The organism is Brucella haematophila, assembly GCF_005938105.1.
Lineage (GTDB): Bacteria > Pseudomonadota > Alphaproteobacteria > Rhizobiales > Rhizobiaceae > Brucella > Brucella haematophila.
In genome coordinates, this window is sequence record NZ_VCPE01000015.1 from 56897 (window position 1) to 156506 (window position 99610).

Below are 99610 nucleotides of genomic sequence, written 5' to 3' on the forward strand. Positions count from 1 at the left end.
ATGGCATCCGCGCCAGCCGCGACGCAATCGTCATATTGCGAGATTTGCTTGGGAAGCGATGTGTAGCCGCCAGCCTGATAGATCGTCAGATTGACGCCCAGACGCTTGGCTTCCTCTACCATGCCGTAGTTGACCGACACCCAGTAGCCATCCTGAATATGAGGATAGAGAACGCACAGGTTCCAGGGCTTTTCTGCCTTCTCCAGCGGCGTATATTCAATTTCAGAGACCGACTTCAAATCACCGTCCTTTGCGGACTGGATCTTGAAGGGCCACCATTTTCCGGATCCATCTGCAGCAAGTGCGGTTGCCGAAAACGAGACAGCCAGCGCCAGTATGGACGAGCCAATAGCATATTTCAGATTCATATCGAGACGAGCTCCCATTTTGCCCTCTGCGGTTGATTTCGTGAGGCGATTTTGCCTTCTTTTATTCGTTAACGCTTATATAGATTGACCACCCTGTCAATGAGATTGGATACATTATGTTCTATTTTTTCTCATTTAACGTCTTATAATCTACTTATAAGCTTCAAATGTATCCAATCACATTTTAATGCATGACGCCACCGGGCTATTAAAGCCCGGTGCGCTCGTTCGGATTTTTGCCTTTAAGAGCGACCGATTGCGGTCAGTGTTTCATCCAACGACTTCTTCGTTGCCGCGACGACATCATCGACCTGCGCAGGCGTGATGATCATGGGCGGGCAAAACGCAATCGCATCGGCCATGTTGCGCGTAATGACGCCATTGCCGAACATCGCCGCATTGGCGAGACCACCCAGTGTGCCGACTTTCTCGTGCGGCGCCTTGGTTGCCTTGTCACCGACCAGTTCAAGCGCAGCAATGAGACCAACGCCACGCACTTCGCCAACCAGCGGGTGATCGGCCAGTTCACGCAGGCGCTTTTGCATATAGGCACCGGTTTCCCGCGCATTGGTCACCAGATCGCGCTCTTCGATGATCTTGAGGTTTTCGACCGCAACGGCGGCTGCAACCGGATGACCCGAGCCCGTATAGCCATGACCGAATACACCAAGGCGTGCACTTTCATCCGCCACCGGCTGATAGACGCGGTCATTGAACATGAAGGCCGAGATCGGCAGATAGGACGACGAAATCTGCTTCGACAGCGTCATGATATCCGGCTTCATATTGAAGGTCTGCGAGCCGAACATATTGCCGGTACGGCCAAAGCCGCAGATCACTTCGTCGGCGATCAGCAGAATATCGTATTTGTTCAACACGGCCTGGATCTTTTCCCAGTAACCTTCCGGCGGAACGACGACACCGCCTGCCCCCATCACCGGCTCGCCAATGAAGGCTGCTACTGTTTCCGGACCCTCGGCGAGGATCATGTCTTCCAGATCCTTGGCAAGACGCGTGGTGAATTCATCGACTGTCTCGCCCGGCAGTGCATCACGGTAATAATGCGGGCAGGTCGTATGCAGGAAACCCGGCAGCGGCAGATTGAACGAATTGTGATTAACCGGCAGGCCGGTGGCGCTGGCCGACGCAATCGTCACGCCATGATAGCCACGTTTGCGGCCGATGATCTTGGTGCGCTGAGGTTGACCCATGGCATTGGCGCGGAACCACAGCATCTTGATGATGGTGTCATTGGCTTCCGAGCCGGAATTGGTGAAATAGACCTTGCTCATCGGAACCGGCGCGATGCTGATCAGCTTTTCGGCCAATTCGATGACCGGAGGATGCGACCGGTGCGTGAAAGTGTGCGAATAAGGCAGCTTCAACATCTGCTTGTGTGCAGCATCCGCCAGACGCTTTTCGGAAAAGCCGACGCCGACACTCCAAAGGCCCGCCATCGCCTCGATGTAACGCTTGCCGTTATTATCTTCGACGTAGATGCCATCACCCTTTTCGATCACCACCGGACCGATTTCTTCGTGACGGCGCGCATTGGTGTTCGAATGAAAATGATAGGCAATATCGCGAGCTTCAACGGAATTAGGCTGTCTCGTCATGTAATTCCCCTTTCAAAGCCGGTGGACCGGCTATTACGGCCTCTTATTTCCAGATGCAGCCCATGACAGCGAAGCTTATGCTGTAGCCACACGAAACCGTGGAGGCTGATCGTCCTTTAAAAGAAGCTATAGATAACTTCACCTTCGTGCAACATATTTGATGCATCAAACTACAAATATGATAAAAGACCATATTGAATGTCAGTGGAGAGCGCACGCATGCACAAAATTGCTGAATTGCAGACCCTGGTGCACGAGAACCTAGGCGATGTCGTTTATCGCAAACTCTCGGAAGCCTTGATGCGTGGCAAGTTTGCCCCCGGTACGCGGCTTACCATTCGCGAGCTGGCAGCTTCGCTGGGCACATCGGTCACGCCGGTTCGCGATGCACTGCTTCGGCTCATTCAGGACAATGCCCTCATCCAGAAAACTCCGCGCGATGTGCGTGTACCGATCCTGACGCCGGAACGCTATTGCGAAATACGCGATATCAGGGTGCGACTGGAAGGATTGGCGGTCAGCCGCGCCGCCGTTGCCGCGACACCCGAAGACATTGCCCGGCTCTGGTCCATTATCAACGATAATGAGATCGCCATTAAAGAGCAGCGCTGGGAAGATGCTCTGGAGTGCAACCAGATTTTCCACTCGGCTTTTGCAGAAATTGCACGGATGCCATCGCTGATTACAATCCTCGGAACCCTTTGGCTTCAGATGGGTCCATTGATTGCAGGCATATATGAGTATGGTGGCCGTCACATGATTGAAGACCACTATATCGTCGTGAAAGCAATCGAAGCACGAGATGCAGATGCGGCCGAGGCGGCGCTCGCCAAAGATATTCTTGACGCCAGCGAGCTTATTCTCGAAAGAATTGCGGCTCTTTTGCAGGAGTAGTGTTGAACAGCCACACTGATACGATCGGCTTCCGCGCAACTATCAGACCTGCTGATAAAGAACCTGTACTCAGCCGCAATTATGAAAATGCGACAGGAATGCCTGTGGCGCAGGCTGTTGCAGATTATCGATCATATCACACGCCGGTCGCTACTCGACGATAACGCCATCACGCATGAACATGACACGGTCGGCGACATCCCGGACCGCAATGAGAAGCCATGACTTGAGCAATTACAATGCCGCTTTCTTGCTCTGTATGTAGCCCTCGCCCCATTCCTTCATAGCCAATAGCACTGGCGTCAGAGTCTCGCCGAACGGCGTGAGGGTATACTCAACGCGAGGCGGGACTTCCGCGAATACTTCCCTGCTGATCACACCGCTTTCTTCAAGTTCACGAAGCTGCAATGTGAGTGAGCGCTGCGTGATGCCACCGATCAAGCGCCGCAATTCACCAAATCGTTTCGTCCCATCACCAAGATAATGGATGATGATTGGCTTCCATTTCCCGCCCGCCACATGCACTGTCGCCTCTACGGCACATCGATAGGCTCTGTCTGGCATCGCGGATAACTCCATTAGTATACTTTGTTACCTTACATATAAAAAATGTGCCTTCTTGCGCAAGAGCCTGCATGCAGTGATTTTGCATGTATAGCTTCGTCGTCGACGAGCATGTTTGAAATCGCAACAAGAGATATTCCAATGAAAGCTGCTTATTATGATCGCCAGGGCAACGCCCGGGAGGTGCTCGCAATCGGTGAAGTGGAAACCCCGCGTCCCGGCCCAAGCGAGGTTAGTGTTGTAATTCATGTGTCCGGCGTCAATCCAACCGACATTAAGGCCCGTATCGGTTTTTCGGCGACCATGCCCCATCCCAGAATCATCCCACATCAAGATGGCGCGGGCATTATCGATGCTATCGGAGATGGCGTTTCGCCGGATCGGCTTGGGGAACGCGTCTGGGTTTTTGAGGCACAGTCCGGGCGGGCCAGCGGAACTGCCGCAGAATATGTGGTGGTTCCCGCTTCAAATGCCGTTCCACTGCCGGATAATGTTCCGTTTGAAATTGGCGCAAGCCTGGGAATTCCCGCCCTGACGGCGCATCGATGTCTGTTTGCCGATGGAGACATAAAGGGAAAGCGCGTTCTCATTCACGGAGGTGCGGGCGTGGTCGGGATGGCCGCGATTCTGCTTGCAAAATGGGCAGGTGCATGGGTGGCAACCACAGTGCTCTCCGATAGTCATCTTGAGATTGCCAAAGCTGCTGGCGCAGATCTCGTCATCAACCTGATGCGCGAGGATGTTCCTTCCATCATTCAAGCCCACACCGATCATCACGGCGTAGATCGCATTGTTGACGTCAACCTGAAAGCCAATCTGGAAATCGACATGGCGTGTCTCGCACAGGGCGGCGTCATCAGTTCCTACGCCACGGGACAGGCAACGGATGAAATCGAGCTTCCCTTACTCAAAGCGATGGTCGGCGGATGCGTCTTCCGCTTCGTCTACATCTATAATGTCGGCGCCGATGCAAAGCGCATCGCTATAGAAGCAATAAACGCCTGTCTCGCATCCGGGGTATACAACCCCAAAATCGCCATGCAGGTGCCGCTTGAACAAATCGCTGCTGCACATGAAGCATTGGAGGCGGGCACGACCGTCGGCAAAGTTCTGGTCCGGATTTAACCACGCTAACATGGCAGGCATTCTAAGCCTGCCATTCGCCCCTGAAACGCCAAGCTGAATTCGCTAATCCAAGAATGTGCTAATTAGGAAATGAATGCTCTCAATATATGTTCCGTGAGCAAGCGAAGATCGACCCATGATTCTCGCCCCAGTGGAAGTCCACGCGAGTTCCACAAAAAAGCGCTGGACGCCGCCGTGCTTTTTTTCCGCGAGCATGGTTTCCATGACGCCTCGCTTGCGGATATTGGCGCAGCAATGCAACCAGTCAGGAGAAGCTTGAGGCAGCTTTAACTTTCCTTGCTGAAACCACCTACGGCGCAGAAGGAAAAATCGGATGCATGGTGGTTGGCGCTGCCACGGATATTTCCACCTTTGATACGGAGTTATCGGTGCGTGTAACGGCTGCGGCCGACTGGATGGAAGGACTGTTTGTCGAATTGATCAAGGCAGGGCGAGCCGATGGATCAATCTCTGAAACGATAGATACAGCGACTACAGCACGCACTTTTCGGTGTTTGACACAAGGGTTAGGCGTCGTCCGGAAAACTGGGCGCACCTGCTCAGAAATGATGACCACAGTCCAACAAGCTATGAAGCTGGTACCGGCCAACCGGCTTTAAGGCGGCTTTCTATCGTGACTATTTAGGAACAAGCATTCCCTAGTTATTCAATTTGACACACAATGGAAACGCTCAATCCAAGCCACCTGAAGGCAGACACTGTCGAATTCTTGTCGGCCGTCACTCTTTCAACCGACAGGGCCAACGCCGCCAGCAAACGGCATTCACATGCACTATGCGACAACCGGCGAAGGGGTGGTGCTTGAAGGCTGCGGCCACTATCTGCCGGATGAATGTCATGCGGAATACTCCAAAGCCATTTCCAATTTTTGGCGAGACAACCCTGTTAGGTAGTTCGAAAGAAATGCCGTCGCGGCAATAAAGCTTAGCGACGGCGTTTCAGCGTCGATGGCCCTTCAATGAAGGCCGTTTTCATGAAGGTGGTCAGCCCTCCCGCAAGGTTGCTATCTTAGCCGGTTGAGATTGGTTGCACGCAGCAATGCTTCGAGGCGCTTTTCACCCTCTCGCGTTTGCGCACCATCGCGCAGACCGCCGCGGATCAACTGTTCCGCCGCGGGACGGATGAACAAATCTGCCCACGCTTGATTTTCGGTTGCCAGACCAGCCAGCAAATCTGCCGGAGGTAGCACTTTCTTCGCGGCTTCGATAACCCCTTCGGGCAAAGCGGCGATATTCTTTGCGAGCGTTTCCACGAATGTGTCGATCTGGTCGGCAGACAGAGCACGGTTGATCCAACCGTAACGTTCGGCTGTTTCAGCATCGAACAGATCCGCCCCCAGAACTGCTTCAAGCGCACGATTGCGGCCTAACCGATGCCCGAGATACTGCGTCGCCGCGCCTCCGGGGATGATGCCCATCAGCGCCTCGCATTGCGCAAGTCCCGCCCTGCCAATTTCGGCAAAGCACATATCCGCTGCCGCGACAAACTCCGCCCCGCCGCCCCGCGCCAGCCCCTTGAGCTTGACGATTGTTACTTGCGGCTGGTGGCGCAGCATCTCGGAAAAGGCCTGAAAGACATTCAGGCCCTCCGGCACATCTTTCGCAAGTGCATCGAAGGCCTTTGGCTCATCAATCAAAGTCATGTCCACATGGACAATGAAAAAATCGGGATTAGCGCTATCAAATACGATGGCCTTGACAGTGTCCTCGACCCGCATTGCTGTGAGAAAGCGCCGCAGCTCGGTCATAAGCTGCACATTGAGTACATTGACCGGAGGATTATCGAGCGTCACATGCGCGACGCCATCGGCAACAACAATTCGGATCGCAGAAAAATCGCCGTCCATAATGGTTCCTTTCATGGAAATCAGTTGCCGAGAAGGTATCTAATGGATATCTAGTGTCAATTACGCACCAAAAGCATCCCAGATATCCACGAGGATACCGATGACAAATGAGAGCGACCCGATTTACCGCGCCGACTGTCCGAGCCGGGAAATTCTCGACCAGATTGCCGACAAATGGTCGATGCTGGTGTTGCAGGTGCTTAACAACGAACCTCGGCGTTTCAACGCGATCAAGCGACGCCTGGAGGGCATCACTCAGCGGGTCCTGACCCAGACTTTGCGCAAGCTTGAACGCAATGGGATGGTCACGCGGCGGATATTACCCGGTCCACCACTGGGTGTTGAATATGCCCTGACCCCTTTGGGGCGCTCGCTGCAGGCGCCCTTCGCGAGCCTTTATCACTGGACAGTGGAGCACATGGATACAATCCAGCAACGCCAATCCGAGTTCGATAAACGCTCGTGACTTCCTTCGCGGTAGTTGCAGTGTTTTGCGCTAAAAGTGTTGACTGACAAGCGCTGTACCCAATCTCATCAGAAGAACGGCGCTACACGTCTTTGGCACGAGCCAACTCGATCTATCGCCGCTCAACCGACCAAAAGCGAATGAGGCAATGGCGGCTGGCACGACATCACCTCCTGAGAAAATCAGGTTCACCACAACGCCCAGAACAAGGAACTGGAGCCGGAGTGGGATTTCGGCTGTGGGTTTTACAAATTGCGACAGAAGGGTCGCAAAAATAGCGCGTCTGGCCGGGCCACGCTGGACTTATCGTTCAATCAGAACGCACATTCTGATTGCGGCTGCGCTCCTGTGTCAGTTCAGCAGTGGTCTGGCCGAGCCGCTTCGCCAATTCCCGCATGATCGTGACCGCCATTTCCGGGTAATCGCTGAGGATTTTCGTGAAATGCTCCTTGCTGATGCGCAAGGTTTCCAGCGGTGTCACCGCCCTCACCGTGGCGGTGCGTCCCATATCGCACAGAATGCCAATCTCACCGACAATGGAATTGGGCCGCGCTTCGGCAACCTTGATCGGCCCGCTGGGTGAATCGACCAGAATATCCGCGCCGCCCAAAAGGATCACATATGCAGCGTCAGACATGTCGCCCTGATGGAACAGTGTCTCACCGGGCTTGAAGGTCATGCGGTCGGAGGTGAAGGCGAGAAGCTTCAGCTTCGCTGGCTCTATACCGGCAAAGAACGGCATGCGCCGCAGCATTTCAACCTCATCCTTCAACAGCATCGATCTTCCCCTTCATCACGCTTTACGACAGCAATTCCTTGAGCGGTCCATCCTCCTCCATCAGCACCTCATAGGCACCATCCTGAACCACTCGCCCGTGATCAAACACGATAACGCGGTCGAAGTCTCTGGCGAGAGAAAAATTACTCAATGCCCATATTATCGCGGGTTTATGACCCTCTTTATGCAGTGAGTGCATAATATTTCCCGCGATCTGAATCTGGATGCGCTGATCCAGCGACGGCAACGGCCGATTGAACACCACATAATCGGCATGTTTGAGCAAAGCCCGAGCCATATTGATTTTCTGGCGCTGCACACTGGTCAGTCGCTTGCCACCCGAGCCGACATCAAAATCGAGGCCGATAATCAAGATGGTGCGCTGCTGGCCCAGATCCTCAAATAGATCGATGAGGATCGCCCGGATTTTATCCGACGCGTTCATCTGGCCGTAGCTGATCTTGCCGAACAGCAGATTATCGAGAAGCGTGGCATGCTTGATGAAGCGGTCCGGCTCATAGGGCTCGATCACCGCGCGCAGATCCTTCGGCGTATCTCGCAGGAAGCGGGTCCGCGCGTTGACAATCTTGGCCTTCAAAGTGTCGGTCAAAAGGCCGAAACGATGCCGCGGCTCTATATAAGCAAAGCTGAGACGCACAATGTTGACGCGATCATCGTCCGATACCGCATCGACGCTGAGGCCCTTCACCCGCTGCAAAAGCGTCTCGTAATCGGGAATATCTTCCGGCCTCATAAAGGTCAGTTGCTGGAAGAAAGGATGATCCGGCGGCAGATCGCGGAAAAGCTCGATAGCATTCTGCGCGATTTCGAGGCTCATAGCGTAAAGATCCGCAAGCAGGTCGTCCTCGCCGATCACCGCGCGGAAAAAGGGGTGTGCCGCCAGTTGCCGGATGGTCATAGAGGAGCGGTCGAGTACGCCGAACAACAGATTTTCACCCACCGTCGCCTGCGCATTATAGACATCCGGCTCGAAGGGTATGACGAGTTCGGCCATATCGCTGCCGTCAAGCCGCTGGCGCAGCGCCTGCCTGAGTTCCACGACGCGCTCTATGAATTCAGGATGAGCAACCGTATCGACCTTTGACAGAAGCGCTATATCGAAAATGTCATGGGTCACCATCACCGCATCAAGAACAGGGCGCACAATGGCATAAAGCTCGTCGCGCCCCTTAATGCCCATCGCAGCATAATCGACCCAGTCGCTATTGAGATCGAAATCGGGGTTTCGTGCACGGCGCGCCTCTGCGATTTGCCAGCGCCGCTTTACAGCGTCATCGCCCTCATAGGCGACCTTGGTCAGCGGGGCGTGTTTCAGCCCGTAGAGCAGATTGTCGCGTAGGGAACCACTGAAGAAATAACCGTCGCCCGATGCATAGGCGATGCGCCGCCCGGTGACGGATTCAGGTAATTCGAGAAGATCGTGACCGTCGATTGAGACCCGCCCGGCTGAGGGCCAGACGAGCCGACCGAGCAGTTCGGCAAACACATCGCTGCCACTGCCCGCAGGCCCGATCAACGCCACGGTTTCGGTCGGTTTCAACTCAATGCTGACATGTTCCAGAAGCGTTGCGCCGCTGTCATCCGGCACCGTGACATTGGTGACGACCAGCGGCTGGTCGAGCGGGGAAACTGTATCGTACTGGACGGACTGTACCTTCGGATCGATCAGATTATCGACGCTGAACTGCTCAACGACCTGAGCATATTTGACCTGCACATCCTGTCGGTTCTGGTCCCAGTCGATGAGTTCCTTGAGCGGACCAGGCAGGTCCTTGTAGGCGTTGATGACGGCGACGAGCTGGCCAATGTCGAGCCGACCCTGAAGCGCCAACAGGCCGCCGATCATGTAGAACAGAAACGGCGTGACCTGCGCCAGGAAATTATTGATGAACTTGACCAGAAATTTCCACTGGTAGAGATCATAACGGATTGTGAAGATGTGGCCCAGACGGTGGGCAATATCGGCGCGCTCGAAATTCGACGTGTCGTTGCTGTGGATAGCGTTGATGCCTTCGACGATCTCGCCGACGCGGCCCGAAAGCTCGCGCGCTGACAGCTGGCGCTGGCGCCCCAGTTCCAGCAATCGTTTGCGCATCCGGGGAATGATGATGCCCTGCGCGGCAACAATGATCGCGGCGATCATGCCGAGCCAGAAATTCTGCATCAGGATGAAGACCAGCGCCGTTACAGCCTGCCCCCCAAGAAGGGCCGGTTGTACAAAGGCATCACCGGTAAAGCCTCCGAGCGGCTCCACTTCATCCTTGATCATGGTGGCGATTTCTGCAGAACGCACCCGCTTGAAATGGAGGGGCGGAAACCGCAGCACCCGGTCCACCAGATCGAAGCGGATGCGGCGCAGCATCCGCTCCCCGAGCCTGCCCTTATAGGTATTGATGTAGAGCTTGAAGAGCCCGTTGATCACAACCAGCAGCAGGAACACCATGCTGAGGCCGATCAGCATCTGGACACGGGTAAGCTGCAAGCCACCGAAGAAGACCACCTCGCCCACGATCGGGAAATCATAGGTGATGCGCATGAAAGTCTGCGTAGCGCCCGGCTTCTCGAAACCTATGCCCTGAATGGGGCCATTGATGATCTGCTTGGGCAGATCGAATGACAGGAAATAGGGGATCATCGAAACGGCGACGACAAAGAGAATCCAGGCTTGCTGGGCGCGCGTCGTGGACCAGATATAGCGGGCTAGGTTTTTTTCCATGAAGTCCCGTTTTGAAATCGATGGCCCGCCGGGCCGTACTGCTATGGTGCCAACGCCGTCAATCGCTCTATATATACCTATGCATTTTGCGAAGCCTCCTCCGCTCTTGCCAGTATATTTCTAGTGCGTTTGCAGCAAAATGGAAGTATCTCGCGTCACATAAAGGCGGGATAAAAAGATTTCACGCAGCTACACGTTGCAGGCTGCCCGACGCCAGTGACCTTAACGACGGCGATATAGAAAATAGCGCTTTGCCGGGACGCTGTGCGGCACCGGCATTGGTGCCAATTCCGGATGATCAAGCGGCAGCCCGCTGGCCGCAATACCACCTTGTTTCAACAAGTGTACCACGGCATCGGGTAACCATGTCAGCGTCATGGCGTCCAGATCCTCATGGCCAGTGCCGATATCGGCATGCACAAGTGCGGCATCGATGCCGAAATAGTCACGAACCGTGTCCTTGATTTCACCCACCACGAGATTGTCGCTGTCAGGCGTCGAACTTTCGTAGGATTGCATCACGCGATCAAAGGCGATGATGCGGCGATCAAGGAACAACTCCCTGATATGATCATAAGTGCGGCCATTGCCAAGACCAAGTTCCATGATGTTGCCCGGGATCGCGCGCACATCGTCCGCAATGCTGTTCAGGATATCACGCTGGGCACAAAGACGGCGGATGAAACTGTCGAGACGACTCATAATTTATTATTCCTGCATGATAACCGCGACCGCATTCCTCAAAAATGCGGCGCGCTATGCCTTGACAATATTGTCGCCGCTGATGCCACGGCGTCCGAACGCATTTCGGGTGTCGACAATCAAAGGCGCCCAGTTGACCAGCGCCTGATAATCGATCTGATCGTGGTCAGTCGCAATCAGCACAGCGTCGAACTCTCTGACGGCTTCTTCGGTCAGTTCGACCGAGCTACGGCCACGCAGTTCGATATATTCGCGTGTTGACGGAATCGTCGGGACGAACGGATCGTGATAGGCCGTCGACCCTCCGCGAGCCTCAATCAGCTCGATAAGTTTCAGCGACGGGCTTTCACGAATGTCAGGCACATTCTTCTTATAGGCAAGTCCGATGATCAGGACACGCGAGCGGCTGACAGCCTTGCCGTGTCGGCGGTCGAGCGCCTCGGCCAGCCGGTCGACGACATGGCGCGGCATGGCAGAATTAATCTCTCCGGCAAGCTCGATAAAGCGCGTCGGCAGTTCGTATTCGCGCGACTTCCAGGTCAGGTAAAACGGATCGATAGGAATGCAGTGGCCGCCAAGTCCCGGCCCCGGATAGAACGGCATATAGCCGAACGGTTTGGTCTTGGCAGCCTCAATCACTTCCCAAATATCGATGCCCATGGCCTCATAGACGACCTTCAATTCGTTGACGAGAGCGATATTGACCGCTCTGAAAATGTTTTCCGTCAGCTTGACCGCCTCGGCGGTTGCGTTAGACGAGACTGGGACAACAGTTTTGACCGCTGCGCCGTAGAAGGCCGTCATGAGCCGGGATGCCTCCGGGCCATCGCCTGCCACAATCTTCGGAATGCTCGAAGTTTCGAAATCGCGGTTGCCGGGGTCTTCGCGTTCCGGTGAGAAGCCTAGGAAGAAATCCAGGCCCGAACGCAGCCCGGTCTTTTCCAGGATCGGCCGCACCACATCATTCGTGGTGCCGGGATAGGTGGTGGATTCCAGCACGATCAGCTGACCCGACTTCAACGTCCGGGCAATCGCATCGCAGGTCTTGACGACGAAGGACAGGTCTGGATCCCGCTGTTTGGTCAGCGGCGTCGGAACACAGATGATGATAATATCGCAATCGCCAAGGCTCGCGAAATCCGTCGTTGCGCGGAAACGGCCCTCGCCGACATGACGCCCTAGCAGCGCATCGGATACGGATTCTATATAGGATTTGCTATCGTCAATCATGACGATCTTGCCGGGGTCTATATCGAAGCCAATGACACGAAACCCGCTATTGGCAACGGTCATCGCCAGAGGCAGGCCAACATAGCCGAGGCCGATGACGCCCACGCGCGCCGAACGGTTAGCGATAGCCGTAAACAGGTTTCCGTGAAGCGGGGCAGAATCGGTCAAGATCATGGCTCTCCGGCAATTAAAGCGCATCCCGAAAAGTCTGGAACGGTTTTCTGACAAGATGCGCGTTAAAACAAAGCTTTAGAGCGCCTATCTGATTCAATCAGATCAAAACGCGCTCTAATGTTCTTCAGTGGCGGATTTGCAGGCTGCATGTCAAGCGCGCTGCCTGACGGCAACGGCACGTTCAGCGAAAATCCTTCCTATTTTACTTTGGTGAAACTGGCTTTGCGGCTATTACACGCTATATTAGTCGGCGTGATTTGCTGACGACACGCCATGAAACGGTTGATGGCTGGAAAGACTAAAAAGCGATGGATGTCCCCCGGGTTACGGTTTCTGAAACATTGCTCAGTCCAGTTTTATACTGGCTACAACAGTCCGCGCTGAACGGCGCAAGCCTCGAAACTCTGGCCGAAGGATTTTGCGACCAGCTCGCAGCGGCCGGTGTGCCGTTGATGCGCGTTCACTTGAGTTTTTCGATGTTGCACCCGCTCTATGACGCGCTCGGCTTCACTTGGGTCCGTGGCAAGGGCATGGAAATCGAAGGTTTTCGCGCTTCGGCCAGCGAGAAGGATACGGAGCGCTTTCTGAACAGCCCCTATTTCTATCTTCTCAGCAATAACCTCCCGCATCTGCATCGTGAGATCAACCCTTCTATACCATCGGAATTCGCGGTTTTCGATGAATTGAAGGAAATCGGTGCCACCGACTATCTCGCCTTTGTACACTCCTTCGGCGAGGGCGACAGTCAGGGTATGGTTGGTTCCTGGACGACAGATGTGCCGGGCGGCTTCGGTGATGACGTGGTCGAGACACTCCTGAAAATTCAGGACAGCCTTGCTATCGCGGCGAAGATGGCAGTGCTGGGCAAGCTGGCGGACAACGTGGTCACCACTTATCTCGGCAGCAATGCCGGCAAGCGCGTGTTGTCTGGCCAGATACGGCGAGGAGATGGGGAGACCATTCGCGCGGTACTCGTGATGGGCGACATGCGTCAATCGACCAATCTCGCCGACCAGGCTGGCAGGCAGGTTTATATCGATACCCTCAACGAGTTTTTCGACGCAATCGCGGCACCGTTCAACAAGAATGGCGGCGAAATTCTGAGTTTTATCGGAGATGGCTTCCTTGCCGCCTACCCTTGCGGACGTCATCGGGAACCGTCCGAGATTGCAGCCCGCGCGGCGATGGACGCAGTGCGGAAGGCCGCTGCGGCCATGACAGACATGAACAATGAGCGAAAGAGGAACGGCCTCGACGAAATTCGCTACGGGATGGGGCTGCATGTCGGCAACGTCATGTTCGGCAATGTGGGTCTCAAGGACCGGCTGACATTTTCCACCTTTGGCAGCGCGGTCAATGAAGTGGCCCGGCTGCAGGGGCTGACCAGGCTTTACCCCGACCATCCAATCATCGCCAGCGAGGCGTTCACCACCTATTCTGGTGGCAACTGGGTGATGCTTGGCGAGAAGAAACTGCGCGGTGTGCAGGAAAAGGTGACTATACTGGCGCCAGCCGCAGAAGACATGAAGTTGGGTAGCGTGGAGGCAACCGGCAAAAACAAGTCGGATGCAGGTTCGGAGGCCGAGCAGGTGATGCTGCTTTACCGCAATTCCCGCGAACAGAAAAAGCCCCGGAAACTTGAGGGGAACCTCATGCAATGATGAAGACTTGTGCCTTAGCGTTCCTTATATTCACTTCCTTTGTCAGAGTTCCAGCGAGTGCCGATCCATTGAGCCAAACCCTTTTCGACACTTTCGACGGTAACGATTTCTCACCCACAGGCGGCCTTTATTATCGCGACAATCGCGAACAAAAAGCCGGATCAGTCGAGTTCCAGAGCGCGGTCACGCGCACAGGAACCGGCGCGCTGAAACTGAGCGTGCGGTCCGGTTGCGAAGCGACAACAGAAAATTGCAGCGAACGGGCGGAAATCTGGGAAAAAACCGAGCTCCGTGTCCCCTATGACAAAGCGGTCTGGTACGGCTTTGCAGTCAAGTTTGCTGACCCCATACCCCAGGATGATCATCGCTACGTCATCGCCCAATGGAAGCGTGAAATTGGCCCTGAAGCGAAAGGCGACTTCAGCCCGTTTCTGGCGGTTCGGCTCAATAAGGGCAAGCTTTTCATGACGGTGGAAACGAATTATCACGCGCCCGTGTCCGCGGGAACGAAGGGCACAGCCGCAACATGCGAAAATGGCTCGACACCGGTCTGGTTGCGCCCGGAAACCAACCAGATGCGGGCGCTCGTCGCGACCGATAACAACTGGGTTTCCGAAGACGGCAACCTCTTCACGGCGTGCACCGACAAAATCACTGTCACACCGCGCGGCAACAGCCTTCCCTCTCCAACTTCCGGATGGATCGACTTTGCGATCATGACGAAACCCGGACCGGATGGAACCGGCCATATCGAGATTTTCGCCAATGACCTCTGGGTCGCGACAGTCACGGGTTATATCGGCCATAACGACGCTGGACTGGGCAAGAACCAGTATTTCAAATTCGGGCCATATCGTGCGGCCGGAACCGGCGAATGGTCGCTGTTCTATGATGATTTCCGCAGATCGGCCAACTGCAAGGACGTCCTTCGTAACAGCAACGCTTGTAGCCTCGTCAAGTAACCCCTTCCCGGCGGGAAGCATTTCCGGCGTTTATCTTTCCAATGTCGCATCGCGACTACTGGACCAGCGGAATCTAGTCATGGACACATTGGCATTCGTGCGCTAGCGTTCGTGTCGGGGTACCCGCACCGGAAACACGAAAACGTGAAGGCCTGCAAGCATGATCTCTGGTACGGATCTCTTGAGGATTGAAAATCTGAGCATTTCCTTCAGCCTGATGGGTGGGGAAATCATGGCTGTGAAAAAAGCGGATCTCCGTGTCCTGCCAGGCAAAGTCACGGCCCTGGTCGGTGAATCCGGTTCCGGAAAATCTGTTATAAGCCAGTCGGTTATGGGAATTCTGCCGCGTACCGCGTCTGCGAGCGGAAAGATACTTTTCCAAGACCCTGCTATGCCCGGCCAGCCGCCGGTCGACATTCTCAGCCTGCCGGTTGATGGTCCAGAAATACGAGCCTTGCGCGGCAGCCGTATCGGCAAGATTTTCCAGGAGCCGCTGACCTCGCTGTCGCCGCTCCACACGATCGGCAACCAGATTTCCGAAGTGCTGTCGATCCATACGAAAGATACAAAGGCCGAGCGGCGCGAACAGACTGAGCAAATGCTTGGCCTTGTCGGCTTTCAGAACCCGGCTCGTGCCTATGACAAATATCCGTTTGAGCTGTCCGGCGGCATGCGGCAGCGTGCCATGATTGCCATGGCGCTCATTTGCAAGCCATCACTGCTGATCGCCGACGAACCGACCACCGCGCTTGATGTCACCATTCAGGCACAGATTCTTGAATTGCTGGGCGAGTTACGTGCCAAGCTCAATATGGCAATGTTGCTCATCACCCACGATCTGGGCGTCGTTGCCAATGTCGCCGACGAGGTCGTCGTGATCTATCACGGTGAGATCATGGAATCCGGGCCCGTCGAAACGATTTTCCGCAAACCAGCCCACCCCTATCTCAAGGGGCTGATGGCCGCCGTACCGCATTTCGACATGAAGCCGGGCGAAAGACTGAAATCCCTGCGCGACGTGCCTGTTGATGTCACCAAGTTGATGGGGAAGAGCAAGGTCGTCAATGAGGACCGCAGCAATGTGCTGCTCTCCGTGCGCGACGTCTCCAAAACCTTCGCCGCTCGCAAAACCCTCTTTTCAAAAGATGACGGGCCGCCGACACGCGCGGTCAATGATGTCAGTTTCGATGTCTTGCGCGGCGAATGCTTCGGTCTGGTCGGCGAAAGCGGTTGTGGCAAGACCACGCTGAGCAAGATTCTGATGCGCGCCATTACACCAGATTCCGGCTCGGTGACATTCAACGGTAACACAGGCCCGATTGATGTCCTTGACGCCAGCGGCAACGAGCTGCAATCGCTGCGTACCAAGATCCAGATGGTGTTTCAGGATCCGGTATCGTCGCTGTCGCCGCGTATGACGATCCAGAATATTCTCAGCGAACCGCTGGAAATCCACGGACGCGGAAACGCCAAATCCCGGATGGACAAGGTATCCGACCTGATGGACGTCGTCGGCCTCAACCGGCGCTATCTTAAACGCTATCCACATGGTCTCTCCGGCGGCCAACGCCAGCGCGTCGGCATCGCGCGGTCCCTGGCGCTCGGCCCGGAACTCATCCTCTGTGATGAGCCGGTATCGGCGCTTGATGTGTCTGTGCAGGCGCAGATTCTCAACCTTCTCAAGGATTTGCAGAAGGAACTCGGGCTCACTTACATCTTCATTTCGCACAATCTGGCGGTGGTGGATTATATGGCAGACCGGATCGCCGTGATGTGTGCCGGGCGGATCGTTGAAATCGCTCCGCGCAGCACTTTGATGCGGTCACCTGTCCATCCCTATACGAAGTCGTTGCTTGCGGCGGTTCCATTTCCAGATCTCGACCGTCCACTCGATTTCGGCAAGCTGAGGGCCAGCGGCGCGTCCGACAAGCGCAACTGGGGCATCCAGTTCCGCAACGACGGACCGGAAGACATGTTGACACCGACCGATCTGGGCAATGGGCACCTTGTGCTCGCGCGCAGGTCAGCAGATGTGCGGGAGTTGAGACCTTGATCAACCGCCGCACTGCTCTGGGCATGCTTGCATCCTGTGTTCTGCCTGGTGTTTCGCAGGCGAGATCGTTTGACTGGAACTATTCCTTTCCGCAGCCGGGTGCTTTGGATCGGCTCGACACGGCCGACCGCCTGCCCAAAACGCCAAGGGTCATCAACATGGCAGCCCTTGGCCGAAAGCCCGGCGTCAATGGTGGCGTCATCCGGACATTGATCGGCAACCAGAAAGATATCCGGTTGATGACGCTTTACGGTTATTCCCGTCTGGTCGGCTACGATGAAAAGCTCAACATGCATGCGGATATTCTCGAAAGCTTCGAAGTGATCGAGGACAGGGCCTTCACGTTCAAAATCCGCCCCGGGCATCGCTGGTCGGATGGGTCCTATCTGACATCGGAGGATTTCCGCTATTGCTGGGAAGACGTGATGCTCAACACGGAGCTGAAGCGCGGCGGCCCGCCGCGGGTCCTGCTTGTGAATGAAAGGCCACCACGTTTCGAAGTCATCGACGAATTGACTGTCCGATATAGCTGGGATGCGCCCAATCCGGACTTTCTGCCGCAACTGGCTGCGCCACAGGCGCTGATGATCGTCCTGCCGTCAAAGTACATGAAGCAGTTTCACAAGAAGTATCAGGACAATTTTCGACTGTCGGCATTGATGAAGCAATACCGCGTCAAGAAATGGGTTGATCTTCACTTCAATATGGCGCGCAGCTATCGTCCCGAGAACCCGGAGCTGCCGACGCTTGATCCGTGGCGCAACACGACCGCGTCTCCAGCAGAACAGTTCGTTTTCGAGCGTAATCCCTATTTCCATCGTGTCGATGAAAACGGCCTGCAATTGCCCTATGTCGATAAAGTGATTCTGAACATCAGTTCTCCGGCGATCATTGCCGCCAAGACAGGCGCTGGCGAAAGCGACCTGCAGGCGTACGGTCTTGATTTTTCCGACTACGCCTTTTTGAAGGATTCCGAGAAGCGCTTTCCGGTCAAGGTCAATTTATGGAAGCGTACAGAGGGCTCGCGGGTGAGCCTGCTGCCCAACCTCAACTGCGGTGATGCCACCTGGCGGGCGCTGTTCTGGGATGTTCGAGTGCGCCGCGCGCTGTCGCTCGCAATCGACCGGACCGAAATCAACAAGGCAGTGTTCTACGGGCTTGCCGTTGACAGCGCAAACGCCATCCTGCCCGAAAGCCCGCTGTTCAAACCTGGATACAAGACTGCGTGGAGCGGGCACGACCCGGCCCAAGCGAACGCCCTGCTGGACGCCGCAGGCCTGCAAATGCGTGACGAGAACGGGATACGCCTGCTGCCCGACGGGCGCCCAGCAAAAATCGTGGTCGAGACTGCTGGCGAAAGCACGCTGGAGACAGATATCCTTGAGCTGATCACAGATCACTGGCTGGATGTGGGCATCGCGCTGTTCATCCGGACATCTCAGCGTGACGTGTTCCGCAGCCGGGCGATGGGGGGTGAAATCATGATGGCAATGTGGTCTGGGCTCGATAACGGTATCCCGACAGCCGACATGAACCCGGGCGAACTTGCCCCAACCTCGGACGACCAGCTGCAATGGCCGGTCTGGGGCATGTATTACATGTCGAATGGGATGAAGGGCCAGCCTCCGGAAATTCCCGAGGTGAAGCAGCTTATCGCGCTTCTTGCCCAATGGCGGGATACCAGTGACATGACAGAACGCACCGGCATCTGGACGCAGATGCTGGATATCTATTCACAGCAGGTATTTTCTATCGGCATCGTCAACAGCACGCCACAACCGATCTTGCGCGCAGACAGTCTCCGGAATGTGCCTGACGAGGGACTTTACGGCTTCGACCCGACCAGCTTTCTCGGAGTTTTTATGCCGGATGCGTTCTGGTATGGTAAGGATGCCTGACCATGCTGCGATACATCCTTTGGCGCATCGCAGCGATGATCCCCACACTAGTGATCATTTCAGCTCTGGTTTTCACCATCATAGAATTGCCGCCCGGCGACTACTTCGAAAGCTATGTGTCGGAACTTCGCGCCCAGGGTGAAGCCGTCGACATGCAGGAAATCGAGGAACTGCGCGTCCAGTATGGCTTTGATAAGCCGCCCGTGCTGCGCTATTTCCACTGGGTTGCAGGCATGCTGCAAGGCGATTTTGGCTATTCGTTCGAGTACCAGCTTCCCGTAAGCGAGGTGGTCGGCGACAGGCTGTGGCTGACGGTGATGGTGTCGTTCTTCACGATCATCTTCACCTGGCTGATCGCTTTCCCCATCGGCATCTATTCGGCGACGCATCAATATAGCTGGGCGGATTACGGGCTGACACTCATCGGCCTGCTTGGCATTGCGATTCCTAACTTCATGTTCGCGCTGATCTTGATGTATTTCGCCAATATCTGGTTCGGCACCTCCATTGGGCATCTCATGGACCAGAAATATCTGGCCGAACCCATGAGTTGGGCCAAGGCATCCTCAATCCTCTCTCATCTGTGGATTCCGGTATTGATCGTCGGCACTGCTGGCACCGCAGGCATGATCAGGCGTCTGCGCGCCAATCTTCTTGACGAACTGCAGAAGCAATATGTGGTGACGGCGCGCGCCAAGGGTTTGCACCCTTTCCGCGCATTGGTGAAATATCCCCTGCGCATGGCGCTCAACTTTTTCATCTCGGATATCGGCTCGATCCTGCCTGCGATCATTTCCGGCGCAGAAATCACGGCAATTGTTCTTTCGCTGGAGACGACGGGGCCGATGCTCATCAAGGCCTTGCAAAGTCAGGACATGTATCTTGCGGGTTCTTTCCTGATGTTCCTTGCGACATTGACGGTGATTGGCGTGCTGATCTCCGATATCGCGCTCGCCTTTCTCGATCCGCGCATCAGGCTGCAAGGCGGAAGCACAAAATGACATCACCGCTTCCAGAACCCGGCGCGCCGCTGCCTCACTTTGTCTCGACAAAGCCTTTTGATCCGCATTCGGTGGATGTCATGACCGAGGAGCAAAACCGGCTCTATCGGGCATCACAGCTGCAATTGATGTGGTGGAAATTCAAAAAGCACAAACTGGCGCTCGCCTCCGCAATTTTCCTCGGCGCGCTTTATGTGATGATCGCTTTTGTCGAGTTTCTGGCACCTTATAATCTCCATACACGCAACGTCGACTTCATCTATAGCCCCCCGCAGGCCATTCGCCTTTTTCACAACGGTGATTTCATCGGACCTTTCGTCTATGGGCGCAAGATGACGCTCGATATGGACACGCTTCGACGCGTCTACGTGGACCAGAAAGACCAGATCGAGCCGCTGCGGTTTTTCTGCTCGGGTGATCGCTATAAATTCTGGGGCGTGGTCGCAACGGATGTCCACCTTGTCTGCCCCGCGAAAGGTGGGCAGATGTTTCTTCTCGGCACTGACCGGCTCGGGCGCGACGTGCTGTCGCGCATTCTCTACGGCGCTCGCATTTCGCTTACAATCGGCGTGATCGGCATCGTCATCAGCTTTACGCTGGGAATTGTTATCGGCGGCCTTGCCGGTTACCATGGCGGAGTTTTCGACCTCATTGTCCAACGAATCATCGAAGTACTTCAGTCTATTCCCAGCATACCCTTGTGGATGGCCCTCGCCGCCATCATGCCTATTACATGGAGCCCAATGCTGATTTACCTCGGTATCACTGCCATCCTCGGACTGCTTGACTGGACGGGGTTGGCGCGCGCCGTGCGTTCCAAACTGCTTTCACTTCGTGAAGAAGATTATGTGCTCGCAGCCCAGTTGATGGGTGCAAATAGTCGCCGCATCATCGGGCGGCATCTCATTCCCGGCTTCATGTCGCACTTGATTGCGACAGCAACCATGTCTATTCCGGGCATGATCCTCGGTGAAACTGCGCTGAGCTTTCTCGGACTGGGACTGCGGCCACCTATCACAAGCTGGGGCATCCTTCTGACGGAAGCCCGCAGTGTAAGCGTGATCGTCTTTTACCCCTGGCTGCTGTTTCCGATCATTCCGGTTATTCTGGTGGTTCTGGCCTTCAATTTTCTGGGTGACGGTCTCCGTGACGTCGCTGATCCGTATAGTTGAGATGGATGTTCATATGCTGAAAAATTTCCCATATCACGGGTTGGCTCACCTAGTTGCCGCGAGGCTCGCAGCATGACGCGCCGGCTGGAGCATGTCCGCATCCTGATGTATAGCCACGACACGTTTGGGCTCGGCCATTTGCGGCGCTGCCGAACGATCGCCCACTCGTTGGTCGAGGACTATCGCGGTCTCAATATCATGATCATATCCGGCGCCACGATCGCCGGTGCGTTTGATTATCGCGCGCGTGTCGATTTCGTCAAAATTCCAAGCGTGATCAAGCTGCGCAATGGTGAATACGAGTCAATGGAGCGTCACACCGATCTTCATGACACGTTGAAGATGCGCCAGTCGATCATCCGCCACACGGCCGAAACGTTCCAGCCCGACATTTTTATCGTCGACAAAGAACCGATGGGCATGAAGGGCGAAGTCGAGGAAACACTCACCTATCTCAAGACCCGGGGAGCGATGTTAATCCTCGGCCTGCGCGAAGTCATGGACGCGCCGCATCTGCTCGACGCCGAGTGGAAACGCAAGAATGTGATGGACAAGATCGACAAGCTCTACGACGCAGTATGGGTTTATGGGCCGCCGGATTTCTACGATCCGCTGGTTGGTCTCGACGTTCCCAAGAGTGTCCGCGATAAAATGAGTTTCGTCGGCTTCCTGCAGCGCAGCGTCTCTGCCCATGAACTCCCGGACCATCGTCCCAAGGGCGACTACATTCTCGTCACCACGGGCGGAGGTGGTGACGGCGCCGATCTCGTCAACGATGTCATACGGGCCTACCAGCACGATCACACGCTCCAGCACAAGTCACTCGTCGTGCTCGGACCTTACATGCCTGCGAAAAAGCGCCGCAAGATGATAAGCAAGAGCAAGGCGATCCCCCATATTGAGGTCATCGAGTTCGACAACAGGATGGAAGAACTGGTGGCTGGCGCCAAGGCGGTCGTTGCGATGGGTGGCTACAATACCTATTGCGAGATCCTGTCCTTCGACAAGCCAGCGTTGATTGTTCCACGCGTCCTTCCGCGTGAAGAACAGTTGATCCGCGCCCGACGCGCCGCAGAGCTTGGACTGGTCGACATGTTGCTTCCGAGCGAATCCGAAGACCCCATTCGCATGGCCAATGCGCTCAAAGCCCTGCCCAGCAGACCGGCGCCTTCCAAAAGTGCACTCAAGGGTTTCAGGCTCGAAGGCTTGCCGCATATCTCACAAATTGTCGGGGACCTGATGGATCGACGTCAGCCGAACCACCTGTCACTCGTCAAGGGATAATCGCGTGTCATATCGCCGAAAAACAGTCGTGGTGTTAAAGGGATATCCGCGCCTGTCTGAAACATTCATCGCCCAGGAATTGCTTGGGTTGGAACAGTCGGGTTTCGATCTGGTTCTCGTGGCTCTGCGGCGACCAACCGATAAAAAGACCCACCCTGTGCATGACGAAATTCGTGCGCCAGTCCATTATCTGCCTGAATATCTACGCGATGAACCCCGCCGTGTTCTGTCGGCACTGATCGCCTGTATGCCGCGCCCCGGTTTCTGGCGCGGGTTGAAGGCTGTCCTCAAGGATTTTCGGAAGGATCCGACACGCAATCGTATCCGGCGCTTCGGACAAGCCGCCGTTCTTGCGGCGGAGTGGCCCGAAGGAGCGGAATGGATTCACGCACATTTTATCCATACACCCGCATCCGTTGCCGCCTATGCCAGCCAGATTACCGGCATTGGATGGACATGCTCCGCTCATGCCAAGGACATCTGGACTTCGCCGGATTGGGAATTGCAGGGCAAACTTACCAGCACACGCTGGACGGTAACGTGCACGCATTCTGGCTTCAACCATCTGCGCCAGCTTGGAGGCCCCAAGTCCAATGTGCATCTGAGTTACCATGGCCTCGATCTCGCCCGATTCGGACCGTTCGAGGGAAACCGCTCGCTGCGCAACGGCAGTGAAGCGGACGATCCCGTTAGAATCCTGAGCGTCGGTCGCGCCGTCGAGAAAAAGGGCTATGACATTGTGCTGAAAGCACTCAGCCTGCTGCCCGATGATCTCCACTGGCGGTTCGAGCACATCGGTGATGGAGACAAGATCTCCAGCTTGAAAGCACTTGCAGGCGAACTGGGGATCGCTGAAAAAATCCTTTGGAAGGGCGCACTTGACCAGAAGGAAGTCCTTGCTGGCTATCAAGCCGCCGATATCTTCGTACTCGCTTGCCGGGTTACCGCGGATGGCGACAGGGATGGCCTGCCGAACGTGCTGGTGGAAGCATCGAGCCAGGGACTGATCTCGGTCTCCACCAACATTTCCGGTGTACCGGAATTACTGATAGACGGTGAGAACGGCCTGATCGTTGCGCCTGAAGACCCCGAGGCTTTGGCCAAAGCCATGGAAACTGCGATCCGCGATGCGAGTTTCCGCCATCGTCTGGGGCGCGCCGCCGAAAAGCGCGTGCGGACGGAATTCAACTTCCACACCAGCATCCATCAACTGAAGGCCTTGTTTGAAACCGAATGGCAGCCAAGCAAATGAGGCAATCGACGACAGGACCGCGCGTGTTGTTCTATGTCCAGCATCTGCTCGGCATCGGTCATCTTGCGCGCGCCAGTCGCATTGCCCGCGCACTGACGCAAGACGGTTTCGACGTCACCATGGTCACCGGCGGCATGCCTGTTCCGGGATTTCCGGGGCCTGAGGTGAACCATGTGGCACTACCGGCTATAGCTTCGGGTGATGCAGGTTTTTCAGGGCTTGCCGATGCCTTCGGCAATCCGCTGACCGATGAATTCAAGGCTGACCGTCGTGATAAGCTGCTTGCCACATTTCGGGATGTCCAGCCTGAAATCGTTATCATCGAAGCATTTCCTTTTGGACGCCGACAGGTTCGCTTCGAGCTGATCCCGCTGCTTGATGAAATCAACGCTATGACGCCGAGGCCATTGGTGCTGACCTCATTGCGCGATATTCTGCAGGAACGGGCCAAGCCCGGTCGCGACGAGGAAAGCGTGGCTCTGGTGCAGCGCTATTTCGATCATGTGTTCGTTCACGGTGATCCGCAGTTTGCGCGGCTGGAGGATAGTTTTCCGCTGCACGCAGATATTGCCGACAAGGTTATCTATACCGGCCTTGTCGCGGCACCACCGCCCTCACCCCCTACGGAGACTTTTGATATCGTCGTTTCGGCTGGTGGTGGTGCTGTCGGTGCCCTACTGATCCGCGCAGCTCTGGAGGCCGCAAAGCGCCTGTCACCTGACCTTTCCTGGTGCATCGTGACCGGCCCTAATCTGCAGCAATCGGATTTTGACGATATCGCGGCGGAAGCCCCGGACAATGTCCGCATCTTCCGCTTCCGGCAAGACTTTCCAAGCCTTCTGCTCAAGGCTCGCCTGTCAGTCTCTCAGGCCGGGTACAATACAGTGTGCGATATCCTCCGTGCGGGCTGCAGTTCCTTGCTCATCCCGTTCACAGCGGGTGGAGAAACCGAGCAGATGGCACGCGCACGACATTTGGAAAAGCTCGGTCTTGCGTCGGTTCTCACAGAAGATGAGTTATCAGCGGATAGCATGACCGATGCCATAGACAAGACACTTGCCGCACCTCGTTTGCCAGCTCACAATCTTGATCTCGACGGCGCGCATCGCACCGCAGAGATCCTGCATGGTCTTCTCGCCAAGCGCTAGTTACTTGTTTGTACGCATATCTTGTCCGAAAACCGTTTCACACTTTTCGGGATGTGCGTTAGACGGTGCCGATCAGCATGAATCTGGTATATTTCTTCATGGGCAGCGCGCCGGCGAACGCGGTCGTTTCCAGTGACGCCTGGGCAATGAATTCATCCAGCGACGCGACACAGTTCACATGGGTCGGTTCGCTAAAATAATCGTTCGATTGCAGGAGAACGCGAGTTCCCTTTGGCAGCAGCGACAACCACGCAGGCAAGTCAGCAATATGTTCGCAACTGGTGTTGATCACCAGATCGGCACCAAGTTCCATATAGGCAAGATCATACATATCGGCGGTCAATGCCCGAAACCGATCCGCCCATGCGCTGTTCAAGGTTTCAGCGACAGCGCCAACATGGGGATCGATATCAAAACTGTCGATCGCCCCGATCTCGAAGCGCTGATCTTCTAGAAACATCGCGGCCAGAACGCCATACCAGCCGCCAAGTATGGCAATGCGACCGAATTTTCCGCCGACGGTTTCAAACAGCGATTGCCGCGCCCAAATCTTGCAGGCCACTTGCTTATGGTTGAAGGCATTGCCGAGGTCTGCTTCGGGATGGCGGGCAACGACCCGCGACAACCCCTTGATCAGCGGGCTCGACGTATACATGGCAGCACCACGCAAAATGTCGAATGCGCTTTCATGCCAATCAATGGTAGTCGCGTTTGGGTCGAATGTGTCCATCATGGGTAACTTGTAGGCCAGACATTTATTGCTGGTCAATTCCTATGGCCGATTTGCATACAGAAATGCGCTGGTCATCTCGGATGTATCTCGCCGGTGGTCAGATCAATGACAAAGTTTCGTGATGGCAAACCGGAAATGAAGCGGTCGAACATCTGGAAAAGTCTGCCGAAGGCTTCCTGCATCGACCCGGTTGTCATCGCTTTTATGCGGCAGACATAGAGGTCCGACACCCATTTGTAGGCTGCAAGATGTGGCTCAGATATGGCTTCAAGCCCCAGATCACTGCCCATCCTGACACGATACCAGTCACCCAGAAACGTCATTGCGCTTATCCGCGACAGCAAGGCGGGATCAAGTCCGTATTCCACGGCAGAGATAGTTAGCTGGCGCTGGATATCACTATCACCAATTGCCGCTTTGAGATCGGCGGGCGCGCCGGAACTGAGGGGATGCTCGACGAGCGCCAGAGCGGCCAAATCCAGCAGCCCAAGATTTCTCACTGCTTCAGCAAGTTCTTCCGGCCACTCCCGGCGCAAAAAACGCCTGCCGACGAGATGCGCAAGGTGGCTCGACAGGAATTCCCCATGATTGGCAGCGTTAAGCAGTTCGCCAGGATTGATTTTGTTCCTCTTCGCCTCGGCGGCATATTGAGAGAGGATGTCAGTGTCGAGTGCCATGTCATCAATGCTGATCGTCTCGATATCCAGCGAATTGGGCTGGATGCGCAAAATCTTGTAAGCGCCGGGAAAAGCGACCAGCGAGGGCACGGACACATTGAACAGAAAGCCATTGGCATTGCGATGGCGAGCCGTATCGTTGATATGAAGATGACCACTGAAATGCACGCAAATGCCTGCATCAACCAAGGCATCACCAACATCCGGTTTCGGGATACGTCCCAAGAGGCTCGTTTGCCCAAGAACGGCAAGTTCGTCATCGCGCGTGCTGTCCAGCGGATCGAGGGCCGGATAATGAGAAAATGCGACGACCGTCTTTCCGAGTTTTCGCGCCCGTTCAGTGACCGATTTCACCCAATCCAGAATAAAGCGTTTATGGATCAGCATAGCGTTCCAGCCGGCATCGGTGCTGTCGGTGAAAGCCTCCTCCGCATCGCCGGTTTCTCCCGCCACCGGCACGAACACGTTGGCGTCGATCATCAGCATCCATAGATTTTCGACAGGCTCGACGAGATAGGACGCATCCATGAGTGTGCGAACAGTCAGACCGTCAGGCGAGCGAATTTCGAACTCCCTCGCTGATGGATGATCCTCAGTGCCAAACGGGGTTTCCCAATGCAGATATTCTGGCTTTCGGAAAAAGCCGACATCGCCTACGGACTGAAGGCCGAGCGGATAACCTGCGCAATGCAGTTTTTCGCTGATGATCAAGGCATCGTCGTCTGGCGAAGCCTTGCGTGCCGGATTGCTGGTTATCAGATCGTGGCCACCGCGAGCATTCAGAAAACGTTTCGACCGATGGCGCCCGCCAGGGCCAAAAATATCGTGATTGCCCGGCACCGCATAGAACTGCATGCCTTGGCGTCTGGCGTAATCGTCCAGAAGGGTCCGCAAACCTGTCATGGTCGCCGTCTGGCCGTCATCCGAGTAGTCACCCAGAAGGACAATGTGGCGGATTCCCCGCACGGCTGCATCATCCAGCGCGTATCGCAATGCGGCGGCGCTCTCGTTGAACACGCGTGTCGAACGGACGGTGTTGGCAAATGGACGCAATGCCATGGTCCGCTTGTTCACCGTGACCCCGGCAGTGCCGTAGTCGCCGAGAATATCGTGGTAGTGCGCGTCGGCAATCACGGCAATGGGCGGGAACTCTGATGTCATCCCTTAGAGATTTCCTTTACAACTTCTCACGCTTCATACCACCGACAAGAATGCTACATATTTAGTAGCAAGCTAGATTCGGCGCTCGCATAAGCTTCGCCGTCTGGCTAACATGCCATGATTGCGACAAAACCGGAAACGGTCGGACAAACGTTGATTTTCTTGCCGAAGAGCCAGAACTCCTGGGGAGTAGCAGCCTTCGAAATTGCGCGACGGCAGAAAGAGAGAGCGACACAGTGTTTCGGGTGCGTTTTTGGGGAGTGCGGGGCAGTCTGCCGGTCTCAGGACCGGATTTCAGGCAGTATGGCGGCAATACTGTCTGCATCGAGATGCAATGCGGTGAACACAGATTGCTGTTCGATGCCGGATCTGGCCTGCTGCCTGCCGGAAAATCGTTGCTTGCCGAAGGCATTTCCAACTTCAAGCTGTTCTTTTCACACTGTCATTATGATCACATTATCGGCCTGCCTTATTTCGCGCCACTCTTTGATGCCCGTTCGGCGGTGGAACTCTGGTCCGGGCATATGTACGGGAAGATGAGCACGAGCGAGATTGTTGCGGAATTTATACGCCCCCCGTGGTTTCCAATCGAAATAGACGTCTGCCCCGCAAAAATGATTTGTAAGGATTTTAAATCCGGCGACATTCTGAAACCCCATCCCGGTGTTGAGATCAGAACCGGAAGCCTCAATCATCCCGGCGGTGCAATCGGCTATCGCGTGCAATGGGGTGGACGTTCGGTAGCGCTTATCACCGATACCGAGCATGAACCGGGTATCCTCGATCCTGCCGTGTTGAGTCTGATCGAAGGCGTAGACCTTTTCCTCTACGACACCACCTATACCGATGAGGAAATGCCAAAGCATATCGGTTACGGACATTCTTCATGGCAGCACGCTATCCGGCTCGCCAAGGCAGCAGGTGCGAAGAATGTGGCTTTCATCCACCATTCGCCGTTGCGCACAGACGCCGAGATCGAACTGATCGACCGGCAAGCCGCTAGTCAGTTTGCAGGCGCCTTCTCAGCGCGGGAAGGTCAGACCTTCGACGTCTAAGTCTGAGCAAGCATATCCGGCAGCGCTACCCATCGGTTGCCAGGATGAGATGCTGTCTGTTCAAAGAACACGTCGAGAAACTGCCACGCAGACTCGTCGTGTACCAGATGATGAGTCAGAAAGCCCATGCTGCCGCCGCCATCGAACATCACCCGCAATCGACGGACGATGTCATCGATCAAAGCAACGTGGTCACGGGCGCCCCGCGTTCCATGCCAGTCCATCAGATCGACATGAGTGTTGATCATCGGCAATGGACCGAGCTTCTCCGGTCCGAAAACCGACAGAGCACCGAACCCAAGGCCAGCAAGCACACCCACTAACGACGGCGCAATGCGATTCCATGGCGGCACCAGAACGGGTGCAAAACGGCCAGCATGGAGCACCTCAAGACGGTTTAAGCCAGATTTCAGCTCCGCTGCGACAACATCAATCGGCCTGTGCTCGCCAAGCTCCTGCTTCTTCTCGTGCTCACCGGCAAAATTGGTGTGCGACCAGCCGTGGACGACAACCGTAGCCAGCGGCCAATCTGCGAGGTAGTCAGCAAGCAACTCTCCCGTATGCTCGGGGATCACAGCCAGCGCCACAGGAACAGAATGACATGCGCTCAGATCAAGCAGTTGTGTCAGCGCCGGTGTTGGGAAAACGGCATCGTCATCACGTAGCCAGAGGTCCGCAACTTTGCCAGCCTTATGCCATCGATCCAGTTCGCGGTTTAGCGGTTCCCAGATGTCAGTTCCCATTACTTGCTGCCCACATGATATTTGAGAATTTCATCAAGACGTTCAGACGCCACTTCCAATGACCGCTCGTCTCGCACGAACTGTCGAGCCGCAAAGGCCATGTCGTTGCGGGTTTGGCCATTCGCCAGCGCCAAGCGTATCGCTTGAGCATATGCCACAACATCGCCCGGCGGCGTGAGAATACCGGTACGCCCGTTGACCACGACTTCTGGCACACCAGCAATCGCCTGAGCCACAACTGGCAGACCGGCCGCCTGTGCTTCCAGATAAGCCAGCCCGTAAGCCTCGCCGCATCCAGGCCACACATAAAGAGTACTTTGCGCGAATAACCCCGCGATTTCCGATGGTTCCAATTCCCCGTGCCACTGGATTCGTTCCGGCGAAAAACCGGCAAACAATGCTTCCACCTCTGTGCGACAGGCACCATCACCCACGATGGAAAGTGTCCATGGGATATCATTGAGCAGCGCCAGTGATCCCGCCAGCATTCGATAACTGTCCATTTTGTCACCGCTGCGCATCATTGCCACCGCTATCAAGCGATCATGCTGTGGATGGGGCATCACCTCGGCAAACCCGGCACAATCGATGAAAGGCGCCAACATCGCGACCCGAGCTTCGGGCACCACCTCTTCCAATCCCCTCCGGTCACGCTCGGTCAGGCAGATGTTGACGGTGGCCTCTTCCACAGTTTTCAGCAAGCTTTGCTGTATCTCTGTCCAGATGCCCGTGTTGCGTCTCGCGGAATACGATGCTTCGACTGTCACGTAAGGTATGCTGAATGAGGTTGAAAGTACCGGCCCAAGCAAATCGGGAGCCTTGTAATAGGGATGATATGTCAACCACAAATCCGGGACGGTTTTACCCCGCCAAAGCGTCGAAATCTGCGTGACCTCCCGCTCTGCTTGCATCTCCAACGCGGCAAAGGCTTCGACTGATGGCACCTTCAGGAAGCTACGAAATTCCGATACGACTTCCACCGCATGACCCGCACGCCGCAGTGCTGCATTCAACAGCCTCGCCATCAACCGATCTCCAGAAGGAACCGGATGGTGCGGTGATTTCAACGGGGAATAAAAAGCGATCTTCATGGCGTCATCAATTTGGTCGTGGCTGCCATGTCAATCAATGCCCTACATGCTGAAATCGCTTGAAATTGAAGCGCTTTTTCATTTTGCACCGACCAAAGCCGCAAGACAAGCTTTTTACTTGTCATTTGCAATCATTCTCGCTTGAGATTTGATCCCCAATCAATAATAGGGCCTGATCATCCAACGCCGGAGCTAGTCAAGAACTGATGCAAGGCTGCGACAGCTTCGCTCTGTCGGATCTGCGTTCGTGCCACCTCAGACAATCATGCTTTTGCCTCGGTTGCCGCGGCTTCCGCCTGCATCTTGCGCACAATTTCATGGCTGGCAGCAGCCGTCTCGCTGCCGCCTTCGACATGAACTGTGGGATAAGCGATCTTGATACCATTTTCCTCGAAAGCCTTCTTGATCATCATGAAGGCTCGCCGCTTTATGCCGAACTGTGTGCCAGGCTTGGTCATCAGCTTCATCCGCAGCACGATCGAATACTCACCGAAACTATCGATACCCTGCATCTTCAAAGGCTCGATCGTGTCTGCCGCGAATTCCGGATCTACCGCCAGTTCCTGACCGATCTTCTTGACAAGCTTGCGGGCCAGTTCCACGTCCGATTCATGGGTAACCCCGATCGTCATCTTCTCAATCACCCAATCGCGGCTCATGTTCTGGATAGCGCCCAGCTGACCGAACGGGACTGTAAAGACAGGCCCCCGATGGTGCCGCAGTCTTATCGAACGCAGACTGAAGGATTCCACCGTTCCTTTGTATGAACCGCTTTGGATATACTCTCCGACGCGAAACGCATCGTCGAGCATATAGAAAACCCCGCTCAGAATATCTTTGACCAGCGTTTGTGCGCCAAAACCAACGGCAACGCCGAAGATCCCGGCACCCGCGATCAGCGGCAGGATTTGTACGCCCATGCCCGATAGAATTGTCAGCACGGCCACAACGGCAATGAACGCGGCAAGCGCGTTGCGGAATATCGGCAACAGGGTACGCAGCCGACCCGAACGCGCCATCGCCGCGCCGCTGTTATCAGCTGGATCGATAGGCCTCAACTGATAGTCAATCAATGCCTTCGACAACTGCCAGAGCAGATCCGCAACTACAAGAATAATGATGGCGTTGAACGCGCCGTTGACCAGACGCTCGCCGAGCCCATTTCCCGAGAGTGCCGCGGCGCTGAATTTCCAAAGATAGGCCAGCCAGACGACCGCTGCCGCGATGACCAGCGCCCTCGCTCCTCGGGCGACAATGACATCGAATATTACGCCGATAGCGCCAGCCGGTTTGTCATTACCGGCAAGTGCCTGCGCAATCCGACCGGTACCACGCAGGACAGGCGGTAATGCAAGCGCATAGATACCAATCCATAACAGCCCGAGCATTCCGCCAACCCAGACCAGCCAAAGAGCAATCAGGAAGAGGGTCAGCAACATTCCTTTCAAAGCCGATGCGCGGTGATCAGGATGCCGCCAAGCCACCTCAATCGCTGCCGCTAACAGCCCAAGCCCCAACAGATATGATGCTATTTGTGCAACTTCCGGCGAAATGCCAACAGCGCGCATGATGCTGACCATTGCCCAGCCAAACAGGAAAATACCGACCATAACGGTGATACGCTGACGCCAAAAATTTGCCGTTGCGACATTTGCTACGTCCACTTTTGGTCCAAGACCTATCTCGTTCATCGCGTCGTCGGACGGCTGATCTGGCGACGCCGAAAGCGGGATGGTCAACAGGATGGTGGCGGGAGTGCAGATGGCCCGCACCACGCGAAACGCGATAATAGCTATCAGGAGGGTCAATACGATCCTCCGCAACAATGGCGGCCATTCCAACGCAAGAAACGACCCGATACTGGCCAATGCGAAAGTTAGCAAAGCCGCCAGATTGGTCAGGATTGCCTGCGGAACCAAATTTCGCCCACCGGATGGCGCTTCCTTCGGCAGAAACTGCCGAACCAGCCATTCAGCACCGAAACCCACCGCCACCAACACGGCCACAATGAAGATCACAAGCCCCGGCCTGCCATCATTGACGTCGCGGGCGATTACATCGGCGCCATTCGCCAACTCTTGAGAAATGCGCGGCACGGCATCGGCAAGCCCTGCGATACGGTTGCGAACTGCACTTTCCCAACTCGCAAACATGTCGGAAAATGTCGGTGCAGCTGCGGGCGGCGGCGCGGCTTTACTTTCCAGCCAAGCCTTGACGTCCGGCTCATTGAGCACTTCAAGAAGCTGCCTCACTTTCTCAGGCGGCACCTCGGTGGGAGCCTTCTGCGCCCACCCAGTGCTCTGCAGAATGGACAATGCGATCAATGTGATCAACGCCATCGTGCAAGTTCGCAGCGCCACCACAGTGCCCATCGCTAGCGCTCCTGGATCGCAGCATTAACCTCCAGCCGTATGGGCGCTTCATAAACCCTGACGACTGAACAGCGCGAGAAACCACGGTGCCTCAAACCCATCTTCCCCTCCTTGTGTGTTCAAAACCATCCAAAGGTGGGCTTGAACCGTTCATAAGGCGACACTTATGCAAGATTGAAGTAACGGCAAAGAAAGTGCAATAGGGATTTATTCTTGAGGAATGCATCAGCCCGCATTTTTATCATATAGTATTGTATTCTGGAGTTTTTAATAGCTATTATTTTGGATAAACGGCAGTGCTGAATACACTTTCCGTCCCTCTGTTCCGGCTCTCATGCGAGCATCTCTTTCTGACCAACAGCTACTTTTTGGGTAATCGAACTGCGGTCAGCGATAATGGTTATCGCAGAAGCCAGTGTTACTACCACGTCACGTTTGCGCGCGCAGATAACGCGTAAGAATTCTCCATTCTTCACTACGTTCAGCAGGCGCGCAACGCCTCAACAAACTCCCGCTATACGGACCCATAATTTTAGACTATAGTAGTATAACTACTTAATAACCTGGTTACGTTGGCGTTCTCGAGCAGAAGAGTTGGCGGATCACAGCGCTCCTTATTGTCATCATCTTTGATGAAGCGCTTGGCATGTGCCGACAATGGGGAGCTGGATCAGCATGGATCAAGTAGCGGATACCGTGCACAAAGCGGCGGTTGGGCATCTACCTTCTTTTATCACTCCACCCGGACAGAGCGATGTGCTTCTGAACATCGTGATCGTCTTTCTTATTTGTGTCGTGTTCTTGACTGGCGTCCTCTACTTGAGGCTCCACGCGCTGCCGGAACAAATCGCACACAGGACGCATAAAGTTCAAATTCAATTGGTCGCAGTTCTGGGGCTAATCTCACTCTTCACCCATAACCAGCTCTTCTGGATCGCAGCATTATTGATTGCGATGGCAGAGTTGCCGGATTTCCTTTCGCCAATAACATCCATGGCCAGATCTCTGCGGATTATCGTCCGGCATGGGTTTCCCCTTCCGCCAACACCAGTAACTCCGACAGGTACACCCCCCTCGCAGGAGACGGCGCAGGTGATCCCCGCTGCACCTGACGGAACCAATGAGAAAAAGCAGGAGCAAGAATAATGTTGGAATTCTTGCTTTGCTCTCTGGTTACAATATTCCCGGACTATTTGTTCCGCCGATATCGTCAAGGAAAACGGATAGGGAGAGAGATTACAATCTACTCCGTCTGGTTTGAACTCAGATGGGGGATTACTGCCTGCATCATCCTGACTGTCTCTCTGATCACCATGATCTTCTACTTTCACCCATCTACATCCAATGCCACTGCGGCATTTCGGACGGTGACAATCCTCCCCGAAATAAGTGGACGCGTAGATCAGGTTTACGTGACCCGTAATCAAAAGGTGAAAGCTGGAGAGCCATTATTCAAACTGGATAGCAGTCAGCAGAAGGCAGCGCTTGAAACAGCGCAAAAGCGCATTGCCGAAATAGATGCGGAGATGCTCGTTGCCAAAAGCGATCTCGTTGCAGCAGATGCGCGTATCAAGCAGGCCGAGGCCGCCTTCCTGCAAGCGAAGAACGACGTAAACACCCAAGCCGAACTGCAACGTCGCAATGTGGCCGCCCGCAACGAGGTTGAAAGGCTCCAGTCTATTGCTGATGGAAAAGCCAGTGAGCTTGCAGCAGCGGCGGCCACCAAACAAACGCTCGAAACCAAGCTTGCCACATTGCTTCCTGCCCAAAAGGCGAGCGCCGAAGCCTCCGCCGATCAAGCTAAAGTGGAACTCAATAAAACCATCGTCAAAGTAGGTGTTACAGGCACCGTTCAACAGTTTACACTCAGGGTCGGTGAAGTCGTCAACCCGCTACTTCGACCTGCCGGAGTGCTGGTTCCTGAAACGGCGGGCAGGCTCGGACTTGTCGCTGGTTTCGGTCAAATCGAAGCCCAAGTCATGAAGCCCGGTATGATTGCGGAAGCGACGTGCATAGGCAAACCATTCACAATCATTCCGATGGTTGTGACGGAAGTGCAGGATGTGATTGCAGGCGGACAAGTCCGGGCAAGCGACCAGCTTGTTGATGTAAAGCAGCTCTCAACGCCCGGGACAATCACGGTCACACTCGAACCACTTTACGAAGGCCAGCTCGCTGATATTCCACCTGGTAGTAGCTGTATTGCCAATGCTTACACCAGCAATCACGAAGAGCTTCAATCGGGCAAGGCCGGGACGATGAGATCGATCTTCCTACATGCCGTCGACGCGACCGCACTGGTTCATGCCATGATCTTGCGAATTCAAGCGGTCATGTTGCCGGTACGCACACTTGTACTCTCCGGCCATTGACACGGGCTGGTTACGCACAAGACAGCGGGGTACCACTGCAAAAGAGTTGCCCACAATGGTGTTGCCTTACTATGCCGCGGAGTTGATTTGTGAACGAAGGAAATTGCGCGTTTCAAGTTCGCGTGGATTGTCGAATATTTGATCGGGCGCTCCTTGTTCAACCAGCACACCTTTTGAAAGAAAGCAGATACGGGTCGAAACCTCTCGTGCAAATGCCATCTCATGCGTGGCCATCAGAATAGTCATTCCATTCCGGGCCAGTTCACGCACCAAATCCAGGACTTCCCGCACAAGAGCCGGGTCAAGCGCTGATGTAATCTCGTCCATCAGCAATACGGACGGCCGCATAATCATCGCCCTGACAATCGCCACACGTTGTTGTTGCCCACCTGACAACTGGTCAGGACGCGACTTGGCCTTATGATCGAGGCCAACACGTTTCAGCATAGCCATTGCTTCGACAGTCGCTTCGTCACGCGATAGAAACCGCGTCCGAACCGGTGAAAGAATAATGTTCTCAAGTACGGTCAGATGAGGGAAAAGGTTGAAACTCTGAAAGATCATACCGACGCGCCGTCGCAGACGCACAAGATCTACGCCGAGCCCAGTGACAACATCGCCTTGTAGTGCGATTTGCCCAGAGTCAATCGCCTCCAAACCGTTTATGCAACGCAGCAAAGTCGATTTTCCGGAACCAGACGCACCAATCAGACAGACAACCTCATGGGCATTGATGGAGAGATTGATGCCCTTGAGCACCGAAAATGTTCCATAAGATTTCTCGACGTTTGATATCTCGATGAACGCACTCATGAAGAGCCAACCTTTGCGCTCCTGGCGCGTCGTGCGAGAAGGTAATCGACGAAACGCGTCTGCGGAATTGTGATGAGGATAAAGAAGATACAAACCGTCGTGACAGCGGACAGATTGTAGTGGTTGGCTGAATAGATTTTGGCCTGCGCGAACGCATCGATGATCCCAACGATGTTAACCAGCGCCGTGTCCTTTTGTAGCGCTACAAAGCCGCCAAGCAAAGGTGGGACAACCCGCCCGATACCCTGAGGAAGGATCACGTGTAACAACGCGTGCCGCGGCGTCAGCCCCAATGAAAGGGCGGTCGAGTACTGGCTGGGATGAACCGATTCAATACCGGCGCGAAATATTTCGGCGTTGTAGGCCGCATGGGTCATAGCCAGTGCAATGACGGCATAGACAACGGGATTTGCCTCACTGATGACTGGTATTTCCGCGAGCGGCAGGCCAAAGCAAATCAGATAAATGACGACCACCGCAGGAAGTCCGCGAAACAGGTCGATGTAGCCAATGGCCAGCAGTCGAACTGGAGCCATGCCTCTCCCCGGCAATAGTCGGCCGAGGGCAAACAACAGCCCAAAGATCAGCGCCAGAATTTCCGCACCAATTGCCAGCGAAATATTGATCGTAAATGCTTTCGCAGTTTCGACCGTGCTGGTTTTGATGAGTTCACCGCGCAGAAACGTATCGCGAATTGCACCATCGCTGACCGTCAGGAAAAAGCCTGTTGCGACAAGCACGGCCATGAATATGGAAAGGCCAATTGCGATTGAAGCATAATCGCGAGACTTTTGTGCAAGTGCGCGCGCTTCAACCACATTACCTTGCCGCCAGCACTCCGCTGCCCTGCTCGCTTTCATAAAACTGGAAGCCAGAGAAGGAAAGAGGATCAACGCAATGACTGCCGCCACGGCAAGGCCGGATAGCGAGGGCGCGGCACTGCCAAACTGCGGCGCAGCATTCGAAGCAACCAGAGCAGCACTGGCAACAACCACCAGGACCATGCTCAATGCGACGATCTTTATCTGTATCGTCGGTGGTGGCGGCGCCATGTCGCCTTGTTTCAACAGGGTATTTGAAAACGACATTTCTGTCTCAAGCGCAGCCATGGATTACTGCGCTTTCCAAAGCGGCAGGTCATTGGGGTTCCCGCCCATGAATGGCGAGAATTGCTCCTCAACCAAGCTGTCGAGGCGACCTTCAGCACGCAAATCCGCAATAATCGTGTTGACGATTGCCGTATTCGACGACCCCTTCGGGAGGAGTATCGAAGCGTCCCCACCCACCTCATACTGGCCGATGACCTTCAACTTGTTGTTCGTTTGCTTCGCCGCGATCATTGACAGCGTTGTGTCCAGAAGGACCGCATCGATTTGGCGCGCCCTTAAAGCGGTCACCATGTCATTGATGCTTTGGAACTGCGCTACAGTTTCTTTGGGTTTCAGCACGTCCGAAACGAATTTCTCCTGAATCGAACCGATCAGGATACCAATCTTTGCATCCTTGATCGTTTCAGGAGTGATATCGTTCTTCGCGCGCACAAGAACACCTGTATTGACGCGAAGATAAGGGTCGCTGAAATCAGCGACAGCCTCGCGAGCCGGCGTTTTGAAAAGCTGCATGATTGCGACATCGTAATTCTTGGTCCGTCCCGTAATCAAAGCATCAAAGGAGACATTTTTTACGCTGACGCTTGGCAGGCCTCCACGATGGGCAATCTCGGCAGCAAGACAGTAGGAGTAGCCACTTTTGATATCCTGAGCGGTATGTCCGTCGTCGAATGATTTGAGACTATTTGTGTTTTTGAAGATTGGAGTTTCCGGCTCGGTTTGGGGTTTGATTTAAGCGGCTTTGGCCTGGTGGTTCAAGCGGCGTTTTCTGATGGTGTCTCGTTTGATCCTTTCGCGTTCGAGCAGGATGGTCTGTGCGCGTCCGAAGTAGACGTCGGCGGGAGTGAGATTGTCGAGGCTCTCATGGTAACGGCGATGATTGTAATGCTCGACGAAGGCTGCAATCTGGGCTTCGAGGTCCTCCTTGAAGAAGTAGTTTTCAAGCAGGATGCGGTTCTTCAGCGTCTGGTGCCAGCGTTCGATTTTCCCTTGCGTCTGCGGGTGGCCGGGAGCGCCGTGAACCTGGTCGATCTTGTATTTCTCCAGCCATTCGCCGAGATCGGAGGCGACGTAACACGAACCGTTGTCCGACAGCAGACGCGGCCGGTGCTCAACCTTGACCTTGTCACAGCCTGAGGCGGCCAATGCAAGATCGAGTGTATCGGTGACGTCATCCACCTTCATGCTGGTGCACAGCTTCCAGGCGATGATGTAACGGGAATAATCGTCGAGGATGGTCGATAGGTAAAACCATCCCCAGCCGATGACCTTCAGGTAGGTGAAGTCGGTTTGCCACATCTCGTTCGGCCTCGTGGTCTTGTCCTTGAACTCGTCATTGGCCTTGATGACAATATAGGCTGGCGACGTGATCAGGTCGTGAGCCTTGAGTAAGCGATAGACCGAAGCCTCTGATACAAAATAACTTTCCGTATCAGTGAACTTCACCGCCAGTTCACGCGGTGACAGGTCGGCATGATCGAGCGCCAGTGCGATGATGCGATCCCGGATATCGTCAGGGATACGATTCCACACCCGCGAAGCTGCGGACGTCCGCTCTTCCAGTCCTTCGACACCGTGGGCAAGGAACCGACTATACCATCGATAGAAGGTCGGCCTTGGAATGCCCAGCTTGTCGAGAGTTTGCCTGGCTGACAAATGCGACTGCTCCACAAGCCGGATGATCTCAAGCTTTTCGGTGGCGGGATATCTCATTCGTCGTCGCCCCCATCCCCGATCATGCTTTTTTTGAGCAGGCGGTTTTCCAGGGTGACGTCGGCTAATGCCTCCTTCAGGTCACGGCTTTCACGACGCAGCGCTTTTACTTCGTCGCTGGTGGCAGAACGGGCGGTGTCGCCTGCAAGGCGCTTCTTGCCAGCTTCAAGGAATTCCTTCGACCAGCTATAATACAGGCTCTCTGCAATCCCTTCGCGGCGGCAGATCGCAGCAATGCTGTCTTCCCCGCGCAGACCTTCCAGAACAATACGGATTTTATCCTCGGCCGAATAATGTTTACGCGTGGCACGACGGATATCTTTGATCGTCTTCTCCGCAGAAGACGTTTGGGGAACGGGTTTCTGTCTCATCTTTGCGTCCTTTGATAAAGCTATGATGAGCCGAAAACCCTCTCTTCTCAATTAATACAATTTGGTCTCATGGGCGTTGATGTCGGACACGCAAAGGGCGAAAAACTCCGCCGCGCACCGATGAGAAAAACGATAGCTGCGGCAAGAGCGCTACCGATCAGCGCAACGGTGTCGCGGCTAAAACCTGCAAGCGTTGGAAATGCAAGCATGGTGACGACCAGTGCCAGATTGGCCCCCGCCGAAATGCCCAGCGTCGTTGGCGAAGCCAGAGGGTTACGCAGCACCTGCTGCAACAAAGTACCTGCCAGTGCCAGTGCGGCACCACCTGTCAACGCCGTCACCAGACGCGGTAATGTCGAATAGGCAAGCATGATAAATCGCGGATCGTAGTCTGTGCTAGGCACGAACAATCTGTCTATGTCCGGGGCGATGCCATGCCAAGCCAATAATCCGCCCGAAAGCAGAAGGGCAGCAGCAATCAGCGGCGCCAAACCGTTTGATGATGAAGCAAGACGGATCATGCCGTGCGCTCCAGTGCATTGACCAGAAGGTCTGTAAACCGCAACGCCTCCACCACCATGCCGAACATCAGAACCCCGGGCAACACTGTGTAACGGCCAGCTTTCACAAAGGGGAGTGAACTCCACAAGGGGCTTTCTTGCAGCCTTTCCATTATATCTGGAGGGACCAGCGGCTCGAAAGCCACCAGCCGCAAATTCTGGTCCATCAAAGCCAGTTGTTCGAGACCGATCGTTTCAAAACCCCAATAATTTGCGGCACCTGTCCACGCATTCTTAAGACCAATCCGGCTCAAAACGCTTTGATAAAGCCCGCCCCCGCCATAAATACGCGCGTGACGCAAATCCGCGAAATTGACCAGCGCCAGCGGCGGGGCGTTCATTTTGGCAATCCGTGCGGCATAATCATCAAATTGTCGGTCGGCTCGTTCCAGAAAATCGCGAGCCTGTACTTCGCGTCCGAGCGCCACCCCCAGCGCCTCTGTCGCCGCGATGGAACGGGATAAGGCGTCGCCACCCTCAGCATAAATCGTGAGTTCAAGCACAGGCCCGATAGCTTCCAGCTTCGGCTTCAGTGGGGCGAGAAACGGCGTGGTCAGAATGAGTGTCGGTTTGATGCTCGCCAAAACTTCAAAATTGATCGCACTGGTAGCCCCCAGATCAGCGACGCCCGATGGCAGCTCCGGCTCAACCACCCACTTGCTCCAGTCGGCGCGCCCGGCTATCGCAACCGGTGCAACTCCTAATGCCAGTATGGTGGATACCAGCCCATAATCCAGAGATACCACACGCTGCGTCACCGGCTCGACATCCGCCCGGGCAGATGAGCCTTTCGCCAGACACAGACCTGCCGTAGCCTGAAGAAGACTACGGCGCGTCAGGAGGGAAAATGAAGCAAATTCAGACGTCATAGACAACAGTTCTTGGAACAATGGTTTGGTGATACGCGAGGATCAATGCGATGCGTTCAGCGGCTTGACAAAGAAGAGGCATGGATGATCCTCATGCCAAAGAGTGGGAAACGTCTCGGCCCGAATAAATCCGCTTCTGTCATAGAAAGCACGTGTCGCATCATACTGCGGCTCATCCTTGCCACGGGGTGCAAGCGTCTTCACGGTCAGGAGTTGGCAATTGGCTTCTCTCGCCACATGTTCGGCTGCCGCGAGCAACCGTTTTCCTATTCCGGCCCGGTGGTGCGACCGGCGCGAGGCAATGACCAGTATTTCCATCGCAGATGGCGGATGTTGCTTCAGCGCGACAAAGCCCACGATATCATCGCCGTCCTTGCAGCCGAACATCGGCAGTTCTTCCACCGCCTCGGCACATGCTTCGATCACCGCCGGTTCGTTGAACCAATCGGAGAGTTCCGACATGATATCCCGGCAAATCTGGCCCTTGTTTTCGACAATCTCTATTGCATCATGCATGGATAGCTCCCGCCTTTCGCGCATCGTTCTCAGGCATTCGTTCTGCGCCTGACAGGCATCTTCCGCTCGTCATTCGACCCAATAGCAGCCACACAGAGCCGATGTGCGTCCTTCAAAAGTCCGCAGACCAGTGCACAAGAAACTCCAGCCCGCTGGGCGATAACCTTTTGTGGAACTCCATCAAAATAATATTGCTCGTAAAACGCACGCGTGCGCGCCGGCATGATTTCCATGGCATGTCGAAAAGCCTGATATGCCTGACATTCGCGCACGTGCTCCTCCGGACTGCCATATTGCGCCATACAGCCGCTGGTTGGCTCTTCGACGAAGAGAGCTCTTTCGAATTCGCGGCGTCGAACATAATCTGTAGCGAGATTCCTCACCATCCGCGTCACGTAGGAAGCTGGGCGCTCCACCTCTGCCCCCAAAGGCGCGGAGATAAGCTGCAACATTACTTCCTGAACAATATCCTCCGCTACCGTTGCACTGCCTGTGATGCGACGGGCAACTGCCAAAAGCTTTCTACGGATCAGAAGCGCTTCATGAACCTGACCATCCAATGTTGACTGTGAAAGATTGAGTGTCATTTCCGGGCCCTTCGAAATCCAAGTTTGCATTTCCCCGCCGAGTGACCACAGCAGCCTATAAAAGTGGATTGAAATAATCAAGATATATTTGGTTTCTTTTATCTGTTTGTTTTCGCAATATTTATCCGGTTAAGGTGGTAAGTGGCTCAGGTTCCAACGCAATCTGCTTCCATCGATCCCGTTCCTGCAAGCCTGGGCCAACGCCCAAAAATATCGATTGCCATAGACATCAGAAAATTGTCCTCCCTGGATCGTCGTTCGCGCCGCTCCAGTCTGTTTTGTCATATGGCTTTCACACTCATTCAACGGGATGCGCACTTTTGTGGGGTTGACCAGAAACCCTTGCCCCCAACATTTCAGAGCAGCCTCTTTTTGCACCCATGCCCACAGAAGCGCATCGTGCCGCTCCGTCCCATCAAGCTGCGCAATCGCTCTCAGCTCGACATCGGACAGCACCAGCGAAGCTACCGACTCAAGATCGTCTCGACGATCATTTTGAACAGCTTCCAGATCAATACCAATGTCCGCATGTCGGCTCGTTGCAAGCAATAGGCAATTGGCATTGTGAGACAGGCTGAAGCGTATGTCATAGTCGGGCAGATAGGGCTTTCCGGCGGGATTGATCGCAATGTGAATTGACGATGCCGTTTGCCCGGTCATACGTGCAATGACCGAGCGGCAAAGTTGCCGCCCGGCAATAAACAGCTTGCGGCTCTGAGCAGAACGAAAGGCAGCTGCCCGGTCCCTTTCATCCATACTCAAGACATCTGTATTGCAGACAGTGTCATGCCTTAAGTGCAAGCAATGAATAGCGACCTCGCCCGCGCTCATCGGATCGCTTATTCTGCGGCCTGAACAACATCAACATCATGCGATGGAACTTCGTCACCCGTTTCGGCTTGCCATCGCACAATCGCGTCCGGCGGTGTAAGATCGAAATGCGGTCTTCCCAGAATTGAATTGGCGATGACCGCACTGCGCCAGGCCGCGAGGCTAAGTTGCGGCTCTGCAATTCCATGACTATGACGCCCGGCATTCATGACATAAATCCGATTGTCGCTTGGCCCGTCCCAGACAAGGGAGAAATCGCGTTCCAACACTGGATCGCCCAGCGAGTTCATAGCGAGCGGCGCATGCAGAGAATTCAGAAATTCCGGTAGAACAAAGCGATAGCCCGTTGCCAGAACGAGAGCGTCAACGGTCACCCTCTCTGTCGTCTGATCGAAACCGTTGTTCATGGTCAGGTGAATTTCGCTATCTGCATAGTCGGCGGCAACCACATCACGGTGCGGACAAAGCGAGATATCGCCCTCACCGCCAGCCGAATGGTCCAGCTTCCGTTCATAAAGGCGCCGATAGAGCTTTTTGAGCGTCGAAGCCGATATGCCGTCGCTGGCCAACATCTGGCGATGGGTATGTGACAAGCGCAGGGGTTCCGGCAATCCATGGAAGCAATCCATATAGCCCGGTGTGAACAGTTCATTTGTGAACGGTGTGGCATCCAGCGGCTCGAAATTCGGCCTGCGGCTGATCCAATAGATGGAGGCATCTGGATTGGTGTCGAGAAGTGCATCGATAATCTCTGCGCCGCTTTGCCCGCCGCCAATAACGGCTATGCGCTGCGCTTTCACCGAGCCGAGTTTGTCGGCTGCGACGCTGTTATGAAAGAACACGTTCTGGGGAAGGTTCACCACCCAATCGGGCATCGAAGGCTGTTTGCCAACAGCCACAGACAGATTGCGCGTCTTCACCTCTTCACCATTGATCCGGACACGGAAGTGATGATCGTCAAAGCGCACATCCTCGACACGGGTATCGAAACGCAATGACTTCAACCCTGTTGCCACCCATTCAAGATAATTGGCAAATTCCCTGCGGGGTACGGCTTCATATTCAGCATTCAGGAATTGATAGAAGCGCTTGTGCTTGACCAGATAGGAAAGGAAACTCCACGGGCTCGTGGGGTTCGTTCCGGTGACGAGGTCTTTCAAGAACGACGTCTGCATTTCCGCGCCCGGCAACAACATCCCGGGATGCCACGCGAAGGCTGGTCGCTTGTCGAAAAAACGCGCCTTGATGTCGGGTATGGAGTCCAACTGGGCAGCCAGACTGAGATTGAAAGGGCCAATTCCGGCGCCCACAAGATCGAGCACTTCAGAGGACATGATGTATCTCCTGTTAGGCAGTCGAAAGAAACTGGGAGGACAGTTTTCTTCACGGAACTGCAGCACGACAAACGCGCAAGGTTTGACTAAGGCCGGGTGACAAAGCCACTCAGGTTAATTCGCTAGTCCTATGCAATTCTGTTACCAGCGCCTCATCGAGCCTGCGCGCAAAACGCTGGTGGAAAGGCGATTTGCCGATAATCGTCAGATGGTTGGTGCCATTGACGATCTCGGGCGCCGTCGCCTTGGACGAGTATCGGCGCCAATCGATGACGTTGAGAGAGCGGGTCAGAGAATCCTCTGCCGCAAAGGCATGAATGCGAAAATCACTTTGCGAGAGCTTGTAGTTGCGGAATATCATCGCATTGTCGAGGAGCACCCAGAATGTATGTTCTTCAGAACCAATATCTGGCCCGTCTACCGGCAGGACAACATCGTGTTTCACGACATGGCTGAGAAACTGTTCATAGATTTCGCTGTCCATAGCCGCAAACAGTCTCTGCCAATCATCGCGCATCGGTGCCACAGTCAGCCATTCCTGGACACGCCGGTGGGTCTGGTCACGGATACCCTCCTCAAAACGCGGTAAAATTCCAACTGTAAACTCTTCGTCCATATCGCAGACATCAACCATACCGATCATGCGCAGATCGATATCGTTTCCAAGCTGATGCGCTGCCTCATAAGCGAGCAGCCCACCCCACGACCAGCCAAGAAAAGCGCAAGGCCGCCCCTTGGCCAAACGCCGCACTTCCTCGGCATAACGCGCGGTGATATCCTCAACCCGTGTGCTTAGCGTCTTGGTTTCGCTGAGCGAATAACAGATAAACCCTGTCGCTGGCTGATCTGGACCCAGATAATCGACAAGCCGCATATATTCACGCGTACTGACAAGCAGCCCCGGGAAGCAATAGAGCACCGGGCGGTCGCCACTACGGCGCAAATAGATCACGTTGACGCCGGTATCCTCACGCGATCCATCGAGTGCCGCAGCAAGATCGCGCACCGTCGGATGATTGAACATATCCGCAATTGTCAGTGGCCAGTCCGGATGGTGGGTCTTGAGACGAGACACGATACGGACTGCCGCAAGGGATTGCCCCCCGATATCGAAGAAATTCTCGGTAACGCCGATATCCGGAATGTCGAGCACATCGCGCCAGACCGCTAGGATAACCCTCTCTCGATCATTTTCTGGCGCAATGGCCTCGCGTTCCAAAAGCGGCGACGGAAGAGCAGCACGGTCCAACTTGCTGTTGGGGCCCATTGGCAGCTTATCGATCAGCATGATCGTCTGCGGCACCATATAATCCGGTAGTGCAACCATGGCGGCGCGGCGCAGTTCCGTCACAGTGACGGTTTCGCCCTCCCGCGGGACGACATAAGCAACCAGCGACGAACGGGCACCATCGCGGTGCAGCAGAACGACCGTCTCGGCAACGCGTGGATCGGCACTCAACACGGCTTCAATCTCACCTGGCTCAATGCGGTAACCGCGCAGCTTGATTTGATGATCGACCCGACCGGCAAATTCAACAATGCCGTCTTCACGCCATCGTCCGAGATCGCCGGATTTATACATTCGACCAGCGCCTGACGAGAAAGGATCGGGAATGAACCGCTCTTCCGTCAAATCCGGGCGTCCTTGATAACCACGAGCGAGACCACTACCGCCGATGTAAATCTCGCCGACAACGCCAACCGGCACAGGAACCATATCCTCATCGAGAATATAGATTCTCCGATCGCCAACGCCTCTTCCGATAGGCGCCACTGTGCCTTCGAAGCGCGTTCCCAACGGAATTTTCCAGATCATCGGCGTCATGATGGTTTCGGTCGGACCATAACCATTGATGAGGAGTGGGGCCTGAAGATTATCGTTGATCATGTCGAAAACGGCATGCGGCAAAGCCTCGCCGCCAAATGAATACAGCCGCAAAGCCGGAATATCTGGATTCTCGCGGGCATATTCGGCCAGCCCGCGCACATAGCTTGTCGGAAGGCTGGCATTGTTGACCCCGTGCTTGCGCATCAGCGCGAAAGCCTCATCAGGAGTTGCAAGCTTGTCCGATGTCAGAACCACGCTGCCGCCAGCCATCAGCGGCACCATCCAGCGTTCATGCCCACCATCGGACGTGAACGGCAGGACCGGATATTCACACGATACCTCGCTCATTTCATAAATGCGCAAGGTCGCCTTGCAGTGATGCGCCAACGGACCATGCTCAACCGCCACGCCCTTCGGAACACCCGTGGAACCGGATGTATAAATGACATAGGCAAGCTGACCCGGCGCAATGACAGTCACCGGAGGCTCAGCGCTTTCCTGTGACAGATCCAGCCGATCTATATCTAGCCTCGGTGTGACGACATCCTGCGGAAGACTTTCGAGAAAACGTTTACGGGTGATGATCAGTGAAAGGCCTGGCGCAGAAAGAATATGCCGATTGCGGGCTTCGGGGTGATCCGGTTCAACCGGTGTGAAGGCGCCCCCGGCCTTCATGATAGCCAGAATGGCAATTATCGCTTCGATGGATTTATCGAGCGCCACTGCGACGCGTTTTTCGGGCCCGATACCCAGGGCAATCAGGTGATGCGCGAGACGATTGGCCGAGGCTTCCAACTCGCCGTGGGTGATGGAGCGGTCACCTTGTGCAACGGCAAACGCACCGGGACGGCGCAACGCCTGCGCCGCGATCACTTCATGCACTGGCACACCATCATCCGGCTGCGGCTGATCTGGATAAGGCGCAGACAGTTGTTCCAGTTCCGTGCTCGAAACAAACGGAATTTCGCGGATAAGCGCTGTCGGATCATCGTTCAGGCACGAGAACGCAATCTTGAAAGCACGGGCGAAACGGACAACATGCCGACGATCCTGCTTTTGTGGATCGAAACCGAACACAACTTTGAAACCGCCTTTGCTGGCCGGGCGAACAGTGACGACCAGTTCGGCATCCCGGCGCGCTGGTGGCTCTATGATGACGCGTATGGAAGAATCGTCAGGAGCAAATGCCGGCCTCAGGTCAAGAATAGTTCTGGCAAGCGCCGTGGTTTCGAAACTCTCATCCCGACGCAGAAGGCTATCGGCCAATGTCTCGAATGGTATGAAGTGTTGCCTGGAGACGGCAATCTCCCGTTCGAGATGCTGTCTGGTCTCTTCCAGTGTCATGCCGCCATTGACTTCAGCGGAGAGAACCAGAGTGTCTTCTGTTCGTGTCGTGAAATCGGCAGCTCCGTCTCTGGTAGTTAGGCCGATCCGTTGTGTTCCATAGCCCGAGTAACGCCGTAACGCCACGGCGAGGCCCGTCAGAAGATCAAGTTCGAGTTGTTTCGCTGAGGTGGAACAACCGCTTTCAACGTGTATCTCTGTTTCCGTCCAATTTTCCGGCTCCGGCCCGAGGGGCAATACCGGAGTGAGGACTGCGATATTTTCCTGCCTTCCAAGTCGGTCGAGCCAGAAGCCTACCTTGTCCGCAGACGGTGTGATTGTTGCAGCTTTTTCGAGTGACCATGTGGTCGGCGAAGCTTCTGCGGCTTCATCGGCGCTGCTACGCAAGCAAGCTACGAAGTCGTCAGCAAGTCGTCCCAGCGCCACGCTGTCGGCAACAATTGCATGCAGGGAGAACAGGACCCCGACGGCCTTATCTTCACGTTTGAATAGAATGAAACGCGCGGGATTTTCCTGCTCAAGATCAATCTGCCGGTCGCGTTCCGAACGCGCCACAGCCAGCATGACTTCATCAATTTCTACACCCGCCGTCACTTGTTGTTCAACAATATCGACCCGACCAGCGTGTGGTATATGCTGATAAACAACACCACCCGGTTTGAGTTCAAATCGACGCGTGATGAGTGGGTGTCTTGCGGACAGCTGCGCCAATCGTTCCGCAGCAAAATTCGCATCGATATCGCCCAGCGCTAGCCCCAGCATCTGGCGACCATAGATGCTTTCATTTCCGATAGCCGACAGTATCCAGATGCGTGATTGTGTCGACGACAGCGGCCATGCAGCTGGCTTCCGTTGATCGCCACTCACTCCCAATATCTTACCGTCGATATTCATATTGTTTTCATCCTAAGATAAAATCAAAAATATTCTCATCAGAACGAGAATCTGAAGAAAAAGTATTATACTTCTCATTATTTCTTCGAGAATAAGCGCCGAATATCACATATTTTATTCTCCATCATTTTTCTGATGCTTGATAGACGAATGAGGTCGATAAAAATTCAGAAATTTTATCCGCGCAGGTTTCAATTTTTCTCTGAATTTTTCGCTAGTCCAATCGTCATTCCAAAGACAACATACGCGCCATCACAGGCACAGCAGCCAATTGGAATTTCCAGAAATTGGAGAACTGACGATGGATACATCGCCAATGAGAGAACGTTCCTTCGAGGTTGGAGGCACTGCAACCAGCGTAAATCTGCGCCTGCCCGACAAGGGCTTTGCAAGTCATGCAAACGCTATAGGAAACGTATTGCCAATGCTGTTCGGCCACGTTGTTGCCGGTGCGAATGGCTTTAGCGTCAAGCGTAACGGCAGGGATATTGCGGCTGGCACATTTTCAAGTGCAAGCGACCCTAGCCTGGATTTCGAAACACTGCCTCCTGCGACCACGGAGGCTGAGAGCGCAATACTTGCCGTACTGGAAGCGCTTTTCACATGCCACCCGGATCTGCCCTCTGTAAAGGTGACGCTACCACCCTATTGTGACCCCACAGACCTTCTGGCAAGTGGCGCAATGGAGCGGATGGAGGATGGATTCATTTCCCGTCCCGAATTCCTATTCCAGCTGGCGCAACTTTGGATTGGAAGTGCTGCCCATGGATATCCCGCTGTATCGACCGAGACCAACGGGATCCACCATCCAATGCGCCCGCCGAAGCCACGCGGCATCGTCTATCAACGGTACATCCCCTGGATCGACAAGGTTTTGGCCTTCCATGTTGCAGATTTAGAAGGCGATCTGGAGCATTTTCACCGCTGGATGAATGATCCTCGTGTTTCAGCAATTTGGGAAGACCATGGCAGCCTCGATTATCACCGCGATTTCCTCAATGGACGGCTGGCTGATCCACGCACATTGCCACTGATAGGGACGTTCGATGGTGTCCCCTTCGGATACTTCGAACTCTATTGGGCAAAGGAAGACCGGCTCGGCCCATATTATGATGCAGCCCCATATGATCGCGGCTGGCATGTCGCGATTGGCGAGGATGCATTCAGGGGCAAGGCTTTCGTCAGCGCCTGGCTGCCTTCTTTAATGCATTACATGTTTCTTGCGGACTCCCGAACAACCCGGATCGTTGGAGAACCCGTTCACCACCATCAGCAGCAGATACGCAACCTCGACCGGTCAGGCTTTGCCAAGATCAAGCACGTCCAGTTTCCCCATAAGAAGGCGCTGCTGGTCATGTTGTTGCGCGAACGTTTTTTTGCAGACCGGCTGCTTTCTCCCGATCTCGGCAGCCTAACCGATGAACAGGGGCGCCCGGTCATTGGCTCCTTGTCCCGCGATACAGGTTGAGCGCCGGAAACGAACATCCGCTAACCAGTTTCTGTCTTGCGAGGATAATCATGAACGAAACGCCCAAGTTCGACGCTCAACATACAATCATTCCGAACAGCTTCACCTCGATACGCGATGACCCGTTCGACGCTGCCGTGCCGCCTATTTACCAGACGTCGCTGTTTCTGTTCGACAACTATGCGGAGCTGGAAGCGGTCTTTGCGGGACAATCGCCAAGACCCATTTATTCACGCGGCGACAATCCCACCGTTCGCCTGCTCGAGCAACGGATTGCTGAAATGGAAGGTGCCGAAGATGCACGCGCCTTTTCCAGCGGCATGGGCGCTATTGCGGCGACCATTCTCGCCTTCATCAATCCCGGTGATCGTATTGTGACCGTCCGCCACGTCTATAGCGATGCGTTCCGCTTTTTTGAAAAGGTGCTGAAACGTTTCGGCGTTATTGTCGACTACATCGACGGCAGAGATACAGAGCGCATGGTCGAAGCGCTGCCTGGGGCGCGTCTGGCCTATCTCGAAAGCCCAACATCGATGGTCTTTGAACTGCAGGACCTGCAAGCCATCGCTGAGGCCGCACGCAAACACGGCGTGCTGACAATTGTCGATAATTCCTGGGCGACACCCGTCTTCCAAAATCCGCTGGCAATCGGCATCGATCTTGTCATTCACGCCGCTTCCAAATATCTGGGCGGACAGAGTGACACGGTTGCGGGTCTGGTCGCCGGGTCGAAAGCGCTTATCGACCGCGTCAATGCGGAAATCTTCCCCTATACCGGGGCAAAACTGGCCCCCTTCGAAGCCTGGCTGGTGCTGCGCAATCTCGAAACGCTTCCTCTGCGGATGCGCCATCATAATGAGGCGGGATTGGAAGTCGCTCAATGGCTGCAATCCTCGCGTATGGTAGCCAATGTCATGCATCCGGCTTTCACGGATCATCCGGGCAAGAACAGCTTTTCTGGCTTCGGAGGTCTGTTTTCCTTTGAGGTAACAGACGCCGTAGACATTCCAACTTTCGTCGATGCGCTGAAACTCATCCGCATCGGGGTAAGCTGGGGTGGGCCTGAAAGCCTTGTTGTGCCAGCCAAGGCTGCACTCAGCATTTCGCCGGAGACCAATGTTTTCGCGCGCTTTGGCGTCAGCGAACGCATAATCCGATTGAACATTGGTCTTCATAAGGCAAGAGACCTTATCGAAGATCTTGATCAGGCTCTTAGAGCCGCCACTCGCTGAACGAACAGCGATTCGCAGTCATTCGCCGGGACAAACTGCGCTGCAATCAGTATTATACAGCCCGGCATTCAAACAGATGCGATATTTCTCGATTCTTGGATGGCAATATTATTGCCATCCATTGATGGATATTAATATTCTCGAGAATACTTCTTCACGATTCCAATCGCGATAGACATAACTCATCTGAAAAAATTGAAAATTTTGCGCCAGACGTTTTCGTTCTGGTGTTTATCGATCATATTCTTAGCAGACATAATATTGGTGATGTTATTGCAACACAATAATTGAAAGTGTTATTGTCATAAAACTGATAATTGAAAGTACATGTTTTTGATGTTTTTTTCGCATCGCAAATACATCACTACATGGGTGACAAGATGAAACTCACTGCACTTCTCATTACTTCTTCTGCGGCAATGATTTCTTCTACGGCTTTTGCTGCGGATGCAATCGTTGCTCCAGAGCCAGAAGCCGTTGAATATGTTCGCGTTTGCGATGCTTACGGCGCGGGCTATTTCTACATTCCGGGCACCGAAACCTGCCTGCGTATCAGCGGCTATGTCCGTTATGATGTGAAGGGTGGCGACGACGCCTATACCGGCTTTGATCGTAAGGGCTGGGACAAGGGCGCTCGCTTCACGCTGCGCACGTCGACCGCAACTGAAACCGAACTCGGCACGCTCAAGTCTTATACCGAAACCCGCTTTAACTACACCGCGGAAAATTCGGGATGGGATGGCGAATATGGTTCTGCATCAAGCGGCGTCGACAATCGTCGTGCTTACATCGAACTCGGCGGCTTCCGCGTCGGTATCGATGAATCGGCCTTCCATACCTTTACCGGTTATCTCGGCGACGTCATCAACGATGACGTGATCGCAGCCGGCAGCTACACGACAGGTCAGGTTTCTTACACCTTCACTGGCGGCAATGGCTTCTCGGCCATCATAGCGGCTGAACAGGGTGGCAGCAGCTATACGATTGATGGTTACACACCACATCTTCTCGGCGGCCTGAAGTTCAAGGGCGGCTGGGGCTCGATCGCAGGTGTAGTGGCTTACGACCCGGTCATTGAAGACTGGAACGGCAAGCTGCGCGGCGACATCAACATCACAGAAAAATTCTCGGTCTGGGTACAGGGTGGCTATTCGTCAGAAGAAACCCCTTACCAGAACTACGGCCAGTGGGGCGGTGAATGGGCTGTCTGGGGCGGTGCAAAGTTCAAGGCGACCGACAAGGCAACCTTCAACATTCAGGGCGCTTACGAAGATTGGGGCAAGACCGCAATCACCGCAAACGTCGCTTACCAGCTGGTCCCTGGCTTCACCATCACCCCGGAAGTTTCCTATACCAAGTGGGATAGCGATCATCCGCTGCGTGAAGCTGGTCTCGTCGGTTCCGACGGTATTCAGGGCACGGTTCGCTTCCAGCGTTCGTTCTAGAGCACATTCGAAGACTCGAAGCCGTTTTGTATAAGACGTGCGTAAAAGACAAAAAGTAAGAGCGACTGAGAAAGTTTTTTGCAATCGCTCTCACTGACAAACACGTGAACGATTATCGATCAGTAAAAGCAAGTATTGATTGACATCGAAGAATTTAGACAGAATATTGATATTGTGATTATCTGATCTCCAGTCAGCAAGTGGTCACAACAATTACAGCGGCAGATTTCTTCTGTCGCTGTTTTTTTGTGCATATATAAAATTAGTTCAAGCACAATTAGTCATACAATAATTGGTGTCATCGTCGCAACACGCATATCCAGAAATACTTCACGATTGATATCAGCAATTGTTCTCCATCAATATTAGTGTTCAATAAGATGCATTGTTTGAAAACGAAACAAGGCGAATAATATGAACATGAAGTCTCTCCTCCTTGCCTCATCGGCAGCAGTAATGTCGTTCCCGGCATTTGCAGCGGATGCAATTGTTGCTCCAGAACCAGAAGCCGTTGAATATGTTCGCGTTTGCGATGCTTACGGCGCTGGCTATTTCTACATCCCGGGCACCGAAACCTGCCTGCGCATCAGCGGCTATGTCCGCTACGAAGTTAAGGGCGGCGACAATCCCTATTCTGGCGTAGACCGTGACGGCTGGGACAAGAGCCTTCGCTTTACGCTGCGCACATCGACGGCTTCGGAAACCGAACTCGGTACGCTGAAGACCTTTACCGAAACCCGCTTCAATTACTCCGCCAATAATTCCGGGATTGATGGCGTTTACGGCGATGCCAGCGACGATGTTGAACTTCGCATGGCCTATATCGAACTTGGTGGCCTCAAGGTCGGTATCGACGAATCGGAATTCCAGACCTTCACCGGCTATCTCGGCGACATCATCAACGATGATGTGGTCTCGGCAGGTGCTTACCGTACCGGCAAAATTGCCTATACGTTCGCAGCCGGTAACGGTTTCTCGGCTGTAATCGCCCTCGAGCAGGGCGGCGACAACGATGGCGGCTACGAAAACCCGTTTGGTCATGACTACGCCATTGACGGATACATGCCACACGTTGTTGGTGGTCTGAAATATGCTGGCGGTTGGGGTTCGATCGCTGGCGTCGTAGCATACGACTCGGTCATTGAAGAATGGTCTACCAAAGTTCGCGGCGACGTTAACATCACCGACCGCTTCGCACTCTGGCTCCAGGGCGCTTATTCTTCGGAATCCAATCCAGACCAGATGTACGGCCAGTGGGGCGGCGATTGGGCTGTCTGGGGCGGCTTGAAATATGCGTTGACGCCGAAGGCAACCTTCAACCTTCAGGGCGCACATGACGATTGGGGCAAAACCGCTGTTGCCGCCAACGTTGCCTATGAACTGGTTCCGGGCTTCACGATCACGCCTGAAGTCACCTACACCAAGTTTGGTGGCGACTGGAAGCGTTACGAAGCTGCATACAACGGCAACAACGTCAATGATGCCTGGGGCGGCACCATTCGCTTCCAGCGTTCGTTCTAAGCTCGATATAGCATTCATTTGCTATAGGCATCAGCAACTGGCGAACGACGCTTGATAACCGAGCTTCATTATCGTCACGTTGTGTTGTGAAGAATGATAAAGGCGGCGAAAGATGCTTTCGTCGCCTTTGTTTTTGCCATCCTTGCATTCAATGAAGAAACAGACCACCGATTGGCGGAGACGCCCCAATTGCAGCGCAGTGCTTTGCGTCCCATTCGACCAATATCCGAATATGGTCCGCGCGTTGTAAAATTGGCCTCGTTTAGAGCGCGTTTCGATCTGATTGGATCAGATCTGCGCTCTAAGAGCCTGAATCAAAAAGCCGCATGTGTGTGCGAAAATGGTGATTTTCGAGTACCGGAGCGGAGCGTACTCAAGGTACGTGAGCACCGGAATGGAGAAAATCGCCATTTGCAGCCACACAGGGCGACTTTTGGAACAGGCTCTAAGGCTTCATTTTAACACGCATCTTGTCCGAAAACTGTTTCACACTTTTCGGGATGCGCTCTAGCGTCGCCCGTTCACCCACTTAAGCCCATACCGAACGGATTATCGGCAGTAAACGCCCCGAATATTTGCTTAGAATTACCCCGTACCTATCTCGAACGTGATTCATTATTATTACAATCAATTCTACAAATTCGTCTATTTAACTATATTATGCGATATTACTTATACTATATTATGTGATGATTTATTGTATAATCCACTCCTATTTTATTGGTATCTGTACTTGTCATGACCAGTTCGAGCACTATCTGGAATACGGATTCGCCTCCCCGGATCATTCGTACTCGCAAAGGAGAAACCGCGATGGCATTTGTTCAGACAAAGGATGGAACTGAGATCTATTACAAGGACTGGGGTCCGAAGGACGCACAGCCGATCCATTTCCATCACGGTTGGCCGCTCAGTGCGGATGATTGGGACAACCAGATGCTGTTCTTCCTCAAGGAAGGCTTTCGTGTCGTCGCGCACGACCGCCGAGGCCACGGCCGTTCGAGCCAGGTCAGCGAGGGGCATGACATGGATCATTATGCTGCCGATGCCTCGGCAGTTGTCGAACATCTCGATCTTCGCAACGCCATTCATATTGGCCATTCAACAGGCGGCGGGCAGGTTGCACGTTATGTGGCGAAGTTTGGCCAGCCGCAGGGTCGGGTCGCCAAAGCGGTTCTGGTCAGCTCTGTTCCACCCCTGATGGTCAAAACAGCCAACAATCCCGATGGAACCCCCATCGAAGTATTCGATGGCTTTCGTTCGGCACTTGCTGCCAATCGCGCGCAATTTTTCATTGATGTACCCTCCGGTCCTTTCTACGGATTTAATCGGCCGGGAGCGAAGCCATCGCAGGGCGTTATCGATAACTGGTGGCGGCAAGGCATGATGGGAAGCGCCAAGGCACATTATGAGGGGATCAAAGCGTTTTCAGAAACAGATCAAACAGAAGATCTGAAAGCGATAACGGTTCCAACGCTCGTGTTGCAAGGCGACGATGACCAGGTCGTTCCCTATAAATGCGCTTCGATCTTGCAGGATAAATTGCTGCAGAACAGCAAACTGATCATCTATCCGGGCTTTTCGCACGGGATGCTCACGGTCAATGCAGACGTAATCAACGCTGATCTGCTTGCTTTCATACGTGGATGAAAACAGTGCGCGCCGGATATCGTCCGGCGCGCACCGCTTATAGATTTTCGAGCAAAGTTCATCGCGTTTCTAAGGAACGACTGCAATTGCCTTCAGAAGATCAGCATTGAAGCGTTCTGGATCCTGCATCTGCGGGCTATGCCCATAGTCAGGATAGGTGATCAGTTGCGAATTGGGAATGCGCGCCTGAGCTTCCTTCGCCAGTACCGGATAATTACCAAGTGTTGCCGCAAGTTCGGCATTCGCGCGGTTCTTGCCCATGGCCGTATTGTCTTTCAGGCCAATCATCAGCACTGTCGGCACACGCAGCTTGTCAAACTCATGGACAACAGGCTGGTTAAACACCATGTCGGCGGTCAAAGCCTGATGCCAGGCAACAATATTTCCGCCCGGGCCTTCATACATGGATGCCAGCATATCGACGGGGCGGTCGAATTCCGGTTTCCACGTACCGGCATAGTATGTCGATTGCTGATAGGCCTTGATGCTTGCACGCGTCACCTTCAGTTCAGTGGCGTATAGCTGATTGATGGTCGCATTGGGCACGCCCTTGGCACGCCAGTCTTCCATTCCCAACGGATTGACCACCACCAGCTTCTGGAGTTCATCCGGATATTGCAGCGCATAGCGTATGGCCAGCATCCCGCCCATCGAATGACCGACCAGAACCGGCTTTTCAATATTGAGCGCAGTCAGAAGCTGATGCGTGTTATCCGCAAGCGCGTGCAAGCCATATTGATAGCGCGCTGGTTTCGTTGATTTGCAGAACCCGATCTGATCGGGAGCAATCACTCTATACCCTGCCCCGGTAAGCGCCTTGATGGTGGTTTCCCATGTCCCGCCGCAGAAATTCTTGCCATGCAGAAGCACGGCTGTCTGGCCGTTGGCGTTTTCCGGACGGGCATCGATATAGGCCATCGTCATGGCCTCGTTCTGGCTGACTATGGTTTGACGCTGGACAGGCCAACCATAATCGAAATCACCAAGCAAAGGGTCAGCCATGGCAGGCGTTGCAACTCCCAACGCGATTGCCATCATCATCGGGATCATGGGTGATACAGTCATCTGGGCCTCCAATTGTCTGCTCGAACTGCAACGATATCGATAGAGACTGGAGCGTTCCGAGCAAAAGTGTGAAACGGCTTTCGTACAGGAATGCATGATGGAAAGAGATCGAGCGGCTCTGGTTCAAACGGACAGCAACCGCTCGATCTCTATCATCATCATGGCTTCATGACCGTTGCGTGGCTTGCCGCGATCACGAAACCGTTGGTGAGAAGCAACGCGTCTTACTTGTCGATGAAATCGGCAAGCAGCGCGTTAACTTCAGGGGCCGATTCTTCAAGCAGCCAATGGCCGGTATCCGGAAGAATGGTCGAGCCAAGCTTGCTCGGGTCCTTCACAAAGCGGGCTGCGAGCTGCTTCGGAAGAACATCATTCACACCCTTGGCCCCACTGATCGAATAGACCGGGATGGTCAACTGCTTGCCAGCGGCGAGCAGAGCTTCATTCTGACGAATGCTATCGGAATGCGACTGATAATAACCGAAAGCCGCATGCAGGTTGGCGCGGGTCGAATAAGGTTCGATCAGCTCATCCAGCAGAGCCGGGGTGAAGGTATCCTTCTTGCCGGCATATTCCTTGATGAAGTAGCTCATAAACAGAACCGGATCGGTAGAGACCATCTTTTCAGCGATATCGCCGAAAGAGAAATAGCCAAAGTGCCAGCCAAGGCCCGGACCACGCGGCGTTAGACCCGGATAGGTCCACATTGCCTTGTCAGGGATCGGCGAATCCATGAACACCACCTTCTTGATGATATCCTGGTTGTTCGCGACCATGGGGTAGGAAGCCGAATTGCAAAGATCGTGGCAGACATAGGTGAAAGGCTGATTGTTGGTCAGGCTCTTGATGGCGCCCAGAAGATAGGTGCTCATCTTTTCTGCATCATATCCTGCAGCAGAGGGTTCCGACTGGCCGAGGCCCGGCAGATCGATCGCGATGACCTGATGGTTCGCGGAGAATTTTTCCAGAGCCGGTTGCCACATCTTCCAAGTGGAGCCGAAGCCGTGCACGAAAATGATCGGATCGCCCTTGCCTTCGCCCCCACTCACATAGTGCAGGCGAATGCCGTTGGTTTCTACCATGCCGCTCTTAAAGCCTTCTGGAACAGCATATTGTCCGCGTTGCTCCTCCTTCACCTTGGCCAGAGCCGCTTTAGAAACCTCGGGCGGCGTGTTAATGGAAGGCAGCATATTTTCCTGTGCCAGAACGGGCGATGAAAACAGCATTGTGGCGCTGAGCAATGCACCGGCAGATAGGATTTTAGAAAACACGGTTTCGTCCTTTCTTGAGAAAGCCCGATTACGAATGATCTCGGGCGGAATGACCCGGCGTCCCTGAAGTTGCCGTATAAGCGGGACACCGATGCCAAAAAGGTTGGAAGGCGGCGGGGTCAGGCCGCAAAAATTCATCGGCCCGGTTGAGAGGCCCGCGAATTCTTCCCGAAAGAGGGTGTGATCAGGCGACGAGCGAGCGCCCGCTATAGGGCGGATAGTCGACATAGCCTGCGCGTCCGCCGCCGTAGTAAGTCGCGCGATCCGGCTCGGTCAGGGGCCAGTTGTTGCGCAAACGCTCAACAAGGTCGGGATTGGCGATGAAGGGCTGCCCGAAGGCCGCAAGATCGATCAATCCGGCATCGATCAGACGCTGCGCACGCGCCTGATCCAGACCGCCAGCCAGTATGAGCGCCGTATCCGGCAGCAATGGGCGCCATTGTTCCATCAAGCCATGGATCGCATCACTGACAGGGCGTTCGCCATAAGGCAGCTTAACCTGTCCAGATTGATCCATGACGTGAACATAGGCTATGCCGCGCTTGCCGAGTTCCGCAGCCAGAGCCACATAGGTCTCTTCAAGGTCGGGGAAAAGCGGGTTGTCGTGAATGGTCCCGTAAGGCGACAGACGAATGGCAACGCGGCTGGAGCCAATGGCGTCCGATACTGCATCGACGGTTTCAAGCACAAAACGCAGTCGATTTTCGATGGTGGTTGCCGAATAGATATCATCGCGGTCATTGACCAGCGGATTGATAAACTGTTCAAACAGATAGCCGTTTGCGCCATGAAGCTCCACGCCATCGAAACCGGCTTCCACCGCGTTGCGCGCGGCCTGCACGAAATCACCGGTCACCCGCTTCACTTCTTCAGTGGTGAGGGCACGGGGTTCCGAGACTGGCATGAAATCCGGCTCGCCATTTGTATTGCGAACGAAGGACATTGCGCCCGTAGCAACCCGTCCCGTCGAGCTTACCGGTGCTATACCGTCTTCCTGGATCGAGCGATTGGAAATACGACCGACATGCCAGAGCTGCGTGAAGATGCGACCGCCTGCGCTGTGGACAGACTGCGTCACCAGACGCCAGCCGCGGATCTGCTCTTCGGTGAAAATTCCGGGATTAAAAAGATAGCCCTGTCCCTCGCGGGAAATCGGGGTGCCTTCTGTAATGATCAGTCCCGCTGTCGCGCGTTGGCTGTAATAGAGTGCGACCAGCTCGTCGGCTGCGCCACTGAAACTCCGCGAGCGGGTCATCGGCGCCATGACAATGCGATTGGGCAGTGCCAGACCCGAAAGGTTAAATGGCTTGAAAAGGCTGCTCATGTTCTGGTTCTCCTGAACGGCGTCCATCAATTTTTCTCGAGAGATTTATATGGCCGTTGACGCAGCAGCAGAATGCGGCTTGAATTCGGAACATTACGGAAGGATTTTCCGGCATGAAACTGAAACTGGATCATTTCGGCGCGCTACAAACTTTCGTTCACGCTGCCGAGAAAAGAAGCTTTCGTGAAGCGGGCCAAATTGTTGGCCTTTCGGCATCTGCTGTCGGCAAGTCGGTGCAGAAGCTTGAAGAGCAACTGGACGTGCGCCTGTTTCATCGCTCAACGCGCTCGATCACGCTGACGACCGAGGGAAAGCTGTTTCTCGAACGATGCCGTCGTATTCTGGGCGAACTGGAAGTGGCGCAGGCAGAGTTGTCGCAATCCTCCCAAGGCACCCATGGGCGCCTGAAGGTTGGTTTGCCCATTTCATCCACGCTTCTGGTGGCAGCCGTCAGCGCGTTTATGAAGGCTTATCCCGAGGTCGATATCGAGTTGGATATCAGCGACCGCTTCGCCGATGTCATCGACGAAGGTTTCGACGTGGTAATCCGCACGGGGAAGCCGAAGGACAGCCGCCTGCTTTATAAGAAAGTGGGAGAATTCTCCTGGTACCTCGTCGCATCACCGGACTATATCGCACGATGCGGCGCGCCCCAGTCCGTCGCCGATCTCCAGAACCATCGCTGTCTCAGGCACCGTTATTCAGAAACCGGCAAGATTGCCCCATGGGAACTGGCCGGTCAGGAGGACGACAACTCCAGAGCGCCAGAAACATTCACCGTAACGACGGTCGATTCGATTATACAATTGGCCCTGGACGGCAATGGAATTGCATTGTTGCCGAGCTTTGCTGTTAAAGGAAAAATACTGGACGGTACATTGATTGATGTCCTTCCGGGTGCGGCCAACAATACGGGGATATTTTATCTTCTTTGGCCCGCAAGTCGCTATCCGCTGTCGCGAGTACGTGCTTTTGTCGATTTCGTTTCAAAATTTCTTACAGATGAACTCGCTTAGATAATGGAGTTTCCCAAGGCCTTAAAACAACGGCTGATACACAGGTCGTTATTCCGAAGAATGAGGGCCGTGTTCAGCATGCCTCCAATATCTCGGAAACTCCTATCTGGAATGCGGCAAGCGCCGCAACGTGCGTATAGTCAACCAGAATATGTGTCCAAAGCGCCGTGCGCTGCAAAGAATGGCTGCGTTCGCCCAAGAGGTTCGTCATCATAGGCGTGATCCTCGCCAGCCTTGTCGTTTTTGAGTAGCCAATCAATGGCTCCATTTTCGCGGGCAATAAAGCCATCAAGGATTACAGCGATGATTACGTGTCCGGTGACCATCTTCAACTCCTTGATTATACGATGTATAATCAAGCGGTATCTGGCCTATAGCAAAATCGCTCCATGTCGCTTGTGTGGATCGTTGCGAAAACTGACGATCCGCGCGTTCCAGCTAACGCTCACAGCATTGTTGGCGAAGGTTTCGTCGGGAAATTGCTTAGTCAAGAATCCGAGTTCTAAAATCCTCGTTCCACGGTTCGCGAACTGAGATAGAGCCAGCAACGTTTGAAACCGTCTTGGCGAGAGCTTCTTGTTCGTCAGCACTGAGCGTCCCGCCGGGCCGAACAAGGTTGATGTTGACCGCTGCTACGACCCGCATGGAGGCGTCAAATATAGGCGCCGCAACGGAAATATCCCCTTCAAAAATTTCGTGATACGTCGTTGCGATACGCGCGCTACGAACCTTGTGCAGCCGGGAAACGATATCTTCTCTGGTTAAAAGAGACCCGCTCGCATAGGGAACAAATCTCACTTCATCGATGAGCTTCTCAGCTTCATTCTCAGGCAGAAACGCAACAATTGCTTGACCGATAGCAGAAATATGCCACGGAAAACTGGAGCCTAACGCGACATTCGGCGAAACCACTTCGTGGCCCGACGCACGTATCACGACAGTAATCTGACCTCGATCCAAAACGCCCATATTCACCGTTTTGCCCAAGCGATGATTGCAGGCCAGAATATGTGGCGTGGCTCGTTCAATGAACTGATTTCCCCGAAGGTAGATAGATCCCATCCTCACAAGGCCTGGCCCCGGAGAATAGCGCCGCGTCGACGGGTCCTTGATCAGCAAACCCGAAGCTACAAGGGTTCTTGTGAACCTCTGAACAGCGGTCTTCTCTATGCCGGTCATGGATACCAGTTCAGTCAAACCCAACGTTTGATGGCCATATTCAAAAGCCTCCAGAATTTTCAGTCCCCGCTGCAGCGAGGTACTTTGCAGACGCGAGTTCTCTTCTGGTTCACTCATGGACTTCTTACTTTCGTGAAGGCGTGCCGTCTCGTTTTCAAGCTCAATTGGAGGCGGCTCAACACCAAATTCCTTCGTAATCTATTCTCCCTCTATCTCATTGCGCAGACGCCGCTGTCAAATCGATATTAAATAGATTGACTCCAATGGTGATAAATGCACTAGTAAGGCATATAACGCACTTATGTAGCGATTATCGCTACTTTGGGATTGGACAGCGATGGACGCCTCTGCTGAAAATATGTTTCTTTCCAAGCTTCGAGAGATCGTTGGTATCAACAATGTCCTGACGGAAAAGAGTGATCTGTCCGGATATGTAATCGATGCGCGACGGCGTTACGAAGGCAACACGATGGCCGTTGTCCGTCCCGCTACGACGCAGGAAGTTTCGGAAATAGTTGCACTTTGCAGCCAGGAAAAAGTGGCTGTCATACCGCAAGGCGGCAACACCGGAATGTGCGGCGGTGCAACCCCGCTGCTCAAAGATAGAGCGTCCATTATCGTTGCGCTTGGTCGCATGAACCAGGTGCGTCACTTAGATCCGGCAAATAACACCATAGCCGTTGATGCCGGCTGTACGCTCTCTAGCATTCAAGCTGGCGCAACAGCAGTGGAACGGCTTTTTCCCATGTCGCTGGGTAGCGAAGGCACGTGCCAGATTGGGGGCAATATTGCCACCAATGCCGGCGGCACCTCTGTACTGCGGTATGGCCCGATGCGCGACCTGGTTCTTGGTATCGAGGCAGTACTCCCAGACGGCCGCATCGTTGATGCGATGAAAGGGCTTCGAAAAGATAATACCGGCTTCGCGCTCAAACATCTCTTCATCGGGTCTGAAGGAACGATCGGGATTATAACGGGCGCCGTACTCAAACTGGTAGCCAAGCCTGCCAAAAGCTCTGTCGCGATGGTCGGCCTTGCCGATATTGATAAGGTTCTGGACCTTCTTCACAAGGTACAGATGGCGGTGGGCGACAGGCTGACCAATTTCGAAGTTCTCTCATCCGGCCAATACGAACTCGTGATGAACCTCCCGAAGGGGCTGCAAAATCCCCTCGCCGACCAACATGCATGGATAACCGTTATTGAGCTTACCGATCCAGATTCCCAGGCAGACCTTGATGAGCTGATGGCTTCCATACTTTACGAAGCGATGGAGGCCAAGATCGTTGACGAAGCAATTCTGGCCAATAGCGATGCCAAAGCAGAGTTGATTTGGGAAATCAGACATTCTGTGACCGAAGCAAATGTAAATGCTGGCCTTACTTTCTCGCATGACACATCTGTCCCCGTCTCCCGCGTACCTCATTTTGTAAATGATGTTCAAAAACTCATAGGCGAACGGTTTCCGGAAGCGAAGGTGGTATTTGTGGGGCACGTCGGGGATGGAAACATCCATGCCGTCGTCATCTTGCCGCGTGAGCTAAAGACAGACAAAGCCGTCGTTGATGCGCTGGCAGCTGCCGTCAATGCAACAATTGACGAGGTGGCGATTGCTCTCGCAGGTTCGATAAGCGCTGAACATGGGATAGGCCGTTCCAACCGCGCGCGTCTCCACTCATATCTCGATGAAACCCAGCTCACGCTGATGCGAGGCATCAAATCCGTATTTGATCCCGAAGGCATCATGAACCCAAACGTTCTCTTCTAACATATCGAGGATCAAGAAAATGACCAAGTGTGTGGCACTCATCGATCCCACCATTTTGCCGGTAGGTGTTGATTATCTCAAAAGCCGGGCCAGCGTGACGCTTGCTCCGGACGGCAATGAGAAGACTTTGATCCAGACTATCCAAGACGCACAAGCGCAGGCGTTGATCGTGCGCGTCGAGGACGCGACCCGTACGATTTTCGAACAATGCTCAAGCCTTTGCGTTGTCGGCATGCATGGTGTTGGTACAGATACAATCGATATCGAAGCCGCGACCGACCATGGCATTCTGGTTTTGCACACACCTTGGGTCAACTACAAGTCCACATCCGAACATGCATTGGCTCTTCTCATGTCCGTGGCAAAAAAAATCATGCCGGGCCACCAAGCCGTGAAGGACGGTAAATTCGTTTACTACCGTAATAACCATCTGCCAATGGAACTGGAAGGAAAGACGGTTTTCATCATCGGTGTCGGGCGTATCGGTGGTGAAATGGCTCGTAAATGCAAAGCCGCGTTCAATATGCGGGTGCTTGGTCATGATCCTGCATATACTTCCGACGAACTGGCCCAAAAAGGCGTGGAGAAAGTGAGCCTGGAGGACGGGCTGAGGCAGGCAGATTTCGTCTCTATTCATACGCCGCTCAATCCCACAACGCGCCTCATCATGAATGAACACACATTCTCTCTCATGAAAAAAGGTGCTAGCTTTATCAATGCTTCGCGTGGTGGAACGATGGACCAATCGGCACTGCTTGCTGCACTTGATTCAGGCCATCTGTTTGGTGCAGGTCTTGATGTCTTCAATCCGGAACCCGTTCCTTTGAACGATCCCGTCACCGTGCACGAAAAAGTCGTTTTGAGCCCCCACTTCGCTGGAGACACCAACGAGGCGCGTAGCCGTTGTTCGGAGACCATCGCCAAGGCGATCATTGACGTGCTTGATGGATTGCCGGTCGAAGGCATCGTTAATCCCGACGTTCTGACACGGGCCAACTATCGCCTGGGACGTTTGCTTGCAGCCTGAGAAAAACACCTAAAAATAGGGGAACAGATGTCAAAGCCATTCGAAAGCAATTCGCTAGCGAAACACAGCGCCAAAACGAATTACCGAAATCCACTCCGTGAGAAGCTCCAACGTGGTGAATTCACGCAAGGTCTCTGGATCACTTTGTCGAATCCGGCCGTCACGGAATTTGCTGCGGAGCTTGGTCTCGATTGGGTCTGCGTGGATATGGAGCATGGCGCGACCTCATATGCTGATGTTGCAAACCATGTTCGTGCGGCCAAGGGAACAGGAGTTGCTGTTTTCGTCCGCGTTCCAACCATATCGGTGGATGCAATTGCTCGTTGCCTCGATCTGGGTGTCGACGGGATCGTCCTGCCGCTTGTCCGCTCTTCGGACGACATCCTTCGGGCCATGGATTACATGCTTTATCCACCCAGAGGAAGCCGCGGCCTTGGAGGAGAAAGGGCCCAGAAATGGGGGCTGGGCGTGGAGGAATATATCGCCTCAGCCAATGACGAGCTTATCCTTATGCCCATGATTGAACACAAGGATGCAGTTTCTGCAATCGACGACATCCTGAGCATACCGGGCCTCGATCATTTCTTTATCGGCCCCGGCGACCTGTCGTCCAGTCTTGGACATATTGGACAGTGGGATACAGCTGAAACCGCAGCAGCCATCGCGCATGTGTTATCCAGAGCCAAAGTACACGGGGTAACCGCCGGTATATATGCCATTGGTCCCGATGACACCAGAAAACGGGTGGAACAGGGCTTCAGGATCATCGCTATCGGCTCCGATCTTGCTCTTATGGGCAAGCAAATCCGAAGTGATCAGGAAGTCCTCGGCACGAAGCTTGCGAATGCCACGAATTCGGGGAGGTGAGATCGCAGCCATGTTGAAGAAGTTAAACCTGAACGCGACAAAAGACGGCACCGATATCAAACTGGCGGTGAAAGACCTCAGCAAGACATATGGTTCATTCACGGCTCTCCATCCCACTGATCTTGAATTGAAGGCCGGAGAGTTCATGACTCTCCTCGGCCCTTCGGGATCAGGGAAAACGACACTTTTGATGATGGTGGCCGGTTTGCTGAGTTCCGACTCCGGCGACCTCTGGATCGACGGTCGTCGCACCACGAATGCTCCCCCGTGGGAGCGGGGCATCGGAATGGTGTTCCAGAACTATGCCCTTTTCCCCCATATGAGCGTCTTCGAGAATGTTGCCTTTCCTTTGCGGATGAGAAACGCACCACCCGAAGTCATCAAACGCGAAGTCACGAACGTCTTGCAGATGGTACAGTTGGAACACACTGCCAATAGGCGTCCGCGCGATCTTTCCGGCGGTCAACAACAACGCATCGCGCTGGCTCGCGCGTTCGTATTCAAACCTCATATTATTCTGATGGACGAACCGTTGGGGGCGCTCGACAAAAATCTGCGCGATCAGCTGCAGCTCGAAATCAAGAATATCCATAAAACCCACAAAACAACGATCCTTTACGTTACACACGACCAGGGCGAAGCTCTAACCATGTCTGACCGGATCTGCCTGATGAACCACGGCAGGATCGAACAGCTGGATACCCCATCTGAACTGTATTTCAGGCCAAAAACGGTTTTTGCTGCGGACTTTCTGGGCGATTCAAACTTTATCGACGGCGAAGTCGTAAATCGCAATGGCGACTACGTGTATCTCGCGGCTAGTTTTGATAGCCAAACGATATTGCGAGGATATGGCCCAACTTTAAGCATTGGCGATAAAGCCCGAATGATGGTTCGACCGGAACGCCTCAAACTTTCCGCAGACTTGCCACAAGATTGGAATGCTATCCCCGTCACGGTCAAGCAATCCATCTTTGTGGGCAGCTTTACCCGGCATTATGTCTCTGATCCCACGGGCGCTGAAATGGCCACGTTGGAGCTTACCTCGGGACCAAATGGTCAACCCATGGCAGGGCAAAGAATGATGGCGGTATGGTCACCTGACAGCGCAGTGGTTCTGCCGAACACGTCGGGGAAATCGTGATGAACGTCAAAGCCATTAAAGGCAACCCCCAACCGTTCAATCTCTCTTTGCTTGTCGCGAAATGGGGTAAGATTGCGCCGGCGCTTGTTATTCTTATTCTCATCGCCATCTTGCCAGTGGCCAGGCTCCTTGAGTTGAGCTTCCTGGACGGCGGCAAATGGAGCCTTGATCACTATGGCCGTCTGTTGTCCTCGCCTGTCTATCTGCGCGTCCTTGGCACGACGTTCCAGATAGCTGCACTGACAACAATTTTTACCCTGATCCTCAGCTATCCGATCACTTACTTTGCAGCCAAGCTGCCTCGACGTCAGAAGAACATGGTTCTTTTCGTCATCATGCTTTCATTCTGGTCAAGCTTTCTCATCAAGACCTTTGGCTGGATGGTGATTTTGAGCAAGAATGGGCTGCTTAGCCAATTGCTCGAACTGCTCGGCTTTGTGAGCGAACCCGTCGGTTTTCTCTACACACCAACTGCCGTCGTGATCGGCATGACACATGCCATGGTGCCGCTCTGCATATTGACCATGTTGCCGGTGTTCCAGTCCATTGATCACAATCTCTCAAAAGCGGCAATGGTATTGGGCGGCAAGCCGGGCAGCGTTTTCTGGCAAATTTATTTCCCACTGTCCTTCCCCGGCGTTACCGCCGCCGCTCTGCTCGTATTCATCACATCTCTTGGGTTCTTCATCGTACCGGCATTTCTGGGCGGCAGACTTCAGACGATGCTGACCCAGCTCATCATTGAGCAGATTCAGGAATATCTGAACTGGTCTTTTGCCGGAGCATTATCGCTCTTGCTGCTTCTGTCGGCTTTGCTGGTCTTCTGGATATATGATCACCTGATCGGCCTATCCGCCCTCGCTGGCACGTCTGATCAGGACAAGTCCGGTCGGTCCATGGGTTCGATCAGTCGGCGACTGATGAAAATCGCCTCACTCGTCTCGGATGGTCTTTATAATTGTGTGAACCGGCTGGTTGGTTCCCAGATGCAGAATGTCGGAAACCTCACGCGCCATCTCGTCATCGGGTCGACGCTTTTGTTCCTGATTTTTCCGGTTCTCGTCATGGTGCCGGTTTCCTTCACCGAGGGCAGTCGCATGACCTGGCCACCGGAAGGTTTCAGTCTCCGTTGGTACGAAGCCATTCTCACCTCTCAAATCTGGACGCAAGCCGCTATAAGATCATTGATCGTTGCCTTGGCCTCGGCAACCTTGGCTGTCATCATCGGAACGCCCGCAGCTTTTGCGATTGCCCGCCAGAAACTGCCTGCCAAGACCTTGATCCTGGCGATCATTCTCTCGCCTTTGATCATGCCTCGAATGGTCTTGGCCGTCGCACTGTTCTATCTTTATGCGCAGATCGGTCTCGTAGGCACTTATGTCGGGCTAATTATTGGCCACGCAATTCTGGCGATACCTTATGTCGTCATAACAATCATCGCCGTGCAAAAGCAGTTCGACCCGCGCTATGAACAGGCGGCGTGGAGCCTCGGCGCGCGCAAGACACAAACGTTACGACGCATTACCCTGCCTCTTCTCAGCGGCGGCCTATTCTCGGCGTTCATCTTTGCAATGATCACATCATTTGATGAACTCACGATAGCCCTGTTCGTCACTGGTGGCTTAACCACGACACTTCCAAAGCAGATGTGGGACGACGCAATGAATATTGCCACGCCAACGCTTGCAGCACTTTCGACATTGATGCTGCTGTTTGTGGCCGGATTGACGCTGATAGGTCTCAGACTGCAATCCCGTAACTGACCACTCTAATCACGCATAGAAAAACAAGGAGGGAACTATGGACAAAATGATGATCTCAAGGCGCAGCCTTTTGAAGGCTACTGCGACAGGTGCAGGGATCGCGCTCGCAGCGCCGATGATCGCCCGCTCGGCCTTTGCACAAACCAAGCAGATAGTCATACGGACGCCGGGTGGTCCAACCGCCATAGCCATGCAGAAATCCTATTACGATCCTTTCGAGGCGGCCACAGGCATCAAGGTGGTACCAGCCACCTCAACGAACGAGCCGGTCAGTCAGGTCAAGGCCATCGTCGAATCTGGCGCCAGAACATGGGATATGGCGGCATCGTTTTCGCGTTCAACCATAAGTCAGCTGATCAAGGATGGTGATTATCTTGAGCCACACGGCCTGAGCGACGATCCAGCCATAGCTATAATACCCAAGGCCTATCGCAATGATTTTGCAGTGGGGCACGGTATTTATGCGACACCGATCACCTATCGAACGGATAAATATCAGACCGCTCCTAAAAACTGGGCTGACTTTTTCAATGTCGAACAGTTTCCCGGACCTCGCGCCATGCGCAAAAACCCCGTGGAAACACTCGAGATTGCACTGATGGCCGATGGTGTTCCCAGAGAGCAGCTATATCCTCTCGATATCGACCGCGCCTTTAAGTCACTAAGCCGTATTAAGCCACATATTTCAAACTGGTGGACAACTCCGGTGCAAGCGACGGAACTGATCGTCAACGGCGACGTGTATATGGTTCCCGTGTGGGTAAACTTCCCCGTCGCGGCTATCGGCGATGGTGCTCCGCTCGGATTAAGTTGGCAGAACAACATCTTCGGTGTCGACATGTTTACGATACTCAAAGGATCGCCAAATGTGGATGCTTGCCGGGAGTTCATAAAATTCAGTCTTCAGGCAAAACAGCAGGCAGGCGTTGCAAGCCAGGTCGCCATCGCACCTACCAATCCCGACGCGTTCGCCTTGATACCACCTGAAAGGGCAAAGCTTCTCGCCAGCAGCCCCGAAAACTCAAAGGATGCCGTGGAGATCAATAGCGATTTCTGGTCCGCCAACCGAGACGCGATTTCGGATCGCTTCAATGAATGGCTACTCGAATAGTCAGGCAAGTATGGACAATCATTTCGAGTGGACAGGAGAGATCATGGAAAAAGCGAGCTATCAATTCTCCACGCCTGTGCTTGCCAACGCATCCGAGCGGGTACTGGGCCCGTGGACGCCAAGGCAGATGATCCTTGACGGCCTCGTTTCATTACGCAAGGACGACAAGGCAACAGGAAGAGCCTATACAATAAGGCTTCGACGTTCATCAAAGCCATCAAGAGCAAATGCCGCCCGGACATTGGCGGCTTACGACGCCGCGCCCGCCGACAGCATTGTGTTCATTCAGCTCGTGGATGATCTCGGCGGCGCCGTAGTCGGTGATATTATCGCGCATCGGCTTAAAAAGCTGAAGGTCGCGGGCGTCGTTGTTGAAGGTCCGGTACGGGATATTGACGGTCTCATCCAGTTTGGCCCACCGATCTGGTATCGGAATGCAGTCGCATCGGGCCTCGAACTGGCTGAAACAGAAGTCGAAGTGCAGGTTGCGCTTCAACTGGGCACAGCATTGGTTGAACCCGGGTCAATCATATCGATCGACCGCGATGGTGTGTTCGTCTTCCCCGGCACGCATTATGAAGCACTGGTTAGCCAGGCAGATACGATTACGGCCAAAGAGGCATTGGTTCATGCGGCCCTGGAAAACAACGAGACCTTGTTGAGGGTCCTGAACCTGGACGACGAGATAACCCCATGATCGGGAAGCAGAAAGGCATTATCATGTCAAACGAGACAGAGTTTTCATCCGCAAAGGATGGCGTGGGCAGTTCAACCATCTGGGATGTCACGGAACATCTACACGGAGGGTTCGCCATTCGTCACAGAACCGTAGATACATTGAAAGCACTTCGGCCAACGGATCGTGCGATAGGCGTGGCCTATACAATCAGAATGCGTCGCGCCAAAAACAGCGACCCTTCAAACAGACTGCAGTTTCTACAGGCATATGACAACGCTCCGAAGGGCGCGGTGGTTGTCGTTGAAGTGCAGACCGACATTGGCGGCGTACCTATGGGTGATCTGGTGGCTCATCGATTGGCGGCAATTGGGGTCAGCGGCGTTGTAATCAATGGACCTATCCGGGATACGGCTGGTCTGGCGAATGTTGCTCCACCAACGTGGTACAAGAACATTACACCTGCGGGCCCAATCTCGAAAGAGATAACGGTGGAAGTTGGTGTTGATGTGGTCGTTGGTGGCGCGGTCGTCCGTAGCGGCGATCTTATCACTGCCGATGCAGACGGCATAATGGTAACACCTCCCGGCGAAGCCGATGAGCTTGTGGATGCAGCGAATGCCGTCGTGGAGCGCGAAGCCGCAATACATCAACGTCTTTCGAATGGCGAAAGCCTCGCTTCCATTCTGATGGGGCAGTAGACCGGCCGTTTGATCAAGAACTCAGGCTGTATATCCACTTTGATGAGTGTACAGCCCAATCACAAGCGTGGAAGTAGGCGTACTGCTGAGCTGTACGAGAAGTCGTAATTTTCTCAAATCCGCGTATAGACAAGAAATTCAAACCCATTTTGCATCGGCGGCGTCAGGTCTTTGAACAACGCGCGAAAAGCTTTAAGCTTTCCGCAGATAGGCCGAACTCGCATCGAAAGACAGCTCGTCCCAGGGAGGAATAAGCCATGCCATCGACCAAGGTCGCGCCGCTCGCGAAAAATCTGAAGGAACTGGAACGTCAAATCCTGTGGCATGCCTGCTGGATGATCCATAATGCAAACCATCTTCGCGAAAAAGGCGAAGTGAAAGTTGGCGGTCATCAAGCGTCGTGCGCCTCAATGGTGTCGATTATGACGGCGTTGTATTTTCACGTCTTGAAGCCCGAGGACCGGATTGCTGTCAAACCTCACGCATCGCCGGTATTTCATGCCATCCAATATCTGATGGGCAATCAGACCCGCGATAATCTCATCAATTTTCGTGGCTTTGGCGGTGCGCAGTCTTATCCGAGCCGCACCAAGGACATTGATGACGTTGATTTTTCTACTGGCTCGGTGGGGCTGGGTGTGGCAATCACCGCCTTTGCATCCATAGTGCAGGATTTCCTGGCAGCGAAAGCTTTTGGGACCGATATTCCAAAGGGACGCATGATCGCGCTTGTTGGCGATGCCGAACTCGATGAAGGCAACATCTATGAATGTCTTCAGGAAGGCTGGAAGCACGACCTTCGCAACACTTGGTGGATTATCGACTACAACCGTCAAAGTCTGGACGGGGTCGTGCGTGAGAACCTGTGGCAGCGTATTGAAGGCATATTCACCGCCTTCGGCTGGGACGTCAAAGTACTCAAGCATGGAATACTCCAGCAAGCAGCTTTCAAAGAGCCCGGAGGGGAGAAGCTGCGCTCATGGATCGACAATTGCCCGAACCAACTCTACTCGGCTCTGGCATTTCAGGGCGGCGCAGCATGGCGGCGGCGTCTGAATGACGAGATTGGCGATCAGGGCGACGTAAGCCGATTGATCGAAAGCCGGTCCGACGACGAACTCTCTGACCTGATGAACAACCTCGGTGGCCATTGCGTCGAAAGCCTCGTGCATACGTTCGAGGGCATTGATCACGACCGGCCAACAGTCTTTCTTGCTTATACGATCAAGGGGTGGAACACACCGCTCGCCGGACACAAAGACAATCACGCCGGGCTGATGACCAAGGCCCAGATGCAAGAGTTTCAACGACGTGTCGGTGTGCCCGCAGGAAAGGAATGGGATGAATTTGGTGCTATCCCGAATTCAACCGAAGTCGAGAAATTCCTCGAAACTGTTCCGTTCTTTGCAAATGGCAAACGACGCTACAATGCCGAACCGGTTCGCACGGACGGTCCCGTTTTCCTTGATGATCGCGAGCTTTCGACACAGGCCGGTTTCGGCAAGATACTGGATGCCATCGGGCGGAAAGACGATGATCTGGCTCGCCGCATCGTCACGACAGCACCCGATGTGACCGTTTCGACCAATCTTGGTCCCTGGGTCAACCGACGCGGGTTGTTTGCGCGCCAGACCCTGGCGGATACTTTCCAGCAGGAGAAAGTGCCGTCGGTTCAGAAATGGTCATTTGGACCGGGCGGGCAACATATAGAACTCGGGATCGCCGAGATGAATCTGTTTTTGCTTCTCGGCGCGGCGGGCTTGTCTCATTCGCTTTTCGGAGAGCGGCTAATCCCAATCGGTACCGTATACGATCCCTTCGTAGCGCGCGGTCTGGATGCCTTGAATTACGCCTGCTATCAGGATGCCCGGTTCATGATCGTCGGCACACCTTCCGGCGTCACCCTTGCGCCTGAGGGTGGGGCTCATCAGTCCATTGGCCAGCAATTGATCGGCATGAGTCAGGATGGTCTAGCGAGTTTCGAGCCCGCTTTCCTTGACGAACTTTCAGTCATCATGGACTGGTCGTTCGACTATATGCAGCGAGAGGGTCATGCAAAACATGACCCGCGAACCTGGTTGCGCGACGAGGCAGGCGGTTCAATCTATTTGCGCCTGACGACGAGACCAATCGAGCAAATCGCCCGTCGGGAAGATTCAGCGTTTCGTCAAGGCGTCATCGACGGCGCTTATTGGCTTCGCGAACCCCGACCAAACACGCGTCTCGTTCTTGCATATCAAGGTTGCGTGGCGCCTGAAGTTCTGACAGCCGCAGGCCGCCTTGCAGAAACACAACGAGACGTTGCCGTGCTCGCCGTCACCTCAGCCGATCGCCTCAACGCTGGCTGGACAGCAGCTCAGCGGGCACGACGCCACGGATTTGGTGAGGCTGCAAGCCATATTGAAAGGCTGTTGGCTCCCGTTCCGTCACATGCGCATTTCATAACCGTCACGGACGGACATCCCGCAACGCTCGGCTGGCTGGGCTCTGTTCACGGCAATGCGACCACATCGCTTGGCGTCGAACATTTCGGGCAGACGGGAACGATCGCTGATCTCTATGCGCATTTCGGTATCGATACAGATTCAATTATCGATGCGGCAGAGGCCATCTCTCGTCGTCTCGCTAAAGCGGGTTAAGATTCAAACACTCTCAAGGCTCTCCCTGCCCAAAGCGGGAGAGCCACCCATACTGGTTGTGGGCTGCAAAGTCTTTTGAGAAGGGAGTTTCGTGTTCCCCCGGATACCTTTTACCTCAGTGATAACATCGCCTACGCAAGCGCGGAGGTGAGCGGGCTTAGGCGCTTCCTCGTCGTTGAGCAGTGTCATAAGGCCGAATGCACCAGGTTATTTGCTAATCCAAGCACTCACGCCGCCTTGTCTCCCACCAGACGGTCCCTTCCCTCTTGCTTGGCCTGATAGAGGTAAGTGTCAGCGCGCGTGATTGCCGATTTGAATGGCTCACCATGTTCGAGGACAGTGACGCCGAAACTCGCGGTGAGACGAAGGTTTGCAGATATGTGATACCACCTTCGCGCTGCAAAAGAGCAACGCAGATCTTCCACTATGGTAATTGCGGCTTTCATTGGAGTACGGGGCAGAAGAACCAAAAATTCCTCTCCTCCCAGTCGCGCCACACAGCTTCCATGGCCAGCCCGCTCTTGCAGCAGTTGAGCGAAATCGGCCAAAACCATATCACCGGCATGATGCCCATATTGATCATTCACCGTTTTGAAATGATCAATATCAGCCAAAACGATTGTTGCCTGTTCTCTTGAGACGTTGTCTAGCTGAAACGAACGTATGAATGCCTGCATGCCTCTGCGATTATAGACTCGCGTGAGTGAATCCGTATTTGCCAGATTGCGGTAACGATCAATCACGTCCATGCTCACGGCAAGCACAATCGCAAACGTCAAGATAACCACACCAAAAAGCCCGGTATACTGAAGCACCACACCCCAGAATGAGCGGCTCCAAGACCCCACCTCCGGTGCAAGATCGTTCAATAAGAGATAGACGCCACACTGACACAATAGAAACAGAAATATCGCAGCAAATGTTGCAAAGATTATGGTGTCTGAGGACGATTTCACTTTCGATTTCACGCGCCAGAGAGAAGCTAGGATCAACGACGCGCTACCGGTGAGGATTGATAGTGTTTCAAGCCGTACGCTTTGGAAGACCATCAGTGAAAGGGCGGCCATGCCCAAGAAAACAACCACGATAGTTACATCCAGAACCGGCTTCTTTCGGATTTTGAAACGCTCTGTAAGTGCACGACAGCAAATGGCCACACCCGCCATTATAAGCGAGTCTTCTCCCAAAGGTTTGAGTGCCGAGAATGTAACTGTTCGAAAGAGCATGAGGCCGTAACCAGCTCCAAGGAGGCACAGCCCACTGCCCCATGAAACTGTCGGAAAGCCAAACCGGGCAGCACCAATCAGACCAAAGCCGCAAACAAGGATCAACAATGGAACGGACCATTCCAGAGCGGAATTGATCATGAGACGGCCTTCACGAGTTTTCAGTTGAATTGAGACGCGATGAACGTCGAAAGAACGAATGAGCTGCGCGATAGATTACCCATTGCTTGCCCACATTCTCGGTGTTCGACTAGCATCTGGACACATGATCGACAAGCCAAGATTTAGTTAAGTTCATCAAAACAATGTGTTCTTTATAAATGATCGGTGAGAAATGATTACTTTTCCATCCGCAACAATTTTCTTCAAATAAATAAAGATTATTTTCCTATTGATCGCGCTTCAGCACCATAAAGTTCCAGTAAATTGGATAAACAAATTCACCACCCAGATATTTTTTCATACAGGAAAAGACGGCATTCCGTAATAAATGCCGTCTTTTAGATTATCTGAATACCAATAATCCCCGATCAGCCCAATGTTGTTCGCCTGTCCCGATCGAATATATCTGTGTTGGCTTTTAATTCTTTTAGAAAAAGCACGAGATCGAAACCCGCCATTTTTCACGCGTCGGTAAACACGCTTACAAACTTGAGATTACTGGCAGTATGCTGGCTTTTTGTCGCCAGCCATGCTGCAACCTCGCTTGATTTCATCTCTGATCAGATCGCACGAATTGGCCGCATTGCATGGCGGATTCGTAGCAGGTGAAATCTCCTTACATTGATTGACGAGGATGTTCGCCGCTTTCGCACCAATCTCCTGCTTGCAGTCAGCCGCCGTATCCGCCTCGTCCTTGTCACCAAGTTTTTTCAACCAACCCAACTGTTGGCTCAAAAGACCGATCCTTTGGCGGGTCAATACTTCCTTGCAGTCGGCTTCGGAAACCATAATCGCGTAGTTCACCTGCTGATAGCGACACTCACTATCGCGATATTTAATCCAGTTGCGCTGACTTTCCTTGAGTTGCCCTTGATTGGAAGCCGGCAACGCGTTGATGACCTGACCATAAAGATCATTCAGCCTTCGATCCGCCGCCTTTAGATCAGCATAGGCCACCGAAGACTGGAGTACAGCAAACGCAACCAACACAATTGTTAATAATCGCTTCATCGACACATCCCCCTCGTTTACAATCAAACATTGACAGCCGCGCCCGAACCAAAGGCACTCTGCGCCGCCATCCTATTACTTGGTGGTGTATCCTCCATTAACGAGGATGGTCTGGCCAGTCATCCACCAACCTTCCGAGACCAGAAGACGGATCCAGGGAACGATGTCACCGATATCCGTGAGACCGGTCTTCGAGAAACTCGAAAGGGCTGCTGCGGTCTTATGATAGGCCACAGCATCAGCGCCCTCGGCAGGATAGAAGAAAGGCGTATCCATAGGGCCAGGTCCGATGGCGGTTACAGAAATCCCTCGTTCGCCGAACTCCTTTGAAGCCGCACGCGTGAAATGTTCAACGGGAGCCTTGGTACCGGCATAGCTCGAATAAAACGGCGTATAGGCGCCGAGCAGGGAAGTCACCAATGTACAAATTTTGCCGTTGTCGTTCAGTTGCTTACCCGCTTCCTTGATGAAGAAGAATGCAGCCTTCGCATTGACTGCTGACATTTCGTCATACTCAGCTTCCGAAATTTCCGTCATCGGCTTCTTCAAAACCTTACCGACGGTGTTGATCGCGATATCCGGCTTGCCAATGGCAGCAATGGCATCAGCGAACAGTTTCTCTGTTGCACCTGCAGTGATCAGATTGGCCTGAAAGGCAACTGCTTCAGCGCCTGCCGCCTTCACAGCGGCAACGGTTGCGTCAGCGTCAGCTTTGCTCGCAGCGCTGTTGTAGTGGATTGCGATTGCCTTGGCCCCATGAGCGGCTAGATCACGGGCAATGAGCCCACCTAGATTCTTTGCACCACCAGCAATGATGGCGGTTTTGCCCTTAATGGAATGATCAGTCATGGAATTAGGCTCCTATAGTTTATAACGAAATACCCAGGATATTGGAGACATAACGATCTCACATAACCCAAGCGACCGCTGTCAGTTATAAGGGGGCGGACTGACAGCGGTCTGTCACCGTGGCCAACATTGACCAGTATGGAAAGTCCTCGCCAGCCTCCGGTGATTGGTCTATAGCATCAAGCAGGCAGCTGGCCGTTCCGCGACATCATAACTGTAACCCCGATTGTTCGTGCCGGCGTTGACAGGACATCGTCATAGTTCGAGTATCTGTCATCGCCTAAGCTCGCACTTAAACCGTCTACCACATATTCGATAGGACGGTAGTCAAGGGGGCCTGGTTGCTATGAGGCGTGTACGAAATGAAACTCGAAGTCGTTGGTCAACTCCTGTGTGAGACGTTGTGCAACTCAGGATATACCAGAGTTCCTATTTAGATCGCTGCTACAAAGTAACGGCCGACCATCAGATTCCAGTCCTATTCAGATAGAAGAGTTGTTTCAGAATACGCTGATATTCGCAGATGCAACCAAGCCCAATGGTCGACGGACGCATTGGACCTCAATGGTGCTATATTCCACCGCGCCGAATTTTCGTTGGTGTCGTTCTTCTGCGCTCCCTCATAAGTGAGGTCATATGGCTTTGGCTTCCGAACCCGCAGGTTCTCCATATCTCAGCTAGAGGGAGATCATCAGCCCGGATCAACATCTCGGCATATTCCAGCCGCAAGTCTATCAGATATTGATGTGGGCTCTTTCCGGTGGTTTGGCGAAATCCGCGCGCGAAGTGACTGACCGATATGCGAGCCAAACTTGCCAGTTTCTCAATTGGAATATTCTCCGACAGGTGAGATCGCATGTAATCATCGACGGTACGCCAGGTTTTCGCCGAAAGCCCACCAGAAGCCGGGCTGTAATTCACCTTTTTGATTGAAGAATGGTTCCGCAGTACGTTCAACCAGAATGCGACATTGAGAGAATCCAAATACAGTAAATTTGGCTTGTCACACTCACGCAAAATCTCGTCACGCATGAGGTTCGCCAACGCCAATGCGGTCTTATCGACACTTCCAGCTCTGAGCGGCCTTAACTCGTACTCGTCATTGTCGAACTCCACGGCCGCGAGGTTGCGCAGACGCTCCGCACCGAAAGACGTCAATATATTCTCTTTCGGTGTGTGCCATCGAGCAAAGAGATCTGCCTTATCCGGAATCAACTCCAAAGAGCCAACCGGAACATTTGCAGAGGTGCGTCTGTCAGACCCTAGCCTCGCTTCCCGTTCCATCTGCGGAGTTAGAAGAATAAGAGCGAACGGCTCCGGGGCCACCAGCTGGATCTCATTTGGTCCTGTTCTGGTGAGCGTAACTGCGCTTTTCTCTGAACTGTAAACCTTGCCCCATTCTTCCGGGATGCTCTCGAGCCACTTCATCTTCGAGCGATACCCGGAACGACGCGCTGCGAATTAGCGAATTTAATCCCTACACGACTGCAATCGGTCAAACGAGCGAGTATCGACGGCGATCCGCCACAGCTTTCAGATTGAGGAATGCAGGCAAGCAACAAGTATCGGCAGACTTCGGTAATAGATTGGTGCAAGCGCGAAACGGGCTTTTGATGTTGCTTATTCCAGAAAGGTCGCATCCAATCAAAGAGACCAATTTGATGGGAAAAGCCACGCTGTGATTTCGTCCGGATGTGTGAAGGATTACACTTCACATCCTCCGCCGTTACGATTATCGAACTCGCCATTATTGGCCAGTATGTTCGGTCACCCATCCACGCTCCACAATCGCATTATACAACGTCCATCGATTTGACATTGCTTAATAAGAACTACAGCTCGGATTATTATATAAGTGAGTAAAATTGAATTTAGAACGTTACGTAACCGTCACATCAAAGACGCAACGTCTTAGCTTTCTCCTCAGAAAAAGGGGCCTCTGAGCCGTTATGTTAGGTTCCTGTCTGGAAATGGGCATAACGGTCCCCCGCGAAACCCGATAGATGCATTCGCAATCATCCTATCGAGACGTTGCGTGTAAATCTGGGTATATACCCTCCCTTGGGAATCGTAATATGTATAGGCTCGGATTTCCCCAGTCCTTTATTATATGCATCGAGTGTGTCGCGAAGCCGCTTCGCACTGGTTCTAACGAGTGAATCTCCGACCAGATCATCCCCAATTTTTCGATCAAAGACGTCAAGCGCGATTGCGCATTCCTTAATTCTATCCGCTCTCCCGGAAAGCGTTTCTTCGACAATATAGATAATGAACTTGCGCGCTCGTGGCGAGCGGGCAAAGTCAATTGAATTCGTCATTCTGAAAAGGCAATCACGGATAACATCTTCAAATCCTGCAATATCGTTTAATACGGCTTCGACATCAGATGCATTATGTGAGCTCTGGGTTGGCCCTAGCGTTAAATACTCAGCGTTAATTGACTTCTGCACATTGCTTGTTCCGTAAGGCAATGCCTGCACGTCATTGGGCGTCGTGGCTATACTTGCAAGTTCAGGTGAGCGCACCGATGTGTAGGATGTGGAAAATGTGGTCGTTCTCTGTCGATAGGCAGCAAGTACATCCAGGTTTATCGCCAGGAGGACGGAGAATGCGAGTACAACCCCACCGATGAGCCCAGTATATTGGATTAGTATCCCCCAGATAGAATTGCTCCATAAACCGACTGTAGGCTCTCCATCATCAAGGAATATGTAAATGACCGCTTGAATCAGCAAGCAGGCGAAAACAAAAATAAAAGATAATAAAATTATTAAATCGGGTGTTGTCCTGTTTCTGAACTCTACCTCCCACACATATGAAAGCACGAGGACTGCACAACCAATAATTATCGATAGACTTTCCAGTCTGACACTGTGGAAAAACAACAGAGAAAGAGCTGCAGCCGACAATGCGAGGAGAACAATCACCCCATCGAAGACCAGGGACACTTTCAGCTTAAACCTCTCAGCAAATGCCTCACAGCAGATCGCCACGCCTGTCAGTAACAGGAGATCTTCTCCGAGAGGTTTAACTGCAGAAAAGCTCTTCGTACGAAAAAGCATCAAACCATAGCCGACCCCTAAAAAGCATAATCCGACACCCCATTTCGTGGTCATCGCGTTTAATTTCGCCGCAAGTATAAGCGCGAGCCCACAAAGGAAGAGTAATATCGGAACGGACCATTCCAAGGCGACATTGATCATAGTTGGGCCTTTTTTAAACCGCGAACGCGAGGGAACTGGGGGATCCTCGCGTCACAATCCGGAGGGGATGAAAGCCACTCCATTATGGATGTCGACTAACATTACCTCGTGAACGCCACAACTATTTTAAACACTTATATCTTACAAATAAGTATTTATTCTATACATTTTTAGTGAACACCTGCTTGCAAAGAAATTCCGTCATGATACTTGATGATTTATCTCCATTATACGATGAGCATACGCTGCTGCCATTTCGGAATGCCGACTACGACTTCAGCTAGTTGTCTGCATCTGGATCATCGACCTGACAGCCAGCGCCGTGACATCCAATATAATCGCCTTGTGTATCAAAGTTCGGATTGCCGTCCTTATCAAACTGAGGTCGCGTGTCGATCTGACGTTCTTCACGGCGACGGCGCTCTTTCTTGCGTTCGCGCTCCTGCCGCTCATGAAGACCATCCATATAGCGCCGCTCTTCATCGTCGTGACGCGCGCTCTGCTCCATCATGCAGCTTGCGAATGCATCTGTATCGGGGCGAAAGCCGAAGGATGAACATTTGTCCTGGTCGACTTCCTCTGCGGTAACACAACCGGCAACTGCCAGCGGCAGGAGTGCGAGCAGCATATGTCTGAACTTGAGGCTCATCAATTGATATCCCATGTTGGAAACCATGGCGCCGGTTAACGACGGCTGCCATATCACTTTGTGCTGTAAGAGACGGTTATGGACTTTGCTTGTAACGCATCTGCCCGAACGCTTGATTATCGATATCTGGTATGAACGCTGGGCCAACGACGCGAACCTCGCGGATTGGAGCTGACCGATATTGTTCGGGAACAACTTCTGCGACCATAGTTGCCACTTTCGCCGGCCCCGTGTCTGGCAACGAAGTTGTCGAACCTGCAATCCGTCGCGGTTGCTTTTTGACAGTCATGAGTGAGGCGACTTTCGCAACATAACCATTCCAGTTGCAGCGTTTGAATTCTCCATCACCGTGATAATCGTAAGCCGTTGTGAGATCGGCATAGGTTTGACCCGTCTGGACCGAAACCATTTCAGCGGATTCTTCGTTCTGGTCGTTAACATAGACTGCCATATCGTTCGTATCGCAGATCATTCTGCACTGAATAAGCGCGGCATCTGTGCCGCCTTTCTGGCCGAACTGCGAATTGGGCGTCGGAAAGTAATAACCGTCCGAAAGACGCACGCAATATTGCAGTCCATTTTTGAATCCGGGGACTTTCTTTGGCCTGTCTATAGCTGGCCCCGTGCGGGCGAGTGTTGCGGAGTTCAACATGTTGACTGCTTTTGGACGCTGTACTGCAGATGCAAGGGCCTTGCATTCCCGATCAGCGGAAGATGCGAGGCTCAGCTCCTGCTGGACTTCACTAATTTTCATGCCAACGTCACGACAGGCATTGAAAAAACCGCCATCAGATTTACCGGGTTTACAACCCCGACCACGCTCAATGGCTCGAAGCGCCGAAAGTTGTCGTTGCAGCATCTTAATTGCGGGATTATTTGCAGATGCACTTCCGCAGGTAGCTGCGAAAGTATCATTTGGTGTTAACCCAATCACGAGAAGGGCAAATAGGGCGGTCACCTTGTTCATAGTACCCGTCCCCCGACGTTCTATCCAGCTTGCTTCATGAAATCGTGTTCACTGCCTTGATGATCGTTATCATTGTGCCTTTGTAAAAATGGAGCGGGTTGGGTTCCCGCCATCAGCGCGGTCAGAGCCAATTGCAAATAGAGAGGTGCCCCTCGACGGTCGATCGCTTTTAACGCGGCCCTGGAAAGCCCCAACGTATGAGCAAGCTCGCATTCCGATTTGTTCAATACTGCGCAAACCTTCGCCAAACGGAATTTGACCGCCTGCCCTCGCTTCGCCATTACCCGCTGCTCCTCGATAGTCTGTTGTGAGTTATGATTGCCCTTACAGGGTCGCAGGGCCTGACAGGCCGGAAGCTTTTGAAGGATCAGCCGAGCGCGATCGGAAACGGCCCTCCCGAAAGAGTGCTGTCGATGAACTGCGAGACGCGTAATTCCATCCGAATACCCCCAGCATGCATCAAGTCGCCAACAGCGATCGCCGAAAATCCGGTGCCTTCGATCATTGGGCACAAGATCGGCATTGCAAATGCCCCCTCAAGCGAGATTGACGATCATGTATTTTCTGTTCGCTAAACTATTTATATATTCAATAAATATGATTACATTAAATATTGCTCTATGAATGAATTCGGATTATCAGGAAATAACTTTATTTCTCCCAATTCTGCTAAAAAGAGACCAGGTTTAAAAGCACGCCGCTATCCAACGATGCGGAGCTGATGTTCTACGCTTGATGGGTCTTGAACATCTGGCGTAAACCACCAGCACATTGGCATTTTTAGATGCGATAATGGAAAACTAAGAATTTGAGATTCGAATTATATATTCAAAATGCCGATTGAGAATTATCTGTGCCGTTTATTATATTATGCTAAAATATAATTTCTAAAAGCCATAGCGACAACCACCGCGTAAATGAGGGACATAGTCTTGCCCCTCATTTATCGACGTCAACCTTAATCTGGATTGTCGACCAGGCATCCGACGCCATGGCAACCGATATAGTTGCCATGGGTATCGTAGTTGGGCTCTCCGTTTTTATCGAACTGCGGCGTTGTATCTATATCCCCGGAGTCATCAGGTCGGTCGACTGTACACCCAATACCGTGACAGCCATTATAATCGTCGGAATCACGATGATTGCTGGTCGTGTGATGGTGCTTGTGCCCACTATCAGCAACCATTCCCTCAACGATCGCACCCAGAACAGCGCCCGCTACGACACCGCCTATATCATGACCGTGATGATCATACTGGCGTGCACCTGGATCAAATCCATCGCCACGACCGTGGTGATAGCCACGCACATCTGCAAATACACCAGAACACCCCTGGGCAACCCAAATATAGCGGCTCTTCGGATTATATCCCCACGTGCGATTTAAGATGCACGCCGAACTCGAAGTCTGGTGAATGAGCTGAGGTTTGGACAGCGGCCCCGCGTAACATTCATCATATTTGTAGTCTCTGGATCGACATTCAACAGTCGTTTGAGCTTGAGCGTCGACGATGACCGACGGCGCAATATTGGCGCCCACCAAAATGGCTGTAGCCATGGACAAGTATCTCAGCATTCTTCCCTCCGAATACAGTTCACTTTCGTATTGCACATGAACATCAGAAAATGCACGCTGGCGGCACGGCGGCCTATCCATTTATACTTGTATTCCATCCAATTAGCTTTGTGTAAAATAAGCATATTTAATATTAATGCGATGCAAATTAGCTATATTTAATATAATGACGGGTAGTTGATAAATATCAACCAGTACCGTTGTATTGCGACAGAGATCGTGCGGGGGAGTTGGCTTTTGCGTTTACTAAGCAGGCGGTATCAGAATGTCTACGTTGACACTATCATGCAGGCCGCCTTGGCCGCACATAATCAAACACATCGGAACGATAGCTATAAGCAGACTTTTCGTGCGTATGCCCTTTGCGCTGCATCACCTCGGACTGACCGAAGGAGCGCATCACCGCGCTAAGTAGAATGAAGTTCACGGAATTCATGTGTGCTTACTAAGATTGGTTCCGACTGTATATATCCGTTGGGAATTCCCCCGCAAGAAATTGATCGTTTTCAGAATTCTCAGCAGTTTTAGGCTAAAAAGCCAATACGTCCGACTTGCCCAATTCTAAGTATATTATATTAATCTTCTTAATTGATTCTCGAAATGCTTCCTGCACAGGAAGCTGCGCGACAGAGGGGCCGTCGATTGCGTGTTGACCATGTGGAGATGTCTGTTGCCATTCCAACCCTTCGCGCGCGGATCTGCAATGCGCGGAAGAAAGAGTTATTGAACTCTATTTGCTTCCATCCTGTGACCTTGGCCGCAGCGATGACGGTGCTGTTGCCCTCCGCGCAAGCCTTGGCGCAATGCGCACCATCGGCACCGGCGGCAGTTAGTATTTCTTCAGGCAGTTGCTCGGATCCCGCTTTCACCACGCGAGAAAGTACCGACGCTGCACCAGTAGTCGACGTTTCCGGCACGGGGAGTTATAGCGGCGCATCCGTCTATCTGACAGCAAGCGGCAGCGGTTATGGTGTCCGTGCGAGCGGTGGTGGGACGATCAGCGTGATCGGCTCCTCCTCGGACGCGGCTGAAGTCACCACCAATGGCACGGACGCCTATGGTCTCTACGCCGAGGACGGCGGTGTCATTATAGGCAGCTACACGATTGTCACCGCGAGCGGCGTCGGTGCTTATGGCATCAGTGCAGTTGGGGCCGACAGCAGCATTACACTGACCGACAGCGCCGTGTACACGGCACTCGACAACGCGCTCGGCGCATATGCCGCCAGCGGCGGCACAGTCACACTCACCCGCACCGACGTCATGACTGACGGTATGGCTGCCACTGCCGTGTTTGCCGACGTCGGCGGAACGATCACTCTCAATGATTTGAATACGTATAGTTTCGGCGACAATGCTCCAGGTGGAGTGGCTTCAGGCGCCGGCAGCAATCTTATTCTTAACAATAGTTACTTGAACGGCTATGGAAGCGGTAGCGCCGTGCTGTTCGCAACCGGCGGCGGAACGATCACAATGAGCGGCGGCGCCATCGCGTCAGGCGACTATTATGGCGGCACAATCAACGCCGATGCGCCGGGCATGCTTGCCCGCGGTGTTGATAGCAGCATCGTCGTCCGCGATGGTACCAGCAGCGCCACCTACGGCGCAAACAGCCAGGGCATATGGGCCGATGCCGGAGGCAGCATTGATTATGCTGGTTACGGTATTTTCACCTACCAGCCCAATTCCACCGGCGCGGAAGCAAGTGGCGCAGACAGTACTGTCATTCTGACCAAAACCATAGTCCGGACGACCGGCCCTTCCAGCACAGGTCTGCTTGTCACCGATGCCGGTACGATCACCGTGACCGGAACTGAAGTCACCACAGGTTATATAGTGACCGGCGGCAACCCGCCTGCTCTGCAGTTTCCAGTGGTTGAGATAGGCCTCGAAAGCCATGGCGCAGATGTGATCGGTGTCGACAGCAAGCTGCAAGCTCAGGACACGAAAATCACGACTACTGGCGATGGAGCCATCGGCGTTCGTGTCAGCCAGGGGGCTGCGGCCTCGATTACGGGTGGCACCATCAGGACAAAGGGCGGCGAAAGCGCCGCAGTTGGTGGCGCCGACGGCGTCCAGGCGACCGACGCTGGAAGCACCGTCAGCTTGTCTGGCACCAATATCACCACGGAAAACAATAATGCCATCGGCATACATGCGATGGCGGGCGGTTCGATCACTGCTACTGATGTAAACGTTACCACTATGGGCAGCGCCGCCCATGGTCTTGCGGCGGTAAATGGCGGCACGGTCATCGCATCCGGCACGGCAGTCGCGGTTGACGGTGCCGGATCGGCGGCAATCGATCTTGCTGGAAGCGCACCGGGCACGGTGTCTTTCACCGGCGGAAGTCTGAGTGCCACCAATGCCGCGATCATCCTCGCCGAGGGCGGCATTGGTACAGTCTCGATCAATGGCAACACGGCAATCAGCCCGGCTCTGGTCAACGGACAGCTCTTGCTTGCAAAGGTGACCGAGAATACGGTGGGTACGCCTAGCAACCTGACGCTCAATATTGACCGCATAGCTTCGCTTACCGGCGACATCGTCGTTGATCCTTCGACGCTCACCTATAATCTCAGCAACAGCCAGTGGACCGGTCATCTTGTGCTGACCGGCCCGGGCAATACAGTCAGCGCCAGTCTAAACACATCGCAATGGACAGGCGACTTGCTGGTCGACGCAGGTAACAATGCGGACGTGTCACTGGCGCAAGACAGCCTTTGGACAGGATTAGCGCAGAACGCGACAGACATCACGATCGATGCCAGCAGTATCTGGAACATCACTGGCGATTCCAATGCAACCGATATTGTTGCGAATGCGGGTCTGATCCAGTTCCTGCCGCGACCGGAAGCCTATAGCACTCTGACCGTTGGCAGCTACACCGGCAGCGCTGGCAGCCGTATCGGTTTCAACACCTATCTTGGTGCCGACGGCTCGCCGAGCAACCTGCTGGTGATCAATGGCGGCCAAGCCAGTGGCACGACATCAGTGCTCATCAACAATACCGGCGGTTCGGGAGCGCAGACCGTCGCCGATGGCATCATGCTGGTGCAGGTAACGAATGGCGGCACCACCACGACCGATGCTTTCACGCTCGGCCAGCGTGTGGCTGCGGGCGCTTACGAATACCAGCTCTTCCGCGGCGGCAGCACCGATGCGAACGATTGGTTCCTCCGGTCCCATATTATCGACACATCGACAGGCCCTACGACGGAAGAACCGGATACTCCGATCTACCGTCCAGAAGTGGCGCTCTATGCGCCGATTCCTGCAATTGCGCGGCAAATGGGACTTACCACCTTGGGCACGCTGCATGAGCGCGTGGGCGAGGAGGAAAACCTGCGAGGCTTGCCGGAGTCACGGGCCTATGTGAACGGTGCTTGGGGACGGGTGTTCGGTGAACACTTCAGCAACCGATGGGGCGGTTCCGTTGATGCCAGTGCGACAGGCGATCTGACAGGCTTCCAGACGGGCCTCGACATCCTGCGGCGAACAACGGATAGCGGTCATCGAGATCATGCTGGCCTGTACTTCGCTTACTCCAACTACAATTCGAGTTCGGTGCGCGGCTTCGCGCAAGGAGTACAAGACTTGTCGGTGGGCGAGCTAACACTGAAAGGTCCATCGGTCGGCGCCTATTGGACTCATTTTGGTCCGACGGGCTGGTATCTCGATGCGGTGGTACAGAGCAGCTGGTACGATGCAGATGCGACATCGCTTTACAACGCCGGTCTCTCCACAAAAGCGACTGGATATACGGCATCGCTGGAAGCGGGCTATCCGATCCGCTTTGGAGAGGAAGATCGCTGGCTGATAGAACCGCAGGCGCAACTCATCTATCAGGACGTTTCGGTGGACGGGGCCCATGATCAATATTCGGATGTGAACTGGGATACAGGCAAAGCCTGGACCGGACGATTGGGAGCGCGGCTGCAATATACAAGGCGCGATGAGCGCGGAACATTGTGGCAGCCCTATGCGCGGTTCAATCTCTGGCATTCCTTCTCAGGCAATGACACCGTGTCCTTCGGGCCATCCTCACCGGCGATTGAGAACAGGTTCGGCGACACAGCATTCGAGATCGGTGGTGGGATAACTGCGCGCCTGAAGGAAAAAGTGAGCCTATATGGTCAAGCCAGCTATCGCTGGTCGCCTGACAGCGGGCGTAGTCACCAAACAGCAACGGCTGGTACCTTCGGCGTCCGCTTCGATTGGTAATCGGCGCTTGATGCTATGAACCAATCCAAAACGCAGGCCAGGCTGACGGTCAAAATATGGTTAGCCTAGAATACGCTTATCGCCCGAACAAAAGCAAGATTGGTAGAGCCTTCGGCCAAACCATTTCCTGGAGCGAGATTTGGGTCATCGCGGAATCCGATGCTGCTCCCTGTTGGTGCTGTTCCTTGCACTCGAAAAAGACAACATCACCTTCATCGATTTTTTCAATCGGACCACCTCAGCGTTGCGCGCGGTTCCTGCCGGAGGTGATGGTAATAACCTGACCCGACATAGGTATGCCACGCGGTACGCCCCTGGCTGAAATTGAGGATGCCAACCGGCCATACACGAAGGCTAGTTGTGCAGGAACAGCGGCTGCATACAGACCGTTACGGTAGATACTCGTGACTTTCGTCCTTATCTGTGGATCGATAAGTACCTACATGTGACAAAAATATGCACTTTTGCATTAACCTGAGCGCGGACGGAATTCGTTCTTTGACAAAACTCCTATGTGGCGTTCCAGGGCACCGTTATCTTAACTTTACTGTAAATGTTGGTTGCGATAACTGGGCATGATCAGATCTGGCACCTCGCTTTATCATCGCCATCGTTATCCCGCAGAGATTATCGCCGAAGCAGTGCGGCTGTATTTCGGCCTTCCCCTCAGCTTTCGCATGGTGGAAGACATGCAGGCCTATCGCGGGATCATCTTCAGCTATAAGACGGTGCGTGAATGGGCAGAGAAATTCGGGCGCGCCTATGCCAACAGTATCCGTCGCCGCACACCGCACCTGGGCAACAAGTCACATTTGGATGAATGCGTGATCTCGATCAAGAGTTAGCATTATATTCTCTCGCGAGCGGTTGATCAGAATGGGTTTGTGCTGGATGTTCTTGTCCAGAAACGCCGCAATACAAGGGCCGCCAAGCGCTTCATGCGCAAGCTTCTATCTGGGCAAGGCTGCTCACCGCGTGTCATGGTCACCGACAGGCTTGGCTCTTATGATGCGGCCAACGGAGAAATCGGCCTGACGGACTGCGGTCATCGTCAGTTACGACAAGCCGTCACAAGCATGTGGCGGGAAATCGCGCACTTGAACGCTGCATAGGAGTTTCGTTAAAGAACGAATTCCGTCCCCGCTCAGGTTAACGTAACAGCGCCCATCAAGAACGTAGCCATTGGCGTCAACGGCGCGCCACAGCCAATATTTCTTTCCCTTGATCGTCACCACCATTTCATCAAGCTGCCATTTCTCGGCAAAGTGACCTCGCGAGCGCTGACGGAGTTGGTGGGCGAATTTAAGGTCAAACTTTTCAGCCCATTCCGAGACAGTCTGGAATGAAACCTCAATACCGCGCTCGGCACGCAGATCCTCGATGTCGCGAAAGCTGAGCGGGAACCGGCAATTGAGCCAGACCGCATGGGCGATAATCTCGGCAGGAAAGCGGTGACGTCGAAAATGGGCAGGTTGGGCTTCGGTCATAGCCATCGAATATCAAATCGATCCAGACTATTCCGTTAACCCGCCGCTACCGCCGCAACTTCCCTTTCACCGACCAACGCGGTTTTCGCGACAGCAACCGCCTCACCGGTTGCAGCCGCAATTGCTACATTAACGGCGAGCCGTGCCGCTATTTCGCCTGCGGCTTTGTAATCGCCAGCGTGTTGAATTCCGCCTTTATCTGAACCACTTTTCCATTTCGCTCGTGTCCTGCAATAAGACAGAAAAAATGTGTATTCCCATTCACTTAAATTCGAGAAGCTGGATCCGGGACAAATGGAAAAGTGGTTCAATTCGTGTCGCAAATCAACACCTTTACGCTTCTCGTTGAGGCGCTTCGGTATAGAAAAAAATGAGACAGCTGACGAATTTGATTGCCAATCAAAAATCGCTTGGCATGAACTTATAGTAGAGAATTCAAACGCTTGATCATTTAGTCGTTAGGTAGGAACTGTAATCCTGAAGCTAGATGTCGGTTCATGTGATAGACAAAATCTATCGCTTCACCAGACCGGAGCGCCTCGAGAATCCGATCATGTTCTTCGGCCGCCTCTTTCAATGCTCCGCGCTGAGACTTGCCCAACTCCATCAGCCTGAGAACAACTGGTTTGAGCATGCCATATATTTCGGACAATGTATGATTTCCGGCCGCATCCACCATGATCTGATGGAATCGGAAATCATATTCAGATGCCGATGCCGCGTCGCTAGCGTCGGCCATCGTGCGATTTGCGCTATCCATTAACTGGAGATCAGCTTCGCTCATTTTGCCGACAAGCAAGCCTGCCAGGTTCATCTCGGTCAGCCTTCGAAATCCCTGTATATCGGTGAACATGTCGGTAGATATTTCAAGAGAAACCGAAAAGAAGTCGTGCATGGCGGCACGCCGACGGTCCGTAATGACAATACCAGCCTTTTGTCGAGACTCTATAATTCCATAAGTTTTAAGAGTCCGAACCGCTTCACGAATGGTATTTCGTCCGGTATCGAACATCGATGCTAGCTCGTTCTCTGTAGGAAGAACGTCGCCTACCGTTAAACCCTTTTCTCGAATTAAAGAACGAATTTGGTCGATCGCCTGATCAACCGCAGACTGCTTGTCCGCCTTCATAGGATCAATTTCAACCATCGCGTTCCCTTTCCAACCCGTCGTCAAGATTATCTATAGATGTCAGCTTCTGGAGGCCAGCCTGATCAGTTAATGATCTAAAATCTTGTTGGAAATCGAAAGAGTGGCCACAGGCCACTCTCTTCGCACTATCTATAAAGTTATGTTCAGTCCATCACAGGCAAAGGTTCAGCTTTTCCTACGATGAAGGCGTATGAAAACGCCCCGGTTAGCGCCATGCAAGAGGCGAGCAGGAAGACCGGTGCATAACTTCCACCGAACTTGTCGAGCAGAAAGCCAAAGACCAAGGGACTGATGATACCGGCAATATTTGCCGCAAAATTTTGGATCCCGCCAATTGAAGCAACATGTCGCGAGCTTGGCGCAATATCCGCAGGAAGCGCCCAGATTGCTGTGCCAGCAACCGCGAGACTGCTGTAAGAAATGGCCAAAAAAAACAGCGCCGCGTAAAGAGATTCCACGCTTGCGGCCGGCAGGATTGCAGCGCCGCCAATCATGCCACCAACCATGATTGTTTTACGGACTTTCGTAACATCGGCGCCTTTACGAATATGATGATCAGCATATGCACCGATAGACCACGCAGAAACAACGGCGAGAAGGCCCGGAATCATTCCGTATAAACCAAGCGACTTCAGATCGAGCCCGCGCGCATCTTTGAGAAATGAGGGAAACCAGGTGAGGAAGAAATAGATCACGAAGTTCAGGCAGAAAAAGCCCAACATCATACCCCAGATCGTCCGATAGCGGAAAAGAGACTTCCACGACAACCGGGCCGCCGTTTCATCGTCATTTTCAGCGGTGCGTCCGCCATTTTCAGCGATATAGCGCCGTTCTTCCTCATTGGCCCACGGATGCTCGCCTGGAGAACGATAGGTTTTATACCATGCAAACGCCCAAACCACACCAATCGCGCCAAGAATCAGGAACGAGTAATGCCAAGTTGCGAACGCAATGATGGCCGTCACAATGGGCAGCGCGAGCACAGTGCCTACTCTCGAGCCAGAATCGATAACGGCGACCGAAAAAGCGCGTTCGCTACGGGGAAACCACTGCGACGTCGCTTTGATTGCGGATGGATATGCCGGCGCTTCGCCTGCACCAAGTGCGAAACGCACCGCGAAGAAGCTCCAGAAGCTGTTTGCAAGCGGCGTGAGCATCGTAAATACAGACCACCAAATTGCTGCAAGCGAAAAGGTTTTCCGTGCGCCCAATTTGTCGGTGATCCATCCAGCAAATAGCATCATGCCATCATACGCCCAAAAGAAGGCTCCGAGGATGAGACCTTTCTGAGTATTTGTGAGCTCTAGCCCCAATTCAGCGTCGATGAATGGAAGCGCGACGCTCATATTGGCGCGATCAAGATAATTGATCGTCATCCCCGCGAAACACATGAACAGAATGAAATATCTGGCCCGTGTTTTCACGCCAGATGATGACAAATGTTGTTGAAGCATTCTTATCCTCCTCCGATATGCTTAACGCATCCCCCGGATAATTTTCCGATTGGGATACCGTTCTCGGCAGCCGCTCATCCACGACCACCGGAACGCCTTACGTGTTAATTGAACGCCAAAGCTCGCCCTGCAGCAAAGCTCGCTGATGCGCCCATGGCCTCCTCAATCCGCAGACACTCATTCCACTTAGCCATCCGCTCGGACCTCGAAAATGATCCGACTTTGAATTGCCCCGCGTCCCAACCAATAGCGAGATGAGCAATGGTCAAATCTTCAGTCTCACCAGAACGGGCCGAAACGATTGTGCCGAGCCCAGCTTCTTTGCCCGCATCAAGCGCAGCCTTCGTTTCACTGACTGTTCCCGCCTGATTTAACTTAATCAACACAGCAGTGGCCGCCTTTGCCGCGACACCCGCGCGGACGCGGTCTGCATTGGTGACAAAGAAGTCGTCACCGATCACCTGACATCTTTCGCCATGGGCTTGCGTGAAAGCAATGAAGCCATCCCGATCATCTTCTGCGACGGGATCTTCAATGGAAACGATAGGATAGGTCTCAATCCATCGTCCGAGCATGTCGATCAGGTTGCTCGTGTCGAGTTTTTGCCCATCAAGTGCAAGCGTATACACTCCGTTTCGTCCGAATTCCGATGCGGCGACGTCAAGTGAAATAGCGATCTCGCTGCCCGGTTTGAAACCTGCGGCGTCAATGGCTTTAACGAGCGCATCCAGAGCTTCTTCATTGGATTTGAACGCGGGCCAGAATCCACCCTCGTCCGCAACACCTTGCAACCGTCCCGTTTGTTTCATGAAGGCACCGGCGGCGCGATAGACTTCAGCGGTCCAGTCAATAGCTTCGCGGAAAGACGTTGCGGCTGGGGCCATCACCATAAAATCTTGGATGTCGACCCTTTTTGCCGCATGGGCGCCGCCGCCGAAAATTTGAATCTCGGGTAAGGGCATTCGTACGGGTTTTCCATCTGCAAGATATTGCCATAGCGGCAGGTGTGCTGCAGCGGCACGCGCATGCAGCACCGCCATGGAGGTCGCGACGAGCGCGTTGCCACCAAGCCGGCTTTTATTTGGCGTTCCGTCGAGGCCGATCAGCGTCGCGTCAATCCCATCCTGATCATCGGCATCGCGACCCGCAAGGGTTGCTGCGATTTCAACATTGACGTTGTTGACTGCATTCGAGACATCAAAGCCACCGAAAGCAGCCCCGCCATCCCTTAAGTCCACAGCTTCACCGCTGCCGGTCGACGCACCAGCAGGCGCAATGGCGCGCCCCGTAAACCCGCCAGCCAAGGTGACTTCGGCTTCCACTGTTGGACGACCACGAGAGTCCCATACGCGGCGGCCTCTTATGCTCTTAATCGTCGTGTCAGTCATGCTTGGACAACTCCGTGAGCCAATAATGTTTGATATGAGAAAGTGACGCGCCTCGCTGCTTGATCAGCAACCGGCTATTCCTGCGAACGAACTCGATGTCAGTTTCTTTGGTCAGATACTCGACAGGCGATTTACCATCGACGCGCGCCAGACTTAACGCGGGCAATAGCAAAGCTGCTCTCGCTTCAACGATTGTTCTGTCTTCCCAGTCGACGCCTTCGAGATAGCGCTGCGTTAACGCGGCGAAACTGAGAGCGTAATCTTTTGCCGATGCTGGATTCCAAACAGCTTTGAGAAGAAGATGATTGAGGCAGAAAGCGAGGTCAAAAGCTGGATCGCCGTACCAGGCGCATTCCGCATCCAGCAATACAGGACCATTCGCCCCCATTAGAATGTTTTTGGGGCTCACGTCACCGTGCACCAGAGCTTTTCGTGTATTGAGAGTTTGTCGGGATAACTCGAACAACTGCCCGGATAGATCGCCATGTTTATGTGCGATCGCTTCGATGTAAGGCTCCAAGCGGATCGAATGGAATACTTCATCGTTCGCGAAACGGCGTGAGACTTCAGTTCGATTTGCGGTTGACGAATGTATCGTTGATAGTATTTCGCCCAGCTTTGAAGCAAATTGGATATCCACCCTTCCGCGAAGAAGCTCGGCCTTCCACACTGGATTAGTTGCAGGCTCCAAGTAATCCATCGCAAACACGCCTTTATCGGGATCATGAGCGAGAATGTGCGGCGCGGAGTGACTGACGGCCTTACCCGCAACCAAGAGCCATTCAACTTCACTCGCATTTCTGGAAACAGGCGCGTTCCATTCCTGAGAAACACGAAGCCGTGCCAAGGCTTTCTTGACGACGAATGAACTGGTTGGCGTAATGATCTTCCAGATATCTGATGCCACGCCTCCTGTTAGGGGCGTTGCATTGAAAGCATCAGCTTCCACCAATCCGCTTGCCGTCAAAAATTCGGCGATGACCGGATCTAATACCGCATCTTTCTTTTGTGTACAGGCCATTTTTGAAACTCTGTATTGGCCACAACCACACATAGGAAGTCGCGACTATAAGGTCTCCGCTGACAGAGGTGCCGCCAACGGAGATTTCCAGATAAAGGTATAAAGCTTAGTTGACCGGCGCCATCAGTGGCCGCAAACCCAATTCAAGCAGCTGATCCGTGGTTTCCATAACGCCACGAAGCTCAGCAAGACCTTTCAAACGCCCTATGCATGAATATCCTGGATTGACGTTTTTGTTGGCGTCATCAACCAGCACATGGCCGTGGTCTGGCCGCATTGGTATCAGGAAATCTAGGAGACCCGCATCACGCCTGCGCCGCTCTTCTTTTAGTAGCTCAACGATCACACCAACCATATTCGTATCTCCTTCGAGATGGTCGGACTCCATGAATGAGCCATCAGGGTCCCGGGTTACATTTCTCAAATGTGCAAAATGAATACGTGGACCAAACTCTTTTGCCATAGCCACTACATCGTTATCTGGTCGCGATGTAAGGGAGCCTACGCAAAGCGTGAGACCATTTGCGTTACTGTCTACACATTCGAGAATTTTACGGATATCAGCGGCTGTGGAGACAACGCGCGGAAGACCAAACAACGAGAACGGCGGATCATCCGGATGAATAGCTAGCTTTACGCCGTACTCCTCAGCAATCGGGACGATTTCACGCTGGAATTCATGCAGGTTCTCACGCATCTGGTCATCGGTGATGTCATCAAACTGGGCAATCCGCTCACGAATACCTTCCCGGGTATGGGAATCTTCGCCGCCCGGCAATCCCGCGATGATATTATGCTCTAGCTGTGCGATGTATGCTTCAGTGAACCTTTTAAACCGACCATTCGCGGCCTCAATCAACTCGGAAGGATAGTCGCTTTCCGCGTTCTTGCGCTTCAGGACAAGGAGATCATAAGCAACGAAATCAACCATGTCGAAGCGAAGCGCAAGGCCGCCAGTCGCTGTTTTGTGCCTCAGGTCAGTACGTGTCCAGTCCACAACTGGCATGAAATTATAGCAAACAACCGGGACTCCGGCCTTTCCCAGGTTCATCAAGCTATCTTTCCAGGCGTCAACATACTGACGCCATGGCCCCTGACGAAGCTTGATCGACGTATGAACGGGGATCGACTCACAAACCGACCAAATCAGGCCTTTCTCGCGGACTAGATTGTGATGCTGGTCGATTTCCTCGCGCGCCCAAACCCGCCCATCGTAAATATGATGGAGAGCAGTCACGATTCCATGGGCTCCCGCCTGCTTTGCATCGTCCAACGATACAGGATCGGCCGTTCCGAACCACCGCCAACTCTGAAGCATTCCAAATCCTCCTGCTAATATGTGGGACAAATTAAACGCAAACTTCGATAATGCAAGCGTTTTTCTCGGATATAGTCGTGTTTTGTACGGACATGATGTTTATATTGTCCCATATATATCTTGATTGGCCCTCTACATTTCAATATGGTGCCGAGGACTTATAGGGCGCGGAGATGAGCGCAGGCTGATTTCCAAACGCTGTATTGTTCTCCCTCAAATCAGCGGCCCTGCAATCAAAGCCACGACGAATGACAATCAAGACTGGAGGAATACATGACGAGTGAACCGAAGCCTTCCGGGCGACTATCAGGGAAACGCGCTTTTGTTACGGCTGGGGCGCAGGGGATTGGTCGAGCAATTGCGATAAGATTTGCCGAAGAAGGAGCGATTGTGACCGTCGCCGATCTTAACGGTGAAAAATTGGCTGAGCTTACTCGGTTCGGCGTCAAAACGATGTCATTTGATGCGTCCGATGGGGCTGCGGTTGCAGCAGCTTTCAGCGAACATCGTAATCTGGATATTCTGGTAAACTGTGTGGGCTGGGTGCACCATGGGACAATTCTCGATGCTGATGAAGCAGCGTGGAATCAATCATTTAAGCTAAATGTGGACCCGATGTATCATGCAATACGAGCGGCGCTTCCCGATATGCTTGCAGCCGGCAAAGGGAGCATCGTCAATATTGCGTCTGCGGCGTCCTCCCTTAAAGGTTTCCCCAACCGCGCAGCCTATGGAACAACAAAGGCAGCCGTTATTGGCCTTACTAAAGCGGTGGCCGCTGATTTCGTAGGGCGCGGCATTCGATGCAATGCAATCTGTCCAGGTACGATTGCTTCTCCATCTCTTGAGGAACGCATCAACGCGTTTGACGATCCTGTTGCCGCACGTGAGGCTTTTATCTCCAGGCAACCTATGGGCCGACTTGGAACTCCTGAAGAAGTTGCCGCGCTTGCAACATATCTGGGATCCGATGAAAGCCGCTTTATGACGGGTGGCGTCGTGCTCATCGATGGCGGCGCAACGAACTGATTACTAAAGGAAAACAAAATGAAATTTCTTCGTTATGGACAACCCGGAAAAGAGCGTCCAGCTGTTCTTGATGGCGACGGCAACGCGCGGGACATCAGTTCACTTGTCGCAGACATCAATCCCGAAACAATCGGCAGTTTGACCGCGCTCAATCTGGAAAGTATCTCAAAATTGCCGCTCATCGATTCATCTGAGCGGATCGGACCATGCGTAGGCGGTTCCAGCAAATTCGTTTGCATCGGCCTCAACTACGCCGACCACGCAGCCGAGACAGGTGCCCCAATTCCCGAAGAGCCTATTATTTTCCTAAAAGCAAATAGCGCGATTTGTGGCCCCAACGACGATATTATGATCCCACCCGGATCACAGAAGACGGACTGGGAAGTTGAACTTGGGATTATCATTGGCAAAACTGCGCGACATGTTTCTATTGAACAAGCTCACGAGTACATCGCCGGTTACTCCCTGATCAATGACGTTTCAGAACGGGAATACCAGGTCGAACGCGGCGGACAGTGGGATAAAGGCAAAGGCTATGACACATTCGGGCCGATTGGCCCCTGGCTGGTTACTCCTGACGAAATTCCTGATCCCCATAATCTCCATATGTGGCTGGAAGTGGATGGGCGGCGCTATCAAAACGGCAGCACCAACACAATGATTTTCAAAGTGCACGAATTGGTTAGTTACGTCAGCCAATTCATGTCTCTCCTACCCGGTGATGTGATTAGCACGGGCACACCTCCTGGAGTTGGTCTTGGCCAGCGGCCTCCGGTTTACCTTCGCGCAGGACAGACCATCGAGTTAGGCATCGAGGGCCTCGGCGTGCAACGGCAGCGCACCATTCCTTCTCCATACAGCAACAACTAGAACGGAGTTTGCCAGGAGCCCGTCAAAGAGGCGGGCTCCTGAAGTGGACGGAATAGACCAAATTGGCATTACGCTAACGATATAATATTGGGCCGCGCTAAGACATGGAGCGAGATGAGGCCGCCGACAAATGGCTTTTGCGGCGCTGCCCTTCACGTTCACGAATTTGATTGCCAGTCAAGAACCCATGCTCTTTCAATTCTGACGTCTGGAATAAGGTCCGAGGCGGCCATTCGGCTCTTTTGCTGTGAATTGGAACAGCTGCCGTCAAGATGTAACGCCGCCAGCCCCAAATGCATAAAATCTCGCCTGGGTTTTCAGGCGGGCTTGTGATTTGCGACTGGAGGGGTAATGGTCGGCTCCCGCCCTCTAGCCTGTTTTGCCTGTGACGGCCCTGGCACAGGCGAGCACCATATCTTGCGCCCATTCCTAGGCTTTTATTCGCGGTCAATTTGTTATAAGGTTTTGGCAGGAACTTATAACGCTGCTAACGGTAAGATTGGCTATAAGGTTTTTGGCAGGAACTTATAACGACATAGTTCAACTCGCCGCCGGTACGACCAACTCATTCGAAAAGGCCGAAGATGAAAGAGATCGACATCAGCTATAGAACGATGTTCGCGGAGTTGGCGCAGCGGACAATGGATGCACAATTCGTAGCAGACTTCCCTTTAGAAGGATGGTTTGTGACCGTAACCGTCAAAGATCGCGATTATTGGTATTTCGATCTCCCCACCCCCGAAGGCAAAGACAAACGAAGCTACGTCGGCCCCGCGAGTGACGAAGCCATCACTAAGCGGGTAAGAGCCCACAAGGAGATCAAGGACAACATCCGAGAGCGTAGACGCATGGTTAGCACGCTGCGACGCGCCGGCCTTCCCGGTCCGGATCCCTTCGCTGGGGATGTCACGAAGGCCTTAGCCGATGCTGGGTTGTTCCGGCTGCGCGCCATCTTGATTGGGTCGGTGGCATTCAGCACCTATGCTGGAATGCTTGGTGTCCGGCTGCCCTCTGCCGCGCTGCAGACAGGCGACGCAGACTTCGCTCAAGACTTCGCAATATCGGCTAGTGTCCAAGATAGTCTCCCGCCAATCCTCGAAATCCTCCAGTCAGTAGACCCTGAATTCCGAGCGATTCCGCACCAGGCCGATAAGGCTAAAGTGGTCGCCTTCGTGAACGCCAAAGGCTATCGGGTGGAGTTCTTGACCGGAAATCGGGGATCAGAAGAATACACTGGCAAGCCGTCGCCCATGCCCGCCCTCGGCGGCGCGTCGGCGGAGAATCTGCGGTTCCTTGATTACCTGATCTACGAGCCTATCCGCACCGTGCTTCTTTTCCGCGAAGGCATAAACGTTCTCGTTCCTGCTCCCGAGAGGTATGCCGTACACAAGCTGATTGTGTCGTCGCGAAGACTCACTGATACGTTGGGGCGTTTGAAGGCTGACAAAGATCTAACACAAGCCGCGTTGCTCTTCGAAGCTCTCGTGGAAACGCGCCACGGCAATGAGTTAAGCGATGCTTGGGAGGAAGCATGGGAGCGCGGTGATGCGTGGAAAGAGAGCATCGTCAGTGGCTTATCCAGACTACCCAAAAACGGAGTGGAAGCGTTAAGAGAGGCACTCGGTTCCGATGTTGTGGAAGGCTTACTGAAAAGGTGATTGACAGATTTCGCGAGAAACGAAAGACGACGACAGGCCAGTCTATGATTGCCAGCCAAGATTCTAGGCTCTGTTCCTCGCCAGCAGCAATAGGGCTCAATCACCTTTAAGGGATACGAACCTCAAGCATGCGCTTATTTCCGTGAACTTCAGAATTGATCAATCAATTCGCTTTCAAAACCCGCGCTTGGCAACAAGCCCGTTAATTTAGCAACCAGAGATGCAATAAATGTTGATTTCCATCGAGATGGGGCCCATCCGGACAAACTCTTGATGAGAACAAAAGCAACGAGCCAAAATCACCTTCCTAAAAGGCAATGGTGATTCATATTTGAGCCAATTTGGAAAACCGCTTCGTCACTAGAGCGTGTCCTTTGAATACTGAATCAGTTTCGAAGTGACAATCGGCAATCTGTCTGATTCAAGGTTTCCAGATAAGGAGGCTTTCGATGGGACGAGCATTAAGCACTGATTTGCGATCACGTGTTTTGAAGGCTGCAAGCGAAGGATTGTCGGCACGCAACGCGGGTTTACGGTTCGGGGTGTCCGCAGCGACAGCAATCCGCTGGGGTTCTCGTGCTCGGGATGGTGAGTTGGAAGCACGGCATCCGGGTCGACGACGCGGTTCGAGACTTGATGCCCATGAAGATTTCATCGTGATTATGATTGAAGAGCGCAAAGACGTCACGCTTAATGAGATGGTTGCGCGTCTGGCCAAAGAGCGCGGCTTCCAGATTGTGCGGAGTGCTTTGAATGCCTGGCTACGGGCCCGTGGCTTTACTTACAAAAAAAGACCGCACATGCATTGGAGCAGGAACAGCCAGGCCTGATGAGCCGGCACGAGGCGTGGTTTGAAAGCCAGCTTGATCTTGATCTTGAAAGGCTCGTTTTCATCGACGAGACAGGACTGAATACGAAGATGGCGCGGTTGCATGGGCGCAGCCTACGAGGCGAAAGATGTCACGCAGGCATCCCACATGGTCACTGGAAAGCAACGACGTTTACCGGTGCGTTCCGGCTCTCAGGCATGACAGCACCCATGGTGCTGGCTGGCGCAATGAATGCCGACGCCTTTCGTGCTTTCATCAAACAAGTGCTCGTGCCGACACTGACACCCGGTGACATCGTGATCATGGACAATTTGCCTGCTCATAAGATTGTCGGCATCAGAGAAGCGATTGAGGAAACACGTGCGCAGCTGCAGTATCTGCCACCCTACAGTCCAGACTTCAATCCAATAAAGATGGCATTCTCGAAACTCAAAGCACATCTGCCTGGAAAAGCCGAACGAACTGTCGAAACTCTATGGGATGCCGTCCGCCAAGCCATAACATTGTACGAACCAACCGAGTGCGCCAACTACTTTGCTGCTTGCGGTTATGATCCAACATAAAACGGATACGCTCTAGGCTCGAAACCCAATCAAACTGTTGATCATGTTTCCTTTCACTGATTCACTGCCTGCGATAACGGGAGTTTCTGACCATGGCAGGTGAATTCTGGCTTGATGATCATCAGTGGGCAGTGATTTCGCCGCTGCTTCCGACGAACCAACCCGGCGCTCATCGCACCGACG

At 53.6% G+C, this 99610-nt stretch carries 81 protein-coding genes and 3 pseudogenes (1 of these 84 only partly in view); 37 read left to right on the plus strand and 47 right to left on the minus strand.

Annotated features, from left to right (window positions below; all coding sequences use genetic code 11):
* Together torT and FGI60_RS20075 are read right to left on the minus strand one after the other, a co-directional pair.
* Positions 1 to 386, minus strand: the start of a protein-coding gene (torT, locus tag FGI60_RS20070; RefSeq protein ID WP_235889873.1) for a TMAO reductase system periplasmic protein TorT. 709 nt of this gene lie to the left of the window's left edge; only the first 386 of its 1095 coding nucleotides appear in the window; its start codon is at positions 384 to 386; the stop codon falls past the left edge of the window.
* 224 nt (positions 387 to 610) lie between these two features.
* Positions 611 to 1984, minus strand: coding sequence for an aspartate aminotransferase family protein (locus tag FGI60_RS20075; protein WP_138786693.1), 1374 nt, complete (start codon positions 1982 to 1984; stop codon positions 611 to 613).
* Between the two features lie 219 nt (positions 1985 to 2203).
* Here FGI60_RS20075 and FGI60_RS20080 point away from each other — a divergent pair, with 219 nt between their 5' ends.
* Positions 2204 to 2878, plus strand: coding sequence for a GntR family transcriptional regulator (locus FGI60_RS20080; RefSeq protein ID WP_138786694.1), 675 nt, complete (start codon positions 2204 to 2206; stop codon positions 2876 to 2878).
* A gap of 81 nt (positions 2879 to 2959) precedes the next feature.
* Positions 2960 to 3103 carry a hypothetical protein gene (locus FGI60_RS26335; protein ID WP_171058816.1) on the plus strand — a complete coding sequence of 48 codons (144 nt, stop codon included), beginning with the start codon at positions 2960 to 2962 and terminating at the stop codon, positions 3101 to 3103.
* A 9-nt stretch (positions 3104 to 3112) separates the two neighbouring features.
* Here FGI60_RS26335 and FGI60_RS20085 read toward each other — a convergent pair whose 3' ends face one another.
* Positions 3113 to 3442 carry a winged helix-turn-helix transcriptional regulator gene (locus FGI60_RS20085; RefSeq protein ID WP_328592671.1) on the minus strand — a complete coding sequence of 110 codons (330 nt, stop codon included), beginning with the start codon at positions 3440 to 3442 and terminating at the stop codon, positions 3113 to 3115.
* Between the two features lie 141 nt (positions 3443 to 3583).
* On the opposite strand from FGI60_RS20085, the gene FGI60_RS20090 reads away from it, so the two are divergent.
* Positions 3584 to 4567 (plus strand): NADPH:quinone reductase, encoded by a 984-nt coding sequence (locus FGI60_RS20090; RefSeq protein ID WP_138786696.1) that lies wholly within the window; start codon positions 3584 to 3586, stop codon positions 4565 to 4567.
* A 1024-nt stretch (positions 4568 to 5591) separates the two neighbouring features.
* Here FGI60_RS20090 and FGI60_RS20095 read toward each other — a convergent pair.
* Positions 5592 to 6449 carry an enoyl-CoA hydratase/isomerase family protein gene (locus FGI60_RS20095; protein WP_235889874.1) on the minus strand — a complete coding sequence of 286 codons (858 nt, stop codon included), beginning with the start codon at positions 6447 to 6449 and terminating at the stop codon, positions 5592 to 5594.
* 85 nt (positions 6450 to 6534) lie between these two features.
* On the opposite strand from FGI60_RS20095, the gene FGI60_RS20100 reads away from it, so the two are divergent.
* The gene (locus tag FGI60_RS20100; RefSeq protein WP_138786697.1) at positions 6535 to 6900 is read left to right on the plus strand and encodes a winged helix-turn-helix transcriptional regulator; all 366 of its coding nucleotides are present in this window, start codon (positions 6535 to 6537) and stop codon (positions 6898 to 6900) included.
* A 310-nt stretch (positions 6901 to 7210) separates the two neighbouring features.
* Here FGI60_RS20100 and FGI60_RS20105 read toward each other — a convergent pair whose 3' ends face one another.
* The 4 genes from FGI60_RS20105 to FGI60_RS20120 all read right to left on the minus strand — a co-directional run bounded on the left by FGI60_RS20105 (position 7211) and on the right by FGI60_RS20120 (position 12521).
* On the minus strand, positions 7211 to 7678 hold the full coding sequence (locus FGI60_RS20105; protein WP_138786698.1) for a cyclic nucleotide-binding domain-containing protein: 468 nt from the start codon (positions 7676 to 7678) through the stop codon (positions 7211 to 7213).
* Between the two features lie 22 nt (positions 7679 to 7700).
* Positions 7701 to 10415, minus strand: coding sequence for an ABC transporter ATP-binding protein (locus FGI60_RS20110; protein WP_138786699.1), 2715 nt, complete (start codon positions 10413 to 10415; stop codon positions 7701 to 7703).
* A gap of 222 nt (positions 10416 to 10637) precedes the next feature.
* Positions 10638 to 11117 (minus strand): class I SAM-dependent methyltransferase, encoded by a 480-nt coding sequence (locus FGI60_RS20115; RefSeq protein WP_138786700.1) that lies wholly within the window; start codon positions 11115 to 11117, stop codon positions 10638 to 10640.
* Between the two features lie 54 nt (positions 11118 to 11171).
* Entirely contained in the window at positions 11172 to 12521 is a 1350-nt protein-coding gene (locus FGI60_RS20120; protein WP_210238455.1) for a nucleotide sugar dehydrogenase, read from the minus strand.
* A gap of 308 nt (positions 12522 to 12829) precedes the next feature.
* Between FGI60_RS20120 and FGI60_RS20125 the strand changes: the two genes are divergently transcribed.
* From FGI60_RS20125 to FGI60_RS20165, 9 genes are all read left to right on the plus strand, one after another.
* The gene (locus tag FGI60_RS20125) at positions 12830 to 14182 is read left to right on the plus strand and encodes an adenylate/guanylate cyclase domain-containing protein (protein ID WP_138786702.1); all 1353 of its coding nucleotides are present in this window, start codon (positions 12830 to 12832) and stop codon (positions 14180 to 14182) included.
* Positions 14182 to 15144, plus strand: a complete 963-nt coding sequence (locus tag FGI60_RS20130) for a polysaccharide lyase (protein ID WP_374843718.1) — start codon at positions 14182 to 14184, stop codon at positions 15142 to 15144. The genes FGI60_RS20125 and FGI60_RS20130 overlap by 1 nt, the downstream gene beginning before the upstream one ends.
* A gap of 160 nt (positions 15145 to 15304) precedes the next feature.
* Positions 15305 to 17197 carry a dipeptide ABC transporter ATP-binding protein gene (locus FGI60_RS20135; protein WP_138786704.1) on the plus strand — a complete coding sequence of 631 codons (1893 nt, stop codon included), beginning with the start codon at positions 15305 to 15307 and terminating at the stop codon, positions 17195 to 17197.
* Positions 17194 to 19095, plus strand: coding sequence for an ABC transporter substrate-binding protein (locus FGI60_RS20140; protein WP_235889875.1), 1902 nt, complete (start codon positions 17194 to 17196; stop codon positions 19093 to 19095). The genes FGI60_RS20135 and FGI60_RS20140 overlap by 4 nt, the downstream gene beginning before the upstream one ends.
* 2 nt (positions 19096 to 19097) lie before the next feature.
* Entirely contained in the window at positions 19098 to 20096 is a 999-nt protein-coding gene (locus FGI60_RS20145; protein ID WP_078340101.1) for an ABC transporter permease, read from the plus strand.
* On the plus strand, positions 20093 to 21268 hold the full coding sequence (locus FGI60_RS20150) for an ABC transporter permease (protein WP_138786705.1): 1176 nt from the start codon (positions 20093 to 20095) through the stop codon (positions 21266 to 21268). Before FGI60_RS20145 ends, FGI60_RS20150 begins: the two co-directional genes overlap by 4 nt.
* Positions 21269 to 21340: 72 nt before the next feature.
* The gene (locus FGI60_RS20155) at positions 21341 to 22552 is read left to right on the plus strand and encodes a glycosyltransferase family protein (protein WP_138786706.1); all 1212 of its coding nucleotides are present in this window, start codon (positions 21341 to 21343) and stop codon (positions 22550 to 22552) included.
* Between the two features lie 4 nt (positions 22553 to 22556).
* Positions 22557 to 23804 (plus strand): glycosyltransferase, encoded by a 1248-nt coding sequence (locus FGI60_RS20160; protein WP_138786707.1) that lies wholly within the window; start codon positions 22557 to 22559, stop codon positions 23802 to 23804.
* Positions 23786 to 24952 carry a glycosyltransferase family protein gene (locus FGI60_RS20165; protein ID WP_235889876.1) on the plus strand — a complete coding sequence of 389 codons (1167 nt, stop codon included), beginning with the start codon at positions 23786 to 23788 and terminating at the stop codon, positions 24950 to 24952. Before FGI60_RS20160 ends, FGI60_RS20165 begins: the two co-directional genes overlap by 19 nt.
* A 58-nt stretch (positions 24953 to 25010) precedes the next feature.
* Here the strand turns inward: FGI60_RS20165 and FGI60_RS20170 are convergent, their stop codons facing one another.
* Together FGI60_RS20170 and FGI60_RS20175 are read right to left on the minus strand one after the other, a co-directional pair.
* Positions 25011 to 25685: a class I SAM-dependent methyltransferase gene (locus tag FGI60_RS20170; RefSeq protein ID WP_138786708.1), complete on the minus strand. Its 675-nt coding sequence runs from the start codon at positions 25683 to 25685 to the stop codon at positions 25011 to 25013.
* 71 nt (positions 25686 to 25756) lie between these two features.
* Positions 25757 to 27523: a metallophosphoesterase family protein gene (locus FGI60_RS20175; protein ID WP_138786709.1), complete on the minus strand. Its 1767-nt coding sequence runs from the start codon at positions 27521 to 27523 to the stop codon at positions 25757 to 25759.
* A gap of 236 nt (positions 27524 to 27759) precedes the next feature.
* Here FGI60_RS20175 and FGI60_RS20180 point away from each other — a divergent pair, with 236 nt between their 5' ends.
* Entirely contained in the window at positions 27760 to 28578 is an 819-nt protein-coding gene (locus FGI60_RS20180; RefSeq protein ID WP_235889877.1) for an MBL fold metallo-hydrolase, read from the plus strand.
* On the opposite strand, the gene FGI60_RS20185 is transcribed toward FGI60_RS20180, so the two are convergent.
* The 3 genes from FGI60_RS20185 to FGI60_RS20195 form a co-directional block, all read right to left on the minus strand.
* Positions 28575 to 29321, minus strand: a complete 747-nt coding sequence (locus FGI60_RS20185; RefSeq protein WP_138786710.1) for a polysaccharide deacetylase family protein — start codon at positions 29319 to 29321, stop codon at positions 28575 to 28577. The two genes, FGI60_RS20180 and FGI60_RS20185, sit on opposite strands and share 4 nt — an antisense overlap.
* A complete protein-coding gene (locus FGI60_RS20190) occupies positions 29321 to 30412 on the minus strand; it encodes a glycosyltransferase family 4 protein (protein WP_138786711.1) in 1092 nt (363 codons plus the stop codon). The genes FGI60_RS20185 and FGI60_RS20190 overlap by 1 nt, the downstream gene beginning before the upstream one ends.
* Positions 30413 to 30675: 263 nt before the next feature.
* On the minus strand, positions 30676 to 32784 hold the full coding sequence (locus FGI60_RS20195; RefSeq protein ID WP_138786712.1) for a mechanosensitive ion channel family protein: 2109 nt from the start codon (positions 32782 to 32784) through the stop codon (positions 30676 to 30678).
* A 675-nt stretch (positions 32785 to 33459) separates the two neighbouring features.
* On the opposite strand from FGI60_RS20195, the gene FGI60_RS20200 reads away from it, so the two are divergent.
* Entirely contained in the window at positions 33460 to 33930 is a 471-nt protein-coding gene (locus FGI60_RS20200) for a hypothetical protein (protein WP_235889878.1), read from the plus strand.
* On the plus strand, positions 33930 to 35156 hold the full coding sequence (locus FGI60_RS20205) for an HlyD family secretion protein (RefSeq protein WP_138786713.1): 1227 nt from the start codon (positions 33930 to 33932) through the stop codon (positions 35154 to 35156). The genes FGI60_RS20200 and FGI60_RS20205 overlap by 1 nt, the downstream gene beginning before the upstream one ends.
* A gap of 69 nt (positions 35157 to 35225) precedes the next feature.
* On the opposite strand, the gene FGI60_RS20210 is transcribed toward FGI60_RS20205, so the two are convergent.
* The 11 genes and pseudogenes from FGI60_RS20210 to FGI60_RS20260 all read right to left on the minus strand — a co-directional run bounded on the left by FGI60_RS20210 (position 35226) and on the right by FGI60_RS20260 (position 47925).
* On the minus strand, positions 35226 to 35969 hold the full coding sequence (locus FGI60_RS20210; RefSeq protein WP_138786714.1) for an amino acid ABC transporter ATP-binding protein: 744 nt from the start codon (positions 35967 to 35969) through the stop codon (positions 35226 to 35228).
* Positions 35966 to 37078, minus strand: a complete 1113-nt coding sequence (locus FGI60_RS20215) for an amino acid ABC transporter permease (RefSeq protein ID WP_138786715.1) — start codon at positions 37076 to 37078, stop codon at positions 35966 to 35968. Before FGI60_RS20215 ends, FGI60_RS20210 begins: the two co-directional genes overlap by 4 nt.
* Before the next feature lie 3 nt (positions 37079 to 37081).
* Positions 37082 to 37810 (minus strand): ABC transporter substrate-binding protein, encoded by a 729-nt coding sequence (locus FGI60_RS20220; RefSeq protein WP_138786716.1) that lies wholly within the window; start codon positions 37808 to 37810, stop codon positions 37082 to 37084.
* A protein-coding gene (locus tag FGI60_RS20225) for an IS3 family transposase (protein ID WP_094538818.1) occupies positions 37811 to 39162 on the minus strand; the annotation gives its coding sequence in 2 pieces (ribosomal slippage) (positions 37811 to 38826 and positions 38826 to 39162; 1353 coding nt in all).
* A gap of 89 nt (positions 39163 to 39251) precedes the next feature.
* Positions 39252 to 39683: pseudogene (locus FGI60_RS20230) on the minus strand (iron chelate uptake ABC transporter family permease subunit); the annotation flags it as partial.
* Positions 39680 to 40591, minus strand: a complete 912-nt coding sequence (locus FGI60_RS20235; protein ID WP_138786717.1) for an iron-siderophore ABC transporter substrate-binding protein — start codon at positions 40589 to 40591, stop codon at positions 39680 to 39682. The pseudogene FGI60_RS20230 and the gene FGI60_RS20235, both read right to left, overlap by 4 nt.
* A 42-nt stretch (positions 40592 to 40633) precedes the next feature.
* Entirely contained in the window at positions 40634 to 41107 is a 474-nt protein-coding gene (locus tag FGI60_RS20240) for a GNAT family N-acetyltransferase (protein WP_138786718.1), read from the minus strand.
* Positions 41108 to 41136: 29 nt separating this feature from the next.
* The gene (locus FGI60_RS20245) at positions 41137 to 41694 is read right to left on the minus strand and encodes a sigma-70 family RNA polymerase sigma factor (protein WP_138786768.1); all 558 of its coding nucleotides are present in this window, start codon (positions 41692 to 41694) and stop codon (positions 41137 to 41139) included.
* A gap of 129 nt (positions 41695 to 41823) precedes the next feature.
* Entirely contained in the window at positions 41824 to 42525 is a 702-nt protein-coding gene (locus tag FGI60_RS20250; RefSeq protein ID WP_138786719.1) for a 4'-phosphopantetheinyl transferase family protein, read from the minus strand.
* 8 nt (positions 42526 to 42533) lie between these two features.
* On the minus strand, positions 42534 to 43859 hold the full coding sequence (locus FGI60_RS20255; RefSeq protein ID WP_138786720.1) for a lysine N(6)-hydroxylase/L-ornithine N(5)-oxygenase family protein: 1326 nt from the start codon (positions 43857 to 43859) through the stop codon (positions 42534 to 42536).
* Between the two features lie 109 nt (positions 43860 to 43968).
* On the minus strand, positions 43969 to 47925 hold the full coding sequence (locus FGI60_RS20260; protein ID WP_138786721.1) for a non-ribosomal peptide synthetase: 3957 nt from the start codon (positions 47923 to 47925) through the stop codon (positions 43969 to 43971).
* A gap of 301 nt (positions 47926 to 48226) precedes the next feature.
* On the opposite strand from FGI60_RS20260, the gene FGI60_RS20265 reads away from it, so the two are divergent.
* Together FGI60_RS20265 and FGI60_RS20270 are read left to right on the plus strand one after the other, a co-directional pair.
* Complete coding sequence (locus FGI60_RS20265; RefSeq protein ID WP_235889879.1) at positions 48227 to 49393, plus strand: GNAT family N-acetyltransferase; 1167 nt, start codon at positions 48227 to 48229, stop codon at positions 49391 to 49393.
* Positions 49394 to 49443: 50 nt separating this feature from the next.
* Positions 49444 to 50625 (plus strand): PLP-dependent transferase, encoded by a 1182-nt coding sequence (locus tag FGI60_RS20270; protein WP_138786722.1) that lies wholly within the window; start codon positions 49444 to 49446, stop codon positions 50623 to 50625.
* Between the two features lie 302 nt (positions 50626 to 50927).
* Here the strand turns inward: FGI60_RS20270 and FGI60_RS26855 are convergent, their stop codons facing one another.
* Together FGI60_RS26855 and FGI60_RS26860 are read right to left on the minus strand one after the other, a co-directional pair.
* Positions 50928 to 51374, minus strand: a complete 447-nt coding sequence (locus FGI60_RS26855; protein ID WP_456236764.1) for a hypothetical protein — start codon at positions 51372 to 51374, stop codon at positions 50928 to 50930.
* A gap of 405 nt (positions 51375 to 51779) precedes the next feature.
* The gene (locus FGI60_RS26860; RefSeq protein ID WP_445433037.1) at positions 51780 to 51998 is read right to left on the minus strand and encodes a hypothetical protein; all 219 of its coding nucleotides are present in this window, start codon (positions 51996 to 51998) and stop codon (positions 51780 to 51782) included.
* Positions 51999 to 52484: 486 nt separating this feature from the next.
* Between FGI60_RS26860 and FGI60_RS20280 the strand changes: the two genes are divergently transcribed.
* The 3 genes from FGI60_RS20280 to FGI60_RS20285 all read left to right on the plus strand — a co-directional run bounded on the left by FGI60_RS20280 (position 52485) and on the right by FGI60_RS20285 (position 55241).
* Positions 52485 to 53591, plus strand: coding sequence for a porin (locus FGI60_RS20280; protein WP_138786724.1), 1107 nt, complete (start codon positions 52485 to 52487; stop codon positions 53589 to 53591).
* 93 nt (positions 53592 to 53684) lie between these two features.
* On the plus strand, positions 53685 to 54053 hold the full coding sequence (locus tag FGI60_RS26340) for a hypothetical protein (protein WP_171058818.1): 369 nt from the start codon (positions 53685 to 53687) through the stop codon (positions 54051 to 54053).
* A 351-nt stretch (positions 54054 to 54404) separates the two neighbouring features.
* Complete coding sequence (locus FGI60_RS20285) at positions 54405 to 55241, plus strand: alpha/beta fold hydrolase (RefSeq protein ID WP_138786725.1); 837 nt, start codon at positions 54405 to 54407, stop codon at positions 55239 to 55241.
* Between the two features lie 69 nt (positions 55242 to 55310).
* On the opposite strand, the gene FGI60_RS20290 is transcribed toward FGI60_RS20285, so the two are convergent.
* The 3 genes from FGI60_RS20290 to FGI60_RS20300 all read right to left on the minus strand — a co-directional run bounded on the left by FGI60_RS20290 (position 55311) and on the right by FGI60_RS20300 (position 58901).
* The gene (locus tag FGI60_RS20290; RefSeq protein ID WP_210238456.1) at positions 55311 to 56306 is read right to left on the minus strand and encodes an alpha/beta fold hydrolase; all 996 of its coding nucleotides are present in this window, start codon (positions 56304 to 56306) and stop codon (positions 55311 to 55313) included.
* A gap of 224 nt (positions 56307 to 56530) precedes the next feature.
* Positions 56531 to 57577 carry an alpha/beta fold hydrolase gene (locus FGI60_RS20295; protein ID WP_210238457.1) on the minus strand — a complete coding sequence of 349 codons (1047 nt, stop codon included), beginning with the start codon at positions 57575 to 57577 and terminating at the stop codon, positions 56531 to 56533.
* Between the two features lie 184 nt (positions 57578 to 57761).
* Positions 57762 to 58901: an alkene reductase gene (locus FGI60_RS20300; protein ID WP_138786726.1), complete on the minus strand. Its 1140-nt coding sequence runs from the start codon at positions 58899 to 58901 to the stop codon at positions 57762 to 57764.
* A gap of 113 nt (positions 58902 to 59014) precedes the next feature.
* Between FGI60_RS20300 and FGI60_RS20305 the strand changes: the two genes are divergently transcribed.
* The gene (locus FGI60_RS20305) at positions 59015 to 59917 is read left to right on the plus strand and encodes a LysR family transcriptional regulator (RefSeq protein WP_138786727.1); all 903 of its coding nucleotides are present in this window, start codon (positions 59015 to 59017) and stop codon (positions 59915 to 59917) included.
* Positions 59918 to 60057: 140 nt separating this feature from the next.
* On the opposite strand, the gene FGI60_RS26560 is transcribed toward FGI60_RS20305, so the two are convergent.
* On the minus strand, positions 60058 to 60243 hold the full coding sequence (locus FGI60_RS26560) for a hypothetical protein (protein WP_235889880.1): 186 nt from the start codon (positions 60241 to 60243) through the stop codon (positions 60058 to 60060).
* 157 nt (positions 60244 to 60400) lie between these two features.
* Positions 60401 to 61213: an IclR family transcriptional regulator gene (locus FGI60_RS20315; protein ID WP_138786728.1), complete on the minus strand. Its 813-nt coding sequence runs from the start codon at positions 61211 to 61213 to the stop codon at positions 60401 to 60403.
* A 220-nt stretch (positions 61214 to 61433) separates the two neighbouring features.
* On the opposite strand from FGI60_RS20315, the gene FGI60_RS20320 reads away from it, so the two are divergent.
* From FGI60_RS20320 to FGI60_RS20360, 9 genes are all read left to right on the plus strand, one after another.
* A complete protein-coding gene (locus tag FGI60_RS20320; protein WP_138786729.1) occupies positions 61434 to 62864 on the plus strand; it encodes an FAD-binding oxidoreductase in 1431 nt (476 codons plus the stop codon).
* A gap of 19 nt (positions 62865 to 62883) precedes the next feature.
* On the plus strand, positions 62884 to 63891 hold the full coding sequence (locus tag FGI60_RS20325) for a hydroxyacid dehydrogenase (RefSeq protein ID WP_138786730.1): 1008 nt from the start codon (positions 62884 to 62886) through the stop codon (positions 63889 to 63891).
* A 27-nt stretch (positions 63892 to 63918) separates the two neighbouring features.
* Positions 63919 to 64758 carry an HpcH/HpaI aldolase family protein gene (locus FGI60_RS20330; protein ID WP_138786731.1) on the plus strand — a complete coding sequence of 280 codons (840 nt, stop codon included), beginning with the start codon at positions 63919 to 63921 and terminating at the stop codon, positions 64756 to 64758.
* Between the two features lie 10 nt (positions 64759 to 64768).
* Complete coding sequence (locus FGI60_RS20335) at positions 64769 to 65902, plus strand: ABC transporter ATP-binding protein (protein ID WP_138786732.1); 1134 nt, start codon at positions 64769 to 64771, stop codon at positions 65900 to 65902.
* Positions 65902 to 67665, plus strand: coding sequence for an ABC transporter permease subunit (locus tag FGI60_RS20340; RefSeq protein WP_138786733.1), 1764 nt, complete (start codon positions 65902 to 65904; stop codon positions 67663 to 67665). Before FGI60_RS20335 ends, FGI60_RS20340 begins: the two co-directional genes overlap by 1 nt.
* Positions 67666 to 67702: 37 nt before the next feature.
* Complete coding sequence (locus tag FGI60_RS20345) at positions 67703 to 68776, plus strand: extracellular solute-binding protein (protein WP_138786734.1); 1074 nt, start codon at positions 67703 to 67705, stop codon at positions 68774 to 68776.
* 43 nt (positions 68777 to 68819) lie between these two features.
* Positions 68820 to 69473, plus strand: a complete 654-nt coding sequence (locus FGI60_RS20350) for an RraA family protein (protein WP_171058819.1) — start codon at positions 68820 to 68822, stop codon at positions 69471 to 69473.
* 23 nt (positions 69474 to 69496) lie between these two features.
* Complete coding sequence (locus FGI60_RS20355; RefSeq protein WP_171058820.1) at positions 69497 to 70153, plus strand: RraA family protein; 657 nt, start codon at positions 69497 to 69499, stop codon at positions 70151 to 70153.
* Positions 70154 to 70410: 257 nt separating this feature from the next.
* Positions 70411 to 72792, plus strand: a complete 2382-nt coding sequence (locus FGI60_RS20360) for a transketolase-like TK C-terminal-containing protein (protein WP_138786737.1) — start codon at positions 70411 to 70413, stop codon at positions 72790 to 72792.
* A 227-nt stretch (positions 72793 to 73019) separates the two neighbouring features.
* Here the strand turns inward: FGI60_RS20360 and FGI60_RS20365 are convergent, their stop codons facing one another.
* The 9 genes from FGI60_RS20365 to FGI60_RS20405 form a co-directional block, all read right to left on the minus strand.
* Complete coding sequence (locus FGI60_RS20365) at positions 73020 to 74159, minus strand: GGDEF domain-containing protein (protein WP_138786738.1); 1140 nt, start codon at positions 74157 to 74159, stop codon at positions 73020 to 73022.
* A gap of 516 nt (positions 74160 to 74675) precedes the next feature.
* Complete coding sequence (locus FGI60_RS20370; RefSeq protein WP_138786739.1) at positions 74676 to 75191, minus strand: lysozyme inhibitor LprI family protein; 516 nt, start codon at positions 75189 to 75191, stop codon at positions 74676 to 74678.
* Positions 75192 to 75266: 75 nt separating this feature from the next.
* Positions 75267 to 76040, minus strand: a complete 774-nt coding sequence (locus FGI60_RS20375; protein WP_138786740.1) for an SDR family oxidoreductase — start codon at positions 76038 to 76040, stop codon at positions 75267 to 75269.
* A 570-nt stretch (positions 76041 to 76610) separates the two neighbouring features.
* Positions 76611 to 77468 carry a helix-turn-helix domain-containing protein gene (locus FGI60_RS20380; protein WP_138786741.1) on the minus strand — a complete coding sequence of 286 codons (858 nt, stop codon included), beginning with the start codon at positions 77466 to 77468 and terminating at the stop codon, positions 76611 to 76613.
* 587 nt (positions 77469 to 78055) lie between these two features.
* Positions 78056 to 79243, minus strand: coding sequence for a hypothetical protein (locus FGI60_RS20385; protein WP_138786742.1), 1188 nt, complete (start codon positions 79241 to 79243; stop codon positions 78056 to 78058).
* Positions 79244 to 79523: 280 nt separating this feature from the next.
* Positions 79524 to 79892: a hypothetical protein gene (locus FGI60_RS20390; protein WP_328592672.1), complete on the minus strand. Its 369-nt coding sequence runs from the start codon at positions 79890 to 79892 to the stop codon at positions 79524 to 79526.
* Positions 79893 to 79968: 76 nt separating this feature from the next.
* Entirely contained in the window at positions 79969 to 80859 is an 891-nt protein-coding gene (locus FGI60_RS20395) for a DUF2865 domain-containing protein (protein ID WP_138786743.1), read from the minus strand.
* A 20-nt stretch (positions 80860 to 80879) separates the two neighbouring features.
* Positions 80880 to 81140, minus strand: coding sequence for a hypothetical protein (locus FGI60_RS20400; protein ID WP_138786744.1), 261 nt, complete (start codon positions 81138 to 81140; stop codon positions 80880 to 80882).
* A gap of 677 nt (positions 81141 to 81817) precedes the next feature.
* Positions 81818 to 82417 (minus strand): DUF3011 domain-containing protein, encoded by a 600-nt coding sequence (locus FGI60_RS20405; protein WP_235889881.1) that lies wholly within the window; start codon positions 82415 to 82417, stop codon positions 81818 to 81820.
* 741 nt (positions 82418 to 83158) lie between these two features.
* Here FGI60_RS20405 and FGI60_RS20410 point away from each other — a divergent pair.
* Entirely contained in the window at positions 83159 to 86659 is a 3501-nt protein-coding gene (locus FGI60_RS20410; protein ID WP_171058821.1) for an autotransporter outer membrane beta-barrel domain-containing protein, read from the plus strand.
* Positions 86660 to 87234: 575 nt separating this feature from the next.
* Positions 87235 to 87717, plus strand: a pseudogene (locus FGI60_RS26830) (IS6 family transposase); the annotation flags it as partial.
* A gap of 108 nt (positions 87718 to 87825) precedes the next feature.
* Here the strand turns inward: FGI60_RS26830 and FGI60_RS20420 are convergent.
* The 7 genes and pseudogenes from FGI60_RS20420 to uxuA all read right to left on the minus strand — a co-directional run.
* Positions 87826 to 88146: pseudogene (locus FGI60_RS20420) on the minus strand (IS6 family transposase); the annotation flags it as partial.
* Positions 88147 to 88181: 35 nt separating this feature from the next.
* The gene (locus FGI60_RS20425) at positions 88182 to 88469 is read right to left on the minus strand and encodes a hypothetical protein (protein ID WP_210238458.1); all 288 of its coding nucleotides are present in this window, start codon (positions 88467 to 88469) and stop codon (positions 88182 to 88184) included.
* A 128-nt stretch (positions 88470 to 88597) separates the two neighbouring features.
* The gene (locus FGI60_RS20430) at positions 88598 to 89293 is read right to left on the minus strand and encodes a FadR/GntR family transcriptional regulator (RefSeq protein WP_138786748.1); all 696 of its coding nucleotides are present in this window, start codon (positions 89291 to 89293) and stop codon (positions 88598 to 88600) included.
* Between the two features lie 146 nt (positions 89294 to 89439).
* Positions 89440 to 90750 (minus strand): MFS transporter, encoded by a 1311-nt coding sequence (locus tag FGI60_RS20435; protein WP_138786749.1) that lies wholly within the window; start codon positions 90748 to 90750, stop codon positions 89440 to 89442.
* A 104-nt stretch (positions 90751 to 90854) separates the two neighbouring features.
* Positions 90855 to 92138 (minus strand): phosphopyruvate hydratase, encoded by a 1284-nt coding sequence (eno, locus tag FGI60_RS20440; RefSeq protein WP_138786750.1) that lies wholly within the window; start codon positions 92136 to 92138, stop codon positions 90855 to 90857.
* A complete protein-coding gene (locus FGI60_RS20445) occupies positions 92131 to 93159 on the minus strand; it encodes a phosphotransferase (protein WP_138786751.1) in 1029 nt (342 codons plus the stop codon). Before FGI60_RS20445 ends, eno begins: the two co-directional genes overlap by 8 nt.
* Before the next feature lie 106 nt (positions 93160 to 93265).
* Positions 93266 to 94477 (minus strand): mannonate dehydratase, encoded by a 1212-nt coding sequence (uxuA, locus tag FGI60_RS20450; protein WP_138786752.1) that lies wholly within the window; start codon positions 94475 to 94477, stop codon positions 93266 to 93268.
* Positions 94478 to 94750: 273 nt separating this feature from the next.
* On the opposite strand from uxuA, the gene FGI60_RS20455 reads away from it, so the two are divergent.
* The 4 genes from FGI60_RS20455 to FGI60_RS20470 all read left to right on the plus strand — a co-directional run bounded on the left by FGI60_RS20455 (position 94751) and on the right by FGI60_RS20470 (position 99427).
* The gene (locus tag FGI60_RS20455) at positions 94751 to 95506 is read left to right on the plus strand and encodes an SDR family oxidoreductase (RefSeq protein ID WP_138786753.1); all 756 of its coding nucleotides are present in this window, start codon (positions 94751 to 94753) and stop codon (positions 95504 to 95506) included.
* An 18-nt stretch (positions 95507 to 95524) separates the two neighbouring features.
* Positions 95525 to 96376: a fumarylacetoacetate hydrolase family protein gene (locus tag FGI60_RS20460; RefSeq protein ID WP_138786754.1), complete on the plus strand. Its 852-nt coding sequence runs from the start codon at positions 95525 to 95527 to the stop codon at positions 96374 to 96376.
* Positions 96377 to 96960: 584 nt separating this feature from the next.
* Positions 96961 to 98034 (plus strand): nucleotidyltransferase family protein, encoded by a 1074-nt coding sequence (locus FGI60_RS20465; RefSeq protein ID WP_138786755.1) that lies wholly within the window; start codon positions 96961 to 96963, stop codon positions 98032 to 98034.
* A 449-nt stretch (positions 98035 to 98483) separates the two neighbouring features.
* A protein-coding gene (locus FGI60_RS20470; RefSeq protein ID WP_210238459.1) for an IS630 family transposase occupies positions 98484 to 99427 on the plus strand; the annotation gives its coding sequence in 2 pieces (ribosomal slippage) (positions 98484 to 98817 and positions 98817 to 99427; 945 coding nt in all).
* Positions 99428 to 99610 lie beyond the last annotated feature (183 nt).

Coding starts and splice junctions, on each gene's coding strand:
- FGI60_RS20340 (WP_138786733.1), top strand. CDS start 65,902: ATGAACGTCAAAGCCATTAAAGGCAACCCCCAACCGTTCAATCTCTCT.
- FGI60_RS20350 (WP_171058819.1), top strand. CDS start 68,820: ATGGAAAAAGCGAGCTATCAATTCTCCACGCCTGTGCTTGCCAACGCA.
- FGI60_RS20345 (WP_138786734.1), top strand. CDS start 67,703: ATGGACAAAATGATGATCTCAAGGCGCAGCCTTTTGAAGGCTACTGCG.
- FGI60_RS20170 (WP_138786708.1), bottom strand. CDS start 25,685: ATGATGGACACATTCGACCCAAACGCGACTACCATTGATTGGCATGAA.
- FGI60_RS20100 (WP_138786697.1), top strand. CDS start 6,535: ATGACAAATGAGAGCGACCCGATTTACCGCGCCGACTGTCCGAGCCGG.
- FGI60_RS20430 (WP_138786748.1), bottom strand. CDS start 89,293: ATGGTTGAAATTGATCCTATGAAGGCGGACAAGCAGTCTGCGGTTGAT.
- FGI60_RS20385 (WP_138786742.1), bottom strand. CDS start 79,243: ATGATCAATGTCGCCTTGGAATGGTCCGTTCCGATATTACTCTTCCTT.
- FGI60_RS20215 (WP_138786715.1), bottom strand. CDS start 37,078: ATGGCTGCGCTTGAGACAGAAATGTCGTTTTCAAATACCCTGTTGAAA.
- FGI60_RS20290 (WP_210238456.1), bottom strand. CDS start 56,306: ATGACTGTATCACCCATGATCCCGATGATGATGGCAATCGCGTTGGGA.
- FGI60_RS20435 (WP_138786749.1), bottom strand. CDS start 90,750: ATGCTTCAACAACATTTGTCATCATCTGGCGTGAAAACACGGGCCAGA.
- uxuA (WP_138786752.1), bottom strand. CDS start 94,477: ATGCTTCAGAGTTGGCGGTGGTTCGGAACGGCCGATCCTGTATCGTTG.
- FGI60_RS20405 (WP_235889881.1), bottom strand. CDS start 82,417: ATGGCTACAGCCATTTTGGTGGGCGCCAATATTGCGCCGTCGGTCATC.
- FGI60_RS20325 (WP_138786730.1), top strand. CDS start 62,884: ATGACCAAGTGTGTGGCACTCATCGATCCCACCATTTTGCCGGTAGGT.
- FGI60_RS20245 (WP_138786768.1), bottom strand. CDS start 41,694: ATGACACTCAATCTTTCACAGTCAACATTGGATGGTCAGGTTCATGAA.
- FGI60_RS20465 (WP_138786755.1), top strand. CDS start 96,961: ATGAAAGAGATCGACATCAGCTATAGAACGATGTTCGCGGAGTTGGCG.
- FGI60_RS20265 (WP_235889879.1), top strand. CDS start 48,227: ATGGATACATCGCCAATGAGAGAACGTTCCTTCGAGGTTGGAGGCACT.
- FGI60_RS20095 (WP_235889874.1), bottom strand. CDS start 6,449: ATGAAAGGAACCATTATGGACGGCGATTTTTCTGCGATCCGAATTGTT.
- FGI60_RS20260 (WP_138786721.1), bottom strand. CDS start 47,925: ATGAATATCGACGGTAAGATATTGGGAGTGAGTGGCGATCAACGGAAG.
- FGI60_RS20185 (WP_138786710.1), bottom strand. CDS start 29,321: ATGGGAACTGACATCTGGGAACCGCTAAACCGCGAACTGGATCGATGG.
- FGI60_RS20460 (WP_138786754.1), top strand. CDS start 95,525: ATGAAATTTCTTCGTTATGGACAACCCGGAAAAGAGCGTCCAGCTGTT.
- FGI60_RS20280 (WP_138786724.1), top strand. CDS start 52,485: ATGAACATGAAGTCTCTCCTCCTTGCCTCATCGGCAGCAGTAATGTCG.
- FGI60_RS20355 (WP_171058820.1), top strand. CDS start 69,497: ATGTCAAACGAGACAGAGTTTTCATCCGCAAAGGATGGCGTGGGCAGT.
- eno (WP_138786750.1), bottom strand. CDS start 92,138: ATGACTGACACGACGATTAAGAGCATAAGAGGCCGCCGCGTATGGGAC.
- FGI60_RS20115 (WP_138786700.1), bottom strand. CDS start 11,117: ATGAGTCGTCTCGACAGTTTCATCCGCCGTCTTTGTGCCCAGCGTGAT.
- FGI60_RS20150 (WP_138786705.1), top strand. CDS start 20,093: ATGACATCACCGCTTCCAGAACCCGGCGCGCCGCTGCCTCACTTTGTC.
- FGI60_RS20110 (WP_138786699.1), bottom strand. CDS start 10,415: ATGGAAAAAAACCTAGCCCGCTATATCTGGTCCACGACGCGCGCCCAG.
- FGI60_RS20210 (WP_138786714.1), bottom strand. CDS start 35,969: ATGAGTGCGTTCATCGAGATATCAAACGTCGAGAAATCTTATGGAACA.
- FGI60_RS20145 (WP_078340101.1), top strand. CDS start 19,098: ATGCTGCGATACATCCTTTGGCGCATCGCAGCGATGATCCCCACACTA.
- FGI60_RS26340 (WP_171058818.1), top strand. CDS start 53,685: ATGATAAAGGCGGCGAAAGATGCTTTCGTCGCCTTTGTTTTTGCCATC.
- FGI60_RS20155 (WP_138786706.1), top strand. CDS start 21,341: ATGACGCGCCGGCTGGAGCATGTCCGCATCCTGATGTATAGCCACGAC.
- FGI60_RS20330 (WP_138786731.1), top strand. CDS start 63,919: ATGTCAAAGCCATTCGAAAGCAATTCGCTAGCGAAACACAGCGCCAAA.
- FGI60_RS20130 (WP_374843718.1), top strand. CDS start 14,182: ATGAAGACTTGTGCCTTAGCGTTCCTTATATTCACTTCCTTTGTCAGA.
- FGI60_RS20335 (WP_138786732.1), top strand. CDS start 64,769: ATGTTGAAGAAGTTAAACCTGAACGCGACAAAAGACGGCACCGATATC.
- FGI60_RS26860 (WP_445433037.1), bottom strand. CDS start 51,998: ATGATCGCTATCCCACTTGGTATAGGAAACTTCCGGGGTGATGGTGAA.
- FGI60_RS20300 (WP_138786726.1), bottom strand. CDS start 58,901: ATGAGCAGCCTTTTCAAGCCATTTAACCTTTCGGGTCTGGCACTGCCC.
- FGI60_RS20085 (WP_328592671.1), bottom strand. CDS start 3,442: ATGCCAGACAGAGCCTATCGATGTGCCGTAGAGGCGACAGTGCATGTG.
- FGI60_RS20135 (WP_138786704.1), top strand. CDS start 15,305: ATGATCTCTGGTACGGATCTCTTGAGGATTGAAAATCTGAGCATTTCC.
- FGI60_RS20075 (WP_138786693.1), bottom strand. CDS start 1,984: ATGACGAGACAGCCTAATTCCGTTGAAGCTCGCGATATTGCCTATCAT.
- FGI60_RS20375 (WP_138786740.1), bottom strand. CDS start 76,040: ATGACTGATCATTCCATTAAGGGCAAAACCGCCATCATTGCTGGTGGT.
- FGI60_RS20120 (WP_210238455.1), bottom strand. CDS start 12,521: ATGATCTTGACCGATTCTGCCCCGCTTCACGGAAACCTGTTTACGGCT.
- FGI60_RS20090 (WP_138786696.1), top strand. CDS start 3,584: ATGAAAGCTGCTTATTATGATCGCCAGGGCAACGCCCGGGAGGTGCTC.
- FGI60_RS20175 (WP_138786709.1), bottom strand. CDS start 27,523: ATGACATCAGAGTTCCCGCCCATTGCCGTGATTGCCGACGCGCACTAC.
- FGI60_RS20365 (WP_138786738.1), bottom strand. CDS start 74,159: ATGATCAATTCCGCTCTGGAATGGTCCGTTCCATTGTTGATCCTTGTT.
- FGI60_RS20370 (WP_138786739.1), bottom strand. CDS start 75,191: ATGAAGCGATTATTAACAATTGTGTTGGTTGCGTTTGCTGTACTCCAG.
- FGI60_RS20390 (WP_328592672.1), bottom strand. CDS start 79,892: ATGAGCCTCAAGTTCAGACATATGCTGCTCGCACTCCTGCCGCTGGCA.
- FGI60_RS26335 (WP_171058816.1), top strand. CDS start 2,960: ATGAAAATGCGACAGGAATGCCTGTGGCGCAGGCTGTTGCAGATTATC.
- FGI60_RS20400 (WP_138786744.1), bottom strand. CDS start 81,140: ATGGCGAAGCGAGGGCAGGCGGTCAAATTCCGTTTGGCGAAGGTTTGC.
- FGI60_RS20455 (WP_138786753.1), top strand. CDS start 94,751: ATGACGAGTGAACCGAAGCCTTCCGGGCGACTATCAGGGAAACGCGCT.
- FGI60_RS20195 (WP_138786712.1), bottom strand. CDS start 32,784: ATGGGCACTGTGGTGGCGCTGCGAACTTGCACGATGGCGTTGATCACA.
- FGI60_RS20380 (WP_138786741.1), bottom strand. CDS start 77,468: ATGAAGTGGCTCGAGAGCATCCCGGAAGAATGGGGCAAGGTTTACAGT.
- FGI60_RS20235 (WP_138786717.1), bottom strand. CDS start 40,591: ATGACGTCTGAATTTGCTTCATTTTCCCTCCTGACGCGCCGTAGTCTT.
- FGI60_RS20165 (WP_235889876.1), top strand. CDS start 23,786: ATGGCAGCCAAGCAAATGAGGCAATCGACGACAGGACCGCGCGTGTTG.
- FGI60_RS20395 (WP_138786743.1), bottom strand. CDS start 80,859: ATGAACAAGGTGACCGCCCTATTTGCCCTTCTCGTGATTGGGTTAACA.
- FGI60_RS20125 (WP_138786702.1), top strand. CDS start 12,830: ATGGATGTCCCCCGGGTTACGGTTTCTGAAACATTGCTCAGTCCAGTT.
- FGI60_RS20305 (WP_138786727.1), top strand. CDS start 59,015: ATGAAACTGAAACTGGATCATTTCGGCGCGCTACAAACTTTCGTTCAC.
- FGI60_RS20445 (WP_138786751.1), bottom strand. CDS start 93,159: ATGGCCTGTACACAAAAGAAAGATGCGGTATTAGATCCGGTCATCGCC.
- FGI60_RS20320 (WP_138786729.1), top strand. CDS start 61,434: ATGGACGCCTCTGCTGAAAATATGTTTCTTTCCAAGCTTCGAGAGATC.
- FGI60_RS20360 (WP_138786737.1), top strand. CDS start 70,411: ATGCCATCGACCAAGGTCGCGCCGCTCGCGAAAAATCTGAAGGAACTG.
- FGI60_RS20200 (WP_235889878.1), top strand. CDS start 33,460: ATGGATCAAGTAGCGGATACCGTGCACAAAGCGGCGGTTGGGCATCTA.
- FGI60_RS20205 (WP_138786713.1), top strand. CDS start 33,930: ATGTTGGAATTCTTGCTTTGCTCTCTGGTTACAATATTCCCGGACTAT.
- FGI60_RS26560 (WP_235889880.1), bottom strand. CDS start 60,243: ATGGTCACCGGACACGTAATCATCGCTGTAATCCTTGATGGCTTTATT.
- FGI60_RS20080 (WP_138786694.1), top strand. CDS start 2,204: ATGCACAAAATTGCTGAATTGCAGACCCTGGTGCACGAGAACCTAGGC.
- FGI60_RS20190 (WP_138786711.1), bottom strand. CDS start 30,412: ATGAAGATCGCTTTTTATTCCCCGTTGAAATCACCGCACCATCCGGTT.
- FGI60_RS20240 (WP_138786718.1), bottom strand. CDS start 41,107: ATGCATGATGCAATAGAGATTGTCGAAAACAAGGGCCAGATTTGCCGG.
- FGI60_RS20250 (WP_138786719.1), bottom strand. CDS start 42,525: ATGAGCGCGGGCGAGGTCGCTATTCATTGCTTGCACTTAAGGCATGAC.
- FGI60_RS20255 (WP_138786720.1), bottom strand. CDS start 43,859: ATGTCCTCTGAAGTGCTCGATCTTGTGGGCGCCGGAATTGGCCCTTTC.
- FGI60_RS20270 (WP_138786722.1), top strand. CDS start 49,444: ATGAACGAAACGCCCAAGTTCGACGCTCAACATACAATCATTCCGAAC.
- FGI60_RS20105 (WP_138786698.1), bottom strand. CDS start 7,678: ATGCTGTTGAAGGATGAGGTTGAAATGCTGCGGCGCATGCCGTTCTTT.
- FGI60_RS20315 (WP_138786728.1), bottom strand. CDS start 61,213: ATGAGTGAACCAGAAGAGAACTCGCGTCTGCAAAGTACCTCGCTGCAG.
- FGI60_RS20285 (WP_138786725.1), top strand. CDS start 54,405: ATGGCATTTGTTCAGACAAAGGATGGAACTGAGATCTATTACAAGGAC.